The sequence below is a fragment of the Pseudactinotalea terrae genome, from assembly GCF_009733845.1.
Lineage (GTDB): Bacteria > Actinomycetota > Actinomycetes > Actinomycetales > Beutenbergiaceae > Pseudactinotalea > Pseudactinotalea terrae.
In genome coordinates this window covers 229,229-339,937 of record NZ_WNXZ01000006.1, presented here as the reverse complement: position 1 = coordinate 339,937, position 110,709 = coordinate 229,229, and the positions used below count along the sequence as shown (strand labels likewise).

General features: G+C 71.1%; 116 protein-coding genes, 1 tRNA gene and 1 riboswitch (2 of these 118 only partly in view). Of the genes, 60 read left to right on the top strand and 57 right to left on the bottom strand.

The window, feature by feature from the left end; all coding sequences use genetic code 11:
* The 5 genes from GPA03_RS18655 to dnaK all read right to left on the bottom strand — a co-directional run.
* A protein-coding gene (locus tag GPA03_RS18655; RefSeq protein ID WP_156253553.1) for a hypothetical protein crosses the window boundary here: on the bottom strand, positions 1-211 show its start. 1,079 nt of this gene lie to the left of the window's left edge; only the first 211 of its 1,290 coding nucleotides appear in the window; it begins with the start codon at positions 209-211; the stop codon falls past the left edge of the window.
* 158 nt (positions 212-369) lie between these two features.
* Positions 370-786 carry a heat shock protein transcriptional repressor HspR gene (locus GPA03_RS18650; RefSeq protein WP_156253552.1) on the bottom strand — a complete coding sequence of 139 codons (417 nt, stop codon included), beginning with the start codon at positions 784-786 and terminating at the stop codon, positions 370-372.
* A gap of 4 nt (positions 787-790) precedes the next feature.
* The gene (locus GPA03_RS18645) at positions 791-1,795 is read right to left on the bottom strand and encodes a DnaJ C-terminal domain-containing protein (RefSeq protein WP_156253551.1); all 1,005 of its coding nucleotides are present in this window, start codon (positions 1,793-1,795) and stop codon (positions 791-793) included.
* 34 nt (positions 1,796-1,829) lie between these two features.
* Positions 1,830-2,471, bottom strand: coding sequence for a nucleotide exchange factor GrpE (locus tag GPA03_RS18640; RefSeq protein ID WP_156253550.1), 642 nt, complete (start codon positions 2,469-2,471; stop codon positions 1,830-1,832).
* Positions 2,468-4,336, bottom strand: coding sequence for a molecular chaperone DnaK (gene dnaK, locus GPA03_RS18635; protein WP_156253549.1), 1,869 nt, complete (start codon positions 4,334-4,336; stop codon positions 2,468-2,470). Before dnaK ends, GPA03_RS18640 begins: the two co-directional genes overlap by 4 nt.
* A 344-nt stretch (positions 4,337-4,680) precedes the next feature.
* On the opposite strand from dnaK, the gene GPA03_RS18630 reads away from it, so the two are divergent.
* The 7 genes from GPA03_RS18630 to GPA03_RS18600 all read left to right on the top strand — a co-directional run bounded on the left by GPA03_RS18630 (position 4,681) and on the right by GPA03_RS18600 (position 11,030).
* Positions 4,681-5,607 (top strand): ABC transporter ATP-binding protein, encoded by a 927-nt coding sequence (locus tag GPA03_RS18630; protein WP_156253548.1) that lies wholly within the window; start codon positions 4,681-4,683, stop codon positions 5,605-5,607.
* Positions 5,604-6,416 (top strand): hypothetical protein, encoded by an 813-nt coding sequence (locus GPA03_RS18625; protein ID WP_156253547.1) that lies wholly within the window; start codon positions 5,604-5,606, stop codon positions 6,414-6,416. Before GPA03_RS18630 ends, GPA03_RS18625 begins: the two co-directional genes overlap by 4 nt.
* On the top strand, positions 6,409-7,239 hold the full coding sequence (locus tag GPA03_RS18620; RefSeq protein ID WP_156253546.1) for a hypothetical protein: 831 nt from the start codon (positions 6,409-6,411) through the stop codon (positions 7,237-7,239). Before GPA03_RS18625 ends, GPA03_RS18620 begins: the two co-directional genes overlap by 8 nt.
* On the top strand, positions 7,229-8,584 hold the full coding sequence (locus tag GPA03_RS18615; RefSeq protein ID WP_156253545.1) for a sensor histidine kinase: 1,356 nt from the start codon (positions 7,229-7,231) through the stop codon (positions 8,582-8,584). The genes GPA03_RS18620 and GPA03_RS18615 overlap by 11 nt, the downstream gene beginning before the upstream one ends.
* Entirely contained in the window at positions 8,581-9,255 is a 675-nt protein-coding gene (locus GPA03_RS18610) for a response regulator (protein WP_277755249.1), read from the top strand. The genes GPA03_RS18615 and GPA03_RS18610 overlap by 4 nt, the downstream gene beginning before the upstream one ends.
* Positions 9,256-9,327: 72 nt before the next feature.
* Positions 9,328-9,915 carry a hypothetical protein gene (locus tag GPA03_RS18605; RefSeq protein WP_156253544.1) on the top strand — a complete coding sequence of 196 codons (588 nt, stop codon included), beginning with the start codon at positions 9,328-9,330 and terminating at the stop codon, positions 9,913-9,915.
* An 80-nt stretch (positions 9,916-9,995) separates the two neighbouring features.
* Entirely contained in the window at positions 9,996-11,030 is a 1,035-nt protein-coding gene (locus GPA03_RS18600; RefSeq protein ID WP_156253543.1) for an NAD(P)-dependent alcohol dehydrogenase, read from the top strand.
* Positions 11,031-11,078: 48 nt separating this feature from the next.
* On the opposite strand, the gene GPA03_RS18595 is transcribed toward GPA03_RS18600, so the two are convergent.
* From GPA03_RS18595 to GPA03_RS18585, 3 genes are read right to left on the bottom strand one after another with little or no spacing between them, the layout of a single operon-like run.
* On the bottom strand, positions 11,079-11,915 hold the full coding sequence (locus tag GPA03_RS18595) for a DUF6999 family protein (RefSeq protein ID WP_156253542.1): 837 nt from the start codon (positions 11,913-11,915) through the stop codon (positions 11,079-11,081).
* A 2-nt stretch (positions 11,916-11,917) separates the two neighbouring features.
* On the bottom strand, positions 11,918-12,616 hold the full coding sequence (locus GPA03_RS18590) for an iron-containing redox enzyme family protein (RefSeq protein WP_156253541.1): 699 nt from the start codon (positions 12,614-12,616) through the stop codon (positions 11,918-11,920).
* Positions 12,613-13,752 carry a 3-oxoacyl-[acyl-carrier-protein] synthase III C-terminal domain-containing protein gene (locus tag GPA03_RS18585; RefSeq protein ID WP_156253540.1) on the bottom strand — a complete coding sequence of 380 codons (1,140 nt, stop codon included), beginning with the start codon at positions 13,750-13,752 and terminating at the stop codon, positions 12,613-12,615. The genes GPA03_RS18590 and GPA03_RS18585 overlap by 4 nt, the downstream gene beginning before the upstream one ends.
* A gap of 128 nt (positions 13,753-13,880) precedes the next feature.
* Between GPA03_RS18585 and GPA03_RS18580 the strand changes: the two genes are divergently transcribed.
* On the top strand, positions 13,881-14,252 hold the full coding sequence (locus tag GPA03_RS18580; protein WP_156253539.1) for a YchJ family protein: 372 nt from the start codon (positions 13,881-13,883) through the stop codon (positions 14,250-14,252).
* 128 nt (positions 14,253-14,380) lie between these two features.
* Here GPA03_RS18580 and GPA03_RS18575 read toward each other — a convergent pair whose 3' ends face one another.
* Positions 14,381-14,656, bottom strand: a complete 276-nt coding sequence (locus tag GPA03_RS18575; protein WP_156253538.1) for an acylphosphatase — start codon at positions 14,654-14,656, stop codon at positions 14,381-14,383.
* 17 nt (positions 14,657-14,673) lie between these two features.
* Positions 14,674-15,402, bottom strand: a complete 729-nt coding sequence (locus tag GPA03_RS18570; protein WP_156253537.1) for a VOC family protein — start codon at positions 15,400-15,402, stop codon at positions 14,674-14,676.
* A gap of 176 nt (positions 15,403-15,578) precedes the next feature.
* On the opposite strand from GPA03_RS18570, the gene GPA03_RS18565 reads away from it, so the two are divergent.
* Both GPA03_RS18565 and GPA03_RS18560 read left to right on the top strand, forming a co-directional pair.
* On the top strand, positions 15,579-15,989 hold the full coding sequence (locus GPA03_RS18565) for a YciI family protein (protein WP_206673635.1): 411 nt from the start codon (positions 15,579-15,581) through the stop codon (positions 15,987-15,989).
* On the top strand, positions 15,986-17,278 hold the full coding sequence (locus GPA03_RS18560) for an RNA polymerase sigma factor (RefSeq protein ID WP_206673634.1): 1,293 nt from the start codon (positions 15,986-15,988) through the stop codon (positions 17,276-17,278). The genes GPA03_RS18565 and GPA03_RS18560 overlap by 4 nt, the downstream gene beginning before the upstream one ends.
* A gap of 16 nt (positions 17,279-17,294) precedes the next feature.
* Here GPA03_RS18560 and GPA03_RS18555 read toward each other — a convergent pair whose 3' ends face one another.
* Positions 17,295-17,678, bottom strand: coding sequence for a DUF2809 domain-containing protein (locus GPA03_RS18555; RefSeq protein ID WP_162458426.1), 384 nt, complete (start codon positions 17,676-17,678; stop codon positions 17,295-17,297).
* Positions 17,679-17,815: 137 nt separating this feature from the next.
* On the opposite strand from GPA03_RS18555, the gene GPA03_RS18550 reads away from it, so the two are divergent.
* The 3 genes from GPA03_RS18550 (at position 17,816) to GPA03_RS18540 (ending at position 22,336) form a co-directional block, all read left to right on the top strand.
* Positions 17,816-18,574 carry an SDR family NAD(P)-dependent oxidoreductase gene (locus GPA03_RS18550; RefSeq protein ID WP_156253533.1) on the top strand — a complete coding sequence of 253 codons (759 nt, stop codon included), beginning with the start codon at positions 17,816-17,818 and terminating at the stop codon, positions 18,572-18,574.
* Between the two features lie 15 nt (positions 18,575-18,589).
* Positions 18,590-19,045 (top strand): MarR family winged helix-turn-helix transcriptional regulator, encoded by a 456-nt coding sequence (locus tag GPA03_RS18545; RefSeq protein WP_156253532.1) that lies wholly within the window; start codon positions 18,590-18,592, stop codon positions 19,043-19,045.
* 75 nt (positions 19,046-19,120) lie between these two features.
* A complete protein-coding gene (locus tag GPA03_RS18540; protein ID WP_156253531.1) occupies positions 19,121-22,336 on the top strand; it encodes an efflux RND transporter permease subunit in 3,216 nt (1,071 codons plus the stop codon).
* Between the two features lie 3 nt (positions 22,337-22,339).
* Here the strand turns inward: GPA03_RS18540 and GPA03_RS23185 are convergent, their stop codons facing one another.
* A complete protein-coding gene (locus GPA03_RS23185; protein WP_206673633.1) occupies positions 22,340-23,047 on the bottom strand; it encodes an EF-Tu/IF-2/RF-3 family GTPase in 708 nt (235 codons plus the stop codon).
* A 183-nt stretch (positions 23,048-23,230) separates the two neighbouring features.
* Here GPA03_RS23185 and GPA03_RS18530 point away from each other — a divergent pair, with 183 nt between their 5' ends.
* The 3 genes from GPA03_RS18530 to GPA03_RS18520 are packed head-to-tail and all read left to right on the top strand — an operon-like array spanning position 23,231 to position 25,655.
* Positions 23,231-24,469: an LLM class flavin-dependent oxidoreductase gene (locus GPA03_RS18530; RefSeq protein ID WP_156253529.1), complete on the top strand. Its 1,239-nt coding sequence runs from the start codon at positions 23,231-23,233 to the stop codon at positions 24,467-24,469.
* A 12-nt stretch (positions 24,470-24,481) separates the two neighbouring features.
* On the top strand, positions 24,482-24,883 hold the full coding sequence (locus GPA03_RS18525; protein ID WP_206673632.1) for an NUDIX hydrolase: 402 nt from the start codon (positions 24,482-24,484) through the stop codon (positions 24,881-24,883).
* A 19-nt stretch (positions 24,884-24,902) separates the two neighbouring features.
* Complete coding sequence (locus GPA03_RS18520; RefSeq protein WP_156253528.1) at positions 24,903-25,655, top strand: YaaA family protein; 753 nt, start codon at positions 24,903-24,905, stop codon at positions 25,653-25,655.
* Between the two features lie 144 nt (positions 25,656-25,799).
* Here the strand turns inward: GPA03_RS18520 and GPA03_RS18515 are convergent, their stop codons facing one another.
* The 4 genes from GPA03_RS18515 to GPA03_RS18500 form a co-directional block, all read right to left on the bottom strand.
* Positions 25,800-27,179: a UTP--glucose-1-phosphate uridylyltransferase gene (locus GPA03_RS18515; RefSeq protein WP_156253527.1), complete on the bottom strand. Its 1,380-nt coding sequence runs from the start codon at positions 27,177-27,179 to the stop codon at positions 25,800-25,802.
* Positions 27,180-27,214: 35 nt separating this feature from the next.
* Positions 27,215-27,730, bottom strand: a complete 516-nt coding sequence (locus GPA03_RS18510; protein WP_156253526.1) for a PH domain-containing protein — start codon at positions 27,728-27,730, stop codon at positions 27,215-27,217.
* 233 nt (positions 27,731-27,963) lie between these two features.
* Complete coding sequence (locus GPA03_RS18505) at positions 27,964-28,431, bottom strand: hypothetical protein (protein WP_156253525.1); 468 nt, start codon at positions 28,429-28,431, stop codon at positions 27,964-27,966.
* Positions 28,428-29,129: a hypothetical protein gene (locus tag GPA03_RS18500; protein WP_156253524.1), complete on the bottom strand. Its 702-nt coding sequence runs from the start codon at positions 29,127-29,129 to the stop codon at positions 28,428-28,430. Before GPA03_RS18500 ends, GPA03_RS18505 begins: the two co-directional genes overlap by 4 nt.
* 93 nt (positions 29,130-29,222) lie before the next feature.
* Between GPA03_RS18500 and GPA03_RS18495 the strand changes: the two genes are divergently transcribed.
* Complete coding sequence (locus tag GPA03_RS18495; RefSeq protein WP_156253523.1) at positions 29,223-30,353, top strand: GNAT family N-acetyltransferase; 1,131 nt, start codon at positions 29,223-29,225, stop codon at positions 30,351-30,353.
* Here GPA03_RS18495 and GPA03_RS18490 read toward each other — a convergent pair.
* The 6 genes from GPA03_RS18490 to GPA03_RS18465 form a co-directional block, all read right to left on the bottom strand.
* Positions 30,322-31,302, bottom strand: a complete 981-nt coding sequence (locus tag GPA03_RS18490; RefSeq protein WP_156253522.1) for a pirin family protein — start codon at positions 31,300-31,302, stop codon at positions 30,322-30,324. The genes GPA03_RS18495 and GPA03_RS18490 overlap by 32 nt on opposite strands.
* 58 nt (positions 31,303-31,360) lie before the next feature.
* Positions 31,361-32,218 (bottom strand): VOC family protein, encoded by an 858-nt coding sequence (locus GPA03_RS18485; RefSeq protein WP_156253521.1) that lies wholly within the window; start codon positions 32,216-32,218, stop codon positions 31,361-31,363.
* Positions 32,219-32,495: 277 nt separating this feature from the next.
* Positions 32,496-34,106 (bottom strand): hypothetical protein, encoded by a 1,611-nt coding sequence (locus GPA03_RS18480; RefSeq protein ID WP_156253520.1) that lies wholly within the window; start codon positions 34,104-34,106, stop codon positions 32,496-32,498.
* 61 nt (positions 34,107-34,167) lie between these two features.
* Positions 34,168-35,118, bottom strand: coding sequence for an ABC transporter ATP-binding protein (locus tag GPA03_RS18475; RefSeq protein ID WP_156253519.1), 951 nt, complete (start codon positions 35,116-35,118; stop codon positions 34,168-34,170).
* A gap of 25 nt (positions 35,119-35,143) precedes the next feature.
* Positions 35,144-36,898, bottom strand: coding sequence for an ABC transporter permease (locus GPA03_RS18470; RefSeq protein WP_156253518.1), 1,755 nt, complete (start codon positions 36,896-36,898; stop codon positions 35,144-35,146).
* 55 nt (positions 36,899-36,953) lie between these two features.
* Positions 36,954-38,036 carry a thiamine ABC transporter substrate-binding protein gene (locus GPA03_RS18465; protein ID WP_156253517.1) on the bottom strand — a complete coding sequence of 361 codons (1,083 nt, stop codon included), beginning with the start codon at positions 38,034-38,036 and terminating at the stop codon, positions 36,954-36,956.
* Between the two features lie 55 nt (positions 38,037-38,091).
* Positions 38,092-38,194: riboswitch (TPP riboswitch) on the bottom strand.
* Positions 38,195-38,259: 65 nt separating this feature from the next.
* Between GPA03_RS18465 and GPA03_RS18460 the strand changes: the two genes are divergently transcribed.
* The gene (locus GPA03_RS18460; protein ID WP_156253516.1) at positions 38,260-38,514 is read left to right on the top strand and encodes a DUF4235 domain-containing protein; all 255 of its coding nucleotides are present in this window, start codon (positions 38,260-38,262) and stop codon (positions 38,512-38,514) included.
* Between the two features lie 63 nt (positions 38,515-38,577).
* On the opposite strand, the gene mnhG is transcribed toward GPA03_RS18460, so the two are convergent.
* From mnhG to GPA03_RS18415, 9 genes are all read right to left on the bottom strand, one after another.
* Positions 38,578-38,967: a monovalent cation/H(+) antiporter subunit G gene (gene mnhG / locus GPA03_RS18455; RefSeq protein WP_156253515.1), complete on the bottom strand. Its 390-nt coding sequence runs from the start codon at positions 38,965-38,967 to the stop codon at positions 38,578-38,580.
* A gap of 43 nt (positions 38,968-39,010) precedes the next feature.
* Positions 39,011-39,418, bottom strand: coding sequence for an MrpF/PhaF family protein (locus GPA03_RS18450; protein WP_156253514.1), 408 nt, complete (start codon positions 39,416-39,418; stop codon positions 39,011-39,013).
* Positions 39,419-39,482: 64 nt separating this feature from the next.
* The gene (locus tag GPA03_RS18445) at positions 39,483-40,064 is read right to left on the bottom strand and encodes a Na+/H+ antiporter subunit E (protein ID WP_156253513.1); all 582 of its coding nucleotides are present in this window, start codon (positions 40,062-40,064) and stop codon (positions 39,483-39,485) included.
* The gene (locus GPA03_RS18440; RefSeq protein ID WP_156253512.1) at positions 40,057-41,640 is read right to left on the bottom strand and encodes a Na+/H+ antiporter subunit D; all 1,584 of its coding nucleotides are present in this window, start codon (positions 41,638-41,640) and stop codon (positions 40,057-40,059) included. Before GPA03_RS18440 ends, GPA03_RS18445 begins: the two co-directional genes overlap by 8 nt.
* A complete protein-coding gene (locus GPA03_RS18435; RefSeq protein ID WP_156253511.1) occupies positions 41,637-42,149 on the bottom strand; it encodes a Na(+)/H(+) antiporter subunit C in 513 nt (170 codons plus the stop codon). The genes GPA03_RS18440 and GPA03_RS18435 overlap by 4 nt, the downstream gene beginning before the upstream one ends.
* Positions 42,146-45,118 (bottom strand): Na+/H+ antiporter subunit A, encoded by a 2,973-nt coding sequence (locus tag GPA03_RS18430; protein ID WP_156253510.1) that lies wholly within the window; start codon positions 45,116-45,118, stop codon positions 42,146-42,148. Before GPA03_RS18430 ends, GPA03_RS18435 begins: the two co-directional genes overlap by 4 nt.
* A gap of 155 nt (positions 45,119-45,273) precedes the next feature.
* Complete coding sequence (locus GPA03_RS18425) at positions 45,274-46,152, bottom strand: hypothetical protein (RefSeq protein ID WP_156253509.1); 879 nt, start codon at positions 46,150-46,152, stop codon at positions 45,274-45,276.
* On the bottom strand, positions 46,152-46,730 hold the full coding sequence (gene dcd, locus GPA03_RS18420; RefSeq protein ID WP_156253508.1) for a dCTP deaminase: 579 nt from the start codon (positions 46,728-46,730) through the stop codon (positions 46,152-46,154). Before dcd ends, GPA03_RS18425 begins: the two co-directional genes overlap by 1 nt.
* A 28-nt stretch (positions 46,731-46,758) precedes the next feature.
* Positions 46,759-47,187 carry a VOC family protein gene (locus GPA03_RS18415; protein ID WP_156253507.1) on the bottom strand — a complete coding sequence of 143 codons (429 nt, stop codon included), beginning with the start codon at positions 47,185-47,187 and terminating at the stop codon, positions 46,759-46,761.
* 103 nt (positions 47,188-47,290) lie between these two features.
* Between GPA03_RS18415 and GPA03_RS18410 the strand changes: the two genes are divergently transcribed.
* Positions 47,291-47,737, top strand: a complete 447-nt coding sequence (locus GPA03_RS18410; protein WP_206673631.1) for a globin domain-containing protein — start codon at positions 47,291-47,293, stop codon at positions 47,735-47,737.
* Between the two features lie 55 nt (positions 47,738-47,792).
* Here GPA03_RS18410 and pgi read toward each other — a convergent pair whose 3' ends face one another.
* The gene (gene pgi, locus GPA03_RS18405) at positions 47,793-49,490 is read right to left on the bottom strand and encodes a glucose-6-phosphate isomerase (protein WP_156253506.1); all 1,698 of its coding nucleotides are present in this window, start codon (positions 49,488-49,490) and stop codon (positions 47,793-47,795) included.
* Between the two features lie 307 nt (positions 49,491-49,797).
* Between pgi and GPA03_RS18400 the strand changes: the two genes are divergently transcribed.
* Positions 49,798-49,871 (top strand) — tRNA-Gly (locus tag GPA03_RS18400).
* 446 nt (positions 49,872-50,317) lie between these two features.
* Here the strand turns inward: GPA03_RS18400 and GPA03_RS18395 are convergent.
* Together GPA03_RS18395 and GPA03_RS18390 are read right to left on the bottom strand one after the other, a co-directional pair.
* Complete coding sequence (locus tag GPA03_RS18395; RefSeq protein ID WP_156253505.1) at positions 50,318-50,731, bottom strand: (R)-mandelonitrile lyase; 414 nt, start codon at positions 50,729-50,731, stop codon at positions 50,318-50,320.
* Positions 50,728-51,642, bottom strand: coding sequence for a helix-turn-helix transcriptional regulator (locus GPA03_RS18390; RefSeq protein ID WP_156253504.1), 915 nt, complete (start codon positions 51,640-51,642; stop codon positions 50,728-50,730). The genes GPA03_RS18395 and GPA03_RS18390 overlap by 4 nt, the downstream gene beginning before the upstream one ends.
* Positions 51,643-51,759: 117 nt before the next feature.
* Here GPA03_RS18390 and GPA03_RS18385 point away from each other — a divergent pair, with 117 nt between their 5' ends.
* From GPA03_RS18385 to GPA03_RS18335, 11 genes are all read left to right on the top strand, one after another.
* Positions 51,760-52,653, top strand: a complete 894-nt coding sequence (locus GPA03_RS18385) for an aldo/keto reductase (protein ID WP_156253503.1) — start codon at positions 51,760-51,762, stop codon at positions 52,651-52,653.
* Positions 52,654-52,706: 53 nt separating this feature from the next.
* Positions 52,707-53,744 (top strand): zinc-binding dehydrogenase, encoded by a 1,038-nt coding sequence (locus GPA03_RS18380; RefSeq protein ID WP_194239541.1) that lies wholly within the window; start codon positions 52,707-52,709, stop codon positions 53,742-53,744.
* Positions 53,741-54,484: a carboxymuconolactone decarboxylase family protein gene (locus GPA03_RS18375; protein ID WP_156253502.1), complete on the top strand. Its 744-nt coding sequence runs from the start codon at positions 53,741-53,743 to the stop codon at positions 54,482-54,484. The genes GPA03_RS18380 and GPA03_RS18375 overlap by 4 nt, the downstream gene beginning before the upstream one ends.
* Positions 54,481-54,846 carry a DUF2255 family protein gene (locus GPA03_RS18370; RefSeq protein WP_156253501.1) on the top strand — a complete coding sequence of 122 codons (366 nt, stop codon included), beginning with the start codon at positions 54,481-54,483 and terminating at the stop codon, positions 54,844-54,846. The genes GPA03_RS18375 and GPA03_RS18370 overlap by 4 nt, the downstream gene beginning before the upstream one ends.
* A 24-nt stretch (positions 54,847-54,870) precedes the next feature.
* Positions 54,871-55,857 carry an aldo/keto reductase gene (locus tag GPA03_RS18365; protein ID WP_156253500.1) on the top strand — a complete coding sequence of 329 codons (987 nt, stop codon included), beginning with the start codon at positions 54,871-54,873 and terminating at the stop codon, positions 55,855-55,857.
* Between the two features lie 294 nt (positions 55,858-56,151).
* A complete protein-coding gene (locus GPA03_RS18360; protein ID WP_206673630.1) occupies positions 56,152-56,619 on the top strand; it encodes an Hsp20/alpha crystallin family protein in 468 nt (155 codons plus the stop codon).
* A 120-nt stretch (positions 56,620-56,739) separates the two neighbouring features.
* On the top strand, positions 56,740-57,177 hold the full coding sequence (locus GPA03_RS18355) for an STAS domain-containing protein (protein ID WP_156253499.1): 438 nt from the start codon (positions 56,740-56,742) through the stop codon (positions 57,175-57,177).
* Positions 57,178-57,416: 239 nt separating this feature from the next.
* Complete coding sequence (locus GPA03_RS18350) at positions 57,417-58,298, top strand: FliH/SctL family protein (protein ID WP_156253498.1); 882 nt, start codon at positions 57,417-57,419, stop codon at positions 58,296-58,298.
* Positions 58,295-58,804 carry a phage holin family protein gene (locus GPA03_RS18345; protein WP_156253497.1) on the top strand — a complete coding sequence of 170 codons (510 nt, stop codon included), beginning with the start codon at positions 58,295-58,297 and terminating at the stop codon, positions 58,802-58,804. Before GPA03_RS18350 ends, GPA03_RS18345 begins: the two co-directional genes overlap by 4 nt.
* Positions 58,801-59,418, top strand: coding sequence for a DUF3618 domain-containing protein (locus tag GPA03_RS18340; RefSeq protein ID WP_156253496.1), 618 nt, complete (start codon positions 58,801-58,803; stop codon positions 59,416-59,418). The genes GPA03_RS18345 and GPA03_RS18340 overlap by 4 nt, the downstream gene beginning before the upstream one ends.
* A gap of 59 nt (positions 59,419-59,477) precedes the next feature.
* Positions 59,478-60,548 carry a YihY/virulence factor BrkB family protein gene (locus tag GPA03_RS18335; protein WP_156253495.1) on the top strand — a complete coding sequence of 357 codons (1,071 nt, stop codon included), beginning with the start codon at positions 59,478-59,480 and terminating at the stop codon, positions 60,546-60,548.
* Between the two features lie 21 nt (positions 60,549-60,569).
* Here GPA03_RS18335 and GPA03_RS18330 read toward each other — a convergent pair whose 3' ends face one another.
* Both GPA03_RS18330 and GPA03_RS18325 read right to left on the bottom strand, forming a co-directional pair.
* Complete coding sequence (locus GPA03_RS18330; RefSeq protein WP_156253494.1) at positions 60,570-61,934, bottom strand: hemolysin family protein; 1,365 nt, start codon at positions 61,932-61,934, stop codon at positions 60,570-60,572.
* A 59-nt stretch (positions 61,935-61,993) separates the two neighbouring features.
* Entirely contained in the window at positions 61,994-62,446 is a 453-nt protein-coding gene (locus GPA03_RS18325) for a VOC family protein (RefSeq protein WP_156253493.1), read from the bottom strand.
* 81 nt (positions 62,447-62,527) lie between these two features.
* Between GPA03_RS18325 and GPA03_RS18320 the strand changes: the two genes are divergently transcribed.
* Together GPA03_RS18320 and GPA03_RS18315 are read left to right on the top strand one after the other, a co-directional pair.
* Positions 62,528-63,430 (top strand): acyltransferase domain-containing protein, encoded by a 903-nt coding sequence (locus GPA03_RS18320; protein ID WP_156253492.1) that lies wholly within the window; start codon positions 62,528-62,530, stop codon positions 63,428-63,430.
* A gap of 31 nt (positions 63,431-63,461) precedes the next feature.
* Positions 63,462-63,836 (top strand): VOC family protein, encoded by a 375-nt coding sequence (locus tag GPA03_RS18315; protein ID WP_156253491.1) that lies wholly within the window; start codon positions 63,462-63,464, stop codon positions 63,834-63,836.
* Positions 63,837-63,910: 74 nt separating this feature from the next.
* Here the strand turns inward: GPA03_RS18315 and GPA03_RS18310 are convergent, their stop codons facing one another.
* Positions 63,911-64,711 (bottom strand): endo alpha-1,4 polygalactosaminidase, encoded by an 801-nt coding sequence (locus tag GPA03_RS18310; protein ID WP_156253490.1) that lies wholly within the window; start codon positions 64,709-64,711, stop codon positions 63,911-63,913.
* Positions 64,712-64,743: 32 nt separating this feature from the next.
* Between GPA03_RS18310 and GPA03_RS18305 the strand changes: the two genes are divergently transcribed.
* Entirely contained in the window at positions 64,744-65,196 is a 453-nt protein-coding gene (locus GPA03_RS18305) for a pyrophosphohydrolase domain-containing protein (RefSeq protein ID WP_156253489.1), read from the top strand.
* Here GPA03_RS18305 and GPA03_RS18300 read toward each other — a convergent pair.
* The 3 genes from GPA03_RS18300 to GPA03_RS18290 all read right to left on the bottom strand — a co-directional run bounded on the left by GPA03_RS18300 (position 65,193) and on the right by GPA03_RS18290 (position 67,208).
* Positions 65,193-65,885, bottom strand: coding sequence for a M50 family metallopeptidase (locus GPA03_RS18300; protein ID WP_156253488.1), 693 nt, complete (start codon positions 65,883-65,885; stop codon positions 65,193-65,195). The two genes, GPA03_RS18305 and GPA03_RS18300, sit on opposite strands and share 4 nt — an antisense overlap.
* A 63-nt stretch (positions 65,886-65,948) precedes the next feature.
* Entirely contained in the window at positions 65,949-66,488 is a 540-nt protein-coding gene (locus GPA03_RS18295; protein ID WP_156253487.1) for a DinB family protein, read from the bottom strand.
* Positions 66,489-66,536: 48 nt separating this feature from the next.
* On the bottom strand, positions 66,537-67,208 hold the full coding sequence (locus tag GPA03_RS18290) for a hypothetical protein (RefSeq protein WP_156253486.1): 672 nt from the start codon (positions 67,206-67,208) through the stop codon (positions 66,537-66,539).
* Positions 67,209-67,424: 216 nt separating this feature from the next.
* Between GPA03_RS18290 and GPA03_RS18285 the strand changes: the two genes are divergently transcribed.
* The 3 genes from GPA03_RS18285 to GPA03_RS18275 are packed head-to-tail and all read left to right on the top strand — an operon-like array spanning position 67,425 to position 71,394.
* Complete coding sequence (locus tag GPA03_RS18285) at positions 67,425-69,929, top strand: circularly permuted type 2 ATP-grasp protein (protein ID WP_162458425.1); 2,505 nt, start codon at positions 67,425-67,427, stop codon at positions 69,927-69,929.
* Positions 69,922-70,905, top strand: a complete 984-nt coding sequence (locus GPA03_RS18280; RefSeq protein WP_156253484.1) for a transglutaminase family protein — start codon at positions 69,922-69,924, stop codon at positions 70,903-70,905. The genes GPA03_RS18285 and GPA03_RS18280 overlap by 8 nt, the downstream gene beginning before the upstream one ends.
* 21 nt (positions 70,906-70,926) lie before the next feature.
* Positions 70,927-71,394 carry a PPOX class F420-dependent oxidoreductase gene (locus tag GPA03_RS18275; RefSeq protein WP_156253483.1) on the top strand — a complete coding sequence of 156 codons (468 nt, stop codon included), beginning with the start codon at positions 70,927-70,929 and terminating at the stop codon, positions 71,392-71,394.
* A 10-nt stretch (positions 71,395-71,404) separates the two neighbouring features.
* Here GPA03_RS18275 and map read toward each other — a convergent pair whose 3' ends face one another.
* On the bottom strand, positions 71,405-72,172 hold the full coding sequence (gene map / locus GPA03_RS18270; protein ID WP_156253482.1) for a type I methionyl aminopeptidase: 768 nt from the start codon (positions 72,170-72,172) through the stop codon (positions 71,405-71,407).
* A gap of 853 nt (positions 72,173-73,025) precedes the next feature.
* On the opposite strand from map, the gene GPA03_RS18265 reads away from it, so the two are divergent.
* The 4 genes from GPA03_RS18265 to GPA03_RS18250 all read left to right on the top strand — a co-directional run bounded on the left by GPA03_RS18265 (position 73,026) and on the right by GPA03_RS18250 (position 75,550).
* Positions 73,026-73,439 (top strand): (deoxy)nucleoside triphosphate pyrophosphohydrolase, encoded by a 414-nt coding sequence (locus GPA03_RS18265; RefSeq protein ID WP_156253481.1) that lies wholly within the window; start codon positions 73,026-73,028, stop codon positions 73,437-73,439.
* A gap of 92 nt (positions 73,440-73,531) precedes the next feature.
* Entirely contained in the window at positions 73,532-74,122 is a 591-nt protein-coding gene (locus GPA03_RS18260; RefSeq protein ID WP_156253480.1) for a TetR/AcrR family transcriptional regulator, read from the top strand.
* 19 nt (positions 74,123-74,141) lie between these two features.
* Positions 74,142-74,846 carry a dienelactone hydrolase family protein gene (locus GPA03_RS18255; RefSeq protein WP_156253479.1) on the top strand — a complete coding sequence of 235 codons (705 nt, stop codon included), beginning with the start codon at positions 74,142-74,144 and terminating at the stop codon, positions 74,844-74,846.
* Complete coding sequence (locus GPA03_RS18250; protein WP_162458424.1) at positions 74,843-75,550, top strand: LmeA family phospholipid-binding protein; 708 nt, start codon at positions 74,843-74,845, stop codon at positions 75,548-75,550. Before GPA03_RS18255 ends, GPA03_RS18250 begins: the two co-directional genes overlap by 4 nt.
* Before the next feature lie 18 nt (positions 75,551-75,568).
* Here the strand turns inward: GPA03_RS18250 and GPA03_RS18245 are convergent, their stop codons facing one another.
* The gene (locus GPA03_RS18245) at positions 75,569-77,614 is read right to left on the bottom strand and encodes a S9 family peptidase (protein WP_156253477.1); all 2,046 of its coding nucleotides are present in this window, start codon (positions 77,612-77,614) and stop codon (positions 75,569-75,571) included.
* Between the two features lie 96 nt (positions 77,615-77,710).
* Here GPA03_RS18245 and GPA03_RS18240 point away from each other — a divergent pair, with 96 nt between their 5' ends.
* Complete coding sequence (locus GPA03_RS18240) at positions 77,711-77,866, top strand: hypothetical protein (RefSeq protein WP_156253476.1); 156 nt, start codon at positions 77,711-77,713, stop codon at positions 77,864-77,866.
* A gap of 10 nt (positions 77,867-77,876) precedes the next feature.
* Here the strand turns inward: GPA03_RS18240 and GPA03_RS18235 are convergent, their stop codons facing one another.
* Positions 77,877-79,880 (bottom strand): bifunctional copper resistance protein CopD/cytochrome c oxidase assembly protein, encoded by a 2,004-nt coding sequence (locus tag GPA03_RS18235; RefSeq protein ID WP_156253475.1) that lies wholly within the window; start codon positions 79,878-79,880, stop codon positions 77,877-77,879.
* A 40-nt stretch (positions 79,881-79,920) separates the two neighbouring features.
* Positions 79,921-82,431, bottom strand: coding sequence for a helix-turn-helix transcriptional regulator (locus tag GPA03_RS18230; RefSeq protein WP_156253474.1), 2,511 nt, complete (start codon positions 82,429-82,431; stop codon positions 79,921-79,923).
* 485 nt (positions 82,432-82,916) lie between these two features.
* Between GPA03_RS18230 and GPA03_RS18225 the strand changes: the two genes are divergently transcribed.
* From GPA03_RS18225 to GPA03_RS18200, 6 genes are read left to right on the top strand one after another with little or no spacing between them, the layout of a single operon-like run.
* Complete coding sequence (locus GPA03_RS18225) at positions 82,917-83,936, top strand: AAA family ATPase (protein WP_156253473.1); 1,020 nt, start codon at positions 82,917-82,919, stop codon at positions 83,934-83,936.
* Between the two features lie 41 nt (positions 83,937-83,977).
* Positions 83,978-84,868 (top strand): DUF58 domain-containing protein, encoded by an 891-nt coding sequence (locus tag GPA03_RS18220; RefSeq protein ID WP_156253472.1) that lies wholly within the window; start codon positions 83,978-83,980, stop codon positions 84,866-84,868.
* The gene (locus tag GPA03_RS18215) at positions 84,855-85,346 is read left to right on the top strand and encodes a hypothetical protein (RefSeq protein ID WP_156253471.1); all 492 of its coding nucleotides are present in this window, start codon (positions 84,855-84,857) and stop codon (positions 85,344-85,346) included. The genes GPA03_RS18220 and GPA03_RS18215 overlap by 14 nt, the downstream gene beginning before the upstream one ends.
* Positions 85,343-86,377 (top strand): vWA domain-containing protein, encoded by a 1,035-nt coding sequence (locus GPA03_RS18210; protein WP_156253470.1) that lies wholly within the window; start codon positions 85,343-85,345, stop codon positions 86,375-86,377. The genes GPA03_RS18215 and GPA03_RS18210 overlap by 4 nt, the downstream gene beginning before the upstream one ends.
* Positions 86,374-87,438, top strand: coding sequence for a vWA domain-containing protein (locus tag GPA03_RS18205; protein WP_156253469.1), 1,065 nt, complete (start codon positions 86,374-86,376; stop codon positions 87,436-87,438). The genes GPA03_RS18210 and GPA03_RS18205 overlap by 4 nt, the downstream gene beginning before the upstream one ends.
* A 2-nt stretch (positions 87,439-87,440) precedes the next feature.
* The gene (locus GPA03_RS18200; RefSeq protein WP_156253468.1) at positions 87,441-88,337 is read left to right on the top strand and encodes a hypothetical protein; all 897 of its coding nucleotides are present in this window, start codon (positions 87,441-87,443) and stop codon (positions 88,335-88,337) included.
* Between the two features lie 231 nt (positions 88,338-88,568).
* Here the strand turns inward: GPA03_RS18200 and GPA03_RS18195 are convergent, their stop codons facing one another.
* The 4 genes from GPA03_RS18195 to hisC form a co-directional block, all read right to left on the bottom strand.
* Positions 88,569-89,960: a dihydrolipoamide acetyltransferase family protein gene (locus GPA03_RS18195; protein WP_156253467.1), complete on the bottom strand. Its 1,392-nt coding sequence runs from the start codon at positions 89,958-89,960 to the stop codon at positions 88,569-88,571.
* Positions 89,961-89,974: 14 nt separating this feature from the next.
* On the bottom strand, positions 89,975-91,000 hold the full coding sequence (locus GPA03_RS18190) for an alpha-ketoacid dehydrogenase subunit beta (RefSeq protein WP_156253466.1): 1,026 nt from the start codon (positions 90,998-91,000) through the stop codon (positions 89,975-89,977).
* Entirely contained in the window at positions 90,997-92,166 is a 1,170-nt protein-coding gene (gene pdhA / locus GPA03_RS18185; RefSeq protein ID WP_421958432.1) for a pyruvate dehydrogenase (acetyl-transferring) E1 component subunit alpha, read from the bottom strand. The genes GPA03_RS18190 and pdhA overlap by 4 nt, the downstream gene beginning before the upstream one ends.
* Positions 92,167-92,273: 107 nt before the next feature.
* Complete coding sequence (gene hisC / locus GPA03_RS18180; protein ID WP_156253464.1) at positions 92,274-93,443, bottom strand: histidinol-phosphate transaminase; 1,170 nt, start codon at positions 93,441-93,443, stop codon at positions 92,274-92,276.
* Between the two features lie 139 nt (positions 93,444-93,582).
* Here hisC and GPA03_RS18175 point away from each other — a divergent pair, with 139 nt between their 5' ends.
* Entirely contained in the window at positions 93,583-93,993 is a 411-nt protein-coding gene (locus GPA03_RS18175) for a phage holin family protein (protein ID WP_156253463.1), read from the top strand.
* Between the two features lie 9 nt (positions 93,994-94,002).
* On the opposite strand, the gene GPA03_RS18170 is transcribed toward GPA03_RS18175, so the two are convergent.
* Positions 94,003-95,403: an alpha/beta fold hydrolase gene (locus GPA03_RS18170; RefSeq protein ID WP_156253462.1), complete on the bottom strand. Its 1,401-nt coding sequence runs from the start codon at positions 95,401-95,403 to the stop codon at positions 94,003-94,005.
* Positions 95,400-95,654, bottom strand: coding sequence for a hypothetical protein (locus tag GPA03_RS18165; RefSeq protein ID WP_156253461.1), 255 nt, complete (start codon positions 95,652-95,654; stop codon positions 95,400-95,402). Before GPA03_RS18165 ends, GPA03_RS18170 begins: the two co-directional genes overlap by 4 nt.
* Before the next feature lie 150 nt (positions 95,655-95,804).
* On the opposite strand from GPA03_RS18165, the gene GPA03_RS18160 reads away from it, so the two are divergent.
* From GPA03_RS18160 to purB, 4 genes are all read left to right on the top strand, one after another.
* The gene (locus GPA03_RS18160) at positions 95,805-96,314 is read left to right on the top strand and encodes a low molecular weight protein-tyrosine-phosphatase (protein WP_156253460.1); all 510 of its coding nucleotides are present in this window, start codon (positions 95,805-95,807) and stop codon (positions 96,312-96,314) included.
* Positions 96,315-96,361: 47 nt separating this feature from the next.
* On the top strand, positions 96,362-97,135 hold the full coding sequence (locus GPA03_RS18155; RefSeq protein WP_241681375.1) for a fructosamine kinase family protein: 774 nt from the start codon (positions 96,362-96,364) through the stop codon (positions 97,133-97,135).
* A 27-nt stretch (positions 97,136-97,162) separates the two neighbouring features.
* Entirely contained in the window at positions 97,163-97,561 is a 399-nt protein-coding gene (locus tag GPA03_RS18150; RefSeq protein WP_241681374.1) for a VOC family protein, read from the top strand.
* A gap of 180 nt (positions 97,562-97,741) precedes the next feature.
* Positions 97,742-99,175, top strand: a complete 1,434-nt coding sequence (gene purB, locus GPA03_RS18145) for an adenylosuccinate lyase (RefSeq protein WP_421958431.1) — start codon at positions 97,742-97,744, stop codon at positions 99,173-99,175.
* Positions 99,176-99,361: 186 nt separating this feature from the next.
* Here the strand turns inward: purB and GPA03_RS18140 are convergent, their stop codons facing one another.
* Together GPA03_RS18140 and GPA03_RS18135 are read right to left on the bottom strand one after the other, a co-directional pair.
* Positions 99,362-100,315 carry a Ppx/GppA phosphatase family protein gene (locus GPA03_RS18140; protein ID WP_241681373.1) on the bottom strand — a complete coding sequence of 318 codons (954 nt, stop codon included), beginning with the start codon at positions 100,313-100,315 and terminating at the stop codon, positions 99,362-99,364.
* Between the two features lie 72 nt (positions 100,316-100,387).
* Complete coding sequence (locus GPA03_RS18135; protein ID WP_156253458.1) at positions 100,388-101,491, bottom strand: DUF2330 domain-containing protein; 1,104 nt, start codon at positions 101,489-101,491, stop codon at positions 100,388-100,390.
* A 156-nt stretch (positions 101,492-101,647) separates the two neighbouring features.
* Between GPA03_RS18135 and GPA03_RS18130 the strand changes: the two genes are divergently transcribed.
* Genes GPA03_RS18130 through GPA03_RS18120 form a run of 3 tightly spaced genes read left to right on the top strand, consistent with a single transcriptional unit; the run spans position 101,648 to position 104,655 of the window.
* A complete protein-coding gene (locus tag GPA03_RS18130) occupies positions 101,648-101,965 on the top strand; it encodes a metal-sensitive transcriptional regulator (protein ID WP_156253457.1) in 318 nt (105 codons plus the stop codon).
* Between the two features lie 28 nt (positions 101,966-101,993).
* A complete protein-coding gene (locus GPA03_RS18125) occupies positions 101,994-102,218 on the top strand; it encodes a heavy-metal-associated domain-containing protein (RefSeq protein ID WP_156253456.1) in 225 nt (74 codons plus the stop codon).
* A gap of 37 nt (positions 102,219-102,255) precedes the next feature.
* The gene (locus GPA03_RS18120; protein WP_156253455.1) at positions 102,256-104,655 is read left to right on the top strand and encodes a heavy metal translocating P-type ATPase; all 2,400 of its coding nucleotides are present in this window, start codon (positions 102,256-102,258) and stop codon (positions 104,653-104,655) included.
* Positions 104,656-104,714: 59 nt separating this feature from the next.
* Here the strand turns inward: GPA03_RS18120 and GPA03_RS18115 are convergent, their stop codons facing one another.
* Positions 104,715-105,071, bottom strand: a complete 357-nt coding sequence (locus GPA03_RS18115; RefSeq protein WP_156253454.1) for an Hsp20/alpha crystallin family protein — start codon at positions 105,069-105,071, stop codon at positions 104,715-104,717.
* A 193-nt stretch (positions 105,072-105,264) separates the two neighbouring features.
* Positions 105,265-105,654: an SgcJ/EcaC family oxidoreductase gene (locus GPA03_RS18110; RefSeq protein ID WP_156253453.1), complete on the bottom strand. Its 390-nt coding sequence runs from the start codon at positions 105,652-105,654 to the stop codon at positions 105,265-105,267.
* On the opposite strand from GPA03_RS18110, the gene GPA03_RS18105 reads away from it, so the two are divergent.
* Positions 105,653-106,429, top strand: coding sequence for a TetR/AcrR family transcriptional regulator (locus GPA03_RS18105; protein WP_206673629.1), 777 nt, complete (start codon positions 105,653-105,655; stop codon positions 106,427-106,429). The genes GPA03_RS18110 and GPA03_RS18105 overlap by 2 nt on opposite strands.
* A 153-nt stretch (positions 106,430-106,582) precedes the next feature.
* On the opposite strand, the gene GPA03_RS18100 is transcribed toward GPA03_RS18105, so the two are convergent.
* Genes GPA03_RS18100 through GPA03_RS18090 form a run of 3 tightly spaced genes read right to left on the bottom strand, consistent with a single transcriptional unit; the run spans position 106,583 to position 108,874 of the window.
* Complete coding sequence (locus tag GPA03_RS18100) at positions 106,583-107,284, bottom strand: FadR/GntR family transcriptional regulator (RefSeq protein WP_162458423.1); 702 nt, start codon at positions 107,282-107,284, stop codon at positions 106,583-106,585.
* On the bottom strand, positions 107,277-107,888 hold the full coding sequence (locus tag GPA03_RS18095) for a bifunctional 4-hydroxy-2-oxoglutarate aldolase/2-dehydro-3-deoxy-phosphogluconate aldolase (RefSeq protein WP_156253451.1): 612 nt from the start codon (positions 107,886-107,888) through the stop codon (positions 107,277-107,279). Before GPA03_RS18095 ends, GPA03_RS18100 begins: the two co-directional genes overlap by 8 nt.
* On the bottom strand, positions 107,885-108,874 hold the full coding sequence (locus GPA03_RS18090; RefSeq protein WP_156253450.1) for a sugar kinase: 990 nt from the start codon (positions 108,872-108,874) through the stop codon (positions 107,885-107,887). The genes GPA03_RS18095 and GPA03_RS18090 overlap by 4 nt, the downstream gene beginning before the upstream one ends.
* Positions 108,875-108,921: 47 nt before the next feature.
* Between GPA03_RS18090 and dgoD the strand changes: the two genes are divergently transcribed.
* From dgoD to GPA03_RS18075, 3 genes are all read left to right on the top strand, one after another.
* Positions 108,922-110,067 (top strand): galactonate dehydratase, encoded by a 1,146-nt coding sequence (gene dgoD, locus GPA03_RS18085; protein ID WP_156253449.1) that lies wholly within the window; start codon positions 108,922-108,924, stop codon positions 110,065-110,067.
* Positions 110,068-110,144: 77 nt separating this feature from the next.
* Positions 110,145-110,510 carry an ArsR/SmtB family transcription factor gene (locus GPA03_RS18080; RefSeq protein ID WP_156253448.1) on the top strand — a complete coding sequence of 122 codons (366 nt, stop codon included), beginning with the start codon at positions 110,145-110,147 and terminating at the stop codon, positions 110,508-110,510.
* On the top strand, positions 110,507-110,709 hold the beginning of the coding sequence (locus GPA03_RS18075) for a cation diffusion facilitator family transporter (RefSeq protein ID WP_156253447.1). 526 nt of this gene lie beyond the right edge of the window; the window shows 203 of its 729 coding nt (coding positions 1-203); the start codon lies at positions 110,507-110,509; its stop codon lies off the right edge, out of view. The genes GPA03_RS18080 and GPA03_RS18075 overlap by 4 nt, the downstream gene beginning before the upstream one ends.

Here is a 110,709-nt window from a genome sequence, read left to right as displayed (position 1 = left end):
CCGTGCCGCGCTGGAACCCGAGACCGAACGGGGGCACGATCAGCCCGTTCGCGACCTCGATCGGGGGCCGCGACTCGAAGACCCAGCCTCGCTCCCGGATCGCCTTGACGTAGTTGTGCCGCTTGACGGCGAAGAAGATGCCCACGCCGGCTCCGATCGCCAGCAGCACGAGAAACCCGATGAGGACCCCGCTCGGGCTGCCGTCGCTCATGAGATACCTCGCTCCCGCACGCGCGGTCCGAGCCGGTGCTCAGCCATCACTCCCCCAAGGTTGGATCGCCGGAAGGCTACCGAACCGGCGACGTGGCAGGCGCGAGCGTGAACGTGCACACCTGCCCATGGGGCTCGCTGATGCGCTCCAGCAGTCGCTCAGTCCCGTGAGGGGCGCCAGACCACGAGAGCGCCGGCGGCCGTGGTGCGGCGCAGCCGGGTACCCGGCTTGGTGGCGACGATGTCGCCGCTGGGCGAGGCGGTGAAGACACGCGGCCGATGCCCGGTGAGGCCGAGGAGGTGCTCGAGCCGGTCGCGCAGCCGCTCGTTCTCCTCGACCAACTCGAAGATCCGGGCGATGCCGGCCAGGTTGACGCCCTCCTCCTGCGACAGCCGCTGGATCTCGCGGAGCTTGTCGATGTCGCGCTCGGAGTAACGCCGGCCGCGGCCGGCGGCGCGCGTCGGCACCACCAGCCCCAGCCGGTCGTAGGTGCGCAGGGTCTGCGCGTGCATGTCCGCCCGTGCCGCAGCCTCGGAGATGAGATAGGTCGGCTGGTCGTAGCGAGGCGACATCATGCGATCAGCTCCGGGCTGCCTCGGCGAGGCCCACCCGCGGGTCCTCGTTCGCCGTCGCCTCCGCGAAGGCGTCGAGCGCAGCCCGCGCGTCCTTCGAGAGGTTCTGCGGCACCCTGACCTGGATCGTGACGATCAGGTCTCCCCTGCCCCGCTTGGTCTTCACGCCCCTGCCCTTGACCCGCAGGCGGGCGCCGGACGACGTACCGGCCGGCACCTTCAGGCGCACCGAGTCGCCGTCGAGCGTGGGCACGGAGATGACCGCGCCGTCCACGGCCTCGGTGAACGAGACCGGCACGGTGAGCGTGAGGTTGTCGCCGCTGATCCCGAACACCTCGTGCGGCTCCACGGTCACGGTGACGACGAGGTCACCCGCGGGACCGCCGCCGGGGCCGGGTTCGCCCCGGCCCGGGATGCGAATCTTCTGGCCATCCTTCACACCCGGCGGGATGCGCACCTTGGTGGTCTTGCCGGCCACCGTGAGCCCGACCGTGTCACCCGTGACCGCCTGCCGGAACGGCAGCGAGGCCGAGGTGGCCAGATCGCGACCCTTGACCGGGCCGTACTCGGCGCCGCCGCGACCGAAACCACCACCACCGCCACCGAACAGACCACCGAGGAGGTCGTCGATGTCGGGGCCGCCACCTCCGGAGGAGTAGCGCACGCGAGCCCCGCCCGGTGCGCCACCGCCACCACCACCGCCGAACATGCCGCCGAACAGGTCCTCGAACCCGCCGCTGGCGCCGCCATGGCCGGAGGCGAACCGGGGTCCGCCTCCGGCCATGGCGCGCAAGGCGTCGTACTGCTGGCGCTGCTCGGTGTCGGAGAGCACCGCGTAGGCCTCACCGATCTCCTTGAACTTCGCCTCAGCCTTGGCGTCACCGGCGTTGTGGTCCGGGTGGTAGGTGCGGGCGAGCTTGCGATAGGCCTTCTTGATGGCGGACGCATCAGCGTCCTTGGGAACGCCGAGAGCCGCGTAGAAGTCCTTCTCCAGCCAGTCCTGACCGCTCATCCCGCACCTCCTGCCCTGTTCGTTCTCGTGACCCTCACTGCGGTCCGACGACGGCCACCCGGGCCGGTCGGATCACCCGGTCGCGCACCTTGTAGCCGGGCTGCAGCACCTGCTGCACCTGCTCCGTGGTGACGTCCGCGCTCTGGTTGTGCATCAGCGCCTCGTGGATCTCGGGGTCGAACTCCTCGCCGGCCTCGCCGTACCGCACCATCTCGAAGGTGCCCGCCAGGACACCCTCGAGCTTCTCGGCGATCGAGGCGAACGGACCGCTGAGCTCATCGTGGCGCCGAGCGAGGTCGATGTCGTCGAGGACGCCGATCAGCGCCTCGACCACATCTTCGTGCCCCCGCGTGCGGGCCTCGGTGACCTCGCCCCGCGACCGCCGCACATAGGCGTTGAACCGCTGGTCGAGGTTGTAGTTGTCGGCCTTGGCGCGGGCGAGCTGGTCGGTCAGCTCACCGAGCTGGTCGACCTGCGATGCACCCTCGGACCCCGTGCCTTCGGACCCCGTGCCTTCGGACCCCGTGCCCTCGGACCCCGACGGCGCGGGCTCCTGCTCGACGGCGGGACTCGCCTCCGGCTCTCGCAGCTCGCCCGTCTCGGGGTCGATCCGCCGCTTGTCGCGGACGACAGGCTCGCCCTCGCGCTCGGCAGCGTCCTGTGGACCTGGCGTCACTTGCGCTCCTCCTCGTCGTCCACGATCTCGGCGTCGACCACGTCATCATCCTCGACCGGGGCATCCTGCGTGGGGTCGCCGGCCGGGGCGTCACCTGCGGTCGGGTCGGTCGCCGACTGCGCATAGAGCGCGTCACCGATCTTGGAGGAGGCCTCCACGAGCGCGGTCTGCGCCGCCCCGATCGCCTCGAGGTCGGTGCCCTCGAGCGCGGCCTTCAGGTCGTCGATCTTGGTGCGTACCTCGCTGGTGACGTCCTCCGGGAGCTTCTCGGCGTTGTCGGTCAGGAGCTGCTCGGTGGAGTAGACGAACTGCTCGGCGCTGTTGCGCGTCTCCTGCTCCTCGCGGCGCTTGGCGTCCTCAGCCGCGTGGGCCTCGGCCTCGGCGACCATGCGGTCGATCTCCTCCTTGGAGATGCCCGAGCCGCCGGTGATCGTCATCGACTGCTCCTGCCCGGTGCCCTTGTCCTTGGCGGACACATGCACGATGCCGTTGGCGTCGATGTCGAAGGTCACCTCGATCTGCGGGACGCCACGGCGCGCCGGTGCGATCCCGGTGAGCTCGAAGGTGCCGAGCGGCTTGTTGTCCTGCGCGAAGTCGCGCTCGCCCTGGAACACCTGGATGAGCACCGAGGGCTGGTTGTCCTCCGCCGTCGAGAAGGTCTCCGACCGCTTGGTCGGGATCGCCGTGTTGCGGTCGATCAGCTTGGTCATGACGCCGCCCTTGGTCTCGATGCCCAGCGACAGGGGCGTGACGTCGATCAGCAGGACGTCCTTGCGGTCGCCCCTGATCACGCCGGCCTGCAGCGCAGCACCGACCGCCACGACCTCGTCCGGGTTGACACCCTTGTTGGGCTCCTTGCCACCGGTGAGCTCGGTGACGACCTCGGTCACGGCGGGCATGCGGGTGGAACCACCCACGAGCACCACGTGGTCGATGTCGTTCACGGAGATGCCGGCGTCCCGGATGACGTTCTGGAACGGGGCCTTGGTGCGCTCGAGCAGATCCTTGGTCATGTCCTGGAACTGCGCACGCGAGAGCTTCTCGTCCAGGTGGATCGGACCGTTCTCGCTCATCGACAGGTACTGCAGCGAGATGTTGGTCGAGGACGCGGAGGAGAGCTCCTTCTTCGCCGTCTCGGCCGCCTCGCGGAGGCGCTGCAGCGCGATCTTGTCCTTGGACAGGTCGACGCCGCTCTTGTTCTTGACCTGCTTGACGAGCCAGTCGACGATGCGCTGGTCCCAGTCGTCACCACCGAGCCGGTTGTCACCGTTGGTGGCCTTCACCTGGATGGTGGAGAAGTCGTCCTCGTCCTTGCCGACCTCGAGCAGGGAGACATCGAAGGTGCCGCCACCGAGGTCGAAGACCAGGATGAGCTCGTCCTCCTTGCCCTTCTCCAGCCCGTAGGCGAGGGCCGCGGCGGTGGGCTCGTTGACGATCCGCAGCACGTTGAGGCCCGCGATCTGCCCGGCGTCCTTGGTGGCCTGACGCTCGGCGTCGTTGAAGTACGCCGGCACGGTGATGACCGCGTCGGTGACCGGCTCACCCAGGTAGGACTCGGCGTCCTTCTTCAGCTTGCCGAGCACGCGTGCCGAGATCTCGGGGGCGCTGTAGCCCTTGTCGTCGATGTCCACGGACCAGTCCGTGCCCATGTGACGCTTGACCGAGGAGATCGTGCGGTCCACGTTGGTGACAGCCTGGCGCTTGGCGATCTCGCCGACCAGCACCTCTCCGGTCTTGCTGAACGCGACGACGGACGGCGTGGTCCGTGCGCCCTCGGCGTTCGCGATGACGGTGGGCTCGCCACCCTCGAGGACGGCGACGACGGAGTTGGTCGTGCCCAGGTCGATTCCGACCGCTCGTGCCATGAGTGTGTCTCCTTGTTTGGTTGAGTCTTGAGGGCTCAAGTCTGCTCGCTGAGGCAGGCTTGTCAAACTGACTTGAGTCTATGGGGCTCAACTCTGGGAGCGGGCAGATTGTTCCCGGTTCCCTCGACGAGGTCGAGATCGGTGGGTGGAGGAGCGCAACCTCGACCGCGCCGGTGGGGCGCATTGGCGCCCTCTGCTGTCCTCCTCCAGGCCCGCCGCCTCCTCCTGGAGGAGGAGCGGCGCGACCAGCGATCTCGTCGTCCGGGACCTGGGCAGGCCATGCCGCCGTGCCTAGCGTCGACGGTGCCGCGGGAACCAGCCCGGGCGAAGCAGAGGAGACGGGCATGATCGAGGTGACCGACCTGACCAAACGCTACGGGTCGACGACGGCGGTAGACGGCTTGACCTTCACGGTCCGGCCGGGCGCCGTCACGGGGTTCCTGGGCCCCAACGGTGCGGGGAAGTCCACGACCATGCGCATGATCGTCGGCCTGGCGCGCCCGAGCGCCGGCTCGACGCGCGTCAACGGGAGCCGCTACGCCGAGCTGCGGGCGCCGCTGCAGGAGGTCGGCGTGATGCTCGACGGACGCTCGGTGCACCCCGGCCGCACGGCCTACGGACACCTCATGGCGCTGGCCCGCACGCACGGCATCGGCCGCGCGCGCGTGCTGCAGGTGATCGAGCTCGCCGGTCTTGGATCGGTCGCGCGGCGGCGAGTGGGCGGCTACTCGCTCGGCATGGCGCAGCGGCTCGGCATCGCCGCCGCCCTGCTCGGCGACCCGCCGACGCTCATCCTCGACGAGCCCGTGAACGGGCTCGACCCCGACGGCGTGATGTGGATCCGGAACCTGCTGCGGGAGCTGGCCGACGACGGCCGCACCGTGTTCCTGTCCTCGCACCTCATGCACGAGCTCGCCGAGTGCGCTGACCGCGTCGTGGTGATCGGCCAGGGTCGCCTGCTCGCCGACGACGACCTCGACACCGTGATGGCGCGCAGCGCCCGGAGCGGGGTGGTACGCGTCCGTTCGACAGACAGCGCCCGGTTGGCGGGTGCGGCGAGGGGCGTGGGCGCGACCGTGCGGGCGGTGGGCACCGACGTTCTCGAGATCTCCGGTCTGTCCGCCGAGGCCGTGGGAGCTGCTGCGGCGGAGCTGGGCATCGCCGTGCTCGAGCTGAGCACCGTGGCCGGCACGCTCGAGGAGGCCTACCTCGACCTGACCGCCGGAGCCGTCGAGTACCGGTCCGGCGCGACGACCGGGAGCGGTCGATGACCGCCGCGCTGCTGCCCGCGGCGGTGGCGCTGCCGGCGCGTCGCGGCGTCGGGCTCGCCCGCGTGGTGCACTCGGAGTGGGCCAAGTCGTGGGGTCTGCGATCGACCCGATGGGCGGTGGCGACGACCATCGCGCTGACCGCGGTGCTCGCCGCGATGACCGGCTTCGACAGCCTCGTGGGCGCCGATGGCTACGGCCACAGCCTCGCGTACCTGGCCGGCGGCGGGCTGCTGTTCGCCCAGCTCCCGCTGCTGGTCCACGGCGTGCTCACCGGCGCCGGCGAGTTCTCGACCGGCAGCGCGACCACCACCCTCGCAGCGGTTCCGCGCCGCACGGTCGCGCTGCTCGCCAAGGTGATCACGGTGGCGGCGACGGCGGCCGTGACCTCGATCGCCGCACTCGCGGGCGCGGTCGCGCTCGCCAGGATCAGCCCGCTCGGGCAGGACCTCGCGCTCGCGGTCGACGACGGCTACTCCGTGCGCATCCTCGGCGGCGGGGCGGCGGCGATGACGCTGCTGGCGGTGCTGGCGCTCGGCGTGGGGATGGCCGTGCGCCGACCCGTGATCGCCATCGCGCTGATGTTCGGGCTCGGCCTGTCCGAGCTCGCGCTCATGGGCGCTGACGGGCTCGCTCAGTGGCTGCCGGGGCACGCCCTGGTGACGGTCACCGCACTCCCCGACTTCCTCGACCTCGTCGCCTCCATGGGCGAGACCGTGGTGGGCCCGTGGGCAAGCCTCGGCGTGCTCGCCCTGTGGGCGTTGCTCGCTGTCACGCTCGCCGCCGTCCGGCTGCGCCGCTCCGATGTCTGAGGTCGCGACCACCCAGGCCGCCGTTCGCGGGATGCCGTCCCGCCGCGGTGTCGGACCGGTGCGCGTGCTGCGGTCGGAGTGGGTCAAGACCTGGACGCTGCCCGCCACGCTGTGGGGGGTCGTCGCCGCCGTCTGCTTCAACGCCGTGATCGGGCTATGGGTCGGCTACAACGCCGAGGCACCGCCCGTGGGCGGCCTCGCGTACCTGCTCACGGTGGGGTTGCCGCTCACCCAGGTGCCGCTGCTGATGGTCTCGGTGGCCATCAGCGCGGGCGAGCACGCCGACGGGAGCGCGCGCTCCACGTACCTGGCGGTTCCCCGGCGCCTGCCCGTGCTGGTCGCCAAGGCACTGGCGACGGCGGCGGTGGCGGTGACCGCCGGAGCGGCGGCGCTCGCGGTCACCTCCCTCGCGCTCGCGATGGCCGCCGACAGGCCGGGCATCTCGATCGCGTACGCCGATGGCGATCTGCCGCGGGTGCTGGCGGGCGCGCTGCTGTACCTGGTGACGATCAGCCTGCTCGGCCTCGGTCTCGGCACGGCGGTACGCCGACCGGCCAGCACGATGGTCACGCTGATCACCCTGGTGCTGGTGCTCGAGCAGGCGGTCGTCATGGTGGGGGTCACCGCCGGGGAGACGCTCCGGTCCCTCCTGCCAGGCTGGGCCGGCCGTCTGGTGGCGACGCCGTCCGAGGTGCTGGCCGCGACGGAACGGTCGATCGCGGCATGGCTTCCGGGTCCCTGGCAGGGCTACGGCATCCTGGTGGCGTGGACCGCCACCGCCCTCTTGGTCGCCGCGCTGGTGGTGCGCCGTCGTGACGTCTGAGCTCTCGATGACGCCCCCGCGCTGGTGGCGGCGCGGGCCGCGGGCCGCCGATGCCGCCGTCTGCGTGGCCTTCGCGATTTGCGCCCTGCTCACGGTCGCGCTCTTCGCCGTTCCTGCGGTCATCTGGTACAACTACCCGCCCGGATCCCCGATGGCGCACCGGGTCACCGTGGTGGGGATCGTCGTCGCCGTCGCGGGCACCCTCATGCTCCGGTGGCGCCGGCACCTCCCCGTGGCCATCGCTCTCGCTTTCGCCGTGCTCGCGCTGGTCTCGCTGCTGCTGACCGCGGGCAGCGGTGCGACGACGATCGGGCTCGCCCTGGCGATGTATGCGGTGGCCGCCTCCCGCACCAGCATCACCGCCTGGACGCTGACGGTCGTGACGTGGGCGGTCCTCAGCCTGGCGCACTGGAACCTGCTGAGCATCACCTACCTCGACCTCATGGGGCTGGGGTGGCTGGAGACGCGCCCGGGCCACCTCCAGAGCCCACCGGGTGGCTTGACCCCCGAGCAGTGGACGGGCACCGAGCTCGCGCCGGTGACGTCGGACCCGGTCAGGGTGACCGCGGTGGTCACGATCGCTGCCTTGCTGCTGCTGGCCGTCGCCCTCGGCACCAATACCCGCCTGCGCCGCCAGCGAGCGGAGAACCAGCGCGACCGCGAGCGCACGCTGCGCCGCGAGGAGCAGCAGCGCGCGATGCTCAGCCGGGCCACCGAGCGCACGCACATCGCGCGCGAGGTCCACGACGTCATCGCGCACAGCGTCTCGGTGATGGTCGCGCTCGCCGACGGGGCGGGTGCCGTCGCCGCGACATCGCCGGGCGAGGCGAAGGTCGCGATGCAGGAGGTGTCCCAGACCGGGCGGGCGGCGCTGGCAGACATGAAGCGGGTGCTGCTGGCGCTCGACGACGCACCCGCCGCGACCGGTGACGACGAGGACCTGGCCACGACGGTGTCTCGATTCCGGCTGGCCGGGCTGCCGGTGACCGCCACCGGTCTCGAGACGGCGATGCCGGAAGCAGCGATCGCGCTCGCGACCAGACGCATCCTCGCCGAGGCGCTGACGAACGTGCTGCGGCACGCACGCGGTGCCGCCGAGGTGAGGGTCGCCGTCGCGCACTCGGGGGAGGTCGTGACGATCGAGGTGACCAACAGCGGCGGCGGTACGACCGCCGTCGGGCAGCTGGGGGCCGGCCGAGGGCTGACGGGCATGCGGGAGCGAGCCGAGCTGCTGGGTGGGACGGTCGAGGCCGGACCGGTGCCGGGCGGCGGCTGGCGGGTGGCTGCGACGCTGCCGGTGCGGGCCCCCGCGACCTCGGCCGCCCGCGAGGGAGACCACACGTGACGACAACCGTGCTGCTCGTGGACGACCATGCGCTGCTGCGCAAGGGGTTTCGGATGGTGCTGCAGGCCGAGCCCGATCTCGAGGTCGTCGGTGAGGCCGCTGATGGCCGGGTGGCGGTCGAGCAGGTGAAGGCGCTCCGACCGGACGTGGTGCTCATGGACGTGCGGATGCCGGGCGGAGACGGCATCACGGCGACCGAGCAGATCGTCGCGGCACACCCCGGCAGCCGCGTGCTGGTACTGACCACCTTCGACCTGGACGAGTACGCCTTCGGTGCGCTCCGGGCCGGCGCGAGCGGGTTCCTGCTGAAGAACGCCGAACCCGCTGCCCTCGTGGACGCGATCCGCACGGTCGCACGTGGTGACGCCGTGGTGGCGCCTCGGGCCACACGCCGCATGCTCGAGCTGCTCTCGGACAAGCTGCCGCGCAGCGATGCACCGGAGCCACCGAGCAGCCGCCTCGCCGACCTGACCCCGCGCGAGGTCGAGGTGCTGCAGCTGATGGCCGAGGGGATGTCGAACGCCGAGATCGCCGAGCATCTCGTGCTGTCGGGGACCACGATCAAGACCCACGTGGGGAACGTGCTCGCGAAGCTGGGGGCGAGGGACCGCGTGCAGGCCGTGGTGGTCGCGTTCCAGACCGGACTCGCGAACGTCGACGACGGCCGGTGACGCCGCCGGGGCGGATCGACGCCCTACACTCGCGCGGGTCCGAACGTCGTGGAGAAGAGAAACCGAGAGACCGTGCGCCCCGACAACGCTGCGCTGGCCCAGCACCCCGACCACTTCGACTTCGCGCTCTCCCCGGCGAAGACCGCCGCGTTCGCAGCGATCGGTGTGATCCTCGTTCTGGTCGCGATCGTCGCCGTCGTCAACCTCGACGCCATCAACGAGTTCGGTGAGGAGAACGCGAGCGGCCGCCGCTCCCGAGCTCTTGGCCCCTACCTCGGCTACATCGTGGCCGGCCTGGGCGCTGTGCTCGGCAGCTGGGCCCTCGTGCACGCGAACCGCACCGGCACGTGGAAGCTCACCAGCGGCCAGCCGCTCAAGCACCGAAGCTGGGTGATCCAGGGCGACATGGACAACGCGCACCAGCGGCTGGCCACGACCGACCCGCGCGTGTATCTGCCGCTGCCGGTCTCACGCCGCGCCGACGAGCTGCGACGCCGGCTGCGCGCATACACGCCCGAGGGGATCCCGGTCACGTACCTGACGCTCACGATGGGTGCAGGCAAGAACGAGCGCCACTGGCCGGTGCTCACCTTCGAGGGCGCTGCCCACGAGGCGTTCCAGCGGTCGGCGTCGAAGCTCGGCAAGCCCTATCAGGGCTGACCTCCGGGACCTCCGTCCCTGATCTGCCGCCGTTCTCAGCCATAGCCTGGCGGGACCCACCTGAGAACGGGAGGCACCCCATGAAGGCTGTCCAGTACCGCACGATCGGTAGCGCTCCGGAGGTCGTCGAGATCGACACACCCGAGCCCGGCCCTGGTCAGGTGCTGCTGAAGGTCACGGCCGCCGGCCTGTGCCACTCCGACGACTTCGTGATGTCGATGCCGGCCGAGGCCTACACGTTCGGGCTGCCGTTGACTCTGGGCCACGAAGGTGCAGGAACGGTGGTGGCGCTCGGGGAGGGGGCCACGGGCGTCGAGGTCGGCGAGAACGTCATCGTCTACGGCCCGTGGGGCTGCGGCATGTGCGAGTCCTGCGCGAACGGCTTCGAGAACTACTGCAGCCGTGCTGCTGAGCTCGGCATCGCACCGCCCGGGCTCGGTGCCCCTGGGGCGTTGGCGGAGTACATGATCGTCGACTCGCCGCGGCACCTGGTGCCGATCGGGGATCTCGACCCGGTGACGGCCGTGCCGCTGACCGATGCCGGACTGACGCCCTACCACGCGATCAAGCGGTCGCTGCGGAAGCTGGTGCCGGGCTCGGTCACCGTGGTGATCGGAGCCGGCGGGCTGGGGCACGTGGGCATCCAGCTGCTGCGGGCGCTCTCGGCCACCACGGTCGTGGCGCTCGACGTCTCCGAGGACAAGCTCGAGCTCGCTCGCGAGGTCGGCGCGCACCACGCGTTCCTCTCGGACGCTTCCGCGGAAGCGGCGATCCGCGAGGTCACCGGCGGGAAGGGTGCCGATCTGGTCCTCGACTTCGTCGCGGCGCAGGCCACGCTGGACCTGGCCCTCAAGGTCGTGGCGGTCGACTCCGACGTCACGATCGTGGGCGTCGGCCCGGGCGAGGCACGGTTCGGCTGGCTCGGCGTTCCCTACGGCACCACCGTCCGCACCACGTACTGGGGCGGCCGCACCGAGCTCGCCGAGCTCGTCGCGCTGGCACGCACGGGCGTCCTGCACGTGGCCACCGAGACGTACACGCTCGGGGAGACCCCGGCCGCGTACGAGAAACTTCATGCGGGGACGATCAGGGGACGCGCCGTCGTCATTCCCTGACGGATGGAGCGGCACGGCGCCCGGATCGCGACCAGCGACCGGGCGCCGTCAGCCGATCCGCTGCTCGCGTGCGAGCTTCGCCAGGTGTGCGTGGGCGTACTCGCACACGAGCGCGTGACGGTAGACCAGCTGCGGGACGTCCACGTTGGTGTCCATCCAGAGGCTGAGGCCACCCATCTTCCAGTGCTTGAAGGTGTCGTCCTCGCAGACCGCGGCCAGGATCTCCAGGAACGAGTCGTCGAACCGCAGCGAGTGGATCGCGCGGCGAAACTCCTCGAGGCTCAGCGCGACGCAGAAGGGGATGTTCATGAGGCACAGCGCCGTCTGGATGTCGAGTGCCAGGAGCCTGCGCCTGTGTCGTTCACTATCCAGCGGCGGTACGTCGATCCCGGTGAAGTCGAGCTGGTCGGGTGCATCGACCCGCACGCCCTCGAGGGCGATGAGCAGGTCGTAGACGTTGACGTCGTGCTCGACGACGGCGTTGTCGCCCAGCCCCTGCAGGGTCGTCGGGCGCAGGGTCACCGGGTCGATCTTCGCCTCGGTGTTGTTGATGATGAAGTTGACGAGGTTGGTCTCGACGACGAAGTGCCGGATCAGCAGCTCGACGGCGTCGGCTGCCACGAACCTGCGCAGGAACCACAGGCACAGCTTGTCCATCGTGGCGAGCGTCATCCAGCGCCCGGGCGCGACCCGCTTGACCAGCGACAGCGCCCCCACCAGCACGCGGGAGAGGAACCGCGCGTACGGGTAGAGCCACCGGCGCGAGCTGCGCCGCTGGTCGTCGATGATCATCGTGATCAGCGACTTGTCCAGCGGGATCGAGGGGTCGGCGTAGATCGCCTCCCACATCGAGGGGTCGGACCGGACGAACTCACCGGGCGCCATGCTCAGATCTCGTCCAGCTCGGTCAGCTGCATGACGTAGAGCCGGGCCACGACCTTGGCGCACGAGACGATGGCGTCGGCGGCGTCGGCGTCGATGCGGTCCGAGGTGAGGAAGGTGTCCATCGTGCCGGTGTGCTCCACGTCGGCCTCGGCGTGGTAGATCATGAAGTGGACCTGGTTGTCGGCGAGCCCCAGCACCTCGGCGAAGCGACGGCCCCACTCGCCCGCCTTCTGCGCTCCGAGACCCTCGATGATGAACATCGCCCCGAGGCACGCAACCGGGTTCGGCTGGCTCGCCACGGTGAACATGTACCCGGACAGCGCCTGCGACCCGACGTTCTTCCGCCCGGCCTGCAGCGTCTCGAGGCGGCCACCGATCGCGAGGTAGTCGCGCTGCAGCAGCAGGTGGTCGCGGTGCTCCTCGAGCGCGTGCCCGATGGCGGCCGAGCGCAGGTCGAAGTGGTCCATGTCGAAGTTCGACGCCGCGCGCGCGATCCACAGCGAGCCGTCCACCACCTGCTGACGCAGGTTGTGCAGCAGCCGGTGATAGTCCTCGATCGTGACGTCACCCGCAGCGAGGGCCTGCAGGATCGGCACCTGTTCGAGCCGCGCCTCGAAGTCGGCCCAGACGTCGCTGAGCCGGTCGAGCAGCGGTCGGCTGTCGCGCTGCGGAGGGACGTAGCCCAGGGCGGTGCTGGTCATGCGGACGTACTCCTTTGTTGACGTGGTGCCACGACGGTCAGGTGCGCGAAGCCGAACGAGAACCGGCCGGACTCCGGGACGGCCAGCAGCACGGTCTGCCCCGGCTGCAACCGACCCGTTCGCCAGGCCTCGTCGAGAGCGATGTAGATGCTGGCCGCGCCGGTGTTGCCGCAGGTCTCGAGGTTCGAGAACCAGCGGCTCGCGTCGAAGCCCGGCACCCGGGCGGCGAGCGCGTCGAAGACCACGTCGCGGAAGGCGTTGGTCGAGTAGTGGCAGATCACGTGGTCGAGCTTCTTGAGGTCGACGAGACCCAGCTCCACGAGCTCCTCGAACTGCGCGAGGCCGACCTGCGCGAGCTCTCCCAGCACCGAGGTGTCCTGGCGGATCTGCAGCAGCCCGGCCCGCTCGGCACCGGCCACGTCGTCGAAGTCCTGCCAGGTCTTGCCCGGCTCGAGGGCGTTGCCGTGGAGGCCGGCCCGCATGCAGACCTCGTGCTCGTGCGCGAGCGAGACCTGCCGCACCCAGTCGACCCGCAGCGATGGCCGGTCCGGCCGAGGCTGGAACTCCACGATCGCCGCGCCGGCGCCGTCGGAGAGCATCCAGCGCAGGAAGTGCGCGTCCAGGTGGTCCTCGACACCCTCGAAGCGGCGCTGGTGCAACCACCTGCTCGACAGCTCCGAACCGACCACGGCGGCGCGTGCGTGATCGCCCAGGCGGATCTTGCTGACGGCGGCGTCGAGCGCGGCAATGCTGGAGGCGCACACGCCGGTCGCCGTCAGCACCTGCATCGGCCCGCCGCCGAGCCGCCCGTGCACCATCGACGCGAAGCCGGGCACCAGCAGGTCGCCCTGCGTGGTGGCGGTGGCGAGCATGCCGAGGTCGCTCGCCTCGAGCCCCCGGTCGGCCAGCGCAGCGGTGACCGCCTTCGCCGCGAGCTCCTCGTTCAGCTCGGTGGTGCGGCCCTCGGTGTCCATCGCGTAGTAACGCTGCTGGATCCCGTTCGCGTTCTGGATCCGGCGCCGGATCCGCTCGGTGCGCCGGTCCACCCCACCCAGCCGGCTCGCGACGTCGTCGTTGCGCACCGGCGCACCGGGCAGGTACCGGCCCAGGCCGGTGAGGTACGCGGTCGCCGTCATGGGCCCTATTCATCCACACCTTCCGCCGCACCGGCGATGGGCACGTCGGCCCTGTGGATGACCGAGGGCTCGACGGCGCACCTCGCCTGGTGGGGCAGCTCACCCTGAGGTGCTGCAGACTCGGGCGGGTGAGCCACCCCCGCGCCTGCCCGTGCGGCACCGGCCTGCCGTATGCAGCCTGCTGCGAGCCGTTCCACGACGGCGCACCCGCGCCGACCGCCGAGGCGTTGATGCGCTCGCGTTACAGCGCCTACGTGCGCGGGCTCGACGACTACGTGTTCCGGACCTGGCACCCACGGACGCGCCCGGCGTCGGTCGCCTCGGCCGCGACGTGGACCGGGCTCGTGATCGTGCAGACCGTGGCCGGCGGTCCCGACGACGAGCGCGGCACCGTGGAGTTCGTCGCGACCGCTCCCGGTCAACGGCTGCACGAGCTCAGCCGGTTCGAGCGCCGCGCCGGCCGCTGGGTCTATGTCGACGGCGACGTCAGCGCGACCTGACTCGGGTGCGCCGCGACGCCGTGTCCAGTGACACAGATTCGTGTCCAGATCGCTGTTCGCGACCGTTCCGAGCGCTGATCGCCCATCTGGCAACGAATCTGGGTCACACCACCGGCCGCCGGGTCGGATCAGAGCGTGGCGCGCGCCTCGAACCCCAGCTCGCCGGTGGGTTCGACGTCGGTGACGCTCACGCCGTCGACGCGTCCCATCGGCGGTCCCTCCGCGGCCCACGAGAGCAGCTCCGCGACCTGCTCGTCCGTGCCCTCGATCTCAGCTTCGACGCTGCCGTCGCGGCGGTTGCGCACCCAACCGGCCACGCCCACCTCGTCCGCACGCTCGCACATCGAGAACCGGTAGCCCACGCCTTGGACCCGGCCACGGATCACCACCCGGACACGTCTCATGTCTCCATGGTGGCGCGTCAGAGGCTCGAGGGCAGCAGGCAGAACTCGTTGTTGCCGGGATCGACGAGCACGGTCCACGGCAGCTCGCCCCAGTCGTGGTCGAGCTTGCGGGCGCCGAGGTCGAGCAGCACCGCGAGCGCGGCATCGTTGTCGCCGCCGGGCGGCACGCGCAGGTCGAGGTGCATCGGGTTCTTGCCCCGCTTCGGCTCGACCGGTTCTGTGAAGGCCAGCAGCGGACCCGTGCCGGAGGGGTGGCGCAGCGTGTGCTCGTAGCGGTCATCGGGCACCCAGTCGGACGCTGCGAGCCAGAACTCCGTAGCCGCCGAGATGTCATCGGCATCGAGCGGCAGCCCCCCGATCGGACCGGTGCTGCGGTAGAACTCACGCTCGGGCATCACGCAGAACGCGTAGTCCTCGGGGTCCACGAGCACGACCCACGGCACATCGTGCTGCCCGATGTTCACGTGCGCGGCGCCGGTGGCCAGCGCCTGCTCCACCATCTCGTCGCGGCGCTCGCCGCCGAACACATCGAGGTGGAGGCGGTGGGGGCGCGGCTCGCGATCGGGCACCGGCACGAAGTCGACGAAGAAGTCGGTCAGACCCGGGTACCGCAGCCGGGTGCCCTGCTCGGACTGCTCGGCGATCGGTGCCTGCAGCAACCCGGACCAGAACCGGCCGAGCATCGTCGGGTCGTGGGCGTCCACGACGAGCGCCTCCAGGTGCAGCTTCGGAGCATCGTCAACCATCGTCCGACCCTACGACCGGGCACCGACACCGACAACGACTCGGTGTCGCCACGCACGAGAGCGGTCTCGGCAAGAATTTCCCGGAACGTGTCGATCGGAGCCGATGCCGTTCGACCTGTGCGTGAGAGGGTCCCGACCGGGACCCTATTTCCGGAGAGGGAATCACTGTGAAGTTCATGCTGATCATGCGAGCCGACGAGCAGGCCGAGGCGGCGTTCGCCGAGATCGACTTCGAGCAGGTGATGGACGCGATGGGCCGGTTCAACGGCGAGCTCATCGACGCCGGGGTGCTCGTCGCCGCGGAGGGGCTGGACGACGCCGCCGACGGCGTCGTGGTCGACTACTCGGGCGAGACACCGGTCGTCACCGACGGCCCCTATGGCGAGGCCAAGGAGCTGTTCGGCGGCTACTGGATCCTCGACGTCGCCTCCAAGGAGGAGGCCGCGGAGTGGGCCAAGCGGGCGCCGCTCGCCGGCCCAGGGATGAAGGCCGAGATCCGCCGGGTGACGAGCATCGACGAGTTCCCGGCCGACAACGAGTGGATTCGCAAGGAGCGGGCGTGGCGGGAGGCCACGGGCCAGCTGTGACCCGAGCCTCCAACCCGGCACGACAGGCCGTCGAGGCGGTGTGGCGGATCGAGTCGGCGAGGATCGTCGGCGCGCTCGCCCGGTACACCGGAGACCTCGCGCTGGCCGAGGACGTGGCGCAGGAGGCCCTGGCCGAGGCGCTGGTCGGCTGGCCGCGCGAGGGCACACCTCGCGACCCTGCCGGTTGGCTGCTCACGGTGGGGCGGCGTCGAGCGATCGATGCCTTTCGCCGTCGGGCCGCGCTCGAGCACCGCTATGCCGCTCTCGCCCACGACCTGGGCGAGGGCGGTATGTCGTCGGGCATCGGCACCGCGGCAACGGAGCACGACGGCCGGGACGACCTGTGGGACCCGGACCGGATCGACGACGACGTGCTGGCCCTCATCTTCATCGCTTGCCACCCGGTGCTGGGTCGCGAGGCGCAGGTGGCGCTCACGCTTCGAGTCGTCGCTGGCCTGTCCAGCGACGAGATCGCACGTGCCTTCCTCATCCCGACGGCCACCGCCCAGGCCAGGATCACCCGCGCCAAGAAGACGCTGACGGCGGCCGGGGTCCCGTTCGAGCTGCCACCGCACGAGCAGCGGCCGGCGCGGCTAGGCCCCGTGCTGACCGTGCTATACCTCGTGTTCACCGAGGGCGCCAGCGCATCCTCGGGCGATGAGTGGATCCGGGTCGATCTCGCCCGCGAGGCGTTACGGATGACCCGCGTGCTCACCCGGCTCGCCGGGGACGCGGCCGAGGTGCACGGCCTGCTCGCGCTGATGGAACTGACCGCCGCACGGTTCCCTGCCCGCATCGGCCGCGACGGTCTGCCGGTGCTGCTGGAGGACCAGGACCGACGGCGGTGGGACGTCAGCGCGATCCGGCGCGGTCGGGCCGCGCTCGCCACCGCGCAGCGGACCGGCCGTGGGCTCGGCCCCTACGGCGTGCAGGCCGCGATCGCCGAGTGCCATGCGGTGGCGCCCTCGGTCGGCGAGACGGACTGGGAAAGGGTGGTGCTGCTCTACGACGTGCTGCGCAGGATCGCCCCCTCACCTGTGGTGGACCTCAACCGAGCGGTGGCGGTGGCGATGCTGCGCGGCCCGGCCGCCGCGCTGGCCGAGGTGGACGCCGTCGCCGCGGGCGGCCGGCTCACTTCCTCGCACCAGCTGCCCAGCGTGCGGGGCGAGCTGCTGGCGCGGCTGGGCCGGACCGACGAGGCGCGGGATGCCTTCCTCCTCGCGCACGAACGAGCGGAGAACGCCCAGGACCGCGCCATCCTCGAACGCAAGCTGACTGCCCTGGGATGACCGCCGCCAGGCGGGGTCAGGGCCGGGAAGAAGACCCGACGGGTGTCGACAACGCGAGCGTCGCGACCGCACCCCCGACGATCAGCAACAGCAGATCGACCGGGTCGAAGCTGCTGCCCAGCAGCAGCGCGACCGGGGGGAGCCGTTCCGCCAGCGCCGCCGGAACACCCGTGAGCTGAAGGATCTCGACGGCGCACGCCGCCCCGGTACCGATCGCACCCGGGAGCAGCGCACCCCGGCGCGCAAGCACCAGCGCGACCACGCCCACGGCCGCAGCCGCGTACGCGAGGGTTCCCACGGCGTCGGTCCATGCCAGCTGCCGGAACGGCTGCACCGATGCCCCGACGAGCACCGCCACCACAAGGACGAGGGCGGCCCTCCGCCTGCTCGGTGACGTCACGGCTCGAGCCAACCACCGCCGTCGAGCCCACGACACCTGAGACGACCACAGCGCTCCGGATCCCCCGGCGACCTCCACATCTCCCGCACGAGATCGCAGGTCCGGCACCGCACCGGGCACGCCTCTAGGGTGAGCCCATGACGCGAGCGTTGATCACCGGGGCGAGCACGGGCCTGGGCGCCGAGTACGCCCGGCAGCTGGCGGCCCGGGGCGACGACCTGGTGCTGGTGGCGCGCAACGAGCAGGCCTTGACGGCGCTGGCCGCCGAGCTCGGACGCCTGGGCGTAGAGATCGAGGTCCTCCCTGCCGACCTGCTCGACCCGGAGCAGCTTTCCCGCGTCGAGGAGCGACTGACGAACGAGGCCGAGCCGGTCGACATGCTGATCAACAACGCCGGCTTCGGGATGGGGCTGCGTTTCGAGCGGAACGCGGTCGACGACGAGGTGCGGCACCTGCGGCTGCACAACGAGGTGCCGCTGCGGCTCATGCACGCCGCGCTGGGCGGCATGCTCGCCCGTGGTGACGGCCGGATCGTCAATGTCGCATCGGTCGCTGCGTTCCTGCCACGCTCCACCTACGCCGCGTGCAAGCGGTGGCTCGTGGAGATCAGCCGCTGGATGACCGGCGAGTACGGTCCGCGCGGAGTCACCGCCACCGCCGTCTGCCCCGGCTACACCCATACCGAGTTCCACGCGCGACTCGGCCTGCCCGCGGGCAAGGAAGGCGTCCCGGGCTGGATGTGGCTGACCGCCCCCGACGTCATCGCCGAGTCGCTGCGCGACATCGACCGGGGCAGGTCGATCAGCGTGCCCTCGAAGCGCTACAAGGCGATCGTGGCACTCCTCAAGGTGGTACCGCCGGGGGTCGCGGCCAAGGCCGGCGCCCGCGGACGCTGACGTGCTCCCCCTCCCATGGCGGAACCCGACCGAGCCAACCTGCTGGCCGCCATCGCCGAGAACCACGAGGCGATCGCGGCCACGATGGTCAAGCACCGGCTGCAGCGGCTGCTCGACACCCATCTGTCGGCCGCGCGCCTGCACGCGCTCGTGGTGCTCGAGATGCACGGCCCGCAGCCCGCAGGAGATCTCGCGCGGGCGCTCGGCGTCAGCGCCGCGAGCGTCACGGGACTGGTCGACGGTCTCGAGAAGGCAGGCTTCGCCGAACGCCGCCCGGATCCCGACGACGGCCGGTCCCGTGTCGTCCACGCCACCGCGACCGGGGTGGCCGCGTGGCGCGACGCGGTGCTCGGCCCCACGGAGATCGACGCCGGCATCCTCGATCACCTGAGCGACGACGAGCTCGCCCTGATCGCCCGGGCCGCGGCGGTGCTGCGACGCGCGGTGACCGATGTCACCGAATCGGCCTGACCCCGCCGGTCTCACGAGCAATCCTTCGGGTTACCCTAAATTTCGCCTGGTCCACCCCCGCCCTGGAGCATGCCCGTGCACTACCTCGCGCGTTTCTCGCTCAGCCGCCGCGCCCTGACGGCGCTGATCACCGCCGCGATCGCGGCACTCGGCATCGTCAGCCTCACCTCGCTGCGGCAGGAGCTGATCCCGCCGATCAGCTTCCCGGCCGCGGTGGTCTTCGGCACCTACCCGGGCGCCTCTCCCGAGGTGGTCGAGGACCGCGTGACGACCGTGCTCGAGGAGGCCGTCGCCGGTGTCGACGGCATCGAGGACATGACCTCGACGTCGGCCACCAACGTCTCGACCACGACGGTGATGTTCCAGTACGGCACCGACATGCCGACCGCGCTCGCGGACCTGCGCTCGGCTCTGGACACCGCCTCCCAGCTGCTGCCCGAGGACGTCGATCCGCAGGTGATCGCCGGGTCGATCGACGACCTGCCGGTCATCCAGCTCGCTGTCGCGGCGGGCGGGGGCGCTGACGACGGCGACACGCTCGCCGGCGTGGTCGAGGACATCATCGTGCCCGAGCTCGAGGACATCGATGGCGCGCGGTCGGTCACGGTCAGCGGTCAGGCGGTGAGGGAGATCGCGGTCGACGTCGACATGGCGGCACTGCTCCCGACCGGTCTCACGCCGCAGGACGTGCTGGAGGTTCTCGACGACTTCGGGCTGCGGATCCCCGCCGGCACCCTGACCGATGGCGAGGAGAGCCTCACCGTCGAGACCGGCACCCCGATCACGAGCGTCGAGGACCTGGTCGCGATCCCGCTCGGCACGGCGCCTGACGGCTCGACGGTGACGCTCGGCGACGTCGCCGAGGTGGTCGACCAGGAGGCGGCCGCCACCTCGCTGTCGCGCCTCAACGGCGAGCCCTCGCTGTCGATCGCGATCACGAAGACCCCGGACGGCAACGTCGTCGAGGTGTCCGAGGCCGTGCAGCAGGTGATCGCGGACCTCGGTGACCGGCTCGACGCGCAGGGCGTCGAGGTGGCCATCACGTTCGACCAGGCACCTTTCATCACCGAGTCGATCGAGGGGCTCGCGACCGAGGGCATGCTCGGGCTCGTCTTCGCCATCGTGGTGATCCTGCTGTTCCTGCTGTCGTTGCGCTCGACGCTGGTCTCGGCCGTGTCGATCCCGCTGTCGCTGCTGACGGCGTTCATCGTCATGGAGGTCGTGGGCTACTCGCTCAACCTGCTGACGCTGGCGGCACTGACGATCTCGATCGGGCGCGTGGTCGACGACGCGATCGTGGTCATCGAGAACATCAAGAGACACCTCTCGTACGGGGAGGCGCGCAAGGACGCGATCCTGCTCGCCGTCAAGGAGGTCGCAGGCGCGATCACCTCCGCGACCATCGCCACCGTGGCCGTGTTCGCCCCGATCGCGTTCGTCGGCGGGTTCGTGGGCGAGCTGTTCCGGCCGTTCGCCGTCACGGTGGCGATCGGCATGCTGGCGTCGCTGTTCGTGGCCCTGACGATCATCCCGGTGCTCGCCTACTGGTTCATCAAGGCCCCCGACGGCGCGACCGACCTCGAGGCCGCCGAGAAGGCTCGCGCGGAGGCCGAGGCCAAGGAGCGCCGCGGTATCTGGCAGCGCTCCTACCTGCCGCTGCTCAAGGCATCGCTGCGCCGGCCCGTCGTCGCGCTCGTGGTCGCCGTGGCCGTGCTCGGTGGCACGGTCGCGCTCACGCCGCTGCTGCAGACCAACTTCCTCGGCAGCTCGGGGCAGGACACGCTCACGGTCACCCAGGACTTCCAGCCCGGGACCTCCCTGCAGGCTCAGGACAGCGCCGCTCAGCAGGTCGAGGAGGCCCTGATGGCGATCGACGCCGTCGAGACCGTGCAGAGCACGGTCGGCTCGGCGGGCGGCTTCGCCGCCTTCTTCGGCGGTGGCGGCAACCAGGCGAGCTTCGCGATCACGCTCGATCCCGAGGCCGACGGCGAGAGCGCCGAGGCGGAGGTGCGCGACGCCGTCGCCGACCTCGTCACCGGTCGGGTCACCGGCATCAGCGTCGCCGGTGGGGATGCCGGCCTCGGCACCACCACGATCGACCTGGTGATCACGGCGGACGAGATCGACGCGCTCGCCGAGGCCGGGCAGATCGTCTACGACTCGGTCGAGGGCATGGACGGCATCGCCGAGCTGAGCACCTCGCTCGCCGCCGACCAGCCGGTCATCCAGGTGACGGTCGACCGCGCTGCCGCGGCGGCCGCCGGGCTGACCGAGACCGCGGTGTCGATCGCGGTGGCCGGGGCGATGACCGATGCCGAGATCGGCACGATCGACTCAGGCGGGGCCGAGGTGTCCGTGATCGCCAGCTTCGCCGAGTCGCCCGCCGACCTCGACGAGCTCGCGGCGCTGCCGATCACCGGCTCGGCCGGACCGGTGCTGCTGAGCGACATCGCCACGGTCGAGGTGGTGCAGACCGCCTCGGCGATCACCCGGACCGACGGTCGCCGTACCGTGACGGTCGCGGTCACCCCGAACATCGACGACCTCGGCTCGCTGAGCACCGAGCTCAACGAGAAGATGGAGGCGCTCGAGCTGCCCCCTGGCACCGAGGTCACCGTCGCCGGTGCGGCGGCCGAGCAGGCCGACGCGTTCTCCGACCTGGGCCTCGCGCTCGTGCTGGCGATCGCGATCATCTACATCGTGCTGGTCGCGACCTTCAACTCGCTCGCGCAGCCACTGATCCTGCTGGTGTCGGTCCCGTTCGCGGCGACCGGTGCGCTCGTGGGTCTGCTGGTCACCGACACCCCGCTGGGGGTGCCGGCGCTGATCGGAGCACTGATGCTGGTCGGGGTGGTGGTCTCCAACGCCATCGTGCTGATCGACCTCATCAACCAGTACCGCGCGCAGGGGCGAGATCTCGAGGAGGCCGTGGTCGAAGGTGCACGCAAGCGCCTCCGCCCGATCGTGATGACGGCCGCCGCGACGATCTTCGCGCTGCTGCCGATGGCGCTCGGTGTGACCGGCGGTGGCGCCTTCATCTCGCAGCCCCTGGCGATCGTCGTGATCGGTGGTCTCATCAGCTCGACCCTGCTGACGCTCGTGATCGTGCCCGTCATCTACACGATGGGCCAGCGCGCCACCCAGCGACGCCGCGGACGCGGCTCCGCCGTGGAGGGCGACGGCGAGCAGGCCGAGCAGGAGCCGGCCGAGGACGGCGAGGCCGAGGTCACCGGGTCGGCGCGCCTCCGTGGCCGGCGCGCCAAGCACGCCGCCGAGCCGGCGGCGCAGTAGCCGCTAGGCGGCGATGACGTCGCCGCGGTGGACGTCGTCACGCGTGACGCGCCGCAGCAACAGGCCGACGTTGTCGCCGGCCTCGGCGGTCTGGACCAACTGCCGAAACATCTCGATGCCGACGACCTTGACCTCGACCTGCCCGACGCCGCCGCGCTGGATCACCACGGTCTGCCCCTCGTGCAGCCGACCCGAGGCCACCCGACCGGTGACCACGATGCCGCGGCCGGTGATCGTGAACACGTCCTCGACCGTGAGCGAGAAGCCACCGATGGGCGCGCTCGGCGCAGCGGCGTCGACGGCGCCGTACGGCTGGGCGTCGGCCACGCCCCGGACGTGCGGGGCGGCAGGCGGGGCCTGCCCGCTGCCGGTGGCCAACCCTTGTGCCTGCCGACGGCGCTGGTGAGACATCACCACGAACGTCGTATGGATCGAGCAGAGGATGGCCGCGCCCACCACGATGCCGGTCTGCGCGGCGGGGTCCTCGGTGACCGGGAAGACGTACGCGAGCAGCACCGCCGCCACCAGCACGACGCCGTTGATGATCGCCATCCGGACGAACTTCTTGGCGAGCGCGCTGTCGGTCCGCGGCCGCGCAGCCCCGACCGGGCCATCGGTCGTCGGCCGGCCCGGTGGCACCTGCCCGTCGCGTACCCCGGGCACCGGGGTCTGGTTCGGGATCTCGGTCTCGCCGTCAGGGAAGAAGGTCACAGCACGACGGTACCGGGCGAGGCACCGGGTGCCTTGACGGTCACCCCAGGTCTGGAGAAGATCATCACGCGTCGTCCGCGCGCCAGGGGAGCGCCGACGACACTCGACCTCGACGAGACGTGAGCGAATGCCAGCACAGCCTTGCCCTCGCATGCCCAGCACGATGCGACCGGACGCCGCGCGATGACCGAGCCGCTGCGATTCGGAGTCCTCTCGCACAGCCTGCACCGCCCGGACCACTCGGCGGCGCTGCAGCTCGCGGACGAGGTCGCGCTCGCCGAGCATGCCGACCAGCTCGGGTTCGACGAGCTCTGGTGGACCGAGCGTCACAGCGGCGGGTGGCAGGTCGTCTCCGACCCGATGCTGCTGGCCGCGCACGCCGCGGCGCGCACGCAGCACATCCGGCTCGGCGCCGTGATGGACCCGGCGCGTCGCCACCCCGCGAACCTGGTCGACGGCGCAGCGCAGCTCGATCACCTGACCCGCGGCCGGTTCCTGCTCGGGTTGAGCGCCGATGTCAGCTCCGTGGACGCCGCTGCGGTGGGTCTCGTCGCCGACGCCGAGCCGACGATCGCCGAGACGGTCGAGGCCGTCTCGCATCTGCTCCGCGGGAAGCGAGGGCTGTCGGTGACACCGCGGCACGCGCCCTGGGTGCTGCGCGATCACAGCCCGCAGCTGCTGCCGCGGGCGCAGCTCGACGCTCGCGCCGTCTCCCTCGGCGACTCCGCCGGCCCGGAGCTCGCCGGGAAGTTCGGGCTCGGGCTGATCAGCACGGCTGCTGCCGAGTCCACGGGTCTCGGCCGTGAGAACCCGATAGCGCTTACCTGGGAGCGCGCCGAGGCGGCCGCGCGTGGCCGGGGTCGCAAGATTCCACGCTCACGCTGGTCGCTGGTGACGCGGATGCACCTCGCCGAGACCGAGATCGAGGCGCGCCGGCAGGTCCGGTACGGCATGGCGCGCTGGGCCGAGTACGCGCGCACCTCGCTGCCTGGCGTGGTGCCCGCCGGATCCGACTCGGAGGCGCTCGTGGACGGGCTGCACGATGCCGGCCTCGGTGTCGTGGGCACCCCGGCGATGGCAGTGGCACATCTCGAGCGCGTCCTCGACCTGAGCGAGGGTGCGGGGACGATGCTGGTCGAGGTCGCCGGGTGGGCGGATCGGGCGGACACGCACGCGAGCCTCGAACGCTTCGCGCGCCAGGTGGTGCCCCACCTGACCGGATCGAACCGCGCACGCCTGGCCGCGGCGGTGACCGAGGTCTCGGAGGCGGCTGCCGGCCGGCCCGTGGGCCGCCGAGCCGCCGGTCGACCTGCGGTGCCCGCGCCGATGGCGACACCGGTCCGCGGGATCAGCCGGATCCATGCCGACGAGGCCGCAGCACGCCGCCGCGGACGCCACGCCGTCGACCCGCCGGCCGACTGACGGGGTGGGCAGGTGACCAACGAGATCATCCGGGTGAGCGCCGTCGTGCTCCGAGATCATCAGGGCCGCGTGCTCACCGTTCGCAAGCGCGGGACCGCGCGGTTCATGCTGCCGGGCGGCAAGCCCGAGGCGGGCGAGAGCCCGGCCGAGACCGCGCTGCGCGAGGTGCAGGAGGAGCTGCTGATCGACCTCGAGCCCGCCGCGCTGCGCCATCTCGGCACGTTCCTGGCCGACGCGGCGAACGAGGCCGCGACCCAGGTCCACGCCGAGGTGTTCGAGCACCGGAGCGTGCCGGTCGGCGAGCCGGCGGCGGAGATCGAGGAGCTGCGCTGGCTCGACCCGACCGGGCCCCGCCCGGCGGATCTCGCGCCGCTGCTGGAGCACCACGTGCTGCCCGCGCTCACGGCGGTCTGAGCGGCCGTACGCTGACCGGGTGCTGATCCTGCTGCCCCCGTCGGAGGGCAAGGCGCAGCGTGGGAGAGGGCGGCCGGTCGACCTGACCCGGTTGTCGTTCCCCGAGCTCGCCGACGCCCGCGCCCACGTGCTCGACGCCCTCGCCACCACGAGCGCGCGGCCGGACGCCGTGGCACGGCTGACCGCCCCTGCGGGTGCGGCGCACGAGGTCGCGCGGAACGTGCAGATCCGCGAGATCGGCACCCTCCCGGCCGAGCGGCTGTACACGGGCGTGCTGTACGACGCGCTGGATCTCGAGTCGATGGAGGGCGCCGCACGGCGACGCGCCCGGCGCTGGCTGGTGGTGACCTCAGCGCTGTTCGGGGCCGTCCGCATGGCCGACCCGCTGCCGCCGTACAGGCTCCCGATCTGCGCGAGCCTCGACGGCCTGCGGAGCCCCGCGGGCCTCGAGGCGTACTGGCGGCCGCACCTGGCAGAGCCGCTCGCCGAGGCAGCCGGGCGCGGTGTGATCGTCGACGGCAGGTCGAGCAGCTATCTGCCGCTCTGGCGCCCGACGGCCGAGCTGGCCGACCGATGGGTGCAGATCCGCGTGCCCGGCGCGAGTCACTTCGCCAAGCACACCCGGGGCCTGGTCGCGCGGCACCTGTGCGTGGCCGGCTCGACCGGCAAGGACGTGCCCGCGGTCGCCGACGAGATCGGCGCCGCGTTCGACGTGAACCTCCATGAACCGGCTCGGCCGGGCAAGCCGTGGGTGCTCGACGTGCAGCCATGAGCTCGAGGCTCCGGCGAATCTGATCGACTTGCGTGACCGAAGTGCCACATCGGCACTGGAGTCACGCCGGAGGACCCGCGAGGGTGACCGAGGTGCCGATATGGCACCGGAGTCACGGTCCGCGGTGTGCGTCGGCTCGCGGCATCAGGCAGAGAGCTCGCTGCCGTCGGCGACGCGCTCGGGCGACCCGGTGTCGGCGAGCGTGGCGGCTCCGGTCACGCGCACGTCGGAGCCGAAGGTCCAGTCGCCCTTGACGGTCAGCGAGGTCGCGTCGCGCAGGCTCGGGGCGCCGCTCGCGAACCGCTTCTCGAAGGCGTCGATCTTCTTGAAGTAGCCGCTGTCGAGGTCGATCGCCGGGATGGCGGACGCCTGGGTGAGCCGGCCGTCGTCGCCGAGGTCGTAGACGTCCGAGCGCAGCAGGAGCAGCTCGTTGGTGGTCTTGACCGGCAGGAACCGCTCGCGCCCGACGGCGATCGCCGTCGCGCCTTCGAACACCTCGACGGCGGTGCCCATCGCCGACTCGATCTGGATCACCTCGGGGGAGGTCGAGTCTGCCGGATCGACCGTCTTGACGTTCTTGATCAGCGGCAGTCCCAGCACGCCGTCGCGCTCGGTCAGCACCCGGTCGAGCTCGCGCAGGTCAAACCACAGGTTGTTGGTGTGGAAGTACGGGTGCACGTGCTCGTCCGTGAAGAAGTGCATGTCCTCATCGGGCGTCATCGCGGTGTCCCGCAGGATCAGCTGGCCGTCGGACTTGCGGATCGCCAGGTGCCCGCCCTTGCGGTCGTTGGCCGTGCGGGTGCACACCTCGGCGGCGTAGGGTGCACCCGAAGCGGCGAACCAGCCGGCGATCTGGGCGTTCGGGCCGGCGCCGAGGTTGTCGGCGTTCGAGACCGAGGCGTACGTGAAGCCCTGGTCCAGCAGCGCCTTCAGGACGCCGGAGCCGAGCAGCGACGGGTAGAGGTCGCCGTGCCCCGGCGGGCACCACTCGAGCTCGGGGTCGGCCGGCCAGTCGACCGGGGTCAGGTCGTCCGCACGGAGCTTGGGTTCCTTGCTCTGGAGGAAATCGAGCGGGACGCCCTCCACGGCGAGGTCGGGGTACGCGGCCAGCGCCGCGAGGGTGTCGGACTGGGTGCGGAACGAGTTCATGAACAGCAGCGGCAGCCGCGCACCGGTGGCGGCGCGAGCGCTGCGCACCTGCTGCACGATCAGGTCGAGGAAGGACTTGCCGTCGCGGACCGGCAGCAGCGACTTCGCCTTGTCCATGCCCATCGAGGTACCGAGACCGCCGTTGAGCTTGATGACCACGGTGGCATCGAGAGCGGCGGCGGCATCGGCGTCGGAGATCTCGACGTCGCTCAGCTGCGGGACCTCCAGCATCGGGTCGATCGTGGACTCGGGGATGAGACCCGTGGCCCCTTCCTCCAGCTGCCGGTAGTAGTGGCTGAAGACCTCGATCGCGACCGGGCTGACCCCGGCCCCTGCCATCTTGTCGCGTGCCTGCTGCAGACCCGATTCACTCATGGCAACGATCGTACGGGCGGCGAGTGTGGTGAGGCTCAGTCGTCCTCGGCGGCCTTCGCGGCCGCACCCGCCTCGTCGCCGAACAACAGCTCGGTCATCACCACGTGGACACGCTCGACGTCGGGCACGTCGTCGAGCGTCACCGGCGCCTCGGCCGCTGTCGTCAGCTGCAGCGTGCCGCAGCCGAGGACCCGGTCCAGCAGGCTGCGCTCGTAGGTGACGTTGTTGATGCGCGAGAGCGGGATGTCGTGACCCGACTTGTTGATGATCCCCCGGCGGGTGATCACCCGGCGGTCGGTCAGCGTGTAGGTCGTGGTGCGCCAGCGCAGGAACGGCACCAGCACCATGATCACGAACAGCACGGCAACGATCGCGCCCACGACCCACGTGCCCACCGGCGTCCATGACGCCGGCATGAAGGCCATGCTCACCCAGGTGATGGCGGCCAGCAGCACCAGACCGAGGACGGGCAGGACGAGGTCCTTGCCGTGCGTGCGCATGTGGAGGATGACATCCTCGTCGGCACCCAGGAGCTTCCGCGGCAGACCCATGGCGTCATCGTGGCACAGCAGCGCCGACACCAGCGGGACGTCGCCCACCGCACCCGCGCCGCGGGCGCCCGGGCCCGACGCCCCGCAAACCGCACGGGCCGGTGAGTCAGCGCCCACCACGCGGAGCGCCTGGTGCGACAGCGCCCACGGCAAGCACGCGAGTGGCCGCCCACCCACCGCTGCTCCGCCGAGGTGGACGCTCGCCCACCGCTGCTCCACCGAGGTGGGCGCTCCTATGGCGAGCAGGCCTGCTCGAGGAAGTCGTCGACGGGTTGTGCGGTGCCGGCCGCATCGATGACGGTGCCGGCCTCGAGGTCGTTGAGCTCGGCGAGCGTGACCTCCGGGCCGGCCACCGTGAGGTCATCGGCCGTGGCCGTGAAGCTGTACGGAACGTCGCTGACCAGCCCGCCGTCGACATCGAGCACCCAGTTGTCGGGCGGCTCGGAGTCGATCCGGAAGAAGGTGATGGGCTCCACGGTGCGCCCGATCCAAGCGAGAGCGGGATCGCCGTCGGCGCCCTCGGCGAACTGCACGTAGGTGAGCGAGCGGCCCTCGTCGCACATGCGGAGCACGGCCATGTAGGCGCTGCCGTCGAACCCCACCGCGGCCACGGCGGCAGGGTCGGGCGAGGAGCAAGCCGTGACGGCCGCGGCGGCACCGAGTCCGAGCGCGACCAGAGCCGCGACACGAGCGCGGTTCACTCCTTCCCCACCAGCGGGTCGTAGCCGACGTTGAGCCAGAGGTGCCGAGGGATCTGCTGGTAGACGCCGTAGAGGGTGTTGACGTAGACGTCGATGGCCTCGAGCACCTGGCGGCCACCGACGACCATGAAGATGTCGGAGCCCTCGACCGTGATCGTGCGACCGAGCGCGTCCCGCGCCATCAGCCGCTCCATCATGCGCGGGTGGACGAAGTCGTAGGCGTACCTCTCGTCCTGCCCCTGCACGCGCCAGGCGTCGTTGAACGCCTTGGACTCGAACCGGATGTCCTGCCCGCCGAAGAACTTCGCGACGCTCGCACCGGCGCCGTCGGCGCTCAGCCGCAGCCACGGGAGCCGGGCCGGCAGGCTGAGGGCGACGACGTGGAAGTAGGAGGTGCTCTGGTTCTTGCCGCTACCGGTCGTGTACTGGTAGGTGAACGAGACCACCGGCATGTCCTGGAAGGTTCCGGTCAGCACGTTGGACGCCCTGCGGCTGTGGCCGCGCTGAAACGGTGCCGACTGCCAGCGCTGGGTCAGGCTCGGCACCTTCGCGGTGTAGGTCCAACCACGCGCCCTGGCGAAGGCCTGCGCAGCCTCACGCCGCTTCTTGTTGACGTACCAGGCGAGGCAGAGCGCGCCGACGAACAGCGCCACGAACAGCAACGGGACGATCGCCCCGATCCACGAGCCTCCATGCATATCCGGTCACCTCCGCTTCCCCGCGAGGGTAACAACGGCTGGTCGGGCGCAAATGACGTGACGAGGGGTAGGCCTACCCGTCACCCTGAGCGAATGAGCTACCGGATCATCGATGTCCCGGTACCGGACTCGGCCACCGCCGAGCCCGGTTGGGAAGTTCGTGCCACCGCGACGCTGCTCTCCGCCCTCGAGGCCGAGGTCTGGGGCAACGACGACTTCGCGGTCACCGCGCGGCAGGTCGCCGCCGGGCTCACCCATCAGGAGAGCACTCTCAAGCTGCGCACGCTGGCCGTTCCGGCCGACGTCGAGAACCCCACGGCCGAGGACGTCCTCGGGATCGGCTCGACCTGGATCCCGCTGCAGGACAACACCTCGAGCGCAGACGTCTGGGTCGGGACGCGGCCCGATGCCCGACGGCGTGGCGTGGGCGAGGCGCTGTGGCAGCACGGCCTCGCCCAAGCGCGCGCGCACGGCCGCACCGTGCTGCAGGCCTGGACCGGCTACGCGGCCGAGCCCGCGGCGGGTGACCCCGACGCGATCGACCCGCCCACCGGATCTGGACGCGTGCCCGGTCAGGATGCGGCCACGCGGTTCGCCCTCGCTCACGGCTTCGGCCTCGAGCAGGCAGAGCGGCACTCGGTCCTCGAGGTACCCGTCGATCCTGCCGCGCTGGCACGGTTCCGCGCCGAGGCCACGGCCAAGGCAGGTGAGGACTATGAGCTCGTCTCGTGGGGCGACGCGGTTCCCGAGCAGCACATCGACTCCTACTGCGAGCTGCTGCGCAGCATGAGCACCGACGCCCCGAGCGCCGGTCTCACCATCGAGGAGGAGAGCTGGACCGCTGAGCGCGTGCGGCAGCAGGAGGCGAACCTGCGGGACCAGGGCATGCACAGCATCGTCGTCGCTGCGCTGCACCGGCCATCGGGCGAGCTCGCCGGCTACACCGCCCTGCAGATCGAGGAGGACAAGGCGCCACCGGTCTACCAGGACAACACCATCGTGCGCGCCGACCATCGCGGGCACCGGCTCGGCATGCTGCTCAAGGTCGCGAATCTGCAGCGCCTGGCGACGGAGCACCCGCAGGGCGAGCGCGTGCACACCTGGAACGCCGAGGAGAACGACTACATGCTCAGCATCAACGTCGCGCTCGGGTTCCGGCCCGCCGGCGGCGCAGCTGCGTGGGAGCGCACGCTCACGGAGCGGTCGGGGGCAGACGCGGCTTGAGCCGCACGTCCGGCACCACGGGGGCCGGGATGCGGTCCTGGCCGTGCCCGGCCACGGTGCCGAACCGGCGGCGCGGGTCGGCCGGCGCCATCGTGGCGTCGGCCTCCCAGTCGGCGCGCGCCTGAGCCACCTGCTCGTGGTCGCGGCCCACGAAGTTCCAGAACATCACGATCGGCTCCTCGAACGGGACGCCGCCCAGGAGCACCATCCGAGCTCCCGGCTGCCCGACGGCGATGCTCACCTGCTCCCGTGCCATCCCCAGGAACGCGAGGGGCCCGGCAGGGATGGCGACGCCGTCGACCTCTGCCTCGCCCTCGACGACCAGCAGGGCGTGCTCGAAGCCCTCCGCCAGGGGGAGATCGACGCGCGCCCCCGGCTCGGCGGTCAGGTCCACGCCGAGCATCGGCGTGTGCACGGTCGCAGGTGAGCGGACCTCGCCAACCTGCCCGACGAGCACGATCCCGGACCACCGCTCGCCGACCAGTCGCGGCAGGTCACCCACGTGCTCGAAGGCGGGCTGGTCGACGCCGTCGGGGAGCGCGGCCCACAGCTGCAGGCCCATGAGCTCAGCACCCTCGGCGGAGACCTCGGAGTGGGAGATGCCGGTGCCGGCCGTCATGAGGTTGAGCTCGCCGGGGCGGACCAGCAGGTCGGAGCCGAGGGAGTCGCGGTGCCGGATCTCGCCGATCATCGGCCAGGTGACGGTCTGCAGCCCGATGTGCGGGTGCGGCAGCACGGTCATCGGCTCGTCCGAGCTGGGGCCGAACGCATCGAGGAAGCACCAGGCGCCCACCGTGGAACGGGCCCGCTGCGGCAGCGTGCGGCGCACGGTCATCGCGCGGATGCCGCCCAGCGGGACCTCGCGAGCCTCGAGCAGCTGCACGGTCGGGCCGCACGCCGTCGGGACCTCGAGGTCCATCTCGGCCGGCCGCGGGTCGAGATTCGTCACGTCGTGAGCCTGCCATCCAGCGGGCAGGTCTGCGGCCGAATCGACATCGCGATGGGGCTCAGGCGGCCGCTGGGAAGACCTCGATCAGGGTCTTCCAGGGGTCGTCGAAGCGGAGCGTCTGACCGTCGTGGCGGGTCTCGACGCCGGCACCGCGGAGGCGAGAGCGGAGCGCGTCCACGTCGTCCGTCGTCGGGAGCTCGATGCTCACCTGGCCGAGGCCGAGGGAGGCGGCGCGGGGTCCGGCGCCCTGGCTGTTCCAGGTGTTCATCCCGATGTGGTGGTGGTAGCCGCCCGCGGCGACGAAGAGCGCCTGCGAGCCGTACCGCGCCATCACGTCGAAGCCCAGCACGCCGGAGTAGAACTGCTCGGCAAGCGCGATGTCGCCGACCTGCAGGTGGACGTGGCCGATGACGGCGCCGTCGGCCGCCGGTTGCGGCGCGTTCGGCAGGTGCGTCTGCAGGAACGCGTTCGGGTCCAGGAAGGCGGTCGCCATCTCGACGCTGCCATCGGCATGGCGCGTCCACTGCTCCCGGGGCCGGTCGACGTACAGCTCCACGCCGTTGCCCTCGGGGTCGTCGAAGTAGAAGGCCTGCGAGACCAGGTGGTCGGAGCTGCCGGTGAAGCTGCGGGGCGCGAACCGCGCCACGCTCGCCACCGCGCGCGCCAGGCTCGCCTCGTCACCGAAGAGGATCGCCGTGTGGAACAGCCCTGCCTCCCCGCGCTGGAACTCGGGCAGGTCCGAGCGCTGCACGAGCCGCATGATCTGCTCGCCGCCGCGGCCGAGCACCGCCTCGGGGCCGTCGTGGCGCAGGACGTCGAGCCCGACGCCGTCGGCGTAGTACGTCAGCACCGCATCGAGGTCGCGGACGAGCAGCTCGACGTCGCCCATCGAGGTGTCCTGTGCCAATCGATCCATGTTCGTGCCTCCTTGTCGCCGAGGGTCGCCCGGCATGGGTTGTAGTCAAGTTTTCAACTATCCTACCCGACGATATCGCTCCCGTCCATGGTCGCCGTTGCAGAACCCACCCAGCTGTCACTTGCGCAACGCCCCGCCCCGGTCCGCGTTGCACAACCCACGCAGCTGTCACTTGCGCAACGCCCCGCCCCGGTCCGCGTTGCACAACCCACCCAGCTGTCAGTTACGCAACGGCGCTACCCGTACGCGGCAGGCTCACCCGGACGTGCGCGCCGTGCTAGGAGGTCGCTGCGAGGGCCGCGCGGATCCGCCGCAACTCCTCGGGTGCGCCGAGCTGGCGTTCCCGGGCCAGCGCGATCTCACCCGCGAGCTCCGAGGACCGCTTCGCGATCTGCTCGTCGGCCTGCTCGAGGGCAGCGGCCGTGCGGCGCTGGGCCTCCGCGGTGTTGCGTCGCATCTCCCAGTAGCCGTAGCCCGCGAGCGCCCCGCCAGCCACGAGGAGCACGTACCAGCCCGGCGAGAACGCGACACCGAGGACGACTCCGAGCACCGCGAGCACGCCGCCGCCGACCAGCTTCCCGATGGCCCCGCCGTTGCTCGGGACCTGGTGCCTGACCCGGGCCACGACGTGCTCGCGCCAGCGGGCGTCGGTCGGGCCGAGCGAGGTCAGCTCGACCGTGACGCCGCCGGCGACCCGCAGCGTCGCCGCGTCCTGCTGCTGCTGCGCGGCAGCGTCGACCAGCCTGGCTCCGACCCGTTCGATCTGCTCCCGGAGCACCCGGACGGCCACACCGTGCGCGCCGGGGTCGGAGCCGTCGGCGAGATCGGCGCGCAACAGCTCCACGACGTCGAGCGACTCGTCGTCGAGCAGGCCGGGCGTCGCGATCGAGGTGTTGGCTCCGATCGCCGCGATCGCCTGGCGCAGCTCGATGATCCGCGCCACCAGCGGCTCCTCGGCAGGCGCACCGGCCGAGACCACCTGGGCGAGGAGGTCGGCGACACCCTCAGGGACCTCGTCGGCCGCCGTCGTCGAGCGCGCGCCCGCCAGCGCGGTCTCCACCCGCCCGCGCAGCGTCTCGAGCGCCTCGGCCGCTGCCTGCGGGGTGGAAGGCGCACGGACCCCGATGAGCTCGTCCACCACCAGGTCCTCGAGCGGCGTCGGCTCGTAGGCGGGCCCGCTCTGCACGGCGCGCACAAGCCGCAGCGGGTCGTTCGCCGGCTCGGGCCCCTCGTTGTGGGATCCCTGCCCCAACGCCCACCGGAGGGCGTGCACGAGCGAGTCGCGGGCGTCCTCACCCAGCCCGCCGTTCGCGACCGCCAGCCACAGCGAGCGCTGGTACCTGCTCACCTGCCTGCCGGCGGGCCACAGGGTGGCGAGGTCGTGGTCGGATACCGCAGTACGCCGCAGGATCGCGACCGCAGCGAGGAACTGCGCCGTGCGCACGGGGTCGCGCCGTCGTGCCTCGTCGGCGTGGCCACGCTCACCGTCGCTGTCGCCGCGCAGCCCCGCGTCCACCGACCGCACCGCGGGATGCAGCCAGTAGTCGGGCACGTCCGGAGGAACCTGCGGGCTCTGCTGCGACGCCACCCGACCGAGCGCCGGGATGCGTGCGAGCACGTCGCGGGCATACTGCCGCGTGGCGACGGCGTCCGAGAAGTTCTCCATCACGCCACGCAGGTCTTCGAGCTCGATCGAGGCGACGACGGCGTCCTCGAGCTTGCTCAGCCGGGTCTCCAGATCCTGCGACCGCCGTGCCTCCTCACGCAGCTGGCTCCGCAGCCGGCTCGAGGTTCTCGCCTGGCTCGCCTGCAGCGCGTCCAGGGCCTCCTGCTGCTTGCGGTCGTACCAGGTGCCGCCGCCGATCCACCAGTCGAAGTAGTCACCCATCCCGCGAGTCTGGCAGCGCCGCACGCCGGCAGCAGCCCCTGGCCATGGGGACCTCTCACACTCAGAGGCGGATCGCTCCGCTCTCGTCGATCACCAGCCCGACGGCGGCACCCGGCTGCGCAGGCAGCTCACCCGTGCGGGCTCGCACCCGCCCCCACCCCTGCACGTCGACCAGCACGAGTCGTTCACCTCGCGCGAACGTCAGCCCGGCGACCACGCCCTGGGCCGCGGTCTGCTCACCCGGGCGGGCCACCCGCAAGGCGCGCGGACCGAGCGCGAGCGCACCGCCGTCACCCGTCCCGATCACCCGGTACCCCAGGAACCTGGCTGCCTCGGCGTCCACGGGTGCGGCCCACAGCTCGTCGGGCGAACCGATCTGCACGATCCGACCCGCGCGCATGAGAGCGACACGGTGCGCGACCGTGAACGCCTCGTCGTGATCGTGCGTCACGTAGACCGCGGTGGTGCCGGTGGCCCGGAGGATCTCGGCGATCTCGACCGCCAACCGTTCCCGCAGCCCGCGGTCCAGGGCAGAGAGCGGCTCGTCGAGCAGCAGCAGCCGCGGCTGCGGTGCGAGCGCACGCGCCAGGGCGACCCGCTGCTGCTCGCCTCCCGACAACGTGCTGATCGGGCGCCGCTCGTAGCCGGACAGTCCGACGAGCTCAAGCAGCTCGCTCACCCGCGCACGATCCCGCCGCCGCGCCATCTGCAGCCCGAACGCCACGTTCCCGGCCACGTCGCGGTGCGGGAACAGCTGGCCGTCCTGGAACATCAGCCCGAAGCCGCGCCGGTGCACGGGCACGTCGGCGAGGTCCTGGCCGTCCCAGCTGACCCGCCCCTCGGCCAGCGGCTCGAGCCCCGCGACGGCGCGCAGCAACGATGACTTGCCGCACCCCGAGGGACCCAGCAGCGTCAGCACCTCGCCGGCGCCGACCTCCACCGTGACGTCCTCGACCGCCGCCGCGGCGCTCCCGGGGTACACGACGCTCACGCCCTCGATGCTCAGCACCATCTCTCCTCCCGCACCGCGCGCACGCTCACCACTCCGCCCCGATGCCGCGCGCGCTGCGCAGCCGCTCCGCGAGCGCCATGATGCTCGCCGTCAGCAGCGCCAGCACCACCGCGGCCGCGAGCGCCATCCCGTAGTTCTCCGCACCCGGCCGCCCCAGCAGCCTCACCACGACCACCGGCAGGGTGGGCTGGTCCGGGCGGGCGAGGAACGCCGTCGCCCCGAACTCCCCCAGCGACACCGCGAACGCGAAGCCGACGGCGAGCCCGAGCGATCGCACGAGGAACGGTCCGTCCACGTGCGCGAGCACCCGGCCGGGCGTCGCGCCCAGGACCGCAGCGGCCTCGCGCAGCCGCGGGTCGATCGCGCGCAGCACCGGCAGCACGGTCCGCACCACGAGGGGGATCGCCACCACCGCCTGCGCGATCGGGATCAGCAGCAGCGAGGACCGCAGGTCCAGCGGCGGCCGATTGAGCGTGATGAGGAACCCGAACCCGACCGTCACCGCCGACACCCCGAGCGGCAGCATGACGGCCGCGTCCAGCAGCCCGATCGCCCGCCGCGCCGTGCGGCTGCGCGGCCGCCGGGACACCACCAGCGCGACCAGCGTGCCGACGACCACCGCGATCACGGTCGCGTCCACGGCAGTACGCAGCGAGGTGCCGAGCGCCTCCCAGACCGTCACGCTCAGCGCGTTCGCGCCGCCCGTGGTGCCGAGGGCCACGTAGTTGCCGAACCCCCAGCCCTGCGGCGTCCGGAAGCTCGCCAGCAGGAGGTTGACCAGCGGGAGCGCGAGCAGCCCGATGCCGACGACGGCGGTCAGCGCCGCCGGCAGGATGTCGCCCCAGCCGCCCGCCCGGGTGGGCCGGAGCCGCAGCGGCCGTGGGCGTGCGGTGCTGCCGGTGAGGTGCAGCGCACGTTCGCGGCGGCCGCGCGTGTACCCGGAGACGCTCAGCGCGAGGACGATCACCACCAGCTGGGCGATCGAGAGCACGGCGGCGGCACGCAGGTCGAGGAACTGGGTGGTCTGGGTCCAGATCTCGGTCTCGATCGTGCCGTAGCGGCTGCCACCGAGGATGAGCACCACCCCGAAGGACGTGGCGCAGAACAGGAACACGATCGAGGCTGCCGAGGCGATCGCCGGGGTGAGCATCGGCAGCGTCACGGACGCGAAGGCTCGCCACGGCGAGGCGCCGAGCGCACGGGCGGCCTCCTCGGCGCGGGGGTCGAGCCGCTCCCACATGCCACCGACGGTACGCACCACGACCGAGTAGTTGAAGAACACCAGCGCCGCCACGATCGCCGCGAGGCTGCCGTCGAGCTCGAGGAACCCGAGCGGGCCCGAGCTCGCCAGCAATGCCCGGAACGCCACCCCGACCACGACCGTCGGCAGCACGAACGGCACCGTCACGAGCCCGCGCAGCAGCAGCCGCCCCCGGAAGGTGCACCGGTAGAGCACGTAGGCGCCCGGGATCCCGAGCAGCACCGCGACCAGGGTGCCGAGGCTCGCCTGCAGCAACGTCAGCCCCACGAAGCGCCAGGTCCGCGGCCGCCCGAGCACCTCCGCGAACCCGCTCAGGTCCAGCGCACCGTCGGTGACGAACCCCCGCGCCACGAGCGCCGCCGTCGGCCAGGCGAAGAACACCCCGAGGAAGGTGAGCGGCACCAGCACGGCAACGCCCCACCCGGCAATCCCGAGCGCGTGGCCCGTCGCACCCCGTGCCCGCGCCTTGCCACCTCCGCGCCCGTCGAGCAGGGGGTTCTGCACGCTATCGGCGTTCATACGCGGCAGGACCTCCTGTTCGGCGGGTGGGAGGAGGGAGAGTGAAGGGAGGCGGTCAGTCGATGACCGTCTCGGTCCAGGTCTGGATCCAGGCGTCGCGGCCGGCCGCGATCTCCTCCGGCGAGACGTCGAACGGGCTGGGCGACAGCGGGGCGAACTCGACCCAGGCAGCCGGCAGCTCGATCGTGTCGTCCACCGGGTACACGTACATGCTCTCGGGCAGTGCGGCCTGCACCTGCTCACCGACCATGAAGTCGATCCAGGCCTGCGCGCCCTCCGGGTTCTCGGCACCCTCGATCACGCCGGCGTACTCGACCTGCCGGAAGCACGTCTCGAGCAGCGACCCGGTCGGTGCCTGCGTCTCGCCCTCGCCGACCTCGAAGGCGGGCGAGGTCGAGTAGGACAGCACGATCGGGCGGTCCCCCTGCCCCTCGGAGCCGGAGAAGTCCACGTAGTAGGCGTCGGACCAGCCGCTGGTGACCTTGAGCCCGTTCTCCCGCATCCCGGCCCAGTACTGCGCGTAGCCGTCCTCGCCGAACGCGCCCACGGTCGCGGCGAGCATCGCCATTCCTGGCGAGGAGGTGGCCGGGTTGCTCACGACCGTGAGGTTCGCGTACTCCGGCTCCAGCAGGTCCTCGAACGTGGTGGGCTCGGCGATGCCGGCCTCGGCGAACCACTCGTGGTCCACGTTGAAGCAGACGTCACCGATATCGACCGGGGTCAGCGCGTCCGAGCCCGGCACCAGGTACTGCTCGGCGCTCGCCGGCAGCGCGGGCGAGGTGTAGGAGGCGAACACGTCCTCGGTCAGCGCTCGCGACGCGAACGTGTTGTCCACGCCGTACGCGACGTCACCCAGCGGTGCGTCCTTGGTGAGGATCAGCTGGTTGACGAGCGCCCCGCCATCACCGGGCGCGCTCTGCTCCACGGTGTAGCCGGTGTCGGTCTCGAACGCCGCGATCAGCTCCTCGGGCAGCGCGAACGAGTCGTGCGTGACCACCCGGACCACCCCGCCCTGCTGGCCCTCGCCCGAGGTGCCGCCGCCGGTGCCCGCTCCGCCGTCGGGCTCGCCCATCAGGGAGCAGCCGGCGAGCGCGACAACGGCGAGAATCGTGCCGGTGATCCTGAACTTTCTGGTCATTCCTGTTGGCCTCCTCAGGTGCCTGAGAAGGGGTGAAGCCATCCGCACGGATGACAACGAGAGTTGCTCGACTCCCTTCGCCGGTGCTAACCGGAGCAGGTTCGAGGGTCTGCGGCTCGCCGCACTCTCAGCGCTGGTGCGCTCCCCTGTCGTTGCCCACCAGCCTAGCCCCTCGCCGACTTGCCCGTAGGCTGGGGTCGACCGAGAGAACCTGGAGGCTCGCGTGAACCCGCAGAAGCTGATCGCTACCGTCGCCACCCTGGGCGCTGGGCTGGTCGCCACCAAGGCGATCTCGTTGGCCTGGAAGGGCATCACCGGGCACGAGCCACCGAAGGCCATCGACGACGACGGCGAGATCTCGATCGTCGAGGTCGTCGTGTTCGCCGCCGTGAGCGCGGCGGTCGCCGCCGTGGTGCGCGCCTACATCCAGCGCAGCACCTCCAAGTGGCTGAGCCCGGCGGACCTCACCAAGAGCTGATCTGCGAGCGCTGCTCGACGGCGCCCGGGCGCCCTGGTCCTGTCCTCCCGCGCGGGCCGCACCTCAGGACGTCGGCGGCTGGGTGTCGGCCTGCTGGACGCGCCGGAGGTCCTCGGTGAGCTCGTCGACCACGAGGTCCTCGTCGCGGACCTTGCCCGTGCGGTAGCCGGACCGCCCGACCATGTGCGCCGAGACGGGCGCGGTCATGAACTGGAACAGCACGACGATCAGCAGCTTCCAGGTGAGCTGGCTCGACCCCAACGAGGCAGCCAGGCCTGCCATCGTGAGGATCAGCCCGAGCACCTGCGGCTTGGTGGCCGCGTGCATGCGGGCGAGCAGGTCGGGGAAGCGCAGCGCACCGATCGCTGCTATCAGGTTGAGCGAGCATCCCAGGATGAAGCACACGGACGCCAGCCACTCGAGCGGGCTCATCGTCGGGGCCCTCGCAGACATGCTCGGAGGAACGGCGCGGAGGAGCGGACGACTGTGGGGTGGCTCATCTGGGGTCCTCGTCCTCGGGGTAGGCGCGGCGCATGGCGTCCTCGCGGCCGCCCACCCGGCGCTTGCTCTCCTTCGCGATGGCGGCGCGCATCCGGTCGTCGTGCGCACGCACCTCCTCGGGTGTGAGGATCCGGCCCTCGTCCTCCGGCTCGACGGCGACGAACCGCGCGAGCGTCACCGACCCGACGAAGCCCACGAGCGTGAGCACCACCAGCACGTTGACGAGGTCGGTGCGCCCGGTGGCCCCGCTCCAGAGCGCGAGCGCCGCGACCACCACGCTCACCAGCATGTCGAGGCCGATGGTGCGGTCGAGCATCGAGGGACCGCGCTCGATCCGGACGACGATCAGCAGAGCGGCCGCTGCGAGCATCAGGCCGCCGACCCAGAGCACGATCGGGCTCATCGCGGGGTCCTCGCAGACGTGTTCGGCGGAGCGGAGCGGGGGAGAAGATGTCCGTGGGGTGCTCTCATGACGTCACCTCCGTGCTGCGGCGACGGCGCAGCAGGCGCTTGCGCGGGGGAAGCCCGGCGGCCTCGATCGCCGCGTCGGTGGCGAACGCGTAGAGCACGCGCTTCTCGATCTCCAGGCTGTGCTCGCGGGCCCCGTCGATGCCACCGGAGTCGCTGACGTCGAACACGTGGATGTACAGGAGCCCCGCGAGGCGGTGCGCCTCGACCACGATCGAGCCCGGGACCAGCGAGCAGAGCTGGGCGGTCACGGTGAGGAACAGGTCGGACTGCGAGCGCAGCTGGACCCGGATCACCGCGCCACGCGGCGGTCTGCCCGGCGACAGGGCTTTCTTGGCGATCTGCACCGACGCCATGACCACGTCGCCGAGGAACCGCACCACGAGGTTGACGATGCCCGGCAGCCACGGGCGCCCCTCGAAGCCGGCCTTGGGCATCGGCATCGCCATCACGAGCAGGCAGCCGAGCACCAGCCCGGCGAGCACGTTCGCGACCGTGACATCGCCCCACAGCAGCACCCAGACGCCGGCGAGCCACAGCACCATCGGCCAGCGGTTCCAGAACCTCACGCGCTCAGCCATCGTCGTCCAGCTCCTCGGGACCGTCGCCGGTCGGCTCGTCGGTCGCTTCCTCGGCGGCCTCGTCGCTGGTGCCGTCGCCACGGTCACCCTTGACCAGCACCGAGGACAGGTACGGCGTGCGCGCCTGGAGGTCGCTGGCCGCGGACTCCGTGTAGCTGCTGAGCGGACCACCGACCACGGCGAACATCACACCGACAGCGGCCAGCGCGGCGGCGGGACCGAACATCGAGCGCGGGATCGAGGTGTCGGGCAGCGGCTCCGGCGGCTCCTGCCAGAACGCCTTGTTCCAGGCCTTGGCGATCGCGTAGAGCGTCAGCAGCGAGGTGAGCAGACCGGCCGCGACACCCGCGTACGCCACCGGGGTGCCGAGCTCGGCGCCGGCCTGCAGCAGCCCGACCTTGCCGAGGAACCCGGACATCGGCGGGATGCCGGCGAGGTTCATGGCGGGGACGAAGAACAGCACGGCGAGCGCAGGCGTGAGCCGCGCCAGCCCGCCGAGGTTCTCCAACGACGTGGTGCCGCCACGACGCTCGATCAGTCCCGCGACCAGGAACAGCGCGGTCTGCACGGTGATGTGGTGCGCCACGTAGAAGATCGAGGCGGCGAGCCCGGTCTCGTTGGCCAGCGAGACGCCGTAGATCATGTATCCGATGTGGCTGACCAGCGTGAAGGAGAGCAGACGTTTGAGGTCGTCCTGCGCGACGGCACCGACGATCCCCACCAGCATCGTGATGATCGAGGCGACCATGAGCACGTCGTTGACGGCGGTCTCGGGGAACATCAAGGTCTGGGTCCGCAGGATCGCGTACACACCGACCTTGGTGAGCAGGCCGGCGAACACGGCGGTGACTGGCGCGGGCGCCGTCGGGTAGGAGTCCGGCAGCCAGGCAGACAGCGGGAACACCGCTGCCTTGATGAGGAAGCCGAGCAGCAGCATCACCTGCAGCACCAGCACCATGCCGGGGTCGACGCCTGCGAGCCGCTCGGAGAGCTGGGCCATGTTGAGCGTGCCGGTGGCCGCGTAGACCAGCCCGATCGCCGTGAGGAACAGCACGGAGCTGAGGAGCGAGACCACCACGTAGATCGATCCGGCCCGGATCCGCTCACCCGTGCCACCGAGGGTCAGCAGCACGAAGCTCGCGCCCAGCAGGATCTCGAACCCGACGTACAGGTTGAACAGGTCACCGGTGAGGAACGCGTTGGCGACACCCGCGGCCAGCACCAGATAGGTCGGGTGGTAGATCGCGACGGGGGCGCCCTCGTTGCCATCGGCAAGACCTTGCGCCAGCGAGTACAGGAGCACGCAGAGCAGCACGATCGCCGAGACCAGCAGCATCAGCGCGGAGAGCCGGTCCGCGACGAGCGAGATCCCCACTGGGGCGCTCCACTCGCCGACGTTGACCACCTGCGGGCCGCGGTTGTGCGCGAAGAAGACCAGCCCTGCCGAGGTCAGCGCCACCAGCGTGATCGCGACGGCGGAGATGATCGCCTGGAGCCTGCTGCGACCGCCGAGCGCGAGCGTCAGGCCGGCGGCGACCAGCGGGATCACCACGGGGAGGGGCACGAGCCAGGTCATGAGCCCTCACTCCCTCTCGCAGGGGTCTCGACGGCGGTGCTCGGTTCGGGCTCCGAGGTCTCCTCGGTCTCGTCACGGGCCTCGGCTGCCTCGATGTCGAGGTCGACGGCGCCCTCGTCGGCGCGGTCCACGAACCCGGCCTTGGCGAGCCGGTCGGCCACGCGGCGGTCTTCGAGGTCGTCCTGCACCTCGTCATGACCGTGGAGCTGCCAGCTGCGGTAGGCCATGGCCAGCACGAAGGCGCTGAGACCGAGCGTGATGACGATCGCCGTGAGCACCATGGCCTGCGGAAGGGGGTCGGACATCTCCTCGGTCGGAGTGGTACCGACCAGCGGCGGCCCACCGGCACGGCCGCCCATCACCAGGTAGAGCACACTGACGCCGTTGCTGATGAGCAGGAACCCGACGATCACGCGCGACAGGCTGCGCTCGAGCAGCAGGTAGACGCCGCACCCGACGAGGACCCCGGCGGTCAGCACCAGCACCAGGGAGGGACTCATGTCGATCATGACGAACCCTCCCGGGTACGCGGGGCGCTGACGCCGACGGGGTGGACGTCGTCGGGCGTCTCCCGCGGGGAGTCGAAGGCGACCTCGGGCGCCGACGTGCCCGCCGCCTCTCCCTGCCTGTCGACCTCGGCGCCCAGGGTGCGCAGGAGGTCGAGAACCAGGCCGACGACCACGAGAAAGACGCCGATGTCGAACAGCAGGGTCGAGACGATCTTGATGTCGCCGAGGATGCCCCAGTGCAGCTCGACCACGACCGACTGCAGCACGGTGCCGCCGAACAGGATGGGCAGGAGCCCGCCACCGGCGGAGAGGAATAGACCGGTCCCCAGCAGCGCACCGGGGAGCACGGGCGCGGCCTCGCCGAGCTCGTAGCGACCACCCGCGAGATACCGGATGATGAGTCCGACGCCGGCCACCATGCCGGCCGCGAACCCGCCGCCAGGTGCGTTGTGGCCGCTGAACAGCAGGAAGACCGCGTACAGCAGCATCGTGTGGAACACGAGCCTCGTGGTGACTTCGAGGATGACCGAGCGACGACGCGGGGACAGGCTCTCGCCGCCCGAGAGCCACTGGCGTCCGCGACCACCCTGCGCCTGGAGCTTGCCGGTGCCGCGCAGCGGTGCCGCCGGGTCGGGGAGGTCCTCGGTCCACACGGACGCGGCATCGGCATCGCGGGCCCGCAGCACGGTGCCCGAGCGGGTGCGCAGGAAGATCAGTGAGGCGACGCCGGTGGCCGCGGCCAGCAGCACCGAGATCTCACCCATGGTGTCCCAGGCGCGGATGTCGACGAGTGTCACGTTGACCACGTTCTTGCCGTAGCCGAACGTGTACGCCTCGTCGGGGAACAGCACCCAGATCGGTTCGTCGACGCGGTAGCCGGGCGCGACCAGCGCCAGCGCCATCACCACGAGCGCCACCGCGACAGCGAGCACGATCCGCCACCACCGGTCGCCGGCGAGCGGGCGGTTCGAGTAGTAGGCGGGCAGGCGCCGCAGCACGAGCACGAACACCACGATCATCACGGTCTCGACCAGCGCCTGCGTGAGCGCGAGATCGGGGGCTCCGTGGATGGCGAACAGCATGACCACGCCGTAACCGGTGATGCCGACAAGGATCGCGGACTTGAGGCGACGGCGGGCGCGGGCGGTCAGCACCGCACCGATCGCGATCACTACCCCCACCACGACCTGGGCCGGGCTGTCCCACCACCGCCAGGAGCCGACCTCGACGCCGCCGGCGATCATCGCCGTCGTGGCCGAGACGACCAGCACCACGAGGATCACGCCGAGGTAGAGCGGCAGCGAACCACGCTGGGTGCGTGAGGTCACCACCACCGCGACCCGGTCGAGCCGGCGCATCGTGGACCGGTAGAACTCGTCCATGTCCGGGATGTTGGGGGCACGGTCCTGCGCCCGCTCGACCCGCTCGCGGGCGACGAAGAGCAGGAGTCCGGCGCCGATGATCACGACCGTCAGCAGCAGCGGCAGCTCGAACCCGGCCCACAGGGTCAGGTGACCGGGCTCGCCTGTGGGGTACGTCTCGGCGTAGCCACCCAGCAGGGTCTCGCCGGCGATCGGGAAGAGGCCGGCGAGCACACCGAGCACCGCGAGCACGTTCGGGGAGATGAACAGGCCCGCGGCCTCCTTGTCGACCTTGCGGTCCGCCACGTCCTTCTTGGTGCCGAAGGCCCCCCACAGGAACCGCGCGCCGTAGGCGAAGGTCAGCACCGAACCGACGACGACGATCACGAGCGTGACCATGGAGGCGGGGTCCTCGGCGTACAGGAGTGCCGCGAGCGCAGCCTCCTTGCCCACGTAACCAGCGGTGGGCGGGATGCCGACCATCGAGGCGGTCGCGAGGAGGGCGGGGATGAACGCCCACGGCAGGTTGCGCCGCAGCCCGGAGAGCTCGCGCAGGTCACGGGTGCCGGTGGCGGCGTCGACCACACCCACGGTGAGGAACAGCGCCGCCTTGAACATCGCGTGCGCCCCGACGAGTGCGATACCGGCGAGCGCGACGCCGCGATCGGGCTGGCCGACCAGCAGGATCAGGAAGCCGAGCTGGGAGACCGTGCCGAACGCGAGCACGAGCTTGAGGTCGTGCTGCCGCAGGGCGCGATAGCCGCCGATGATCATGGTGAGACCGGCGCTGACCAGGACGGTCCAGCGCCATGCGGGCACCTCCGCGTAGCCGGGCGCGAGGCGAGCGACCAGGTAGACGCCCGCCTTGACCATCGCGGCTGCGTGCAGGTAGGCCGAGACCGGTGTGGGAGCTGCCATGGCACCGGGGAGCCAGAAGTGGAACGGCACCAGCGCCGACTTGCTGAGCGCACCGACCAGCACGCAGATGAGCGCGACCGGCACCAGCGGGCCGGTCACCGGGTGGGCGACCAGCTCGCTCAGCGAGTACGAACCGCCGTCGATCTGCCCGAGGATGACGATGCCGGCGAGCATCGCGAGGCCGCCGAAGGTGGTGACGATGATCGCCTGCATCGCCGACCGGCGGGACCCCTTGCGGTCGAAGTAGTGGCCCACCAGCAGGTAGGAGAAGACCGTGGTCAGCTCCCAGAACACGTAGAGCACGAGCGTGTTGTCGGTGGTGACGAGCCCGAGCATCGCGCCCGCGAACCCGACGAACACCCCGGCGAACCGGCCCAGGTACTTGGCTCCGGTGGCGAAGTACCAGGCGCAGTAGAACAGCACGAACGTGCCGACGCCGCCGACGATGATCGTCATGAACCACGACAGCACGTCGAGGCGGAAGTCGAGGTTCATGCCGAGCGCAGGCATCCACTCGGTCGAGATCGTGGGGCCGTTGCCAGCGAGCACCGCCGGGGTCTGCACGACCGCCCAGATCGCGGTGGCGGCTGGCGCGGCCGCCAGCACCAGGAACCCCCGCCGCCCCATCTGCCGCATCACGGCGGGCGCGACAAGCGCCGCCACGATGTGCGCCAACAGAAGCTGCAGCACGTCCGCTCCGAACTGTGGGGGGTGGGCGTGAACAAGGGGAAGCCGGACGATCCTGCGCTGAACCCCGGGTGGGGCCTGAATGTCGTTGCCGCCGCGACCTGGGTCATTCTATCGACGATGAACGGCACAACGTTCCGCCTGCCGCCGCTGCCCGTCTAACCGAGGTGGACGAGGAAGCCGTCGTCGTCGACCACGACCCCTCCGACGGCGTCGAGCAGCGCCTTCGCGGCCGCGTCGAGGCGTTCGACGGCGTTGCGCGGATGGTCCTGGCCACTCGGGTAGCAGCGGAGCTCGTAGAGGATCGCCCCGCCGGGGAGCCGGCCGGCGAGGGCGACCGGCACGTTGATCGCGGCCTCGACGGTCACCGACCAGGTGGCCTCGGGCTCGACGGCGAGCACGCCGTAGGACTCGGTGACATCGGGCTGGGCGAGCGCTGCTTCGTCGTAGGCGTCGGCCTCGGCATGCAGCCAGAGGCGTTCGTCCTCGGGCAGGAGGCTCTGCCCCGTGGCCGCGTCGGCGGGCAGCGCCTCCGAGATCCTGGGTTCGCCGGGGAGCGCGATGCCGGGCAGGTGCGGTGCGAGCACGTGGACGAGAGCGTCCGGGTGGAGCCAGACCTCGCTGTAGAGCAGCAGGTCGGGCTGCGGCGGCGGCACCACGAGCATCCCGGTACTCGTGAGCAGCGCACCGCCGAGGCGGCGTGCGAGCGCAAGCCCGAGCTCGAGGAGCTCACGCTCGCGGCCGGCGGGCTCGCCGTCGGCGAAGGCGTGGAGGAGATCGCCCCGGCCGCGGAGCGCGGGCGGCACCGGTGCGCCACGCTCCTCGGGCGCCGCAAGCAGGTACCCGGCCGCCGCCCACGCCGGCACGCCGGCAGGCAGGGCGCTCGGGCCCTCGACCCTGCACCCGGGCAACGGCTCCATCGCGAGGCGAGCTGCGCCGTCGGGCGGGTGGTCGGAGGGGAATCGGGACAGGACGAGAGCCTCGACATCGGCGGGCGTGACGCCGTCGGGCACCACGAGGAGGTGGTGCGCGTCCATCAGCCGACGTCGGTGTGCTGGAACCCCACGTGCGAGCGCGAGGCGGTGGGGCCGCGCTGGCCCTGGTAGCGCGAGCCCGCGGCACCCGAACCGTACGGGCGCTCGGCGGGGCTGGTGAGGCGGAAGTAGCAGAGCTGGCCGATCTTCATGCCTGGCCAGAGCGTGATCGGCAGCGTCGCGACGTTGCTGAGCTCGAGCGTGACGTGACCGGAGAAGCCGGGGTCGATGAAGCCCGCGGTCGAGTGGGTGAGGAGGCCCAGGCGGCCGAGCGAGGACTTGCCCTCGAGGCGCGCGGCGACGTCGTCGGGAAGGGTGACCAGCTCGTAGGTGGAGCCGAGCACGAACTCGCCGGGGTGCAGCACGAACGGCTCGTCGGCCTTCGTCTCCACCAGGCGGGTGAGGTCCGGCTGGTCCGCGGCGGGGTCGATCACCGGGTACTTGTGGTTGTCGAAGAGCCGGAAGAAGCGGTCGAGGCGCACGTCGATCGAGGACGGCTGGATCATCGCCTCGTCGTAGGGGTCCAGCCCGATACGCCCAGAACCGAGCTCGGCGCGCAGGTCGCGGTCAGAGAGCAGCACGGGCGACACGCTACAACGCGGAGGCTCCTCAGGCGGCGGGGGCGACGATGTTCACCATCCAGCCCACGCCGAACCGGTCGGTGAGCATGCCGAAGTGGTCACCCCACGGAGCCTGGACGAGCGGCTCGACGATCGTGGCGCCGTCGGCGAGCTTGTCCCAGTAGCCGCGCAGCTCGTCCTCGTCGTCGCCCGAGAGCGAGATCGAGATGTTGCCACCGGGGTGGTGCTCGGTCGCGGCCGGGGTGTCGGCGACCATCAGGGTGAAACCGGAGCTGGTCTCGAGATGGCCGTGCATGACCTTGGCGGCCTCGGCCGGGTCGCCGCCCGCCTCCGAGGCGAAGCCTGAGTCGCCGAAGGTCATGATGCTCAGCTCGCCGCCGAACACACCGGCGTAGAAGTCGAGTGCCTCGCGCGCGTTGTCACGGAGGCTGATGTAGGGGTTGAGCGTGCTGGCCATGACGACTCCTTCGGAACGCACCGTTGCGATGGCTCAGGATCCCACCAGCAGACCTGCGGCGGAAGCCCTGCGGAGGCGGGGGCGCGGGTGCCACGCTGGGTGCGTGACGACGAGCGTCTACGAGGCCGTGGGCGGCGAGCGGGGCGTGCTGCGGCTCGCGCACGCCTGGCACGAACGGTGCCTGATCGACCCGATCGTCAGCCACGCGTTCTCGCACGGGTTCCATCCCGCGCACACGGCACGCCTCGCGGCGTACTGGGGCGAGCAGCTGGGCGGCCCCGCGCGGTACAGCGACCAGATCGGCGACCACAGCGGCGTGGTGCACATGCACTCGGGGAACGGCGTCCACGAGGAGATGGACCGCAACGCGGAGGCGTGCTTCGCCGGGGCCCTGGACGACGTCGGCATCACCGAGCCCCCGCTCCGGTCGACCTTGGTCGAGTGGTTCGCAGCGATGATCACCGAGATGGCGCGCTACCCCGAGAGCCGTGACGGTGTCCCTCCTGGTGAGCAAGTCCCGCTCTGGTCGTGGGGCGGCAGGGTGGGATGACCGCGGTGGCGGCAGCGGCCGCTCGCGACCTCGCGACCTCGCGAGTCCGACGAGATCAGCTGCGGAGCTCGCGGTACTTCGTCACCAGCGCCTGGGTGGAGGGGTCCTGCTCGGCGAGGGCGTCGGCGTCGCCCATGACCGCCGGGGCGATCTCGAGCGCGAGCTTCTTGCCGAGCTCGACGCCCCACTGGTCGAAGGAGTCGATCCCCCACACCACGCCCTGCACGAACGTGATGTGCTCGTAGAGCGCGACCAGCTGGCCGAGGACCGAGGGAGTAAGGGCGGGCGCGAGGATCGAGGTGGTGGGGCGGTTGCCCTCGAAGGTGCGCGCCGCGACGAGCGCCTCGTCGGTGGTGCCCTCGGCGCGGACCTCGTCGGCGGTCTTGCCGAAGGCGAGGGCCTTCGTCTGGGCGAAGAAGTTGGCCAGGAACAGGGCGTGGACATCGGTGGGGCCGTCGGCTGCGTGCTCGTCGACGAGCGGGTGAGCGGGGTTCGCCACGGCGATGAAGTCGGCGGGGATGAGCCGGGTGCCCTGGTGGATGAGCTGGTAGAACGCGTGCTGGCCGTTGGTGCCGGGCTCGCCCCAGAACACCTCGCCGGTGTCGTAGGTGACGTGGGTGCCGTCGCTGCGGACCGACTTGCCGTTGGACTCCATCGTGAGCTGCTGCAGGTAGGCCGCGAACCGGTGCAGGTCCTGGGCGTAGGGCAGCACGGCGTGGGTGTGCGCACCGAGGAAGTTGGTGTACCAGACGTTGAGCAGGCCCATCAGCACGGGCACGTTCTCGGGGAGGTCCGTGGTGGCGAAGTGGGTGTCGACGGCGTGGAAGCCGGCCAGCATGTCGGCGAAGCCGCTCGGACCGATCGCGATCGCGAGGCTCAGCCCGATCGCGGAGTCCATCGAGTAGCGGCCACCCACCCAGTCCCAGAAGCCGAACGCGTTGGCGGGGTCGATGCCGAAGTCGGCGACCTTGTCCAGCGCGGTGGAGACCGCCACGAAGTGCTTGGCGACGGCGGAGGTGCGCGCGTCGTCGTCATCCTCGAGGGCCCCGGCCTGGGCGAGCTTGTCCCAGAGCCAGGCGCGTGCGAGGCGCGCATTGGTGAGGGTCTCGAGGGTGCCGAAGGTCTTGGACGCGACGATGAACAGCGTGGTCTCGGGGTTGAGGTCCGCGGTCTTCTCGGCGATGTCGGTGGGGTCGATGTTGGAGACGAAGCGGCAGCTGATGCCGGCCTGCACGTACGGCTTGAGCGCCTCGTACGCCATCACGGGGCCGAGATCGGAGCCGCCGATGCCGATGTTGACGACGGTCTCGACGCGCTTGCCGGTGACACCGGTCCAGGCGCCCGAGCGGACCTGGTCGGCGAAGTCGTAGATCTTGGCGAGGACCTCGTGGACGTCGTGGTCGATGTCCTGACCGTCGACGTGCAGGGCCGGCTCGGCACCCTCCGGGCGGCGCAGCGCGGTGTGCAGCACGGCCCGGTCCTCGGTGGTGTTGATGTGCTCACCGGTGAACATCGCGCCGATGCGCTCGCGCAGCTGCACGTCCTCGGCGAGCTGCACGAGGCGCGCGAGCGTCTCGTCGGTCACGAGGTTCTTCGACAGGTCGACGTACAGGTCGCCCACCTGGTGGCTCAGCCGAGCGGCTCGGTCCGCATCGCTCGCGAACCAGCCGCGCAGATCCGGGGTGAAGCCCGCCTCGTGCTCGAGAAGGTCAGCCCATGCGGGGGTGGTGGTGGGGTCGATCGGTGCGCTCACGGCTGCTCCTGCTCTCGCGTGATTCGGTCCTCCGGCCAATCTAGACGGTGGACGATCGGAGCCGCTGCGCGGTTCGCGACGCGGCCCGCAGTCAGCGGCGCCCGGGTCGCACCGGTTGGCGACGCGTCCAGGACGACGGCGTTTGCCTCGTCGCCGTCTTGCCACGGCGGGCTTGGTTTGCCCGACTGGGCCCTTGCCATGTTCTCCACAGGCGCCCCATGCGTGCACAGGACACGGTAGAGGCTTGCTCACCGGTGCCGTCCGGACTGGGTACACTGGCTGCTGCTTCGAGCCTCGGGCTCGGCGCGCGGGTGTAGTTCAATGGTAGAACATCAGCTTCCCAAGCTGATAGCGCGGGTTCGATTCCCGTCACCCGCTCCAATGTGAAGCGCCCTGAATCTCCGGGGTGGGGGTCGCGGTTCTAGCCTCCCGGTGGATGGCTTCGAACTCAACTGGGGGGCAGGTGCCCCATTGAGGACTGCAGCCGGCTGTGCTGTACCAGTGCACCAGGCGGCGACGCGGACCGGAAACGACCGTGCCGTCCGGGCAGCGGACCTGACCGGCCAGACGTTCCTGAACGTACTCGCGCAGCTGCGGGTTGACGACCAGCTCGGTCGCGGAGCTGCTTCCGCCCTCGCGTCGATCGGTGTCTGGTGGGCTGCAAGCTGTCGATCACAACTGCCACCGCGCTGTGCATGGCCGACCTCGATTCTGCCAACGCCCAGCCCTCATCACCTCTTCCGTGAGAGCTCGCTGGCTCGGATTCCGTCCAGCCGCGAGTTGACATCGACGAGGTCGCGCCCACCGAGGACGCGGAGTCCGCGTGGTCACGGGCCGTCGGATCCTCGGTAACTCTCCTCGGTGACGTGCTCGAGCCAGACCGTGCTCTCGCTCGCTTCGTCGGCACCTTCGGAGATGGCGAGGTGCTCCATGAAGGCCTCGGGCGCCGCGCCGTGCCAGTGCTCCTCGCCTGGCGGGCAGTACATCGTCTCGCCTGCCTGTGCCCGCAGCACCTCGCCGTTCCGGCCGCCCATCAGCGCCACTCCCGCCACCACGTGCAGGAACTGCCCCCGCGCGTGCGAGTGCCACGCGGTGCGCGCACCCGGCGCGAAACGGACCCGGCCCACCGTGGTGCGCTGGTCGCCGTCCTGCGGTGTCGCGAGCATGTCGAGCCAGACGTCTCCGGTGAACCGCTCCCGTGGGGCCTTGACCGTGGTCGGGGGCGGTAGCAGGCGATTCATCGGGTCTCTTCGGTGCTGAGGTGGTCGCTGTGTCCGACGATGGTGGTGGCGGCCCAGGAGGCGAGCAGCTGGAGACCGTCCGCCGAGGGTGAACCCGGAGCGGCGGTGTAGACGTTCATCTGCAACCCGATGTCGGCAGGCAGCATCAGTGCCTCGTAGTCGAGTTCGAGCTTGCCGACTGCGGGGTGGTGGAAGATCTTGGTGCCTGTGCGGTGCAGCCGTACGTCGTGTGAGGCCCACAGACGTCGGAAGTCCTCGCTGCGGGTCGAGAGCTCACCGACGAGTCTGGTCAGGCCCTGGTCGTAGGGATTACGGCCCGCCTCCGCCCGCAGGATCGCGACGGCATCGTGCGCCACCTTCTCCCACCGCTCGCCCCAGTACGCCTGAGCTGCCGGGTCGAGGAAGTGGAAGCGGGCGCTGTTGACCGGCTGATCGGCGGGCCGCTCGGGAGAGTCGTACATCGGCGAGTACAGGGCGCGGCCGAGCAGGTTGATTGCGAGGACGTCCAGGCGGCCGTTGCGCACGAGCGCGGGGGTGTCTGGCATGGCATCGAGGATGCGCTGCACCGCCGGCCTGACCTGCGGTGGTGGGACGCGACGCGCACGGGAGCGAGCCGCACCGGACGCGCTGGCGGCCCGCGTGAGGTCGAACAGGTGCAGGCGTTCGGCCTCGTCGAGCTGCAGCGCCTCGGCAAGCGCCTCGAGCACCTCCTCGGAGACACCGCGGAGGTTGCCACGCTCAAGTCGCGTGTAGTAGTCGACGCTGACACCAGCCAGCATCGCCACCTCTTCGCGGCGCAACCCCGGCACCCGGCGGTGGGTCCCGCCCCAGGCCGGCAGCCCCGCACGCTCCGGGGTGATGCGGGCTCGCCGCGTGCTGAGAAACTCGCGGATCTCCGCCTTCAGGTCCATGGCTCGACGCTACGACTCTTCTGGCGGCCTTGGGAGGTACTGGCGCTACCCGGTCCCACCGAGCCGGGTACCAGCAGGGCCTCCCCCATCGGGCAAGTGCTTCCTACGCTCGAGGGCATGACCAGCACATCGATCCCGAACCTGACCCTCAACAACGGCGTCGAGATGCCCGCCCTCGGATACGGCGTCTTCCAGACGCCGCCCGCCGAGACCGTCACGGCGACCACCAAGGCCCTGCAGGCCGGCTACCGCCACATCGACACCGCCGCGGCGTACGGAAACGAGAAGGAGGTCGGCGAGGCGATCCGGGTCTCCGGCATCGACCGCTCGGAGATCTTCGTCGAGACCAAGGTCTGGATCAGTGACTACGGCTACGACGCCACTCTGCACGCGTTCGACAAGAGCGCGGGAAAGCTGGGCGTCGACCAGCTCGACCTGTTCATCCTCCACCAGGCGCTGCCGAGCCGATTCGACCTCACGATCGAGGCCTACCGCGCGCTCGAGACGCTGCTCGCCGACGGCAAGGTTCGCGCCATCGGCGTCAGCAACTTCATGCCCGAGCACCTGACGGAGCTGCTGGCGGCGACCACCGTGGTCCCGGCCGTCAACCAGATCGAGGTGCACCCCTACTTCCGGCAGCCTGAGCTGCTGGCGATGAACGCCGAGCACGGCATCATCTCGCAGGCGTGGTCCCCCATCGGCGGCATCACCTTCTACCGCGACGGTGAGCACACCAGCACCCTGCAGGACCCGGTGATCAACGAGATCGCCCAGGCCCACGACAGGTCCGCCGCGCAGGTGATGCTGGCCTGGCACCTGCAGCAGGGGCGGTCGGCGATCCCGAAGTCGGTGACGCCGTCACGGATCGAGGAGAACCTGGCTGTCGGTGACATCGAGCTCACCACCGAGCAGCTCGCCCGGATCGACGCCCTCGAGACCGGCGTCCGCGGTGGGCCTGCTCCCGCCGACATCACGCTCGAGACCTTCGGCCGGGAGATCCCCGAGGCCTGACGCCTCCTCCGGCCTTCCAGCACGACCCCGTTCGAACCAGAGAGGCACCACGAGTGCGCGCCACCTTCATCTACGGCCACACCGACGTCCGCGTCGAGGACGTCCCCGAGCCCACCATCATCGAGCCGACCGACGCGGTCGTGCGGGTGACCCTCGCCTGCGTGTGCGGCTCCGACCTGCACCGCTACCACGCGCCCGAACCGTCACCGCAGGGCCGCCCGATGGGGCACGAGCTGATCGGCGTCGTCGAGACCGTCGGGGACGCCGTCACCAGGCTCGCCCCCGGCGACCTGGTGATCAGCCCGTTCGCGATGTCGGACAACACCTGTCCGTTCTGTCGCGACGGCTTCCACACGGCGTGCCAGCGTGGCGCGTTCTTCGGCGAGAGTGACGTCGGCGGCGCGCAGGCGGACAAGGTCCGCATCAAGCAGGCCGACGGCACGCTCGTGGCGATCCCCGGCGACGTCGACGAGGCGCTGCTGCCCTCGCTGCTCACGCTCTCGGACGTCTACCTCACCGGCTACCACGCCGCCTTCATGGGAAGGGTTGCCCCCGGCAAGACCGTCACCGTGATCGGTGACGGTGCCGTGGGCCTGTCCGCCGTGCTGGCCGCGAAGCAGATGGGCGCCGAGCGGATCATCCTCATGGGTCGGCACCAGGCCCGCACCGACCTCGGCGTCGAGTGGGGCGCGACCGACGTCGTGCCTGAGCGCGGCGAGGAAGGTATCGCGAAGGTCCTCGAGCTGACCGGCGGCGAAGGCTCGCATGTGGTGATCGAGGCCGTTGGGCTCATGCCCGCCTACGAGCAGGCCTACCGCGTGGTCCGCCCCGGGGGCACCATCTCGCGCGTGGGGGTGCCGCAGTACGAGGATGCGCCGGTCGGGTTCGGCTCGCTGTTCGGCAAGAACATCACGCTCAACGGTGGCCCTGCTCCGGTGCGCGCCTACATCGAGAAGGCGATCCCGCTGGTCCTCGACGGCGCGATCGAGCCGGGTCGGGTGTTCGACGCCGAAACCTCGCTCGACGACGTCGCCGAGGCATACCGGCTGATGGAGTCGCGTGAGGCGCTGAAGGTGCTGGTGCGGCCGTGACCGGTGTGCCAGGCGTCAGCGATCTGGCCACGACCGACCCCGATCTGGTCGAGATCGTCGAGCGCTTCACGCTCCGGGAGGTCCCGCAGGACGCTCCGCTGCCGGAGGACGTGACCGCGCTCGTCCGGGCAGCCGCCCTGGTCGCGACCGGATCGTTCGCCCAGCTCCGAGCGTTGCTCGTCGCAGCGCTCGACGACGGCGTCCCTCCGGTCGCGCTCAGGGAGGTCGCCTACGCGTCGATTCCCTACGCCGGGCTGGGGCGCGGTGTCGATGCTGTGCGGGTGCTGAACGAGGTGCTCAGCGACCGCGGCGTCGCACTTCCGCTGCCGAGCCAGACCACGGCCACCGAAGAGGACCGCGCAGAGCGCGGGCTCGCGGTGCAGAAGGAGATCGTCGGCGAGGAACGCGTCGACGCGATGCATGCCGGTGCGCCTGCGGACTGCGCCCACATCCAGCGGTACCTCGCGGTGCACTGCTTCGGTGACCACTACACCCGCGGCGCCGTCGACGTACCCACGCGTGAGCTGCTCACGCTGGCGACGCTCGTGGCGCTCGGTGGCGCCGACCCCCAGGTCAAGGGACACGTCGCAGCGAACCTGCACGTCGGCAACGACCGAGCCACCCTGCTCGCCGTCCTCACCCGACTGCTCCCGTACGTGGGCTACCCCCGCACCCTCAACGCGCTGCGCGCCATCGACGAGGTTGCTCCGCCGTCGTTCACGAAGAAGGAGACAGCATGACACTCTGGAAGCCCGCCGAGCTGACAGCGATCGACGCCGAACGCGAGTCGACCGTGGCCGCACACCGCCCAGACGGCACGCTGCGCACGCCGCGGATCATCTGGCACGTGGTCGCTGGCGGTCAGCTCTTCATCCGCTCGGTCCGCGGCACTGAGGGCGCCTGGTACCGCGGCGTGGAGCGCACTGGTACAGGCGTGTTCGAGGCCGGTGGCATACGAGCCGAGGTAGCCCTCGTGCGTGACAGCGCCCACGACGCCGCGATCGACCAGGCGTACCGCGCCAAGTACGGCACCGGCTCTGCGGTGCTGGCCATCACCAACCCGACCGCGACCGCCACCACGTTGCGCGTCGACCCCCGCTGACCCGTCTTCATCGAAGGAGAGATCATGCACACCCGCACACTCGGACAGGGCCTTCAGGTATCGGCCATCGGCCTCGGTGCGATGGGGATGTCGCAGAGCTACGGACCCAACCCCGGCAGCCGGGAGGACATGATCGGGGTTCTCCGTGGCGCCGTTGAGCGCGGCGTCACGTTCATCGACACGGCCGAGGTCTACGGGCCGTACGTCAACGAGGAGCTGGTCGGCGAGGCTCTCGAACCGATCCGCGACCAGGTGGTGATCGCCACCAAGTTCGGATGGAACATCGTCGACGGAACCATGCAGGGCACAGACTCACGGCCCGAGCAGATCCGGCGCGTCGCCGACGCCTCGCTCACGCGGCTACGCACCGACGTCATCGACCTCTTCTACCAGCACCGGGTCGATCCGGCCATACCGATCGAGGACGTGGCGGGCGCCGTGGCCGAGCTCGTGCAGGCAGGCAAGGTGCGGCACTTCGGGCTCTCCGAGGCCGGTGCCGCCACGATCCGGCGCGCGCACGCCGTGCATCCGGTCACCGCGGTGCAGAGTGAGTACTCGCTGTGGACCCGCGACCCTGAGCCCGAGGTGTTGCCGACCCTCGCCGAGCTCGGCATCGGGTTCGTGCCGTTCAGCCCGCTCGGCAAGGGGTTCCTCACCGGGACGGTCGACACCAGCACGACCTTCACGGAAGGGGACATCCGAGCCCGGGTGCCCCGGTTCACGACGGAGAACCTCGCCGCGAACCAGGCCGTGGTCGAGCACGTGCGTGAGCTCGCCACCTCCAAGGGCGCCTCACCCGGTCAGATCGCGCTTGCCTGGCTGCTCGCGCAACGGCCCTGGATCGTGCCCATCCCAGGGACCAGGCGCATCGAACGCGTCGAGGAGAACGCGGCAGCGACCGCCGTCGCGCTCTCGGCCGACGAGGTCGCCGATCTCGACACGCTCACCCAGCGCATCCCTATCGCCGGCAACCGCTACAACGAGGCCGGGATGGCCATGGTCGGGCTCTAGCAGGACCCATGATCCGTCCCGGCGAGTCCGGAGACTCCGTTCCTTGGGGACGGAGGGAGTCATGTCAAGGAGGGTGTCCAGGAGGTATCCGGCCGAGCTGCGTGAGCGGGCGGTCCGGATGGTCGCTGAGGTTCACTCGGTGGCGAAGGCCGTCAACTCAACCAACATTCAACTAGCACTCACTACGCCCGAGTGCTAATCTGGGACCGCCCCGAGGGGCCCATCCCCACGGGACGTGATGCCACGACCGGACGCCGCGAGGTGCGGCGTCCCGGACCGGAGGAGGTGGTGGTTGTGGCTCTGACCTTCGACCCCTTTCGTGAGATGGACCGACTGACAGCACGGCTGCTGACAGGCGATGGATCGGCTCGCGCCGCCTCCTGGATGCCGATGGACCTCTATCGGATCCAGGACAGGTACATCGTGAACGTCGATCTTCCCGGCGTCGATCCGGGTTCGATCGATCTCGACGTCGACGGCAACACCCTGACGATCGCGGCCGAACGCACGATCGGCGCCGCCGACGGCGCACGATGGTTGGCTCAAGAGCGCCCGGCTGGTCGCTACACCCGCCAGCTGAGCCTGGGTCCGGACCTCGACCTGGACGCGATCCAGGCGTCGTACGACAACGGGGTGCTGTCCCTGGCCATCCCTGTCGCCGACCGCGCGAAGCCACGCAAGATCACCGTCGAGCAGCCAAGCAGCCAGCGCGAGATCGCTCAGGATGCTGTGCCCGCCGCCACGGCGGACGAGACCAGCTGAGGCATCGCAGGGCGCCCGCACATCGCGGGCGCCCTGACCCTCATCCGACCCAGCAGATACACGTCGATCGCCCGCGGCCCGGCCCGTGCGAGCGTCGGCGGACTCGACGCGGAGTCGTCAATGGATCAGACACACAGCTGCGAGCGCCCCCGCGCGACCGGCACCGTGAGGGTCCGCTTCACCGACGCCGGTGCTCGGCTGCTGCTCACCGGCGAGATCGATGTCAGCATGAACGCCGAGCTGTACGCGGCGGTGTCAGAGCTCGAGGACCTGGGCATGCCGATCGAGGTGCACACGAGCGAGGTCACCTTCATCGACTCCTCGGTGATGGCCTTCCTCGCGAGCCTCGTGCGCCGATGCGACCAGCCGATCAGGTTGGTGGACCCGCCGGCCCTCGTTCGCTACCTCCTGCGGGTAGCCGAGCTCGAGGACGTCGTGGAGATCGTCGACCGTCACCCCGGGCCGGGATCGAGCAGCGTCGAGGTCGACGGCACCGCCTTTCGGGCGCGCGTGGCCTGCTCGTGCTCCGCCTGCCGCGCCGTTCCAGCCATGGCCTGAGGCCTGACAGGTCATGCGCGAGCGGACGTGCGGTCTCCTGTGATGTGGGAAGCCGCCGGGCCGGGCCGTGCCGCCGCCGACACGCGTCGCCGCCTGACGCTCGACCTCTTCGCCGACCTCACAGACGAAGCCGGAGGGCACGACGTAGACGCCCATGGCCACTTCCTGCACCTCCACCTCCCGACTGCATGAGGCACCCGTCGCCGGGGAACTGGAGACCACCGACAGGAAGGCAGACCATGACTGACGAGAACCGATACGAGGGCGTCACCCCATCCGCCAGCACGCCGCCGCCGGTGATCCCACCGGCCCGCGCAGGCACATCGACCCCCGGCACGGCGCCGAGCTCCGGTGGCGGCACGGAGTCGGTCAAGGATGAGGCGCAGCAGGTAGCAGGCCGAGCTGCGGACGGCGCCGAGCAGGTTGCGGGAGTCGCGGCCGACCGGGCGAGCGATGTCGCTCACACCGCCAAGGAGCAGGTGAAGGACACGGCCGCCGAGGCCAAGGAGCAGGCACGCAACCTGTACGAGGAGGGCCGTCAGCAGGTCACCGAGCAGGCGGGTGCCCAGCAGCAGCGGCTCGCCGGCGGCATGCGGTCGATGTCCTCGGAGCTGTCGTCGATGGCTGACAGCAGCGAGGAGCAGGGGATGGCGAGCGCGCTTGCGCGGCAGCTGGCCGAGCGCCTCGGCAACGCCGGCAGCTGGCTCGAGGATCGCGAGCCGGCCCAGGTGCTGGACGAGATCTCGAGCTACGCGCGCAGGCACCCGGTCAGCTTCATGGCGATCGCGGCCGGTCTCGGCCTGCTCGCCGGTCGGGTCGCACGCAGCGCCAAGGACGCCGGTGGTGGCTCCAGCCCGACAAGCGGGACCAGTGGCTCGGGCTCGGCAGGCGTCTCCAGCGGTGCGACCCGGTCCCCGGCACCATCCGGGTCCTCCGGCAGCCACAGCGCACAGCCGTACGGCGCGCCGCCCGCCCAGCCCTACGGCTCGACGGGCACCGCGGGCGTGACGCAGGAGGCGCCCTTCACGTCCGGGCCGGGTGCACAGCAGGTGCCAGGCGCACCGGCCCACCCTGCCCCCGGCACCCAGCCTGCGGGCGGACAGGTGGGCGGTCGCCCATGAGCGCCGGGCCGAACGTTCCCCCACCCGCCGGCGGGCCAGGCGTTCCCCCGCACGTCCCTCCAGCCGCTGGCACGAGCTCGACCGCTCCGCACACCGGTGCGAGCTCGGACGACGCCCGTTCCCTCGGCGAGCTCTTCGGGGAGGTGACCGAAGACCTGTCCGTGCTGATGCGTCAGGAGGTCGCACTCGCCAAGGCGGAGGTCCAGGAGTCGGCCAAGAAGGCCGGCAAGGGCGCGGGACTGCTCGGCGGCGCCGCGTGGGCCGCGAACTTCGCGCTCCTGTTCGCCTCGCTGGCCCTGTGGTGGGCACTCGGAGCGATGATCGGCGACGGCGACGACGTCCCCGCCCTCGGCTGGTCGGCTCTGATCGTCTGCGCCATCTGGGCCCTCGTGGCCCTCGTGATGGCTCTGAGCGGCAAGAAGTCGCTCGAGTCCGTCGAGGGAGTACCGCGCACCACCGAGACAGTTCAGAAGATTCCGGACGCCATGAAAGGACATGACCGATGAGCAGCACTGATCCCGACCGCATCCGCGCAGACATCGAGCGCACCCGAGCCGAGCTCAGCAACGACGTCGACGCGCTCACCGACAAGGTGAGCCCGTCACGCGTGGCCGAGCGGCGGGCGGACAAGCTCAAGAACGCCGTCTCGGGCGTCAAGGACAAGGCGCTCGGCGTGGCCGAGGATGCCCGCTCGGCCACCTCCGACGCGGCTCACACCGCGGCTGACGCCGTCACCGACGCACCGCACGCGGCCAGGAGCAGCGCAGGCGGGAACCCGCTGGCCGCCGGTCTGATCGCGTTCGGTGCAGGCCTGCTGGCGGCGTCGCTGATCCCCTCCTCCCGCAAGGAGCAGGAGATGCTCGAGCAGGTCAAGAGCTCCGACGCGGTACAGGGTGCCGCCGAGGGCGCGAAGTCGCTGGCGCACGAGATGGCCGAGGAGCTGAAGGAGCCCGCCCAGGAGGCGATGGACGCCGTCAGGACCTCGGCGACCGAGGGCGCCGAGCAGGTGCGTGAGACCGCGACCGACGGCGCGACCGAGGTCCGCGAGGCCGGGCAGCACGCGGCCGAGGACGTCGGCGAGCAGGCGGGCGAGTCCAGGGACCGGCTGCAACAGGGTTGATCAACCTCCGTGGGCCGGCGCCGCCGGCCCACGGAGGCCGTCGTCGTGGAGGGTTCGAGATGGCTGACAAGACGAGTGACGGCTCTGACCGGGACCTTCCGGACTCGCCGACCGACCTGCGCAAGCCGTCGTGGACGTACACGGTGCGCCGCACGATCAGCGAGTTCCTCGCCGACCAGTGCACCGACCTGGCCGCGGCGCTCACGTACTACGCCGTGCTGTCGCTGTTCCCGGCCGTGATCGCGCTGGTCTCGATCCTCAGCCTGGTCGGCCAGGCCTCGATCACCGAGTCGCTCCTCGGCATCGCTGAAGACGCACTGCCCGAGGGCATGATGGAGACCATCGGTCCCGTGATCGAGAGCCTCACCAACGTGCCGGCGCCTGGCATCGGCTTGCTGGTCGGGCTCCTGACTGCGGTGTGGACGGCGTCCAACTACGTCACCGCCTTCTCGCGCGCGATGAACCGCATGTACGAGGTACCCGAGGGCCGCCCGATCTGGAAGCTGCGCCCGATCATGTATGCGCTCACGATCGCCATGCTGATCCTGATCGCCCTCGTGGGAGTGATCCTGGTGCTCAGCGGTCCGGTGGCCCAGGCCATCGGCGAAGCGATCGGCGTCGGCGAGGCCGCGATGACCGTCTGGGGGATTGCGAAGTGGCCGCTGCTGCTGCTTCTCGTGGTGATCGTGATCGCGCTGCTCTACTACGGGACGCCGAACGTCAAGCAGCCGAAGTTCCGCTGGATCAGCACCGGCGCCGTGATCGCGATCGTGGTGGCGGCACTGGCCTCGCTGGGATTCGTGCTGTACGTCACCAACGTCGGCAGCTACAGCGCGACGTACGGCGCGCTCGCCGGCGTGATCGTCTTCCTGCTCTGGCTGTGGATCATCAACCTGGCACTGCTGTTCGGTGCCGAGTTCGACGCCGAGCTGGAGCGCGGCCGCGAGCTCCAGGCCGGGATCGCCGCCGAGGAGACTCTGCAGCAGCCGCCTCGTGACACACGCGCCAGCGACAAAAAGGCGGCCAAGCGCGAGAAGCTCGTCGCGCGCGGCCGTGCACTGCGCCGATCGCGTGGCAGCAGCGACGACGCCGACCGTGCACGCCGCCACGACGAGACCGAGCAGCGCTAGCCACCGAGCTCCGCGGCCGGGTCAGCTGTCCCCTGGGGGCGGCTCGCCACCGGCTGGCCTGGGCCGTGCCAGCACCCGGTCGATCCGGTTGCCGTCGAGGTTCGTGACCTCGATCCGCGCGCCATCGACGTCGACGACGTCCCCCAGGGCGGCGACCCGGCCCAACCGGTCGAGCACGAACCCGGCGACGGTCTCGTAGTCGCCCTCGTCCGGCAGCTCGATCCCGGTGGCCTCCGCGAAGTCCTCGAGGTTCATGCCGCCCTCGAGCGAGATCTCCCCACCAGGCCCGCGGTGCTTGGCGGCGCGGGCACCCTTGTCGAACTCGTCGTGGATCTCACCCACAAGCTCCTCGACCAGGTCTTCGAGCGTGACGATCCCGTCGGTGCCCCCGTACTCGTCGATGACGACGGCGATGTGGACCCGTTCGCGCCTCATCATCGCCATCGAGGGCAGCAGCGAGTTGGTGGAGGGCAGCACCACGATGTGTCGCACGAGATCCCGCACGGTGGTGGGCGCCTCTCCGCGCGGTGCCACCGGAACCGCGCCGGCGTCGTCGTCACCCGCGTGCGCGCCGAGATCGGCGAGCAGCACGTCCCGCACGTGCACGAACCCGAGCACGTGGTCGAAGTCGCCGTCGATCACCGGGTAGCGCGAGTACGGCTCCGACGAGATCGCACGCGTGGCCGCGTCCAGCGTGAGGTCGGCCTGCAGGAACACGACGTCGTGCCGCGGGCGCATGACCTCGCCGATCGTGTGCTCGGTCGCGTTGAACACGTCGCTGAGGATCTTGCGCTCGTCGGCCGGAAGCGACTCGTTGGTGATCACCAGGTCGCGCAGCTCCTGCTCGGTCATGTCCTCGTTGGTGGCCTTCGGATCGCCGCCGAGCAGTCGCACCACCATGTTGGTGGATGCCGACAGCAGCCAGATCACCGGCCGCATCAGGCTCGCGAACCGGTCGAGCGGCGGGCCGACGACGAGCGCGAAGCTCGAGGCCCGCTGCAGCGCGAGCCGCTTCGGCACCAGCTCTCCGAGAACGAGCGAGAGATAGGCGATCAGCAGCGTCATGAGCACGAACGCGACCGTGCCGGCCGCACTCTCGGACAGCCCGAGGCCCATGAACGCCGGCGCCACCGCAGGCGCGATTGTCGAGGCGCCGTACGCCGCCGAGAAGAACCCGGCCAGCGTGACGCCCACCTGCACAGCCGCCAGGAACCGGTTGGGGTCCCGAGCGACGGCGGCGACCCGCTGGCCGCGGGCACCCTTCTTGGCGATCTGGTCGAGCTGGCTCTCCCGCAGGGACACCAGGGCGAGCTCGGTTCCGGCGCACACCCCGCCGATGAGGATGAACACCAGCACCAGTGCGATGTTGGTGAGCAGGCCGTCCATCAGGCTCGCTCACCCGGCCTTCGGGGCGTCGTCATACCCCGACGCTACCGAATCCGCGGTCAGTGCTCGGTCGCGAACCCTTCCCGCGAGCTTCTCTCGTCCAGCGGCTCGAGCTCTTGGAACAGCGTGATCTGCAAACCTGCCGGAGCATCGAGGCGCGAGTTCAGCGAGCGCCACGGCGTCTCGACGGGTTCCGCCACCACAGAGCCGCCCTCCTGGGCGAGCTCCGCCGTCGTCGCGGCCGCGTCGTCGACCTCGAAGGCGAGCCGGATGCGCTGGCTGACCTGACCATCGGCCTCGACGCGATCGATCGCACGCTTGTGGGCTGGGCTGGCGATCTCGAGCGTGGCGATGCCGGCCTCGAGGATCGCGACACGGTCGTCGTCGCCCTCGGCGAACGCCGCCTGCTCGGGCATCCCGAGCACGTCGCGGAAGAAGCGGACGGCTTCCTCGTAGTCCTCGGCCTCGACGACGACCCTGAGCTGACGGACACGATTCTGGGGCTGCTCCATGCTTGATGAACGCAGGCGCGTGGCGCGCCATTCCGACGGCGTCCCTCACCTCGGCCGCACCCGTCGCTACCGTGGTCCACCGTGATCGACGAGTCCACGACCCGAGAACGGCTGCATCCAGACGGGCTGCCCGACCTGCTCGTGCGCCTCGGGTTCCGCGACGACGACGCCGTGGATGCGGTCGCGGTCGCCGATCGGGTGCGGCGTCGCCGCACGGAGGTCGCGATCGTGGCGCGCGCTGCCTCGTTGCTCGGCGAGGGCGTCGGCAGGTTCCGCGACAGCGCTTCCGTGCCTGACCCGTGGGAGGACCTGCCCGAAGGCCGCGAGGACCTGGCGGTGCTCGCGCTGCTCGCGTCGGTGCCCGAGGTGCGTGCGGAGCATGCGCGCCGTCGTATCCCCGACGCCGTGTCGTGGGGGTCGCTCTCCGACCTCGGTCAGCAGGTCTCGGTGAACCGCCGCACCCACAGACGGTTCGGGCTCGACACCTACGGCTGGATGCGCACCGCCTGGTCCGGCGGCCTGATGTGGCTCGGACGGCTGGAGTTCGTGCCGAAGCTCAGCGCCACCGGCTGGGTCCTCGACACGCACATCCCCGCCTCCGGCCCGCTCACACCCGAGGCTGTCGACGCCTCGTTCGCGGCTGCCGTGCCCTTCTTCGCCCGCCACTTCCCCGACTGCCCGGCCACCGCGTTCTCCTGCACGAGCTGGCTGCTCGACCCGGTCATCGCGGACCTGCTCCCGGAGACCTCCAACCTCGTCCGGTTCCAGCAGCGCTGGGCACTCGCCGAGTCCGGCTACCGCTCCGACGAGAGCGTCCTCTACTTCGCCTTCAACGTCCGCAGCGATCCCGAGGACCCGATCGACCCCCGCACCCTCACGCCGACCACCTCGCTGCAGCGTGCGGTCGTCGATCACCTGGCCGGCGGCGGGCACTGGTCCGCCTGGTCCGGCACCGTGCCGCTGACCGACGCCGCCGCATCCTGACGATGTCGGGGGTGTCCGGCACGCTGGGCTGATGAGCACCCACACCCACGCCATCCCGCGCTCGATCGACTACATCGAGATCTCGGTGACCGACATGGCTGCCGCACAAGAGTTCTACTCCCGCGCGTTCGGCTGGCGCTTCACCAGCTACGGCGAGGGCTACGCAGGGATCAGCACCCCCGCGGAGGCGCCGGGCGAGGAGGCCGGTGGGCTGGCGCTGGCCGAGGAGGTGACCCGAGGTGGTCCGCTGGTGCTGCTCTACAGCGACGATCTCGATGCCACGGTCGCAGCCGTGACCGAGGCCGGCGGCACGGTCGTCAGCGGGCCGTATCCCTTCCCCGGCGGCCGGCGCTTCCACTTCACCGATCCCAGCGGCAACGAGCTGGGGGTCTGGGCCAGCTCCTAGATGTCGTCGGTGCGGCCGGCGCAGCTCGTGCTACCGATCTCGGCGTCGATGCGGATCGTGTCGAGCTCGCAGTCTCAGCAGGTGGCGTGCACGTACGCGGGGTCGTCCGGGGTGACGAGGCCGAGGTCGCGCTGCACCACGCCGGCCACCTCGCCGATCGCCTCGCACGCGGCGGCGAGCCCGGCCTCGGTGTACTCGACGTCGTAGACGCGCCCTTCGTAGGTGTCGACGTAGGCCTGACACTCGTCGAACTGACCGCACTCCTCGACGACCGCGAAGCCGAACCCGATCTCGGTGCGCGCGACATCGAGCAGCTCGGGTGTGTTCTTCTGCCCGACGGCGAGCCCCAGCTCGGTCGCGGCCTCCACGAGGAGGCGCGCGTAGGCGATCGCGTCGTCGCGGTCGAAGGGGGCCTCGGGATAGCGCGTGAAGGTGTCGAGGTTGTCGAGCTCGACGGCGTCGAACCCGCGCGCGACGCACTCCTGAAACCGGTCCGTGACGAACTCGATCGCCGTCCGCCGGAGGCGGTTCGTGCTGATGTCGATCGGGTGCTCACCGGGCCACTCCGGGTCCTCGACCTCGTCCCACACGAGGCCCTCGGGCCAGTTCATGGCACTGTCGGGATGCCCCGCAGGTGCCTCGGTCTGGAACGCGTTCACGTAGCAGACCGAGTAGGCGGCATCTTCGCCGTAGCCCTCGGACCACTGCCGCACCACGAGCTCAACGCCTTCGGGCAACGCGTAGTCGCCACCGAGCTGGTAGTCGAACGCTACCCCCGGCGGCGGCTGCACCGGCTGGGGACTCGACCCGCACGCCACCACGGTGAGCCCCACGACCAGGGCGAGCACCGCCGTCGTGACCTTCCGTGCCCTCACCGGGACAGGGTAGGCGACCGTACGGTAGCCCGATGGATGCCCGCGACCCCGAGTCCCTGGTCCGTGAGTTCCACGCGACCTACGCGCTGCCGATCGCGACCGACGCGCCGAGCGCCGACCGCGAACGGGTCCACATGCGCATGGCGCTGATCGCCGAGGAGTTCGCCGAGCTGGTCGGGGCGGTCTACGGCCAGGCGGCGGGCGCGCTGATCGAGGAGGCCTTCGCGGCTGCGCTCACGGTCGACGACGGCGCTCGCGACGCCGTCGAGGCCGCCGATGCGTTGGGTGATCTGGTGTACGTGATCTATGGCATGGCGCTCGAGTGCGGCATCCCGCTGCGGGAGGTGCTGGCTGAGATCCAGGCCTCGAACCTCTCGAAGCTCGGCCCGGACGGCCTGCCGGTCTACCGCGATGACGGCAAGGTCCTCAAGGGCCCGGGCTACTTCCGACCGGACATCGCGGGCGTGCTGGCGAGGAACAGCTAACGAACGGTCGTCACGACGACCCAGGCGGCCCAGCCGCACACGAGTGCGAAGGTGGCCAGCCAGAGGGTGCGCGGAAGCTTCGCCAGCCGCGCCAGCACCCGCGCGTCGTTCCCGGCCGAGCGGTCCCGCCAGGCTGCGATCAGGTGACGCCAGGCGCCCACGAGCAGCACGGCGGCCACCCCGGTGAGCACCTGCGACTGCAGCTCCGGCTCGCCGAACCACCACAGCGCCGCGACACCTGCGAGCGCACCGACCGTGACCGCCGCGGTCAGCACCGAGCGAACCTGCACGAGCGCCACCAGAAGAACCACACCGAAGACCGCGAGCACCGGCGCGGCCCAGCCGCGGCCCACCGCGACCGCCACCCCCGCCGCCAGCAGCGCCGGCGCCGGGTAGCCCGCCCAGGTGGTCGCGACCAGCCCCGGGCCCGCGCCGCGCCCGCGCGTGACGGCATGCCCGGAGGCGTCTCCACGCAGCACGAAACCCGTGAACGTCCGACCCACCACGATGCCGACGATCGCGTGCCCGAGCTCGTGCACGAGCGTCACACCGAGCCGCGCGACCCGCCACAGCGGCGGCACCAGCACGAGCACCAGCGCGACCGCGCCGACGATCCCCAGCTCGGTCGGCGTCAGCGCGGCCGGCGGGCCGGGTTGCACCCGCTGCAGCGCCTCCTCGACCCAGCTCATCCAGGCGAGTCTATGGAGACCGGGGTCATTCCCTGCGCGCCGGCACTGCGGGCCCGGCGGCGGTCAGTTCGGCAGCGGCGCTCCGACATCGTGCACGTGGTGCTCGAGGTCGTGCAGCGCGTAGACACCGAGCGTGAAGGCGGTGAACACCGAGCCGTTGCTGCGGCGGCCCGGCCGGTCCCACTGGCTCTCGTGGACCGCTCCGTAGGCGGTGGACAGCCTCCCGACGGCGGCGCTCACCTGGGTGGCGACCTCGCCCGGTTCCTCGTGCGCGTAGTCGCCCGCGATCGCGGCGGCGTCCTGGTCCCAGTCGGGGAACGGCGGATCGTCCTGGGTGAGGATCAGCTGGAGGCGCCCGGTCATGACGGCGGCCATGTCCCGGATGTGAGCCGCGTACTCGGTGGGCGACCAGACGAAGGGGAGCGGCCGCCGTCGGGCATCCTCCTGGGTGAGTCGAGCCGGCCACGGCTCGGCCGCGCGCGCGAGCCGGGAGGCGAGGTTCTCGCGCGTCACGGACTCGGGGTCGAAGCCGCAGTCCTCGCAGGCGCGGCTCAGCACCCAGGTCCAGTCCTTGCTGTCTGGCTCGATCGGGTTCTCGGTCACGGCGACAGCCTGCCGCGTCGCACCGGCGTGCGCCAGGACCCGGCCGGCTCAGACCGCTGCGCGGACGCGGTCCTGCCAGTGCTCGGACGCGAGCGGAGGCGCTTCGCCGGCGTGCACCATGTCACGGGCGAGCTCGACGGCCTCGGCGAGCAGGTTGCGCAGGCGCCGGTCGGCGTCGTCGATGCAGGCTGTGGCGAGCGCCTGGACGGCGATCTCGATGACGCTCGCTGCCGGTGAGTAGCGCGGGGGTACCGGCACGCTGCCGAGGAACCGCTCGGCCCAGACCTTGGCGTCCGGCACATCCCGCAGCGCGTTCTGGGCGCGGGTCCGCAGCGCGGCGCTCGAGGTCGCGTGCCCGGAGGCGAGCAGCCGCAGGGTGCCGACGGCGAGCGCCCGCTGGTGCGAGACAGCGGCGTCGCGGATGGCGTGCGCGACAGCGAGCAGGGCGAGATCGCCTGCGAAGGTGGCCGGCAGGCCCCTGATGCCCACGACGGCCGGGACGAGCGGGGCCAGCTGGGAGCGGGCGCCGTCGGACGTGCAGTCGTTGACCATCCGCGCGAGCGCCGCGAGCATCGGGTCGGTGCATCGCGGGGCGTCGCTCCACCGTTCACCGGCGAGGTACGACGCGAGCTCCATGAAGCACGCGCCTCGACGCGGCGAGCGGTGCTTCCCGCGCGCGAGCAGGGGAAGCAGATCCGGTGTCTCGGGCGACGTAGCCACGGTGGGCCTCCTGTCAACGGCTCCCTCCCTAGTCTGCTCCCTCGCGTGCTCAAATTCCAGGGCTTCGCCCCTGATCACGCCATAGCCAACCATGATGACTGCGGCGTCCGGCGACACCCTGAGCCGCGTGGCGAGCACGCGAGCAAACTGTGGGTAAAGTGGCGGCGTTCGCTGCTCGACCGCCCGATGCCGCTTGACCACTCCTTGGAGGATGGGTTGACCGACCTCCTCGCGTCCTACCGCGCGGCCGGACCCGGCCACGACGAGATGCTGCAGTCCTCGGGCTCGGCGCGTGCGGCGTGGGAGCAGATGGCGGCACTCGCCGGCCTCGACTCGTGGGAGCAGCTGCGTGAGCGCAGCGAGGACGTCGTCACGCTGCTCGAGGATCACGGCGTCAGAGTCGGAGCGGATCCCGACGACGTCCCCTGGCCTCTGGACCCGCTGCCCGTGATCATCGACGAGGACGAGTGGGTCGACCTCGAAGGCCGCCTCAGGCAGCGCGCCGAGCTTCTCGATGCGATCTTCACCGACCTCACCACCGAGCGGCGGTTGCTCGCCGACGGCCTGCTGCCGCCCGAGATCGTGCTCGCGCACCCAGGGTTCCTCCGGGCCGCCGACGGCATCCTGATCCCCGGCCGCCATCAGCTGTTCCTGCACGCCACCGACGTCGCGCGCAACGCCGACGGCGCCTGGCTGGCCCTGAGCGACCGCACCCAGGCCCCCAGCGGCATGGGCTACGTCATGGAGGACCGCCGCGTCATCGGGCAGGTGCTCTCCGGCCTGTACCGACAGGCTCGCATCCGCCGCATCGGCCCGTTCTTCCACGCCATGCGGCAGGCACTCCAGGAGGTCGCCCCGCCAGGTTCGGGAGATGATCCCCGCGTCGCGCTGCTGACGCCTGGCCCCTTCGCCGAGACGGCGTTCGACCAGGGCTACCTGTCGACCATGCTGGGGTTCCCGCTCGCCGAGGGCGAGGACCTCGTGGTCTCCGACGGCCGGGTCTGGATGCGCTCGCTCGACGAGCTCGAGCCGGTCGACGTGATCGTGCGGAGGGTCGACGCCGAGTACTGCGACCCGCTCGAGCTGCTCGGCAGCTCGGTGCTCGGCGTCCCCGGGCTGGTCGAGGCGGCACGGACGGGCGCGGTGACCATCGTCAACCCCCTGGGCAGCGGGCTGATGGAGAACCCCGCGCTGCTGACCTACCTGCCCCGCCTGTCGCGGGCGCTGCTCGGCGAGGAGCTCGCCCTGGGCTCGGCGGTCACGTACTGGTGCGGCGAGCGGTCGATGTGCTCGCACGTGATCGCCAACCTCGAGCGGCTGGTGATCTCCTCGACCACGCCCGGCAGCCCACCGATCCACGGATGGCTGCTGACCGCCGGCGGGCGGGCCGAGCTTGCGGCGCAGATCTCGCAGACCCCACACCAGTGGGTCGGCCAGGAGCCCACGGAGGCGTCGACCACTCCCACGGTCGGCGACGGCCGCCTCGACGCCTGCTCGACCGTGCTGCGGACCTTCGCCGTCGCCCGGCAGGAGGGTTACCAGGTGATGTCGGGGGCGCTGGCGCGCGTCACGTCGTCGGAGACCCGTACCGAGACGCTCGCCCACACCACGCTCGGCGTGGCGAAGGACGTGTGGATCCTGTCCGCCGAGGCGCAGACGCATCCCGATCCCTGGCCCATCGAGGAGCAGGAGGCCATCCAGGCGCGTGGCACGTGGGCGAGCGCGATCAGCCCCGGAGCGGCAGAGGACCTGTTCTGGTTCGGCCGCTACACCGAGCGTACGGAGTCGACCGTGCGGCTGATCCGCGCTGTCGCGGACCGCTGGGAGGACTACCACCTCCTCCCTCGCTCGCCCGGTGGCCGGGCGCTGCAGGTGCTGATGGACGCGGTCGGCGAGGTCGTGGGACCCGGGTCCCTGACCGAGCTGGTGCTCGAGACGGACCGGCCCGGCTCGGTCGCCTTCGCCGTCGACCGCAGCACCCGGTCCGCGACGGCGGTCCGCGACCAGCTGAGCTCCGACACCTGGCTCGCGCTCTCCAGCATCGAGCGTGCGCTCAACCGCGAGCGGGTGCGCCAGCAGCACGGGGCCGGCGAGGGCCTCGGGCTCGGCCGGGTACTCGCACGTTGCCTCGAGGGACTGCTCGCCCTGGCCGGCATCGGCGCGGAGTCGATGGTGCGGGATGTCGGCTGGTGGCTGATGGACGTGGGCCGCCGGATCGAGCGCGCTCAGCACCTGGTGCGCACCCTCACGGCGACCGTGACGCAGCGCCGCTCCGCGATGGTCGACTCGATGCTGCTGGAGTCGGTGCTGATCGCGCACGAGTCCGTCATCACCTACCGGCGCCGCTCGCAGACCCACGCTCGCCTCGATCTGTTCCTCGACCTGCTGCTGCTCGACGACGCGAACCCGCGCTCGCTCGCCTACCAGCTCGAGGAGATCAGGGCCGATCTGATGAGCATCCCGGCCCGGGGTGGCCGTGTCGGGGCGCGCGACCAGCTGCTCGCCGACCTGCACGACCTGCTGACCGAGCTCGACCCGGCCGCCGTCGTCGTGGCCGATGCCGAGGGCAACCGGCCCCGCCTGCTCGAGCTGCTCGAGTCGTTGCAGTGGCGCCTGGACGAGCTCGCGCTCGAGATCGCCCGCGTCCACTTCAGCCATCCGACATCGAGCCCCTGGGCCGACGCCGCCGGCACGTGGTCGCCAGGGGGTCGCGATGACTGACACCTCGAGCAACCGGCACTACCGGCTCACGCACCTGACCACCTACACCTACCCGCAGGCCGTCACCTCCTCCTACGGTCGCGCCGTGCTGCTCCCCCGGCCCGGCGGGGGTCAGCAGGTGCACAGCAGCCGGCTGACCGTGACGCCGGAGGCCGCCGAGGTACGCGAGCACCGCGACTTCCACGGCAACCTCTCCTCGTACTTCCATGTGACCGAGCCCCACACCGTGCTGCAGGTGCGGTCCTCGTCGGTGCTGACGGTGACCCGCCGTCGGGTCGATCGGACGCGCCTGCCGAACGTGCCCTGGGAGCTGGCGGCGCAGGCCGTCCGCACCGTGTTCTCGCCCGAGTCCCGCTCCAACGGCAGCATCGCCGGTGGTCTCGCGATCGCGGAGTCGCGGCTGGCCTCGCCGATGGTGGACCTGGGTGAGGAGGTCCGCGACTACGCCGCGCTCTCGTTCGCCCCGGGACGGCCGGTCCCGGACGTCGTCGCGGACCTGTGCAGGCGCATCTACTCGGACTTCACCTACCGGTCGGGCTCGACGACGGTGCACACCCGACTGCCCGAGGTCCTCGAGCGCCGCACCGGGGTGTGCCAGGACTTCGCGCACCTGCTCATCGGGTGCGCCCGGTCGATGGGGCTCGCCGCGCGGTACGTCTCCGGCTACATCGAGACGCGCCCGCCCGCCGGCCAGGAGAAGCTCCGCGGTGTGGACGCCTCGCACGCCTGGGCCTCCGTCTGGATGCCCGGCGGCGGCTGGCTCCACATCGACCCCACGAACGACCAGTTCATCGACAACCGCTACGTGGTGCTGGGGACCGGGCGCGACTACCGCGACGTCTCCCCGCTGCGGGGCATCGTGTTCACCGAGGGCGCCGGGTCGAAGCTCGAGGTCGCGGTGGATCTCTGGCCGATCGAGGCCGACGACGTCGAGGCCCAGAGCGCCGAGGTCCAGGCCGGCATCCCCGCCGCCTGAGCGGCCTGCCACACTGGTGACATGCCTCGACAGATCGCCACCAGCACCCGCGTCGACCGCGCCGCCATGGAGGAGTTCGTGCGGCCGCGTCACCACGGCATCCTCATGACCACCCGGTCCGACGGCGGTGCGCAGCTCTCGCCCGTGACCATGGGCCTGTCCGCCGAGGGTCAGGTGGTGATCTCCACCTACCCGGACCGGGCGAAGGCGACGAACCTCCGCAAGAACCCGACGACGTCGGTCTGCGTGCTCTCCGACAGCTTCGGCGACGCCTGGGTCCAGCTCGACGGCACCGCCGAGGTCATCGACCCGCCCGACTCGGTCGAGCCCTTGGTCGAGTACTACCGCTGCATCTCCGGCGAGCACCCCGACTGGGACGAGTACCGCGAGGCCATGCGCACGCAGGCGAAGACGCTGATCCGGATCACCATCGACCGGTGGGGCCCGATCGCGACCGGCGGCTTCCCGGCCCGACTGGCCCAGGACTGAGCGCTCCGGGTCAGTCCCGGGCCGTGAGCACGATCGGGCCGTCGTGGGTGACGGCGATCGTGTGCTCGGAGTGCGCGCCCCGGGAGCCGTCCTGGCTGCGCAGCGTCCAGCCGTCGGGGTCGGTGTAGATCCGGTCGGTCCCGAGCATGAACCACGGCTCGATCGCGATCACGAGGCCGGGTCGCAGCGGCAGACCTCGCCCGGCGCGCCCCGCGTTGGGGATGTGCGGCTCGCCGTGCATCGTGCGACCGACGCCGTGACCGCCGAAGTCGGTGTTGACACCCCAGCCGTGCTCGGAGGCGACCGCGCCGATCGCGGCCGCGATGTCACCGATCTTGTTGCCGACCACCGCGGCCTCGATGCCCTTGACCAGCGCCTCCTCGGTGGCGGCGATGACCTCGAGGTCCTCCTCGCGAGGCGTGCCGACGACGACGCTCAGCGCCGAGTCCGCCACCCAGCCGTTCACGCTGACGGCGAAGTCGACCGAGAGCAGATCGCCGTCCTCGAGGGCGTAGTCGTGCGGCAGTCCGTGCAGCACCGCGTCGTTGACCGACGTGCACAGCACCTTCCCGAACGGGCTCGCGCCGAACGACGGGTGGTAGTCGATGTAGCACGAGGTGGCGCCGGCTCTGCGGATCATGTCGTGCGCGAGCTCGTCGAGCTCGAGCAGGTTGACCCCCACCGCGGCCTTCTCCTTCAGCGCGGTCAGCACATCGGCGACGAACCGGCCGGCCGGTCGCATCGCCTCGATCTCGGAGGGGGTCTTGAGCTCGATCACCCGCTCAGACTAAGGGGTCGACGGCGTGTCTTCCGCTGCGTGCGGCACATGCCCGGGCACACTCGTGCTCGAGCAAAGCGAAGGCCCCTCGGAGTAGGCGTCCGAGGGGCCTTGCTTCGTTCTTCAGAGCTGGTGGTCGAGGGATGAGCCCACCGGCCGCGACCCGAGGACCCGAGGGTCTTCTGGTCCCCCGCCGGAGCGGGTGGCCGTCTGTCGAACTGAACCGCCCGGGCCGTTCGGTGAATCGGGCGTCATCCTCGCCACCCGGGTCGTCGGGGCCGGAGCCCTTCTGATCCAGTCACCATCGGTGTCCGATCGGTCTCGTGATCATCCATCGGGAATCGGTCCGGGTCTCCCCGTTGTCCTCATCCAACCTCGATCCGGTCTCCCGGTCCGAGGTCTCGACACGTCGGACGGAGTGCCGCCACCTCCGGTCACGGTCCAGCTCCCCGGAACCATCTCTCGGTCTCCCGAGCGAGGTCCAGCTCAACGCCGGAACCGCATCTGGAGGGGCCTTCACCCCACCTTCGTGATCGACTGGTCGATCTCGATGGCTTAGTTCTAGTAGGGCCTCGCGGGGGCCGCAAGAGGGTTCGTCGACCCAGTTTTTATCCCCAGTTGACACACAGGGCGGTCCACAGCTCCACCTGCGGGAACACCAGTCGTCCACACCCCTGTGCACCAAATTTGTGGACAACCATCGCCGAGACCGCGCCACCGGCGCCCCTCGATGGCTGCCGCGGGGCCACCACATGAACACCCGATGAACTACTCACAGCCCTGGACACAGCCTGTGGGAACAGTCACGAGCCCACCGCCGGGCCACCTGGCTTCGCGCCGATAGGCTCGGTCGGTGAGCAAGCCCCTGGTCGTCGCCGCCGCGATCGTCGACGACCTCCGCCGCCCCACCCGGCTGCTCGGCGCGCAGCGAAGCGCGCCGAAGTCGCTCGCGGGCCGCTGGGAGTTCCCCGGCGGCAAGGTGGAGCCCGGCGAGGACGAGGTGGACGCGCTTCACCGCGAGCTCGCCGAGGAGCTGGGCGTCACCGCAACGCTGGGTGCGCTTGTCCTGCCACCCGACGGCGGTGACTGGCCGATCACCCGGGGCTACTGGATGCGGCTGTGGTTCGCCACGGTCGACCGTGAGCCCGCACCGCTGCTGGACCATGACGCGCTCCGCTGGCTCGCCGTCGACGAGCTCTACTCGGTTCCCTGGCTCGACGCCGACCTTCCCATCGTCGAGGTGGTCGCCGCCGCGATGGCTCGCTGAGCCCCGGGACGACCGGTCGCACCGCCTCGATGAGACGCTGCACACATACCGACAGATTCGCGGCAAACGTCACGACGTGACAGGATGCCAGGGTGCCCAAGATCATCGGCTCCACGCTCGCCGAGCACCGGTTGCAGGTCCGGACCCGGCTGTTCAGCGCGCTCGCGAGGCTGATGGACGCCTCGGGGTTCGACACCCTCACGATGTCGGACATCGCAGCCGAGGCGGGGGTGGGCCGCACGTCTGTCTACAACCACTTCGCCGACAAGGAATCCCTCCTGATCGGCTACATCGAGCACGAGACGGGCCAGTTCCTCGTGGACCTGCGCGAAGCGCTCGACGGCGTCACCGACCCGGAGGAGCGCCTCCGGGTCTACATCCGCCAGCAGATGGCCCTCACGACCACCTATCACCCGGCTCCTGGCCCGGACCTGCGCTCGATCGTCTCGCACGACACCGTGGCACGCCTGCGCGAGCACGTCCGCGAGGTCGAGATGCTGCTGCGCGAGATCCTCGCCGATGGCATCGCCGCCGGTCGCCTGCCGGATCAGGACGTCGACGTCGTGGTGCCGCTCGTGCACGCCTGCCTCACCGGCCGCAGCCGGCTCCGCGAGGAGGAAGGCCAGGAGCATGCCGTGGCCGCCACGGAGGACTTCGTGCTCCGCGCGGTCGGGGCCGCCTGACCCGGCTACGCTCGCGAGCATGACCAACGAAGCGAGCTCCGTCATCGACATCGACGTCGACGGCGGGAGCCTCCCTGTCCATGTGTGGTTGCCACCGTCGGGGGAAGGGCCGGGCATCGTGCTGGTCCAGGAGATCTTCGGGGTCTCGCCGTACATGCGCGACCGCGTGGCGGATCTGGCCGCCGCCGGATACGTGGTGCATGTGCCGGACCTGTACTGGCGGCTCGGGCTGCCCGAGCTCGACGAGTCCGCCCCCGATCTGCTCCAGCAGGCGATGGGGCGGATGAGCGCCCTGCCGTGGGAGCACGCGGTCGCTGACACGGCAGCCGCGCTGCGACACCTGCGCTCCGCGCCCGAGGTGCGGGGCCCGGTGATGCTGGTCGGGTTCTGCTACGGCGGTGGCGTGGCGTTCAACGTGGCGGCGATCGAGCCGGTGGATGCGCTCGTGTCCTTCTACGGCAGCGCGCTGCCGAACCTGCTCGAGCTCGCGCCGCAGGTCACCGCCCCCTCGCTGCACCACTTCGGCGAGGCCGACGACTACATCCCGATGCCGGTGGTCGAGACGATCCGCGATGCCGTGACCCGTGCGGGCGTCGAGTTCCACCTCTACCCCGGCGCGGGCCACGCCTTCGACAACACCCGCCCGGAGTTCCACCACGCCGAGGCCTCGGCGCTCGCGTGGGAGCGCACGCTCACGTTCCTCGGGGAGCAGAGGCTGACGTGAGCCGCAGGAAGAAGCGCCAGGGGGTGCGGTCCTTCATCGCGGTGGTCATCGCACTCGGGCTGCTCGCCGGCGCGGGCTACCTGGGCGACAAGGTCGTCCGGTCACAGATCGAGAGCCGCGTCGAGACGGCGGTGCTCGCGGAGCTTCCTGAGCTCGACGCCGACCTCGATGCCGAGCTCGGCGGCCGGTTCGCCACCCCGCAGCTGATCTCCGGCACGCTCTCAGAGCTCACGCTGACCGCGCCCTCGGCCACGGTCGACGGGCTCACGATCAACGACGTCACCGTGGTCGTCAGCGGCGTCCCGATCCGCGGGTCCGGCAGCATCGACTCCGTGCACGCCACCGGAACCGTGCCGGTCGAGACCGTGCTCACGGCCATCCAGCGCCGTGTCGACCTGCCCGAGGGCGTCGAGCTGAGGCTGCTCGACGGCGAGATCGCCGCCGTCGCCTCCCTGCTCGGCGTCGAGATGGCTGCGTACGTCGTGCTCGTGCCGGCGCCGCGCACCATCACGATCGATGTCGACCGGCTGGAGCTCGGCGGCGTCACCGTGAGCGCCTCCGACATCCCGATCGATCTCAGCGCGCTGCTCGGCACGGTGGCCGTCGACCTCGAGATGCTGCCGGAGGGTATCGAGCTCACCGAGCTGGTGGTGACGCAGACCGGCATCGACCTCGTCCTCGACGGCACCGACGTCTCGATGTGAGGTGAGATCAGCCGTCGGTCAGCCGAGGCTCTCCGGATAGGTCGGGTCCTCGCCGAGGACGTGCTCGGCAAGGTAGGCGGAGACGACCTGGTACCAGACCTTGGCGTGCTGCGGCGTGAGGACCCAGTGGTTCTCGTCCGGGAAGTAGAGGAACCGGTGCACGGTGCTGCCGTCCTCGCCCGCGGGCAGACCGGAGGCCGAGAGCAGCTCGTACCAGAGCCGCAGGCCCTCGCCGATCGGCACGCGGTAGTCCTTGTCGCCGTGGATCACGAGCATCGGGGTGCGGATGTCGCCCACGAACCGGTGCGGGGAGTTCTCCTCCGCCATCTCCGCGGTCATCTCGCGGGCCCAGTAGTAGGCGGCGTCGGTGGTGCCGCCGAACCCGTCGAGAGCCCACAGGCTCGCGTGCGTGACGATCGCCTGGAAGCGGTCGGTGTGCCCGGCCACCCAGTTCGCCATGTAGCCGCCGAACGAGCCACCCATCGCGGCGGTGCGGCGCTCGTCGATCTCCGGGAGCTGCTCGGCGGCATCGGTCGCAGCCATGAGGTCGATGAACGGCGCGCCGCCCCAGGCGCCCCAACCGCGCTGGATGAAGTCCTGCCCGTACCCGGTCGAGAGCGCCGGGTCCGGCAGCAGCACCGCGTAGCCCTGAGCGACCAGCAGCCAGGGGCACCACCGCCACGACCAGGCGTTCCACGAGCCGAGCGGGCCGCCGTGGATCCACAGCAGCAGCGGCGCCTGCTGCTGTGCCGACGCCCCCTCGGGCAGCGCGAGCCATGAGCGCACCCGGGTGCCGTCGGGTGCGGTGGTCTCGACCTCACGCAGCGTGCCTGGCAGCGCAGGCCGCTCCACGGGGCCGCGGAGCGCGGTCACCTCACCGCTGCTCAGGTCGATCCGAACCGGCTCGGCCGGGAAGGCGTAGGAGCTGCGGAGCGCGTAGGCCACGTCGCCCTCGGGACTGACGACGACGTCGGAGTACGCGGCGTCGTCACTCGTGAGGGCCACCGGGTCGCCGCCGTCCAGCGGCGCGCGGAAGACCCGCGAGCGACCGTCGTCGTCGGCGATCACGAGCAGGGCGTCGGAGCCAGGCAGCCAGACGATCCCGGCGGGCCAGCGGTCCCAGCCGGTCGCGATCCTGCGCTGGTCGGAGCCGTCGATGGCGGCGAGCCAGAGCGTGATCTCGGGCGCCTGCTCCGGCGTGCTGATGCTCTCGCGGAGGTAGGCGATCTGGGTGCCGTCGGGGCTGATGCGAGCGCCCGCCACCTCGGCGTCGGGGTCGTCCACGATCGTGGTCCGGTCACCGGTGGCCACGTCGATGGAGACGAGCACCGAGCGCACGGCACCGCGAGCCTGCGGCAGGTTGAGGCTGCTGACGATCGTGCCGCCGTCGGCGCTGAGGTCCTGACCCGCCTCGACGAGGCCGGCACCGACGTCCGGTGTCAGGTCGCGCAGCTCCAGCGCGTCGTCGGAGTCGGTCAGCTCAGCCGCGAACAGCCGGGGCGCGTCGGGCCCCAGGTCGTGGTCCCAGTACCGGATCGGGTACCCGGAGTGCAGGATCGCGGCGACCTTCTTGTCCGAGCGCAGGTCGCGCAGCCGCTGCTCGCTCTCGACGTCGGTCGCGCTCGGGAGCGTGCCTGCGCTCACCAGGACCGTGGCACCGGCCCGGGCCGCCTTGACCGACGAGACACCACCGGGCCGCTCGGCCAGCACGCGCGCCTCACCGCCGCCTGCGGGCAGCACCCACACGGCGGGCTTCGCCTTGTCCTCGGCGACGTCGCCGTGCGGTCGCTTCGCCACGAACAGCAGGTCACCGGCGGTCGTGAAGGTGGCCTGGCTCTCGCCCTTGGCACCCCGTGTGAGCCGCCGGGCCGGCGCACCGCCGTCGGGGTCGATCTCCCAGAGCGCGGTGACGTACCCGGTGCTCTTGGGGTCGAGCGTGCTGACACCCGTCACGAGGCGGCGCCCGTCCGGCGACAGCGCGAGCGAGCCGAGCCGCGGCAGCCCGATGTACGCGTCGAGGTCGTGGAACGGGGTCGCGGGATCGGTGCTCTCAGGCGATGTCATAGGTCGTTCCTACCATCCGGGGACGGTGATGTATCAGCGGCATGGCCCCGCACTCCTGAGCCATGAGAGAACAGCCGTGCCGAAGGAGAACCGGACATGCCCGACCAGATCCTCGACGACGACGATCTCGACCTCTCCCCCGAGGTCATGTGCCAGCTCGCCCGCCGCCGCTCACGCCTGGCGGCGATGAAGGATGCCGCGGGCACGCCGCCTGCCGAGCACGGCCGCACCGAGCGCTCCCGGGATCGCTAGGCGGAGACCACTACCTGCTGTTCTTCTCCGCGAGCCCGGCCAGCATCTCGTTGTACGCCGAGAGCTCGGCATCGCCGTCGCGGTCGGCGGAGCGGTCCTTGCGCCGGGCGGTGCGGGCGTCGTCACGAGACCAGCTGATCGCGAGCAGCACGGCCACCATGAGCGAGGGGATCTCTCCGATGCCCCAGGCGATCTCGCCGGCGGCGCGCTGGTCGGCGAGCGCGTCCACGCCCCACGGCAGACCGAGTGCGCCGAAGTAGTCGGCAGCGAGCAGCTCGGTCATGGTGGTGATCGCGACGCCGAAGAACGCGTGGGCGGCCATCGTCGCGAACAGCAGCAGCAGCCGCATCGGGTAGCCGGGGCGTTTCGGCCCGGGGTCCACGCCGATCAGCCCGTTGACGAACAGGTACCCGCTCAGCACGAAGTGCACGATCATGCCGATGTGCCCGAGGTGGGTCGTCGAGGCGAGGTAGAGCAGCGGCGAGAAGTAGAAGAGCACCATCGTGCCGATGAACACGAACGCCGCCACCACCGGGTTCGCGACCAGCCGCCCCCACCGGGAGTGCACGAGGCCGAGGAGCCACTCGCGTGGGCCGCGGGAGCCGTCGGAGCGGGCCGGCAAGGCTCGCAGCGCGAGCGTCACCGGCGCGGAGATCACCAGCAGGATCGGCACCACCATCACGTAGGCCATGTGCGCAGCCATGTGCACGCTGAGCATCACGTGCCCGTACACGGCGGGCGCGCCGAGCACGAGGTAGGCGAGCACGAGCGTGCCGCCCACCCAGGCCACGGTGCGCCCGATGGGCCACGCGTCGCCGCGGCGCCGCAGCCGCAGCACCCAGCCCAGGTAGACCACGAGCATCGCGACGGCGATGAACCCGAAGAACAGGTCGGGGTAGAACGCGGTAAGGATCGCCTCGGGGGTGGGCGTCGGGGGCGACGGTCGTTCCGAGAGCAGCTCGGTCGGCGAGAGCACACCGGCGGGCTCCTGCTCGATCGGCGGCTCACTGCCCGCGAGCGCCACGCCGAGCCCGCTGGCGAGCCCCACCAGGGCGACCTCGACGCCGATCAACCGCCAGAACGTGAAGCCCCGGCCCTCGCGCAGGTTCGCGATCGTGCGGCGGCGGTGCCACCAGCCCGCCGCACCCAGGATGGCCAGCAGCACGATCTTCGCCACCAGCACCATGCCGTAGCGGGTCCCGAGCGCGGCCGGTGACCCCACCCGGATCCAGGCGCTCGCCGTGCCCGAGACCGCCACGATCGCGAAGCACCACACCGCGATCGACGAGAACCTCGCAGCGACGGCGGGAGCCGCCTTCCCGAGCCGGCTCCCGGTGAGCGCGAGCACGGCCAGGCCCCCGGTCCACACGGCCGCTCCGAGGACGTGGCCGAAGATGCCGTTCATGCCGAGCTCGTGGTTGAACGTGCCGGCTGCGTGTCCCTGGGTCGCGACCGGGATCAGCACCCCGACCCCGAGGACCAGCGCCAGCAGCGCGGTGCGGTAGCCGGACACCGCAGCGCACACGGTCGCGAGCACGGCCGCCATCACCGCCGTAACCAGCTGCGCCCGGCCGGTGGAGATCTCGGACACGTAGAACCCGAGCTCGTCGCCGAAGCCCTCGCCACCGATCGGGCGGCCCGCGACCAGCGCGTACCCGAGGACGATGTCGAGCACCGCGAGCAGCGCCCACACCGGACCGGCGATCGAGGTGACGGTGCGGACGAACCGCCAGGCTCCGCCGTCGTCCTTCTTCGCCTGTCCACGCGGGAGGACGAAGGCGAGCATCACGAGCCCGCCCAGGGTGAGCGCCTGAGCGACCTGGAGGAGGATCCCGAGCACGGGGGTCGCCCAACGGACGAAGGCTCCCGGGTCTCCGACGAGAGTCGGCGCGCTCGCTCCCGTGATCGCGACGCCGACGAGGGCGCCCAGGAGCGCTATCGGGATGCCCGCGGCCAGCCACGGCCACAGCTGTGGGAGCGCCCGGACGCGGGGCTCCGAGGGCGCGGTCGTCACTGCTAGAGGGTATCCGTGCCGCTGGGCAGCATCGCGCTCGTCAGCCGGGGGAGCTCTCGTCGAAGAGCCCCAGCAGGCTGGCTGCCCGCAGCGCCTCCACACGGGTGCTGACGCCGAGCTTGCGATAGATGCTCTGCAGCTGGCTCTTGACGGTGTTCGGAGAGACGTGCAGCAGCGCCGCGAGCCGCCTCGTGGCAGCGGCCTCACGCAACCGCTCCAGCACGACGAGCTCGCGGTCGGACAGCCGTGCCTGCACCGTGGCGAGCCTCATCCGTTCCTTGGCGACGTCGAGCGCGTCGAGGAGGGTCTGGGAGGCCGGGTCGAGCCGCAGCTCGCGCGCCCGGTCGATCAGCTGCGCCATCCGGGTGGCTCCCTGGCGGGCGAACGGCAGCATGGCGCCGGATCGCGAGGCGATGGCCACACCCCTGCTGAGCAGCACCGATGCGCGGTCCTGCTCGCCCACCTCGTCGAGCACCAGGGACGCCATCACCAGCATCCAGGTCGGGTAGGTCGACGCCCACGTCGACGATGACGGCAGCAGCGGCTCCATCAGCTCGGCGGCATCCGAAGCGCGATCCAGCGCGAGCAGCACGAGGCAGCGGACGAGCGTGGCGACGAGACCGCCCGGTGGCCCCGCCTCCTCGAGCACGGCGAGCGCGACCTCGGGCTCGCCGACGGCGACCAGCAGCTCGGCCCGGGTGTTCCGCAGGATCGTGGCCTCGAACGGGGAGAGCACCCGCTCGTGCAGCAGTGCCTCGATCACATCGAGCGAGCCCAGACCCGCCGACGGCGACCCCGACAGCAGGTGGGCCATCGCCTCCGCCTGCGCCCGGAGCACGAGCAGCACCGGCGGATCCTCCGCACCGGTCGCGACGGGAAGCCGACCGAGGGCCTCCCAGGCGCCGGCGACGTCGAGCTGGGCGATCAGTCTCGAACCGTCTGCGAGCGCGCGCACCCATCCCGGCATGGACCCGGAGAGCTCCTCGTCCAGCGGCCCACCGTCGTCGCTGGGGTGGAGCGCGCCGAGGTAGCCGGCGACCAGGCGCTCCAGCTCGCGCACCAGCGCGCTGAGGTAGGACGAGGCGTCGGCGGCGAGGAGGTCTTGGGCGCGAGCGAGCTCGTGCGCCGCGCTCGACAGGTCCCCGAGCCCCAGCGCCGTCAGGCCCGCCTGGGCGTGCAGCGACGGCGCGAGGCGCTGACCGTGCTCCGCGGGCACGGTGGCGATCGCCTCCTGGTGCAACGCCAGCGCGCGGTCGTGCTCACCGCGCGTGCGGGCCAGGACCGCCTTCACACCCGCGATCGCCGCACGAAGGGCCTCGGCGCCGTCCTGCGGGAGCGCGATGCTCGCGGCCTCGATGTCGACCTCAGCCCGGCGAAGATCCGCGCTGCGCAGCTGGCCGTCGTGCCCGTCCTGGAGGACGTCGGTCAGCATCCGGGCGTGCGCGACCAGCACGCGTCCGTCGGCACGATCGCTGCTCGCCAAGGAGCGCAACAGGTCAGCGGTGCGACCGATGGGCAGGAAGGGAAGGTCCAGCCAGTGCCGGTGCACCCAGCCGGCGAGCGCATCCGTGTGCCCGTGCTCCTGCAGCAGCCGGGCGGCGCGCTCGAGGTCGCCGTGCTCCTCGAGCCAGGTGGCTGTCTCGAGGACGACCGAACGCAGCCGCGACCTCGACATCTCGACCTGAGCGCGACGCCGCAGCCCGGCCCGCAGTGCCGGCACCAGCGCCAGCCGCGGCTCCTCGCCCGCCCCGGTCAGGATCTGCAGCATGCCCGCGCCCTCCAGCAGGCTGAGCACCACCTCGGGTTCATCCGTGTCCCAGATCCAGGCCAGCTGGGCCATCGACAGTGATTCCGGCACCGCCGTGTGCAGCATGCGCTGCCAGCCCACCGCCGAGATCGCGTAGTCGCGCACGCCCTCGGCCACGACTCCGGTCAGCAGGTCGGTGGTCTCCTCCAGCAGCTCCGGAGTGAGCCGGCCGGTGCTCGGTAGCTGTCGCACGACCGTGTCCACGGCGAGCGCGTACCCACCGGTGTGGGCGAGCACCCGTCGGGCCGTGTCGTCGTCGACCTGGGCGCCGACGAGCTCAGCCAGCTGCATGACCTCGGGCCGCGTGAAGGCGAGCGTGCGCGCGGTGATGACCGAGCCGGGCGGCACGGGCGAGCCGCTGGCGGCGAGGGAGGCACCGAGCCCGCGGATCAGCACGAGCCGAAGACCAGGATGACGATGCCGCAGCCCCGTCAACGCCTCGAGGGTCTCACCATCGCTCGACGCCGGTCCGCGCAGTGCGGCGGCGACAGCGCCGGGCTCGCCCTGCAGCCGGGCGCTCAGGCGCTCCAGCGCGGCAGCATCCTCGTCGGGCCTGCCCTCGAACCACGACAGCTCGACCCCGGCTCCGCGCGCCCAGCTGCTTGCGAGCGTCGTCTTCCCTGAACCGTGCGGCCCGCTGATCAGGGCGATGCCCGAGGCGAGCGCCGAGGACATCCGCCGGACCAGGCGTGGCCGTACCAGTCGCTGCTCGGCATCGCTGCTGCCCCCCTGCGCATGCCGCACCCCCTGAGACACCTCTGCTATCACCTCTCAGTGATCGTCTCGACAAGCAACAGGGCCCTGGCGTGCGAGCGATTCGACGAGCACGCATCCGGCTGCCCTTGCAGAGGCACCGTACCGACGCCCCACGTCGGTTGAACGTCCAAGATATCCCGCTAGCAGCGGCGCGGCCAGACCGCTCGGGCGTACACGCCCCTCCCCATGAGCGGTCCCGCCCCCCCGGGCAACGCCACTGCGACATCTAGCATTCGGGACCCGATGAGCGCGCACCAGCCGAGCCAGGGTGAACGGAGGGCGAAGCCGGGGTGATCGCCTCCAGGGTGGTTCGTCCGGCCAGGGGAAGTTCTCCCCCGCCGCCCTGAGAGTGCGCCAAGCCTCGTGGGGCATAATCGCCGGGTCCCGCGAACTCGAACCTGGCCCGATGCCGGCACTCCGCCGACTGCCAGAGACCACGCCCGCACACAACCCGCGACCCACGAGTGGGAGACATGTCCACCACCTCTTCGAGCCTGGCACCGCAGACCTCGCCGATCTCCTACGACGACTCCCGGCGTGCCACCGAGCTGCTCTCGCGGGTCGCGCGAGTGTTCGATCAGCGGATCGTCGGTCAGCAGGGCTTGCGCACGGCGCTGGTCAGCTCGCTCCTCGCCGGCGGTCACGTGCTGCTGGAGTCGGTCCCCGGGCTGGCCAAGACGACGGCGGCGCAGACCTTGGCCTCCTCGGTCAGCGGTTCGTTCCACCGCATCCAGTGCACTCCCGACCTGATGCCGAACGACATCGTCGGCACCCAGATCTACAACCAGGCCACGGGTGAGTTCACCACGCAGCTCGGCCCGGTCCACGCGAACCTCGTGCTGCTGGACGAGATCAACCGGTCGAGCGCGAAGACGCAGTCGGCGATGCTCGAGGCGATGCAGGAGAAGCAGACCTCGATCGGTGGCGAGGTCTTCCCGCTGCCCAAGCCCTTCATGGTGCTGGCCACCCAGAACCCCATCGAGGAAGAGGGCACCTACGTGCTGCCCGAGGCCCAGATGGACCGGTTCCTCATGAAGGAGGTGCTCACCTACCCGGCACCGGACGAGGAGGTGGACATCCTCGTGCGCATCAACGACGGGTCGATGACGGCACCGCTGACGGTCTCGCCGATCGCACTGAGCGACGTCGAGTTCCTGCAGCAGCTCGTGCAGAAGGTGTACGTCGACACATCGATCAAGCAGTACATCGTCGCGATCATCAACACCTCGCGCGGCGGCGGCCCGCGGCCGCTGCCGAACCTCAACCAGCACGTCCGGGTGGGCGCCTCCCCTCGTGGTGGCATCGCGCTGATGCGGGTCGCGCAGGCGCTCGCGGTGCAGTCCGGCCGCTCCTACGTGGTTCCCGACGACGTGAAGGCGTTGAGGCACTCGGTGCTGCGGCACCGCATCGTTCGCACCTACGACGCACTCGCCAACAACGTGGCGCCCGAGGCGCTCGTGGACGCCGTGTTCGCGGCCGTCCCGAGCCCCTGATCCGCCCCGGACCGGCACCGACGACAGCGAAGGGAGCACCGATGGCATCGTCCACATCTCGACTCGCCAAGATCCGGGCTCGCCTGGACCTGCCGACGGTTCGCCGCGCGTCCGGGCTGCTCGAGGGCCGGCACCGGTCGATCTACTCCGGCCACGGCCAGGACTTCGACGAGATGGCGCTCTACCAGTTCGGCGATGACGTCTCCGACATCGACTGGAAGGCCACGGCCTCGGTCGGGCAGCCGGTGATCCGCCGGTTCGTGCGCGACTCCAACGTGGCGATGGTGATCGCCGTCGACACCGGCCGCAACATGGCCGCCACCGCGCCCGACGGCGCCACCAAGGCCTCGCTGGCGGTCTTCGCCGCCGAGATCATCTGCTACCTCGCCCGCAACCGTGGTGACCTGGTGGCCCTGGTCGCGGGCGACGACGAGCGGACCGTGCAGATCCCCGCGCGCGGCGGTGGCTCGCACATGGAGATGCTGCTGCGCCGCGTCGAGGCGATGTTCGACCTCGAGGCACCGCCGAGCAACCTCAACCGGGTGCTGGACCGCGTGCTCACGTGGTTCACGCGGAAGTCGCTCGTGGTGATCATCACCGACGAGGCACGCCCCGAGCCCGAGCACGAGCTGGCGCTCAAGCGCCTGCGCACCCGCCACGAGGTGATGGTCGTGCAGATCGCCGACCGACTCCCTACCGACGACCCCGACGAGGTGATCGACGACGTCGACACCCCGCTCGACATCCCCGCCTTCCTCCGCTCCCGCAAAGACCTGGTGACCGAGGCGCAGGAGTACGCCCTGCGGCGCCGCCAGGATGCCACGGCGCTGCTGCGGCGCCGGGGTGTCGAGGCGGTCACCGCCACCAGTGAGGACCAGCTGATCGACGCCTTGATCGACCTGTTGAGAAGGCAGAAGCGTGTTCGCGGCTGATCTCGCACCGGTGTGGGCCGTGGAGGTCCATGACCCGGTCGCGCCCGCGGCGTACGCCACCTGGGTGCCGATCGTCGGTGGTGCCCTGCTCGTGCTCATCGGTGGCTGGCTCTGGTGGGTGCTCTGGTACACCCGCGCGCGCCCCTACGAGGACAAGGGCGGCCGCGGCGACCGGTTCTCCGGGCTGCGGCAGCGCACGCTGGCCGACATCGCGAAGGCGGAGGACGCCTACCGTGAGGGCAGCACCGACCTGCGGACCCTGCACCTGGACCTCAACCACATCATGCGTGAGTTCGCCAACGGGCGGCTGCGCATGGACACCAGCTCGCTGACCGTGGACGAGATCGCCAAGATCGCGGGCACCGACAGGTTGGCTGCGTTGCTGAGCGAGTACGAGGAGCCGGCCTTCGCCGTCGACTCCGACGCCGAGGCGCTGGCAGCGACCACCAACGCGCGGGCGGTGGTCGAGCAGTGGTGAACCACTACATGCACGGCTGGGCGCTGTGGGTGGTCATCGGCGTCGTGATCGTGCTCGGCGTCATCGGCTGGTTCGCCCGCCGACCCAAGAGCGAGCGCCGCAACGTCACGTGGGTGGCGAACGCGGGCTACCTGCCCACGCTCCCGTCGTTCAAGTCGCGGCTGTCGCGCTACAAGCTGCTGCTGTCCCTCGTCGCGGTGGTGCTGCTCGGCACCACGGTCGCGACCGGTCTGCTCGCATCCCGCCCCGTCGATCGGCAGGTCCGCTCGGAGGAGCTGGCCACCCGCGACATCGTGCTGTGCCTCGACGTGTCCGGGTCGATGCTGGAGTTCGACACCGAGGTGGTCGAGAGGTTCCTGGAGCTGCTCCCCTCGTTCCAGGGCGAACGCATCGCGCTGTCGATCTGGAACTCGACCTCCCGTACGGTGTTCCCGCTCACCGACGACTACCAGCTGGTCGAGGAGGAGCTCCGGTACGCCGCTGACGTGCTCGACTTCGACGTCGACTCGCTCAGCGACTGGTCCTTCGACCCCGCTCACTACGACCGGCTGATCGAGTACCTCACCGGCACCACCGGCATGGGTGACGACGAGTCCTCGCTCGTGGGCGACGGCCTGGCCACCTGTGCGCTGATGTTCGACGAGAAGGAGACCGAGCGGTCGCGGTCGATCATCCTCGCGACCGACAACCAGCTGTTGGGGAACCCCGTCTACACGCTGCCCGAGGCAGGTGACTTCGTCGCGGAGCGGGAGATCTCGCTGTTCGGTATCTACGCAGGCGAGTCCACCTCCTCCTCGGCCGCCGAGGAGAAGGAGTATCGCGACGTCGTCGAGGGTCATGACGGGCTCTTCTTCGAGGCCTCGGACCCGGATCTGGTGTCGCAGGTCGTCGACCAGATCGCCGCGCAGCAGGCGGTCGATCTCGATGCCGATGCCGATGTGGTGATCACCGACAGACCCGAGCGCTACTTCGCCTGGCTGGTGGTCGCCGTCGCCCTCTACGTGCTGGCGGTCTGGAGGATCAAGACATGACCCTGCGGATGCTCTGGCCCTTGTGGGCGATGATCGCGGTCTTCGTACCGCTGCTCGTGCTCTGCGTGTGGCAGCTGCGCGCCTCCCGAGGTGAGCGGCGACTCGACTGGGTGCGCCGCACCGCGATGGTCGCGTGCGTGGCAGTCATCGGCCTGTGCCCCGCGATCCCGAGCACGGAGAACGACGGGCTGGTCTCGAACGCCGAGCTGTACTTCGTCGTCGACAGGACCGGATCGATGGCGGCCGAGGACTGGAACGGCAGCGAGCCCCGCCTGCACGGCGTCGCGAACGACATGGTCGCGCTCACGCAGGAGCTGCCCGGGTCCAGGTACGCGATCATCGCGTTCGACTCCCAGTCGACGCGGCAGCTGCCGCTGACGACCGACTCGCGGGCGGTCCGCTCGTGGGCCGACACGGTGCACCAGGAGATCACGGCCTACTCGGCCGGGTCCTCGATCGACCGTCCGCTCGATCAGCTGCGGACCACGCTGGAGGCCGCCGAGGAGCGCAACCCCTCGAACGTGCGCCTCGTCTTCTTCATGTCCGACGGCGAGAACACCAACGGGTCGAACTCCGACGCCGGTGACGGCTTCGCGTCGTTCGCCGATCTCGCCCCGCTCATCGACGGCGGCGCCGTGCTCGGCTACGGCACCGCCGAGGGTGGCCGCATGCGCAGCTACGACGGCACCGACAGCTCCGGCTACGGCACCGACGCCCCGTACATCACCGACGAGGGCGGCGCCGACGCGATCTCCCGCATCGACGAGACCGCGCTGCGCACGGTCGCCGACCAGCTCGGCGTGCAGTACTCGCACAGGATCGCCCCGGACGATCTCGGCGCTCTCGTCGAGGACATCGACCTGCAGGCCATCGCCGACGACGGACGGCGCGACCTGACGACATATACCGACGTGTACTGGCCTGCGGCCGTGCTGCTCGGGCTGCTGCTCGCGTGGGAGGCCTGGAACCTCTCCCGCGAGGTTCCCAAGCGCAAGCGCGACAGCGAGCCGCAGCGCCGTGACCGGCACCGGGCCATGGCCATGAGCGGGAAGGGAGGCTAGCGATGTCCCTCGACATCCTGCCGCCGCCAGGGGAGTTCAAGACGACCGAGGAGATCCGCGACGCGAAGTTCGCGGAGGAGCTTCGGACCAAGCGCAAGCGGCTGCTGCTGTGGTCGGCGCCGCTGATGCTGATCGCTCTCCTCGCGGCGCTCAAGCTGCTCTCGGCCGTGGCGGTCAACATGGCCGGCAGCTCGGCCTACGACCACGCGAACTACAACACGGCCGCCGACCGGTTCGAGTCGTTGGAGTTCTTCAACGTCATCGAGCCCTGGAAGGCGCACTTCAACCAGGGCACGGCGGTCTACGCCAGCGGTCAGTTCTTCCAGTCCACCCAGCACCTCGCCGTCGCGCTCGACCTGGTGCCCAAGGCACCTCAGGGCGAGCCGCCGGCCAAGGAAGAGTGCGACGTGCGCACCAACTACTCGCTCGCCCTCGAGGGGCTCGGCGACGAGGCGATGGCCGCCTCCGACCCCGCGATGGGGGCCGACTACTACGCGCAGGCCCAGGAGATGCTGTCCAACTGCGGCGAGGGTGGCGGCAACGGCGGCGAGGAGGCCCAGGAGGCCGAGGAGCGCCAGGAGGAGAGCCAGGGCGAGGCCGAGGAGCAGCAACAGCAGCAGGAGCAGGAGGGCGAGGAGCCCACCGACGGCGAGTCCTCGGGCGAGTCCGAGACCCCCACCGACGGCGAGTCCTCCGACGAGGGCGAGTCCCCCACCGACGGCGAGAGCTCCGGCGAGGGCGAGTCCGAGAGCCCGAGCGAGTCCGGTTCCGGTGGCGAGAGCCAGTCGACCGACCCGCAGCAGGAGGAGCTCGAGTCCCGCAACGAGGAGGCTCAGCAGTCCGCCGACGCCGAGGAGCAGGCCTCCGGCGGCGGCAACGGCTCCGGCCAGAACTGGTAGCACGGCACTCGCTACCGGTAGCCGCCCGCACCCCACCGCCGTCGAGATCGTAGATTGACGGCGAGATCGTAGATCTGGATCTACGATCTCGCCGCAAACCTACGATCTCGGCCGGGTGCGGAGCCGCGGCCGCGTGTGCGGCCGCGGCCGGGTGCGGGGCGTGGCCGGGCGGGGCCGCCGCTCACCGGGTAGCGACCTCTTGGCCGCGTGAGGGAGTCCGTCGCGTGCGGCTCAGCCCCAGACCAGCCCGCGGGCCGGATCGTTGAGGGTCGCAGCGACGTCCTGGAGCACCCGGCTCCCCAGCTCGCCGTCCACCAGCCGGTGGTCGAAGCTGAGCGCGAGGCGGGTGACCCAGCGGGGCTTGACCTTGTTCTTGTGCACCCAGGGGCGCTTGGTGATGGCGCCGACGGCGAGGATCGCCGACTCCCCCGGGTTGAGGATCGGGGTGCCGGTGTCGATGCCGAAGGTGCCGATGTTGGTGATCGTCACGGTGCCGCCGGTCATCGCCGCGGGCGTGGTCCTCCCCGCGCGCGCGGTCGTGGTGAGCTCGCTGAGCGCGAGCGCGAGATCGTGCAGCCCGAGCCGGTGCGCATCCTTGATGTTCGGCACCACCAGCCCGCGCGGGGTGGCGGCAGCGATACCGAGGTTGATGTAGTGCTTGTAGACGATCTCCTGGGTCTCGTCGTCCCACGCCGCGCTGATCTCCGGGTGGCGCCGGATCGCCAGGATCAGCGCCTTCGCCGCGATCAGCGTGGGCGTGACCCTGACGTCGGCGAAGTCGCGCTCCTCGCGGAGCGTCTTGACGAGCTTCATCGTCTTGGTGACGTCGGTGGCCGTGATGACCGTGACGTGCGGGGCGCTGAAGGCGCTCGCCACCATCGCCTCGGCGGTGCGGCGGCGCACGCTGCGCACCGGTACGCGCGTGGTGCGCCCGTCGGCCGAGACGGTGCCGCCGTCGAGCCACGGCCGGTCGTCGCCCGGGTAGACGACCAGCCGCTCGGGCTGCTCGTTCTCGACCGCAGCGTTGACATCCTCGCGGGTGACGATGCCACCCGGGCCGGTGCCCTTGAGCCGGGACAGGTCCACGCCCAGATCCTTGGCCAGCTTCCGTACCGGCGGCTTGGCCAGCACGGCCGACGACGGCGCAGCCTCGCTCGGCGACGCCGGTTCCGGCGCTGCGACGGCCGGCTCGGGCGCGAGCCGCTCGGGCTCGGGTCCGGGTGCGGGTGGCTGCTCCGGCGCGGCCGTGGCGGTCGTGCCCGCGTGCCGGCGAGCGCGGCGGGCCTGGCTGGGCGCCTTCGTGCCGTACCCGACGAGCACGTCGCCGCTGGTCTCGGCCTCGCCGCCGGAGTCGCTCGGCGCAGCCGCCTCCCCGCCCGGGTCGGTGTCGATCACGATGATCGGGCTGCCGACATCGACGCTCGCGCCGACCTCCGCCAGCACCTCGTGCACCACACCCGCGTACGGGCTCGGCAGCTCCACGAGGGACTTCGCCGTCTCGATCTCCACGATCGTCTGGTTGACGGTCACGGTGTCACCGGGCGACACCTTCCACTCGACGATGTCGGCCTCGGTCAGGCCCTCCCCGACATCGGGGAGGTTGAACGGTTGATACGCAGGCATGTGTTCTCCGGGGCTCAGTAGGCGAGGGTGGCGTCGACGGCGTCGAGCACCCGGTCCAGGCTGGGCAGGTACTCCTCCTCGATGTTCGCAGGCGGGTAGGGGGTGTGGAAGCCACCGACCCGCAGCACCGGCGCCTGCATCGAGTAGAAGCACTTCTCGGTCACGGCGGCCGCGAGCTCGGCGCCTGCGCCGAAGAACGTCGGCGCCTCGTGCACCACGACCAGTCGACCGGTCTTGGTGACCGAGGTCGCGACCGTGTCGATGTCGAGCGGCGAGATCGAGCGCAGGTCGATGACCTCGATGCTGCGCCCCTCCTCGCCGGCCACGCGCGCCGCGCTGAGGGCGGTCTTGACGGTCGGCCCGTACGCGGCGATCGTCACCTCCGTGCCCGAGGTGAGCACACGCGCGCGCTCCAGCCCCGCGACACCCGGCACCGCGCCGTCGGGAGCAGGGATCAGCCCCAGCGCCGCGTCGTCGGCCTGGAGGTCCACGTCTTCCTTGTCCCAGTACCGAGCCTTGGGCTCGAAGAACAGGATCGGGTCCGGGCTCGCGATCGCCTGCTGGATCATGGCGAACGCGTCCGACGGCGTCGCCGGGCTCATCACGCGCAGGCCAGCCGTGTGCGCGAACAGCGCCTCCGGCGACTCGCTGTGGTGCTCGACGGCGCCGATGCCGCCGCCGTAGGGGACGCGGATGACGATCGGGAACTTCACCCGCCCACCGCTGCGGTAGCGCGCCTTGGCGAGCTGGGTCGTGATCTGGTCGAAGGCCGGGAAGATGAAGCCGTCGAACTGGATCTCGCAGACCGGGCGGTAGCCGGCGTAGGCGAGCCCGATCGCGGTGCCGATGATCCCGGACTCGGCGAGCGGGGTGTCGACCACACGGGAGTCCCCGAAGTCCTTCTGCAGGCTGTCGGTCACGCGGAACACGCCGCCGAGGGGGCCGACGTCCTCACCCATGATCATGACCTTGCTGTCGCGCTCCATGGCGCGGCGCAGCCCGAGGTTGATGGCCTTGGCCATCGCGATGCGTTCGGTCATCGCTGGGCCTCCTGGTCGAACGAGGCCTCGTAGTCACGGAACCATGCGCGTTCGCGCTCGATCTGGGAGTTCGAGGTGGCGTACACGTGGTCGAACATCGACTCCGGGTCCGGCTTGTCGAGTGCGCGGCAGAACGCGCGGGTGTCCTCGCCGAGCCGGTCGGCCTCGGCCTCGACGCGGTCGAAGAACTCGGGCGCCGTGCCCGACTTCTCCAGGTGGATGCGCAGGCGGGCGATCGGATCGCGCTGGCGCCAGTGCTCCTCCTCGGCACGGCTGCGGTAGCGGGTGGGATCGTCCGAGGTGGTGTGGGCGCCCATCCGGTAGGTCACGGCCTCGATGAAGGTGGGGCCGCCACCGTTGTGCGCACGCTCGAGCGCCTCGTCCATGACGGCGTAGCAGGCGATGACGTCGTTGCCGTCGACCCGGACCGAGGGGATGCCGAAGCCCTCGCCCCGGTGCACGAGCGGGATCCGGCTCTGCTTGGCGGTCGGGACCGAGATCGCCCACTGGTTGTTCTGGCAGAAGAACACCACCGGCACCGAGGCGGCGGAGGCGAAGACCATTGCCTCGCTGACATCACCCTGCGAGGTGGCGCCGTCGCCGAAGTACGCCACGACGGCCCGGTCGCGGTCGGGGTCGCCGGTGCCGATGTCGCCGTCGCGCTGGATGCCCATGCCGTAGCCGGTGGCGTGCAGCGTGTGCGCACCGATCACGAGCGTGGGCACGTTGTAGTTGTGCTGGTAGGCGTCCCAGCCGCCGTGGTCGCGGCCGCGGTAGAGGACGAGCAGCCGGCGCATGTCCAGGCCGCGGACCCACGCCACGCCGTGCTCGCGGTAGGAGGGGAACACGAAGTCCTGGGGGCGCAGAGCCCGGGCGGAGCCGACCTGGGCCGCCTCCTGCCCGAGGCTCGGCGGCCAGAGCCCGAGCTCGCCCTGCCGCTGCAGCGAGGTGGCCTCGTTGTCGAAGCGGCGGGTCAGAGCCATGTCGCGGTAGAGGTCCTCGAGCGCCGCGCGGTCCAGATGGGCCGCGCGGGCCGAGTAGACCGCGTCGTCCAGCCGATCGCCGGTCGGCGAGAGCAGCTGGACGGTGTGGTCCGGCGAACCGGACTCTTCGTGCGCTCCGACGGTGCTGTGGGGGGTCTCCCCACCTGTGTCGGTGGTGATCACTTCCGGTCTCCTTCGAGGGTGTTGAGGGTGACGGGATGTCATACCTACGCCAGCGTAGGCTACGGGAGCGTAGGTTCTATGTCGTTGTGCCCGACGACGTGTCGAGGTCAGACTTGTAGGGATCCTCCAACTCGCTGGGTGCTGCCGGCGTCGGTGCCGGAGATCGATGCCCACCTCTGCGTGAGCGTCAGGACGATGTCGTTGGCCTCGGACTCGCCGATGCTGATGCGGACGCCATCGCCCGCGAACGGGCGGACGGTGACGCCGGCCTCGAGCGCGTCGGCGGCGAAGGAGCCGGAGGCGTCCCCGAGCGGGAGCCAGAAGAAGTTGCCCTGCGGGTCGCCGATGTCCCAGCCCTGACGGCGGAGCGCGGCCACCACCCGCTCGCGCTCGGCGACGATCTCGTCGACCCGCTCGCGCACCGCTCGCTCCTGGCCGAGGGCCGCGACGGCGGCGGCCTGCGCGATCGCGTTGACCCCGAAAGGGGTCGAGGCGGTGCGCAACGTGCGGGCCAGCCGGCGGCGGGCGACCGCGTACCCCACGCGCAGGCCGGCGAGCCCGTAGGCCTTGGCGAACGTCCGCATGATCACGAGGTTCTTGTGCTCGCTCAACAAGGAGAACGAGTCGATCGCGTCCGCGGAGCGCACGAAATGGGCGTACGCCTCGTCGAGGAGCACCATCACGTCGGTCGGGACCTTCTCGAGGAACGCGACGAGCTCGGCGTGCGTGACCGCCGCCCCGGTCGGGTTGTTCGGGGTGCACACGATCACCACGCGGGTGCGGTCGGTGATGGCGGCGGCCATCGCGTCGAGGTCGTGCCGCCCGTCGGGGGTGTTGGGCACCTGCACCGAGGTCCCGCCGGCCACCTGCACGATGATCGGGTACGCCTCGAACGAGCGCCAGGCGTAGACCACCTCGTCACCCGGCTCGCACATCGCACGCAGCAGCAGCTCGGCCACCGCGACCGACCCGTTCCCCACGACCACCCGTTCGGGATCCTGGCCGTGGTGCCGCGCGATCTCCGCGACCACGCGGTCGGCGTACATCAGCGGGTACCGGTTCACGTCCTCGGCGGCGTCCGAGATCGCGGACAGCACCGCGGGCAGCGGCGGGAACGGCGTCTCGTTCGAGGACAGCTTGAACACGCCCGGGCTCGCGCCCGAGGCGCCGGGGACGTAGGCCGGCAGCGTCTCGAGCGCCGGGCGCAGTCGTACGGACGGCCGCTCCGGAGCTGCCGGAGGCTGCTCTGCCTCGTCGAGCTCGGACGGTCCGGGCATGCCCTTCACCATCCCCTCAGCATGCCACCCCGCCCTGCCCTCTCGCTCTCAACACGATGCCGTTCGTCCCCATGTCTCAGCACGAAACCGCGCACCCTCGCGCGTCCAGGTGCCCGAGGCTGGATGGCAAGATCGTGGCATGCGCTTCCTCGTGAAGGTCCTCATCAACGGTGTCGCGATCTGGCTCACCTCGCTGTTGATCAGCGGCGTGGACGTCGTCGCCGGCTCCGATGCCCCCCAGACCTCCCAGCCCGTGCTCAACCAGGTCATCGTGATCGCCGTCGTCGCCGCGATCTTCACCGCTGTCAACGCGATCGTGAAACCGATCGTCAAGGTGATCGCGTTCCCGCTCTACCTGCTGACGCTGGGCCTGTTCTTCCTCGTGGTGAACGCCCTGATGCTGATGCTGACGAGCTGGATCACGGGCTACACGAGCTTCGGGCTCGTCGTGGACGGCTTCTGGACGGCCGTCCTGGCCGGTCTGGTCATCTCGATCATCTCGCTGGTGCTGTCGGTCATCCTCCCCGACGGCGAGCGCAAGAAGCGGTAGCCCCCCGGGTCAGTCGGTGCGGGTGCCCTGGTAGTAGGTGCTGAGGGCGCTGGCGGTCGGGTCGAGGACCGGCGCGACCACGTCGAGGTAGTCGAGCACCGCGCCCTCGTCGGAGGCATCGACCAGGCCGGCCGTGTCGGCGTAGGTGGGCGTGTCATGGGAGCCACCCGGGTGCCATACGCCGGAGGTGTCAGGGTCCACGGAGTCGGTGAGGGTGCGCTCGACCGTCGTCCAGCTCTCGCTCACGGGGTTCGCGGCGTTGTCGGCCCCGGGGGTCGGGTCCTCGACGTGCTCGATGCTGAGCACCTCTGCGCCCTCGGGTGCGTCGAGCAGCCCGACCGGCGCACCGAGCGTGAGCACGCCGCTGACGTCGTACTCCTCGGCGACGGCGCCCGCCGCGTTGAGGGCGACCATCCCGCCCTGTGAGTGGCCGGCGATGACCACGTCCTGGCCGGGCCTGATCCCCGCCATCCGCATGGCCTGCACGACCATCGCGGTAGCGCCGGTCATGTCGCCGATCATCGCACCGGGGTTACCCGCCCAGTCGAACGGTTGGTCCCCCACCAGGTCGCCTTGTGTACCCGGGACCAGCACCAACCATGACACCGCGCCTTCGGCGCTGACGACCTGGTCGATGCGCACGGTGCCCGGCTCGACCAGGCCGTTGTCGGGGTAGAGCCCGTCGATCGCGTGCACGATCCCCTCGAGGTCGCTGATCGCGGCGTGCTCGTCGGCGGCTGGCGGCGTATCGAGAGTGCCCACCCCCGGCGGGTTCACCTGCCGCACGCTCACCCGGTGCGTGACCAGCAGCCCGGCCAGGTCCGCGACCATCCGGGTGACCGGCGGGATCGGCTGCTCCATCCCGGTGAACGCCCACAGCCCTTCCTCGAGCAGCATCCCGATCCCGTGCCTCGTGGGGAACACCTGCCCGTGCATGAGCGCGTCCCACACGCCTGCGTGCCACGCGGCACCCAGGTGCACCCAGGTCAGCGGCCCGGGGATCCACGCCGGCCGCGGGATGCTCCAGATCCGCGCCTCGTTGGCCGCCTCGACCTCCTCGTACCGTTGGGCGGTCGCCTCCAGCCGCTCGGCGAGGTCATCGAGCTCGCTCGCGCGCCGATCGCCCTCGCCCACCAGAGACCAGCCCTCGGACATGGCAGCGGGACCGCTCGCGGTGAGCTGCGCCGTCGAGGAGACCGCGTACAACGTGACCCGCACGCGGTGGGCCTGCTCACGGAGCCGCCCCGCCAGCGTGCGGACCCGTGCGGCGCACGAGCGCACGTCATCCGTGCTGACGTCGACATCGACCGAGCTCCCGATCCCCTGCCCGAAGACCGTGAGCTCCCGCTCGGACCGGAGCTCTTCACCGCCGCTCGGGGAGCCGTCCATCACCGGCCCGACGCCACTCATACGGCCACCGACCCGCCACCGGCGAGCGCGGTGCGGATGGCCGCCGCTTCCTGCTCGTGCTGGTGCAGCAACCGCGCCAGCCCGCGCATCCGCGCCGCGTGGACGCCCACCCCCGTGGCCAGGTTCGCAGCACTGCGCTGGTAGCTCTGCGCCGCCCGGCCCGTCCAGTGACCGGGTACGGCACGGCGGAGCTCCCCCGCTACCTCCTCGACCTCGTCCGCCAACGCCGAGACCACTGCCGCCTGCCCCACGTGCCCTCCTCCTGCTCGATCCCCGGAGCCCCGACGCTAGGGATCGCCGTCGACCGCTCGCCCGCCCCGCCGGGGGGTGCTGTGGACAAGGGGACATCAGCCCGCACCTGTGGACATCAGCACCGGCGCAACGATGTGAGAATGGCGCGCATGGCCGAGGAATACTCGATCTGCGTCGTATGCAGCGGAAACATCTGCCGTTCACCCCTCGGGGAGGTCGTCCTGCAGGACGCGCTCGCCCTGGCCGGCCTCGCGGACCAGGTGTCGGTGTGCTCAGCAGGGACCGGAAGCTGGCACGAGGGCGAGGGTGCGGACCACCGCGCCTGCGCCGTCGCCAAGAGCCACGGGCTCGACCTGGCCGAGCACCGGGCGGGCGTCTTCTCGCCGGAGCACTTCGCACGCGTGGACCTCGTGCTGGCGCTCGACAACGGGCACCTGCGCGCCCTGCACTCCCTCGCCCCTGACGAGGACGCCCACGCGAAGATCCACCTGCTGCGCTCGTTCGACCCCGCGTCGGTCGCCGAGGACGACCTCGAGGTCGCCGACCCGTACTACGGCGACAGGCGCGACTTCGAGATCGCCTACCAGCAGGTGGTGGCGGCAGCCGCGGGCGTCGTGGCGCACGTCGAGCGCCAGCTCGTGCACAGCGTGCGCAGCTGACCGGCAGCAGGTCGGCACTCGCGGGCGGCGGGCTACCGTGATGCCCCGTGAGCGTGTTTCGCAAGACCCACTTCCCGCACCCTGACGCTGCCCTCTTCGAGGCGGCCGGCCTCGCGTGGTTGGGAGAGGTCGACGGCGGGGCTCGGGTTGCGCAGGTCGTCTCGGCCCGGCCCGGGGCGCTCGAGCTGGAGCAGATCGACGACGCCGCCCCGAGCCCGCGCGCCGCCCACCGGTTCGGAGCGGCGCTCGCCCGCACGCACGCCGGCGGCGCGCCGGGGTACGGCTACGTGCCCGGCGAGACTGCGCTGTTCATGGGGCGCCTCGAGCTGTCGGCGCCGGAACCGGCGCCGGAGAGCTGGGGCGAGTTCTACGCCAACGAGCGGGTGCTGCCGTTCCTGCGCCGCGCCGTCGAGCAGGGCCGCATCGGCGGCGCCGGCCAACGCACGGTCGAGGCCGTGGTAACCAGGCTGCTCGACGGCGACCTGGACCACCCGCAACCCGCGCTGGTCGGCGAGGGCGTGGCGCGGCTGCACGGCGACCTGTGGAACGGGAACGTGCTGTGGCCCGCCGGCCAGGACGCGGTGCTGATCGACGCCACCGCTCACGGCGGTCACGCCGAGACCGACCTCGCGATGCTGGCGCTGTTCGGCGCGCCGTACCTCGACGAGATCCTCGCGGCCTACGACGAGGCCGCCACCCTCGCCGACGGCTGGCAGCACCGCGTCGACCTGCACCAGCTCAACCCCCTGCTCGTGCACACGGTCCTGTTCGGCGGCAGCTACGCCGACGCCGTGGTCGCCGCCGCGGCGCCGTACGCGTAGCGGCCGGTTACCTCTAGCCTCACGGACGTGACCAACCCCGTGCACCACATCGAGCTCTGGACCCGCGACCTCGCGGCCGTCGAAGGTGCGTGGCACTGGCTGCTCACCTCGTTGGGCTGGGAGCGTGACCCGGTCGAGGGCTGGCCGAGAGGGCGGATCTGGCGCCATGCCGACGGCGTGTACGTGGTGCTGGAGGCCTCGGCCGCGGTGGTCGGTGAGCGCCACGACCGGATGGCGCCCGGTCTCAACCACCTCGCCCTGCGCGTTCGCGACCGCGACGCCCTGGACGCGCTCCGCGTCGACGCCGCCCGGCACGGCTGGTCCGAGCTGTTCGCCGACCAGTACCCGCATGCCGGCGGGTCCGACCACACCGCGCTCTACGTCGAGAACGCCGAAGGCTTCGAGGTGGAGATCGTCGCCGGGTAGTCAGCGGTGGTCGAGAGGTGAGTGAGCGTCCACGCCCGCCGAGCGGTGGTGGCGTGGCGTCCACCCCGCGCCGCCCCATGGACGCCCGCTCACCAGCGGCAGCCCTGGGTGGACGCCAGCTCACCGCTGCTGCACCGCCGGAGGACCGAGGGAGACGGCGGACCTGCGAGGATGAGGTACGTGACGTCGCGCATCTCGTTCGCTGCCCTGAAACCGCCGATCGCCCTCGGGCCTCTCGATGGTCGCTACCGCGCCACGGTGGCACCGCTCGTCGACCACCTGAGCGAGGCGGCGCTGAACCGTGCGCGCCTGCATGTCGAGGTCGAGTGGCTGATCCACCTGACCTCGCAGGGGGTGCTCCCCGGCGCCCCCACCCTCGCCGAGGGCGAGATCGCCTACCTGCGCGACGTCGTCGCCACCTTCGGCGCGGACGAGATCTCCGAGCTGGCCGAGATCGAGGCCGAGACGCGCCACGACGTCAAGGCGATCGAGTACTTCCTCAAGCGCCGGCTCGCGGCAGCGGCGGACACGCTCGGGGCGGACACCGCGCTCACCGGCGTGGGCGAGATCGTCCACATCTTCTGCACCAGCGAGGACATCAACAACCTGAGCTACGCGCTCACGGTGAGGGACGCCGTCGGGCAGGTCTGGTTGCCCGCAGCGACCGATCTGACCAACGATCTCGCCGACCTCGCCCGGGCCACGGCCGAGGTGCCGATGCTCTCGCGCACCCATGGCCAGGCAGCGACGCCGAGCACGCTCGGCAAGGAGATGGCGGTGCTCGCGCACCGGCTCCGCCGGCAGCTGCGGCGCGTGCAGGCCGCCGAGTTCCTGGGGAAGATCAACGGCGCCACCGGAACCTACGGCGCGCATGCGATCTCGGTGCCGGGCGTGGACTGGGAGCTGGTGGCGCAGTCGTTCGTCGAGGGTCTCGGGCTCACGTGGAACCCGTTGACCACGCAGATCGAGAGCCACGACTGGCAGGCCGAGCTGTACGCCGACGTGGCGCGCTTCAACCGGGTGCTGCACAACCTGGCCACCGACGTGTGGACCTACATCTCGCTCGGCTACTTCGCGCAGCGGCTCTCGGCGCAGGGGTCGACCGGCTCCTCGACGATGCCGCACAAGGTGAACCCGATCCGGTTCGAGAACGCCGAGGCGAACCTCGAGATCTCGTGCGCGCTGCTCGACACGCTGTCCGCGACGCTCGTGACCTCGCGCCTGCAGCGTGACCTCACCGACTCGACGACGCAGCGCAACATCGGCGTGGCGTTCGGGCACTCGCTGCTGGCGATCGACAACGTGCGCCGCGGGCTCGCCGGCCTCGATGTCGACGCCGACGCCATGGCCCGTGACCTCGACGCCAACTGGGAGGTCCTCGGCGAGGCCGTGCAGTCGGCGATGCGGGCCCAGCAGGTCGCGGGGATCGAGGGCATGGCCGACCCGTACGAGCGGCTCAAGGAGCTGACGCGTGGCCGCCGGGTCGACGCCGAGGGCATGCGGGCGTTCATCATGGACCTCGGCCTGCCGGGCGACGTCCGCGACCGCCTCCTCGCGCTCACCCCGGGCAGCTACACGGGCATCGCTGCGAGCCTGGTCCGGCACCTGCACTGACCGCCGGGCTCAGCCCGTCGCGGTGACCAGCCAGCAGGCACCGGGGGTCCGCACGGCGCGTAGCCTCGAGCTCGCTTGTGATGTGGATCTGACGCACCAGGTACGTCCAACTAGCATCACAGTGGGCTCCGCGCTTGCGGCCGGGGCCAGGCCGCCCGTGAGAGTGGTGGCCTCGCGAGCGATGTGTCACGGCCGGGGCGGCTGATCGCCCGCGCGGTCGAGGTGACGCAGCAGGGCGCCCTCGCGAAGGGCCCACGGGCAGATCTCCACGGTCTCGACGCCGAGCCGGTCGAGCACACGATCGGCGACGACGGCGCCCGCCACGATCTGGTAGGTCCGTTCCGGGGTCACCCCGGGAAGCTCGATGCGCTGCTCGGCGGGGATGCGCAGGAGCCGGGGCACCCAGTCGGAGAGCTGTTCCGCGCTCATCCGCCACCGCGGCTCCGAGCCACCGGCATCGGTTCGCATGCCCGCGAGGCGGGCGAGGGAGCGGAACGTCTTCGACGTCGCAACCACCCGGTCGGGGCTCGGCACCTGCGCCATCCGGCCCACCAGCGGGTGCAGCGCCTCGTCGATGACCTGGACGAGCCGATCGACCTGCTGCCGGCTGGGTGGGTCGTCGGGCAGGTGGTCGTGGGTCAGGCGCGCGGCGCCCAGCGGCAGCGACACCGCGAGCTCGGGCTCCTCGTCCATGCCGGTGGCGACCTCGAGCGAGCCGCCTCCGATATCGAGCACCAGCAGCCTGCCGGCCGCCCAGCCGTACCAGCGGCGCACCGCCAGGAACGTCAGCCGGGCCTCGTCCGGGCCGGAGAGAACCTGGACGTCGAGGCCGATCAGCCCCCGCAGGTGCTCGAGCACCTGCTCGCCGTTGGCGGCGTCGCGGATGGCCGAGGTCACCATGACGAGCAGCTCGTCGACCTTCGCCTTCTTCGAGCGCGTCATCGCGGAGGAGACCGCGGAGGACAGGGCATCGACGCCCTCGGGCGTGATCACACCGTTCTCGTCCACGTAGCGCATCAGCCGCACCACGCTCCGGTCGGAGACCGACGGCACCGGCATCGTCCCCCGCATCGTGTCGAAGACGAGCAGGTGCACGGTGTTCGAGCCGATGTCGAGCACACCGAGCCGGTCGTTGGTCACCGGGTCAGGCTAACGGGACCGCCGCGCACCACCCACGTCGTCGGAGATGGTGCGCGGCAGACTGTGTCCCCCTCAGCCCTGCGCGCTCTGTCGGCGCAGGCGTCGTGAACGGCGGGTGACCCCCGAGACCACGAGCGTGCCCACGAGAACCACCACCATGCCGATGAACGTCAGGGCAGGGCCAGCCGGGATGCCGAGGATCTCGCGCATCCGGGTCTCGTACACCCGCTCCCGGAACGGCTCGTCCGAGTTCGCCTGCCCGAAGGTGAAGTCGGAGATGATCTCCTCGGCGGGCACCTCGAAGTACTGGTCGAGCACGGTCAGGTACGGCTGCGCTGCGGCGATCGAGACGACCGTGTCCGAGGTCAGCACCCCCGCCGGCACCTCGCCCGCGAACCGGAGGTCGAGGATCCCGGTGTCGGCGGACTCGTCGGTGCGCAGCATCCGGTGGTCGGAGAAGACGTAGGTGCGCACGAACTGGGACTCGGAGGCCGCGGCCGACAGCCGCATCGGGTAGATCAGCTGCTGCGAGGCGAAGGTGAGATGCAGCGGCTGCAGCGCGCCGCTGAGGTCCTCCGCCTGGGCGGTGAGCCGGATCGCGATGTAGTACCAGCCCTCGGAGACGTAGGGCATGAGGGCATCGGCGAGACCGTCGCGCATCACGTAGCCGTGCTCGTCGAGCCAGGCGGCCAGCAGGTTGGCATCGGCGGCGGCGAGCACGCTCACCTCGAGCTCGCCGAGCTGCTGGGTGTCCAGGACCGAGACACCGGCCTCCCCGGGAGCACCCGCGGGCGCTCCACCGGCCTCGCCGCTCGATCCGAAACCGAGGTCCGGCCACCACTCGTAGGTGACGATCTCCTCGGGGGCGATGACCTCCTCGAGCTCGCCGAACAGCGTCGTCTCGGCCAGCGCGGCCTCGGCCGGCGCAGGCGTCGGGATCAGCAGCGCGGCGTCAGTGGCACCGCTGCTCGTGAGGGCCTCCATCGAGAGGATCACCTGCTCGGTCTCGCCGTCCCATGTCAGCACGGCGTACTCGGCGCTGGCGGCGATGTTCTCGCCGTCGGCGGCGACGAACCCGCCGCAGCCACAGGCCTGCGCAGCAGGCATGACGGCGATCCCCACGAGGGAGGCGAACGCCGTCGCGAGCGTGAGCCCGCCGAGCTTGAGCCGTTTCATAGCGGTCAAACTACGGGCGCTCCCCGCCGTCTTCGGCCGTCGATACCGAACCGAGACGTTCGACGCGCGAATCGTGACCGAACCGTAGTCCGGTGCCCACAACGTCTTCACGGAATACCCTCGGGGGGTATATAGTCGTGGCGAACAGGAGGCGACATGCACGAGCACGATCACACGCAGAGCGACACCGCGCAGCGCGGTTACGAGGAGGACAAGGCCGCGTACCTGAAGCGGTTGCGTCGCGTCGAGGGCCAGGTCCGCGGGATCGCGCGGATGGTCGAGGAGGACAAGTACTGCATCGACGTCCTCACCCAGATCTCCGCGGTCACCAAGGCTCTCCAGGCGGTGGGTCTCGGGCTGCTCGAGGACCACATGTCCCACTGCGTCGTCGACGCAGCGCGCACCTCACCCGAGGCCGGCGCGGAGAAGGTCGCCGAGGCATCGGCAGCGATCGCCCGCCTCGTTCGTTCCTAGCCCCCACCACCACAACCGAGGAGTCACCATGAACAACACCACCACCGTCGAGGTCGAGGGCATGACCTGCGCCAACTGCGTCAAGCACGTCAGCGAGGCGATCGAGGGGCTCGACGGCGTCCTCGACGTCTCGGTCGAGCTCCGCACGGGCGAGGCCTCCCCCGTGACCGTCGTCAGCCACGAGGCGCTCGACGAGCAGGCGGTCCGCGCCGCCGTCGACGAGGCGGGTTACACCGTCGCTGCGATCCACTGATCCAACGCCGGCTACGCCGGTGTCGAGAGGAAGCACCATGACCACCCAGCAGGACCACCGCAAGCGTGAGGTCGAGCTCGCGATCGAGGGGATGACCTGTGCGAGCTGCGTGAGCCGCGTCGAGAAGCGGCTGGGCCAGGTCCCCGGAGCCGCGGCAGTGGTCAACCTCGCCCTGGAGTCTGCGCACGTCGAGGTCGAGGACGGCGTGCCCACGGACGACCTCGTGGCCGCTGTCCGCAAGGCCGGCTACGACGCGCGCGTGACGCGAGACTCGGGCGACGCCACGCCGGATCCGCACGCCGGCCACGCTGTGCACGAGGGACACGGTCCGCAGCAGGATCGCCGCGGGGGCGGCGAGCACGAGGGGCACGACGACGTCGAGCACGCCCTCTCGGGTCACTCGATGGCGCCCGGGCATGTGATGCTCGAGGACGAGGACACCTCCGCCCCGACCGCCGATCGCGGCACCGACCTCAAGCGCCGGTTGCAGGTCGCAGCGGTGCTGTCGGTCCCGGTGCTGCTGCTGTCGATGATCCCGGCCCTGCAGTTCACGGGCTGGCAGTGGCTGGTCGCCGCGCTGGCGCTGCCGGTAGCCAGCTGGGCGGCGTGGCCGTTCCACCGGGCAGCGTTCCGCGCCGCACGGCACGGGTCCTCGACGATGGACACGCTGGTCTCGATCGGCGTGATCGCGGCGACCCTGTGGTCGTTGTGGGCGCTGCTGCTGGGCGGTGCCGGCGAGCTCGGCATGCGGATGCAGCCGAGCCTGCTCCCGGGCTCGGACGAGATGGGCCGGCCCGAGCTCTACTTCGAGGTCGCCGCGGTGGTGGTGACCTTCCTGCTGGCAGGCCGGTACGCCGAGCATCGCGCGCGCCGGCGCAGCGGTGAGGCGCTGCGCTCCCTGCTGGAGCTCGGCGCGAAGGATGTCGCGCTGATGACCGAGCATCATGGCGAGCGCACCGAGCGGCGCGTCCCGATCACCGAGCTGCGGCAGGGCGACCTGTTCGCCGTTCGCCCGGGCGAGAAGATCGCGACGGACGGCGTGGTCGTCGAGGGGCGCTCCGCCGTCGACGCCTCGCTGCTGACCGGGGAACCGGTCCCGGTCGACGTGACCGAGGGAGACCCTGTCACGGGTGCGACGCTCAACACCAGCGGGCACCTGCTGGTGCGCGCCGAACGGGTCGGCGAGGAAACCACGCTGGCGCAGATCGGGCGCCTCGTCACCCGTGCGCAGACCGGCAAGGCCCCCGTGCAGCGGCTCGCCGACCAGATCTCGGCGGTCTTCGTGCCGATCGTGATGGGGCTGTCGCTGCTCACGCTCGCGGTCTGGCTCGTGCTGGGCGCTCAGGACGGTCTCACCGGTGGCGACGTGCAGAGCGCGTTCACCGCGGCCGTCGCGGTGCTGATCATCGCCTGCCCGTGCGCCCTGGGTCTCGCGACCCCGACCGCGCTGCTGGCCGGCAGCGGTCGCGGCGCCCAGCTGGGCATCGTCATCAAGGGCCCGGAGATCCTCGAGGCCACGCGCGGGATCGAGGTCGTCGTGCTCGACAAGACCGGCACGGTCACCGAGGGCAAGATGTCGGTGGTCGAGGTGCTCAGCACCAGCGGTACCGAGAGCTCCGACGTGCTGCGGCTCGCCGGCGCGGTCGAGTCGCGCAGCGAGCACCCGATCGCCACGGCTATCGCGGCGGCCGCACGTGAGGCCGGGGCGGTCCCGGAGGCGAGCGAGTTCTCCAACCACGCGGGTCGCGGGGTGAGCGCCCAGGTCGAGGGGCGGCAGGTCGCCGTCGGACGCCCGGCCTGGCTCGCCGAGCAGGGCTACGCAGGCCAGCCTCCGCAGGAGAGCGCGGGCACCGCCGTCGCGGTGGCGTGGGACGGGCGGATCCGCGGCGTCGTGGTGGTCAACGATGCGATCAAGCCCAGCTCGGCCCAGGCCGTGGCCGAGCTGCGCGCGATGGGCATCACGCCGGTGCTGCTGACCGGTGACGCCGAGGGCCCCGCGCGGGCGGTGGCCGACGAGGTCGGCATCGACACCGTGATCGCGGGCGTGCTGCCCGAGGCGAAGGTCGCGGAGATCCAACGGATCCAGGCGGCTGGCCGCAGGGTGGCGATGGTGGGCGACGGCGTCAACGACGCGGCAGCCCTCGCGCAGGCGGACCTCGGGCTCGCGATGGGCACCGGGACCGACGTGGCGATCGAGGCGAGCGACCTCACGCTCGTGCGCGGCGACCTGCGCACCGTGCCGCAGGCGATCTCGCTGTCACGCTCGACGCTGCGGGTGATCAAGCAGAACCTGTTCTGGGCGTTCGCCTACAACGTGGCGGCGATCCCGCTCGCCGCGCTGGGCCTGCTCAACCCGATGATCGCGGGTCTCGCGATGGCGTTCAGCTCGGTGCTGGTGGTCGCGAACTCGCTGCGGCTGCGACACGTCGCGCGGTAGCAGCTCGCGGTACGGCGAAGGCCCGCACGCCCTCGGCGTGCGGGCCTTCGTCGTGCGGTTCAGGCAGCCTGCGCCATCGAGTCCTGCTCGACGGCGGTGCGCGCCTGGGTGGTCACCTCGACCTTGCGGGGCCGAGAGGCCTCGGCCACCGGGACGGTCAGGGTAAGGACGCCGTCGGTGTACGCGGCAGTGATGCGGTCGGTGTCGACGGTCTCGCCGAGCGTGAAGCGCCGCGTGAACGTGCCGGCGGGGCGACCGCGGACGAGCCAGCGCACGTCGCCCTCGGGGCGGCTGCGCTCGGCGCGGACGGTCAGGACGCGGCCGTCGACGTCCACGTCGATGCTCGACGCCGCGACGCCGGGCAGGTCGATCGTGGCGACGAACGCCTCGTCGGTGCGGTAGAGATCGAGTGCCATGGGGTAACCACCTTCGTGATCTGGTCGAGCCGCCTTGCTGGCGACTTGCGCTGTGCACGGTGCAACGCGCGAGCCTGCCCGAAGTTGAGCGTGGTTCACTCAAGGCGAACTGGTGCGCGGTCGGTGACGGCCACGAGATCGCCGCTTCGTCATGAGACCACCCGCACCGGCCGCGCAGGCGGCTGAGCGCGACTCACCCAGCGCGCATCGGTGTCGTCTGCGCCAGCGCGATTCGCCACGTGCCACCCTCCCGGACCGCGACGTAGGTGAGCGCGCCGCGATCCGGTAGGTCGCCGCCGCCGGGGCGCGCGTCGGTGACGTGCTTGGTGCAGCTGATGATGGCGACGTCGGGGCGGACGTAGCGGATGTCGTGGACCTCCGTCGTCGTCGTGACGTCGGCGAGCGGAGACGCAAGCGCCGCTTCCATGGCGGAGCGGAAATCGTCGGCGCCGAGCAGTCGCCGGCCGGCGATGTTCACGATCACCGCTCCGGGTGTGTGCAGCGCCAGCAGCGTCTCGACGTCCGACTGCGCGAGCTGTGCCGTCTCGACCAGTTGCCCGAGCTGGCGATCACTGTCGTCCATGCGTGATTCCTTCCAGAGTTGTGCGGAGCGATCCGCTCCGCATCTTGACAATATTGCGGAGCGTGTCATTCCGCAAGACACTGGAGCCATGAGCGAACGACACCGGCGCGCCCGACGTGAAGAGGTGGAGCGGAACGACGAGGCGCTGCTCCGCGCCGCGCGCGCCGTCTTCAGCGAGGACGGCGCGCACGCCTCGGTGGCGTCGATCGCCGCCAGGGCGGGCGTGGGCATCGGCACCATGTACCGCCGGTATCCCACGAAAGATGCGCTGCTCCAGCACCTGTGCCGGCTGTCGTTGGAGGAGTATCTGGCCGCCGCGCAGGCGGGCCTGGCCGACCCCGACCCGTGGGGCGGTTTTGCGCACTACCTCACCGCAGCAGTGCTCTGCGGTACGGGAACCCTCGGCTCCATCGCCGGAACCGTGGCGGTGACGGACGAGATGGCGGACCTCTCAGCACGCGGCGACGCCGTGGCGAGCGAGGTCGTCGAACGCGCGCGGAAGGCGGGGGTCCTGCGCCCGGACATCAACGACGTCGACGTCGTACTGCTCATCGAACAGCTCGGCCGCTCACCGCTCGTCGAACAGGTCGTGAGACACGGGCGCACTGATCTGGTGGATGCGGCTGAGCGTGCGCGCGAACGGCTCATTCGCGTGGCGCTCGACGGGCTCCGGGCCGAGCCCGCCGAACCGCTGCCCGGCCCGCCGCCCGAGTGGGCGCTCTTCACCGAGCGGTGGCGTCGGCGCGATGCCGAGCCCGGGTCGAGCGGCCGCTGACCACGCACACGGGGCGCACACGCCGGTGGCGGCCGGGCCTCGACACCTCGGCCTCCGTCCACGACCTCGCCGTGAGGGCACGAGATCGTCGGTCTGCCACGAGATCGCTCTCGCGCGAGCACGGTCTCGTGCCGAGACGACGATCTCGTGGGGTCAGGGCGGCGGTTCGCCCAGGCGGGTGAGCACCTCGGAGCGGGCGCCGTCGACGAGCTCGCGCGCGGCCTGCTCGGCGCGGTCCGCGTCCCGGGCCGCGATGGCCTCGGCGACCTGCACGTGCAGATCGAGCACCTCCTGCGAGATCTGGTGCGGCAGGGTGCCCAGGTCCTCGCGCGCCTTGAGCAGCGCGGCGAACGTCCCCTCGAGCCGCACGAACGAGGCGTTCCCGCTCGCCCGCAGCAGCCGTGCGTGGAAGGCGACGTCGGAGGCCGTGAAGCCGGCGAGGTCGCCTCGGGAGCCGAGCTGCCGCATCGCCGCGGCGAGCTCGGCCAGCACCGCGAGGTCGGCGGCGTCGGCGCGCTCGCAGCACAACCGCGCGGCGCGGGGCTCGACGGCGGCGCGCAGCTCCTCGAGGTCGCTCACCACGGCGAGCCGCTCGGGCCCCTGCACGCGCCAGCCGATGACATCCGCGTCGAGGGCGTCCCACCGCTCGGGCGGCAGCACCCGGGTGCCCACCCGCTGCTTGGGCTGCACGAGCCCCTTGGCCTCGAGCACCCGCAGCGCCTCGCGCACGACCGAGCGCGAGACCCCGTGCTGGGCGGCCACCTCCTCCGGGACCACCTGCGAGCCGGCCGCCAGCTCCCCTGTCGCGACACGGCGGCCGAGGTCGGCCACGACCGGGTGCTGACGGTCAGGCACGCGCGTCCTGGATGGCGGCGAGCAGGTCGGCCACCGCGCCGCGCGGGTCCTCGGCGCGGGTGAGCGAGCCACCCACGCCCACCGCCACGGCACCGGCGCGGACCCACTCCGGCCCGCTCTCCGCGCTCACGCCACCGGTCGGCACGCAGCGCAGGTCGGGCATCGCCTCGAGCATCCCGGCGAGCGCCGCGGGGCTCCACAGGTGGGCGGGGAAGATCTTGACGAGCTGCGCCCCGGCTCGCTGCGCCGTCGTCATCTCGCTCGGGGTCAGGCAGCCCGGCAGGGCTGCCAGATCGTTCTCGACGGCGTAGCGCACCACCTGCAGGTCGAGCAGCGGGCTGACGAGGAAGGTGGCCCCGGCGGCATGGGCGTCGCGCGCCTGCGCGAGCGTGCGGACGGTGCCGGCGCCGACGGCGCAGCCGCTCTCGGTGAGCTCCGCGATCGTCTCGAGGGCGCCCGGGGTGGTGAGCGAGACCTCGACGGCGGCCAGCCCCGCGTCGAGGAAGGTGCGCGCGGCCGTGCGGCCGGCCTCGGCGGTGGTCGCGCGGACGATGCCGACGACGCCCTGCTCGGCGATCGCGGCGACGGTCTGGTCAGCGGTCATCGGGCAACCTCCTGGGAGCCTGCGAGCAGTCGGTCGCGGGTGGCGGGGTCGGGCAGGCCTGGCACGTCACCGCGGGTTCCGACGACGCACGCCGCCACCGCCGCGGCCTCGGCGAGCCGGCGATCGGGGTCGAGGCCGCGCAGCCAGGCGCTGAGCCAGCCGGCGGCGAACGCGTCACCGGCACCGACCGGGTCGACCACGTGCGGCACGGTCAGCGCCGGCTGCCGCCACACGCCGGCGCTTTCCCCACCGTGTCGTCCAGGCGCGTCTGTACGAAGAGGTGATGAAAGCTGGCTCTCGGTGGCGCCGCGCGCGCCGTCCTTGAGGACCACGGTGGCGACGCCGCGCTCGTGGGCCCACGCGATCGGGGCGTCGATGCCGACCGAGGCCGCGTCGTCGGCGCCGATGAGCAGCACGTCGGCGAGGTCGGTGAGCTCCTCGACGATCGCGCGCCACCGGTCCGCGGTCGCCAGCCGCATCCGGACGTTGGGGTCGACCGTCACGGCGACACCGGCCTCGCGGGCGGCGGTGGCGGCGGCGAGCACGCACGCGCGGGCGGACTCGGAGATCGCGGCGGTGATGCCGGTCAGGTGCAGCACGCGCGCGTTGCGGATCGCCTCGAGCGGCAGCGATGCCGGCTCGAGCCGCGTGGCCGCGCTGCCGGCCCGGTGGTAGTCGACCGCGATGCCGTGGCCCAGGGCGTCGCGCAGGATCAACCCGGTCGGCAGGTCGGCGTCGAGCGCGACGGCGCTGACGTCGACGCCCTCGCCGCGCAGGTCGCGCAGGATCCGGCGGCCCAGGCGGTCGTCGCCGAGCCGGGACACGAACGCCACGCGGTGCCCCAGGCGGGCGAGCCCGACTGCGACGTTCGACTCCGCACCCGCGTGCTGCTGCTCGTACTGCACGCCCTCGCCGAGCGGCACCCCGGCCGGTGCGAGCAGCAGCGCCATCACCTCGCCGACGGTCACGACCTCGTTCTCGGGCATGCTCGCCACTATAGTCTGACTATTCAAACGAGAGAGGTCGTGACGCCGTGAAGATCGCGCGCATCGAGACGTTCCTGGTGGCGCCCCGCTGGCTGTTCTGCCGCATCGAGACCGATGACGGGGTGGTCGGCTGGGGCGAGCCTGTGGCCGAGGGCAGCGCCGAGGTGGTGCGCGCGTGCGTCCACCAGCTGGGCGAGCTCCTCATCGGGCAGGACCCGCTGCGCATCGAGGACCACTGGCAGACGATGACCCGCTCGACCTTCTACCGCGGCGGCGTCATCCTCGCCAGCGCCGTCTCCGGCCTGGACCAGGCGCTGTGGGACATCGCGGGCAAGGTCCGCGGCGCCCCGGTGCACGAGCTGCTCGGCGGGCCGGTACGCGACAGGGTCCGCATCTACGGCTGGATCGGCGGCGACGACCCGGCCGAGATCGCCGACCACGCCGCAGCCCAGGTCGACGCCGGGCTCACCGCGATCAAGATGAACGCGGGCGCCTACCTCAGCCCGATCGTCACGCAGGACGAGATCAGGGGCGTCGCCGAGCGAGCCCAGGCGGCACGCGACGCCCTCGGCCCGGGGCGGGACTTCGCCGTCGACTTCCATGGACGCGTGAGCCGGCCGAGCGCGCCCCGGCTGATCGAGGCGCTCGAGGCCTCGGCGCCGATGTTCGTGGAAGAGCCGCTCGTGCCCGAGCAGTCGCACCTGTTCGGCGGGCTGGTCGAACGCACGAGCATCCCGATCGCCACGGGCGAGCGGCTGTACTCGCGCCAGGAGTTCCTGCCGATCCTGCAGCAGGGCGTCACGGTGCTGCAGCCCGACCTGTGCCATGCGGGCGGCATCTCCGAGGTGCGCCGAATCGCTGCGCTCGGCGAGACGTTCGGAGCGTTGCTGGCCCCGCACTGCCCGCTCGGACCGATCGCGCTGGCAGCGAGCCTGCAGGTGGACTTCGCCACGCCGAACTTCCTCATCCAGGAGCAGAGCCTGGGGATCCACTACAACGTCGGCAACGACCTGCTGGACTACCTCGTCGACCGCTCGGTCTTCGAGTTCGCCGAGGGTTACGTCGCGCGGCCCACCGGTCCCGGCCTCGGCATCGAGGTCGACGAGACGGCCGTCCGGGAGGCGGACAAGAAGGGCCACGCGTGGCGCTCCCCGCTCTGGCGCATGCCCGACGGCTCGCTCTCGGAGTGGTGATCCTTCGGAGCTGACCTCCGCGCGGACTCCTCGCACAGCGCCGCATTTAATACAGCATCTCCTGTACTGTCGTGCTCATGGTCGCGACACAGGCGCACCCGGACGCGCCGAACGAGACGGTGACGCTCACGCACACCGCCGCGCTGGCGAGACTCGGGTATGCACTGTCGGACGAGACCCGGGCGCGAGTCCTCCTGATGCTGCGCGAGGCGCCGGGCAGCCCTTCCGACATGGCGGATGCGCTCGGCGTCTCGCGCCAGGTGATGTCCAACCAGCTCGCGTGCCTGCGCGGTTGCGGACTGGTAGAGGCCGTTCCTGAGGGGCGGCGCACCTGGTACCGCCTGGCCGATCCGCACCTCGCACCAGCACTGAGCGAGCTCGTCAAGCTCGTGGTCGTCGTCGACCCTTCCTGCTGCGACGACGAGGGCTGCGGCTGCTCATGAGCAGCCTGCGCCCGGTCGCGGCCCGGGTGCCGTCCGCCCCCCGGCGAGCGGTGCTCGTGCGCCGGGTCCGCTGGATCGTGACCGCCACGATCACCTACAACGTGATCGAGGCGGCCGTCGCCATCGCTGCGGGCCGGATCGCCTCCTCGAGCGCACTGGTCGCCTTCGGCCTGGACTCGGTGGTGGAGGTGCTCTCGGC

Coding starts and splice junctions, on each gene's coding strand:
- GPA03_RS18650 (WP_156253552.1), bottom strand. CDS start 786: ATGATGTCGCCTCGCTACGACCAGCCGACCTATCTCATCTCCGAGGCT.
- GPA03_RS18645 (WP_156253551.1), bottom strand. CDS start 1,795: ATGAGCGGTCAGGACTGGCTGGAGAAGGACTTCTACGCGGCTCTCGGC.
- dnaK (WP_156253549.1), bottom strand. CDS start 4,336: ATGGCACGAGCGGTCGGAATCGACCTGGGCACGACCAACTCCGTCGTC.
- GPA03_RS18630 (WP_156253548.1), top strand. CDS start 4,681: ATGATCGAGGTGACCGACCTGACCAAACGCTACGGGTCGACGACGGCG.
- GPA03_RS18625 (WP_156253547.1), top strand. CDS start 5,604: ATGACCGCCGCGCTGCTGCCCGCGGCGGTGGCGCTGCCGGCGCGTCGC.
- GPA03_RS18620 (WP_156253546.1), top strand. CDS start 6,409: ATGTCTGAGGTCGCGACCACCCAGGCCGCCGTTCGCGGGATGCCGTCC.
- GPA03_RS18600 (WP_156253543.1), top strand. CDS start 9,996: ATGAAGGCTGTCCAGTACCGCACGATCGGTAGCGCTCCGGAGGTCGTC.
- GPA03_RS18595 (WP_156253542.1), bottom strand. CDS start 11,915: ATGGCGCCCGGTGAGTTCGTCCGGTCCGACCCCTCGATGTGGGAGGCG.
- GPA03_RS18590 (WP_156253541.1), bottom strand. CDS start 12,616: ATGACCAGCACCGCCCTGGGCTACGTCCCTCCGCAGCGCGACAGCCGA.
- GPA03_RS18585 (WP_156253540.1), bottom strand. CDS start 13,752: ATGACGGCGACCGCGTACCTCACCGGCCTGGGCCGGTACCTGCCCGGT.
- GPA03_RS18575 (WP_156253538.1), bottom strand. CDS start 14,656: ATGAGACGTGTCCGGGTGGTGATCCGTGGCCGGGTCCAAGGCGTGGGC.
- GPA03_RS18570 (WP_156253537.1), bottom strand. CDS start 15,402: ATGGTTGACGATGCTCCGAAGCTGCACCTGGAGGCGCTCGTCGTGGAC.
- GPA03_RS18565 (WP_206673635.1), top strand. CDS start 15,579: ATGCTGATCATGCGAGCCGACGAGCAGGCCGAGGCGGCGTTCGCCGAG.
- GPA03_RS18550 (WP_156253533.1), top strand. CDS start 17,816: ATGACGCGAGCGTTGATCACCGGGGCGAGCACGGGCCTGGGCGCCGAG.
- GPA03_RS18545 (WP_156253532.1), top strand. CDS start 18,590: ATGGCGGAACCCGACCGAGCCAACCTGCTGGCCGCCATCGCCGAGAAC.
- GPA03_RS18530 (WP_156253529.1), top strand. CDS start 23,231: ATGACCGAGCCGCTGCGATTCGGAGTCCTCTCGCACAGCCTGCACCGC.
- GPA03_RS18515 (WP_156253527.1), bottom strand. CDS start 27,179: ATGAGTGAATCGGGTCTGCAGCAGGCACGCGACAAGATGGCAGGGGCC.
- GPA03_RS18510 (WP_156253526.1), bottom strand. CDS start 27,730: ATGGGTCTGCCGCGGAAGCTCCTGGGTGCCGACGAGGATGTCATCCTC.
- GPA03_RS18500 (WP_156253524.1), bottom strand. CDS start 29,129: ATGCATGGAGGCTCGTGGATCGGGGCGATCGTCCCGTTGCTGTTCGTG.
- GPA03_RS18495 (WP_156253523.1), top strand. CDS start 29,223: ATGAGCTACCGGATCATCGATGTCCCGGTACCGGACTCGGCCACCGCC.
- GPA03_RS18485 (WP_156253521.1), bottom strand. CDS start 32,218: ATGGATCGATTGGCACAGGACACCTCGATGGGCGACGTCGAGCTGCTC.
- GPA03_RS18480 (WP_156253520.1), bottom strand. CDS start 34,106: ATGGGTGACTACTTCGACTGGTGGATCGGCGGCGGCACCTGGTACGAC.
- GPA03_RS18475 (WP_156253519.1), bottom strand. CDS start 35,118: ATGGTGCTGAGCATCGAGGGCGTGAGCGTCGTGTACCCCGGGAGCGCC.
- GPA03_RS18470 (WP_156253518.1), bottom strand. CDS start 36,898: ATGAACGCCGATAGCGTGCAGAACCCCCTGCTCGACGGGCGCGGAGGT.
- GPA03_RS18465 (WP_156253517.1), bottom strand. CDS start 38,036: ATGACCAGAAAGTTCAGGATCACCGGCACGATTCTCGCCGTTGTCGCG.
- mnhG (WP_156253515.1), bottom strand. CDS start 38,967: ATGTCTGCGAGGGCCCCGACGATGAGCCCGCTCGAGTGGCTGGCGTCC.
- GPA03_RS18450 (WP_156253514.1), bottom strand. CDS start 39,418: ATGAGCCCGATCGTGCTCTGGGTCGGCGGCCTGATGCTCGCAGCGGCC.
- GPA03_RS18445 (WP_156253513.1), bottom strand. CDS start 40,064: ATGGCTGAGCGCGTGAGGTTCTGGAACCGCTGGCCGATGGTGCTGTGG.
- GPA03_RS18440 (WP_156253512.1), bottom strand. CDS start 41,640: ATGACCTGGCTCGTGCCCCTCCCCGTGGTGATCCCGCTGGTCGCCGCC.
- GPA03_RS18435 (WP_156253511.1), bottom strand. CDS start 42,149: ATGATCGACATGAGTCCCTCCCTGGTGCTGGTGCTGACCGCCGGGGTC.
- GPA03_RS18425 (WP_156253509.1), bottom strand. CDS start 46,152: ATGGACGCGCACCACCTCCTCGTGGTGCCCGACGGCGTCACGCCCGCC.
- GPA03_RS18415 (WP_156253507.1), bottom strand. CDS start 47,187: ATGGCCAGCACGCTCAACCCCTACATCAGCCTCCGTGACAACGCGCGC.
- GPA03_RS18395 (WP_156253505.1), bottom strand. CDS start 50,731: ATGAATCGCCTGCTACCGCCCCCGACCACGGTCAAGGCCCCACGGGAG.
- GPA03_RS18390 (WP_156253504.1), bottom strand. CDS start 51,642: ATGGACCTGAAGGCGGAGATCCGCGAGTTTCTCAGCACGCGGCGAGCC.
- GPA03_RS18385 (WP_156253503.1), top strand. CDS start 51,760: ATGACCAGCACATCGATCCCGAACCTGACCCTCAACAACGGCGTCGAG.
- GPA03_RS18370 (WP_156253501.1), top strand. CDS start 54,481: ATGACACTCTGGAAGCCCGCCGAGCTGACAGCGATCGACGCCGAACGC.
- GPA03_RS18365 (WP_156253500.1), top strand. CDS start 54,871: ATGCACACCCGCACACTCGGACAGGGCCTTCAGGTATCGGCCATCGGC.
- GPA03_RS18355 (WP_156253499.1), top strand. CDS start 56,740: ATGGATCAGACACACAGCTGCGAGCGCCCCCGCGCGACCGGCACCGTG.
- GPA03_RS18350 (WP_156253498.1), top strand. CDS start 57,417: ATGACTGACGAGAACCGATACGAGGGCGTCACCCCATCCGCCAGCACG.
- GPA03_RS18345 (WP_156253497.1), top strand. CDS start 58,295: ATGAGCGCCGGGCCGAACGTTCCCCCACCCGCCGGCGGGCCAGGCGTT.
- GPA03_RS18340 (WP_156253496.1), top strand. CDS start 58,801: ATGAGCAGCACTGATCCCGACCGCATCCGCGCAGACATCGAGCGCACC.
- GPA03_RS18335 (WP_156253495.1), top strand. CDS start 59,478: ATGGCTGACAAGACGAGTGACGGCTCTGACCGGGACCTTCCGGACTCG.
- GPA03_RS18330 (WP_156253494.1), bottom strand. CDS start 61,934: ATGGACGGCCTGCTCACCAACATCGCACTGGTGCTGGTGTTCATCCTC.
- GPA03_RS18325 (WP_156253493.1), bottom strand. CDS start 62,446: ATGGAGCAGCCCCAGAATCGTGTCCGTCAGCTCAGGGTCGTCGTCGAG.
- GPA03_RS18315 (WP_156253491.1), top strand. CDS start 63,462: ATGAGCACCCACACCCACGCCATCCCGCGCTCGATCGACTACATCGAG.
- GPA03_RS18305 (WP_156253489.1), top strand. CDS start 64,744: ATGGATGCCCGCGACCCCGAGTCCCTGGTCCGTGAGTTCCACGCGACC.
- GPA03_RS18300 (WP_156253488.1), bottom strand. CDS start 65,885: ATGAGCTGGGTCGAGGAGGCGCTGCAGCGGGTGCAACCCGGCCCGCCG.
- GPA03_RS18280 (WP_156253484.1), top strand. CDS start 69,922: ATGACTGACACCTCGAGCAACCGGCACTACCGGCTCACGCACCTGACC.
- GPA03_RS18275 (WP_156253483.1), top strand. CDS start 70,927: ATGCCTCGACAGATCGCCACCAGCACCCGCGTCGACCGCGCCGCCATG.
- GPA03_RS18255 (WP_156253479.1), top strand. CDS start 74,142: ATGACCAACGAAGCGAGCTCCGTCATCGACATCGACGTCGACGGCGGG.
- GPA03_RS18245 (WP_156253477.1), bottom strand. CDS start 77,614: ATGACATCGCCTGAGAGCACCGATCCCGCGACCCCGTTCCACGACCTC.
- GPA03_RS18240 (WP_156253476.1), top strand. CDS start 77,711: ATGCCCGACCAGATCCTCGACGACGACGATCTCGACCTCTCCCCCGAG.
- GPA03_RS18225 (WP_156253473.1), top strand. CDS start 82,917: ATGTCCACCACCTCTTCGAGCCTGGCACCGCAGACCTCGCCGATCTCC.
- GPA03_RS18220 (WP_156253472.1), top strand. CDS start 83,978: ATGGCATCGTCCACATCTCGACTCGCCAAGATCCGGGCTCGCCTGGAC.
- GPA03_RS18205 (WP_156253469.1), top strand. CDS start 86,374: ATGACCCTGCGGATGCTCTGGCCCTTGTGGGCGATGATCGCGGTCTTC.
- GPA03_RS18200 (WP_156253468.1), top strand. CDS start 87,441: ATGTCCCTCGACATCCTGCCGCCGCCAGGGGAGTTCAAGACGACCGAG.
- GPA03_RS18195 (WP_156253467.1), bottom strand. CDS start 89,960: ATGCCTGCGTATCAACCGTTCAACCTCCCCGATGTCGGGGAGGGCCTG.
- GPA03_RS18190 (WP_156253466.1), bottom strand. CDS start 91,000: ATGACCGAACGCATCGCGATGGCCAAGGCCATCAACCTCGGGCTGCGC.
- hisC (WP_156253464.1), bottom strand. CDS start 93,443: ATGCCCGGACCGTCCGAGCTCGACGAGGCAGAGCAGCCTCCGGCAGCT.
- GPA03_RS18175 (WP_156253463.1), top strand. CDS start 93,583: ATGCGCTTCCTCGTGAAGGTCCTCATCAACGGTGTCGCGATCTGGCTC.
- GPA03_RS18170 (WP_156253462.1), bottom strand. CDS start 95,403: ATGAGTGGCGTCGGGCCGGTGATGGACGGCTCCCCGAGCGGCGGTGAA.
- GPA03_RS18160 (WP_156253460.1), top strand. CDS start 95,805: ATGGCCGAGGAATACTCGATCTGCGTCGTATGCAGCGGAAACATCTGC.
- GPA03_RS18135 (WP_156253458.1), bottom strand. CDS start 101,491: ATGAAACGGCTCAAGCTCGGCGGGCTCACGCTCGCGACGGCGTTCGCC.
- GPA03_RS18130 (WP_156253457.1), top strand. CDS start 101,648: ATGCACGAGCACGATCACACGCAGAGCGACACCGCGCAGCGCGGTTAC.
- GPA03_RS18125 (WP_156253456.1), top strand. CDS start 101,994: ATGAACAACACCACCACCGTCGAGGTCGAGGGCATGACCTGCGCCAAC.
- GPA03_RS18120 (WP_156253455.1), top strand. CDS start 102,256: ATGACCACCCAGCAGGACCACCGCAAGCGTGAGGTCGAGCTCGCGATC.
- GPA03_RS18115 (WP_156253454.1), bottom strand. CDS start 105,071: ATGGCACTCGATCTCTACCGCACCGACGAGGCGTTCGTCGCCACGATC.
- GPA03_RS18105 (WP_206673629.1), top strand. CDS start 105,653: ATGCGTGATTCCTTCCAGAGTTGTGCGGAGCGATCCGCTCCGCATCTT.
- GPA03_RS18110 (WP_156253453.1), bottom strand. CDS start 105,654: ATGGACGACAGTGATCGCCAGCTCGGGCAACTGGTCGAGACGGCACAG.
- GPA03_RS18095 (WP_156253451.1), bottom strand. CDS start 107,888: ATGACCGCTGACCAGACCGTCGCCGCGATCGCCGAGCAGGGCGTCGTC.
- GPA03_RS18090 (WP_156253450.1), bottom strand. CDS start 108,874: ATGCCCGAGAACGAGGTCGTGACCGTCGGCGAGGTGATGGCGCTGCTG.
- GPA03_RS18080 (WP_156253448.1), top strand. CDS start 110,145: ATGGTCGCGACACAGGCGCACCCGGACGCGCCGAACGAGACGGTGACG.